A 113295-nucleotide genomic window follows, 5' to 3' on the forward strand; every position below is an offset into this window, starting at 1 on the left:
GTGCCGGTAGTCCTCGGTGTACGTCTGCGTCATGTACCCACTCAACCACCGATAGTGGTGCCCCAGTCAACGTGAGCTGGCAGATATGCGGCGAGATAGGTTGAACGGCGAAACTCTTTCGACCCCCGAGGAGCGCATCCGATGTCCTCCGCAATTCCGACGAGGGCCGACCTGGCCGCGTTGCCCGCGTACGTGCCCGGCCGCACGGTGCCCGGCGCGATCAAGCTGGCCAGCAACGAGGTGCCCGGCGGCCCGCTGCCCAGCGTGGCCGAGGCGATCGCCCACGCGACAGCCCAGGTGAACCGCTATCCCGACATGGGCGCGCAGGCCCTGACCGAGCGGCTCGCGAGCGAGCTGGACATGCCCTTCGAGCGGATCGCCGTCGGCTGCGGCTCGGTGTCGCTGTGCCAGCAGCTCGTGCAGGGGATGTGCGAGCCGGGTGACGAGGTGCTCTTCGCGTGGCGCTCGTTCGAGGCGTACCCGATCGTCACGCAGGTGGGCAACGCGAAGCCGCTGACGGTGCCGCTGGACTCGGCGCACACCCACGACCTCGACGCCATGGTCGCCGCGATCACGCCGAGGACGCGCGTGGTGTTCGTGTGCAACCCCAACAACCCCACGGGCACGGCGGTGCGCCGCGACGCACTCGTGCGCTTCCTCGACCAGGTGCCCTCCGACGTCCTCGTGGTGCTCGACGAGGCGTACCGCGAGTTCGTCACCGACCGCGACGTGCCGGACGGGCTGGAGTTCGTGCGCACGCGGCCGAACGTGACCGTGCTGCGGACGTTCTCCAAGGCCTACGGGCTCGCGGGCCTGCGCGTCGGCTACGCGGTGGGCCCCGAGGAGGTGATCACCGCGCTGCGCAAGGTCTATGTGGCCTTCAGCGTCAACACCCTCGCCCAGACCGCCGCGATCGCCTCACTCGACGCGAAGGACGAGCTGCTCGCGCGGTGCGCGGACGTGGTGCGTGAGCGCTCGCGGGTGCGCGACGAGCTGCGCGCGGCGGGCTACGACGTTCCCGAGACGCACGCGAACTTCGTGTGGCTGCCGCTCGGCGAGCGCACCGTCGAGTTCGCCGAGCACGCGCTGGAGCACAAGGTCGTGGTGCGGCCGTTCGCGGGCGACGGCGTGCGCGTGACGATCGGCACCGCCGAGGAGAACGACGTGTTCCTCGACGCGGCGAGGTCGTTCACTCGCTGACAGCGGACAGCTGCCGGGTGCGAGGGCCTGCAATCAGGCGGGTGTGCGCGTGGCGTCGTCGTCGGTGGGAGCGGCGCCGCGGCCGGTGAGCGCCGTGCCGACAGCGCCCATGTCGATCACCGCGACCGGTCACTCGACAGTGACGCTCTTCGCCAGGTTCCGCGGCTTGTCGATGTCGCGGCCCAGGGCCGTCGCGAGGTGGTAGGCGAGCAGCTGCAACGGGATGCCGAACAGGATCGGGTCCAGTTCGGGCTCGGTGCGCGGCACCCGCAGCTCCGCGTCGGCGAGCCCCTCCGGCAGCTGTGCGTTGGTCACCGCGATCACCGGGCCGCCGCGCGCCTTGATCTGCTCCATCGTGCCGATGTTCTTCACCAGCAGCTCGTCGTCCGGAACGATCACCACCGATGGCATGGAGGGGTCGATGAGCGCGATCGGCCCGTGCTTGAGCTCACCCGCCTGGTACGCCTCGGCGTGGACGTAGGAGATCTCCTTGAGCTTCTGCGCGCCCTCCCTCGCCACGGGCCAGCCCCGCACTCGGCCGACGAAGAACATGTGCCGGGCGTCGGCGAACTTGCGGGCGACCTCGGCGATGGGCTCGTCCTGGGTGCGCACGACCTCCTCGATGTGGTCGGGCAGCGCGTCGAGGCCCTCGACGATGCGGCGCCCGTCGGCGACGGAGAGGTCACGCACCCGGCCCAGCAACAGGGCGAGCATCGCGAACGTCGTGCTCATGTTCGTGACGGCCTTGGTGGAGGCCACCGACACCTCGGGGCCGGCGTGCAGGAACACGCCGCTGCCGCACTCGCGGGCGATCGCGCTCGCCACGGCGTTCACCGCGCCGATCACGCGCCCGCCCTTGCGGGACAGTTCCTGCACGGCGGCGAGCGTGTCGGCGGTCTCGCCGGACTGGCTCACGGCGACGTACAGCGTCTCGGGGTCGACCACCGGGTTGCGGTAGCGGAACTCCGAGGCGGGCTCGGCGTCGGCGGGGAGCCGCGCCAGCTCCTCGACGAGGTTGGCGCCGATCTGGCCCGCGTAGTAGGCCGAGCCGCAGCCGAGGAACTTCACCCGCCGGATCGAGCGCAGCTCCCTCGGGTCGAGCCGGAGACCGCCGAGCCGCGCGGTGGAGAACCGCTCGTCGAGCCTGCCGCGCAGGGCGCGCCGCACGGCCTCTGGCTGCTCGCCGATCTCCTTGCGCATGTAGTCGGCGTAGCCGTCGAGCTGGTAGTCCTCATCGGACAGCTCAACCTCGGTCGGGGTCTTGTCGGTGCGCTTGGCCTGCAGGGTGCTGGTGCGGTAGTCGCCCGCCTTGAGTGTGGCCAGCTCACCGTCGTCGAGGTAGACCACGCGCTGCGTGTGCCGGACGAGCGCGGCGAGGTCGGAGGCGACGTACATCTCCCCGTCTCCGATGCCGAGCACGATGGGGCTGCCGTTGCGGGCGACCACGAGCTCGCCGGGATTCTTGACGTCGAGCACCACGATTCCGTATGCACCCTCCACCTGGTGCAGGGCGCGGCGCACGGCGTCCTCGAGCGTCTCGGCGCCGTCCCGCAGCCGCGCCGCGATCAGGTGGGCGAGCGCCTCGGTGTCGGTGTCGGAGGCGAACTCGACGCCGCTCGCGATGAGCTTCGCGCGCAGCTGCTCGGCGTTCTCGATGATCCCGTTGTGCACCACGGCGATGCGGCCTTGCGCGTCGAGGTGCGGGTGCGCGTTGACGTCGGTCGGCTCGCCGTGCGTGGCCCAGCGCGTGTGCGCGATGCCCACCGGCGCCGGGTTGTCCTCACCCACGAGCGTGCGCAGCTCACCGACTCGCACGGCGGCCTTGGTCACCTTGAGCCTGCCCCGGTGGGCCAGCGCGACACCGGCCGAGTCGTAGCCCCGGTACTCCAGCCGCTGCAGGCCTTCCAGCAGGATCGGCGCGGCCTCCCGCTTGCCGACGTAGCCGACGATTCCACACATGGGTGTCTCCTACCCGTAGACGATGCGCCGCAGCTGGCGTTCCGAGAGCGGGCCCGCCGCGACCGGTCTGTTCGCCAGCTCGGCCTGGAGCAGTGCCCAGATCTGCGCGTTGCGCCACCCGCGGTTCTTCAGTTCGCGATGCCGCCGCCGCACCAGCTCCTCGGTGGTCTCGCCGAAAAAGGCGAGCACGTCGGCGACGACCCTGGCCGCGGTCTCTGAGGAGAGCCCCGTGGAGGCCGCGACGTGCCGCACCAGTTCCGAGGGCGGCGACTGGTCCATGCGCCAGAGCCTGCCCGCGCCGAACGACTACTTCAAGTTTTCTGCCCGATATCGGGCAAGCTCACACCTGGCGGAGCACCAGCTGGATGACCGCGGCGATGCCGACGACCACGATCACGCCCCGCAGCACCGTCGGCGGCAACCTGCGCCCGACCAGCGCGCCGAGCCACCCGCCGAGGATCGAGCCACCCGCCAGCAGCGCGACGACCGGCCAGCTGATCGGCGCCACGAAGGCGTAAATCGTCCCCGCCACCACGTTCACCACGGCGGCGAGCACGTTCTTGATCCCGTTGAGCCGCTGGATGGGCTCGGACATGAGCATGCCCATGATGGCCATGAGCATCACGCCCTGGGCCGCGGTGAAGTACCCGCCGTAGACGCCGACCAGGAAGATCAGCGTGAGCAGCAGCACCGTGCCCTGCTTCGCAGGCTCGTCGCCGTCCTTCCCGCCCTTGCGCTCCGCCCTGGTCTCCCGCCGTCGCAGCACCCACGTCGACACGCGCGGCTGGATGATCACCAGCACCACCGCGAGCCCCACGAGCACGGGCACCACCGTCTCGAAGGCGTCCGGCGGCAGGGAGAGCAGCAGCACGGTGCCGCCGACCGCGCCGAGGGCCGACGCGGGCACGAAGGTCAGCAGCCGCCTGAACTGGCCACGCAGCTCCTTCCGGTAGCCGATCGCACCGGTGATCGTGCCGGGTACGAGCCCGATCGCGTTCGACGTCGTCGCCGTGACAGGCGGGTATCCGAACGCGACGAGCACCGGGAACGTCACGAGCGTCCCGGACCCGACCACCGTGTTGATCATTCCCGCCCACACGCCCGCGAGAGCGATGAGAACGGCGTGCCACCAGATCACGGACGGACCATAAGCGGCGGTTATTTCGGCCGCCGCGCGAGGAGGCGTATACAGTGTTCAGCCTCACGCTCGACCTTCCCAGGTGGGACGTTTCACCCCCGGGATACCGGGAATCCCCCGCCGGACACGTTGCGAGGGAGGTACGAGTGGACACGACGAGGTTGCGCGAGCTGGTCACGACCGACGGCCCGTTCGCCTCGGTCTACTTCGATGACACGCACGACACCGCCGACGCCGAGAAGCTGCTGGAGCTGCGCTGGCGCGAGCTGCGCGAGCGGCTCGAGGGGCAGGGCGCCGAGCGGCCCACGCTCGACGCGATGGAGTCAGCCGTGCGGGAGGCCGCGCCGCCGGTCGGCCGCAGCGGCAGGGCGCTCGTCGCCGTCGGCGACCGCGTGCTGGTGGACCAGGAGCTCGACGAGCCGCCCGCCCAGCCCATCGCCCGGCTCTCCGGCCTGCCCTACGTGCTGCCGCTGGCCGAGTTCGGCGAGCGCCCGCCCGCCCACGTCGTGGCGGTGGTCGACCACGTCGGCGCTGACGTCACCGCGGTCGATGCGGACGGCAACGTCGTCGATGAGCAGACCGTCGAGGGTTCGGAGCACCCCGTGCACAAGGTGCGGGGCGGCGGTTCGGCCCACCGGGACCTCCAGTCGCGCGCCGAGGAGACGGCCCGGCACAACATCAACCGGGTCGCGGAGCACGTGGCCACGACGGCGCGCCGGGTCGGCGCCGCGCTGGTGGTGCTGGCCGGGGAGTCGCAGGCCCGCAAGGAGCTGCACGACGCGCTGCCCGAGCAGGTGCGGCGCGTGGCGACCGAACTCCAGACCGGCGCGCGCCACCAGGGCGGAGGCAACGAAGAGCTGCGCGAGCAGATCCAGCAGCTGCTCGCCAAGACCAAGCAGGCGCGCCGCGACGAGGTGGTGGAACGGTTCCGTGCCGCGCTCGGCAAGCGTGACGGACTCGCCGTGCAGGGCCTGCAGGCCACCACCACGGCGCTGCGGGAGGCCAACGTCGAGACGCTGCTCGTCGCCGATCCCGGAGACGCCGAGGTGCTCACCGGCGAGGAGCCGACGCTGGTCGCGGTGCAGAAGGAGGAGCTCGAGGCACACGGAACGCGGTCGGTCAGCAGGCGGCGGGCCGACGAGGCGCTGGCAGTGGCCGCCATCGCCGGGGCCGCCGAAATCATCTGCACCGGTGACACGCTGGAGCTGATGGACGGCGTCGGCGCGATCCTCCGGCACGACTGAATGCGCGGCTACGCCGCATCAAGACGAGGTATGCGCAGGGTGGCTACTGTAGGCGAGAAACGTTGAACGGCCGGCAGAACACTGAGGTGAAAGTGACCGAAACAGAGCCGCCGTCGCATGACGTCGGTGCCCAGGACGACATCGAGTTGCGACTGGGCGCGAGCCTGGTCCACCTGCCCATCATCCGCTCCGTGGCGGCGAACATCGCCATCAGAGCCGACTTCGATCTGGATGCCATCGCAGACCTGCGGCTCGCCGTCGACGAGGCGTGCTCCACGCTGATCACCAGGGCGGTGCCGGGCACCACCATGGTGTGCCGGTTCACCATCGACGACGACGAGCTGCGCTTCAGCGGCGCCGTCACCTCCGCCGACCACGAGGCGCCGAGCACGGCGTCCTTCGGCTGGCGGGTGCTCACCACCCTCGCCGACTCGGCCGACTCCTGGGTGGAGCCGGCCAAGCAGGACGGGCAGGGCAACTGGGTCCATGTCGAACTCGCCAAGCGAAAGCCGACGCTTACGTGACCGGATCGACAACTCGCGGATCGCGCAGCCCTTCGGACGACTACGAGCACCTCACCCCCCTTTTCGAGGAGTTCGTCGAGCTCGCTGAGGACGATCCACGCCGCGTCGAGCTGAGGGACGAGCTCGTCACCGGCCACCTGCCGCTCGCCGAGCACATCGCGCAGCGGTTCTCCGGCCGCGGCGTGGCCAAGGAGGACCTGGTGCAGGTGGCCAGGGTCGGGCTCATCAACGCGGTCGACCGCTTCGACCCTCGGCGGGGCTCGGACTTCCTCTCCTTCGCCGTGCCGACGGTGATGGGCGAGGTGCGGCGGCACTTCCGGGACACCGGATGGGTGATCCGCGTGCCGCGCAGGCTGAAGGAGCTGCACCTCTCCATCAACAACGCCAGCACGCAGCTCTCCCAGCGCCTCGGCCGCGCGCCGACGCCGAGCGAGATCGCCGCGCACCTCGACCTCACCCCCGACGAGGTGATGGAGGGCCTCGAGGCGGGCAACGCCTACCACTCGATGTCGCTCGACGAGGTGCTCTCCGGCGACACGGAGAACCTCGCGCTCGGCGACACGCTGGGCGAGGAGGACGCCGCGCTGGAGGGCGTGGAGAACCACGAGACGCTGCAGCCACTGGTGAGGGAGCTGCCGGAACGTGAACGCAAGATCCTCGCGCTGCGGTTCGTGCACAACATGACACAGACGCAGATCGCCGAGCGCATCGGCATCTCACAGATGCACGTCTCGCGGCTGCTCGCCCGCACGCTGGACCGGCTGCGCGAGGGGCTCGTGGAAGATCGGCCCGAGGGCGACGAGCAGTAGCGTTTCAGCAGCTCACGGCCCGGGTACCTGCCCGGGTATGGCGAAGAGGGACGCACTGGGCGCCTACCACGCGAAGCGGAACCTCAACCGGTCCGGTGAGCCCGGCGGGTCGCGGCGCGGGCGGAAGACCGCGCGGCCGCGCTTCGTCATCCAGCGCCACGACGCGTCGAGCCTGCACTTCGACTTCCGGCTGGAGGTCGGCGACGTGCTCGTGTCGTGGTCGATCCCGAAGGGCCCCTCGCCCGATCCCGGCGACAAGCGACTGGCCATCCGCACGGAGGACCACCCGCTCGACTACGCCGACTTCGAGGGCAGCATCCCGGAGGGCGAGTACGGCGCGGGCACAGTGATCGTGTGGGACACCGGCACGTTCGAGCACCTCGGTGACGGCTCGGCCCAGGACGCCCTCGACCGCGGCGGTCTCAAGTTCCGGCTCCATGGCGAGAAGCTGCACGGCGCGTTCACGCTCGTGCGCACCCGAACGAGCCGCCAGGAACAGTGGCTGCTGATCAAGAAGGACGACGAGGGCGCCGACCGCCGTCGCAAGCCGGCGAAGACGCAGCCCGAGTCGGTGCTCACCGGCCGGACCAACGAGGACCTCGCGTGAGGTGGCACGAGCCCATGCTGGCCACGCTCACCGACCGCCACTTCTCCGATCCGGGCTGGGTGTTCGAGCGCAAGCTCGACGGCGTGCGCGCGGTGTGCGTGCGCGAGGACGGCGGCGAGCCGCAGCTGTGGTCGCGCAACCACCGGCTGATGAACGCCGCCTATCCCGAGCTGGTCGAGGCGCTGGCCGAACAGGGCGGCGAGTCGTTCACCGCCGACGGCGAGATCGTGGCCTTCGACGGCAGGCAGACGAGCTTCGCCAAGCTCCAGCCGCGGATCCACCTCACCGATCCCGTGCGCGCGAGGAACACCGGCGTCGAGGTCTTCTACTACCTGTTCGACCTGCTGGAGTTCGGCGGAACCGACGCCAGGTCGCTGCCCCTGCGGCAACGCAGGGAGCTGCTGCGACAGGCTTTCGACTTCCACGGCGTGCTGCGCATCTCCCGGTACCGCAACACCGAGGGCGAGAGGTTCCTGGCGGAGGCGTGCGCGAAGGGCTGGGAGGGCCTCATCGCCAAGCGCGCCGACGCGCCGTACACCAGCGGGCGCTCGCGTGACTGGCTGAAGTTCAAGTGCGTCAAGGACCAGGAGTTCGTTGTCGGCGGCTACACCGACCCGTCCGGTTCGCGCGCGGGGTTCGGCTCGCTCCTCGTCGGCTACTACGCGGACGGCAGGCTCCGCTACGCGGGCAAGGTCGGCGCAGGCTACAACGACGCGACGCTGCGCGACCTCCGCCGCAGGTTCGACGGACTGGGCAGGGAGAAGTCCCCGTTCGCGGGGGTGGTGCGGGAGCCGAACAGCCACTGGGTGGAGCCGGAACTCGTGGTGCAGGTGAAGTTCACCGAGTGGACCGGCGACGGGCGGCTGCGGCATCCTCGGTTCACGGGGCTGCGCAACGACAAACCGGCGACCGAGGTGGTCCGGGAGACGTCATGACCGAAGTGTCCAAGGCAGGCAAGGTCTTCTACCCCGCCGACGACATCACCAAGGGCGACGTCGTCGAGCACTACCGGCGCGTGGCCGGCGTGCTGGTGCCGCACCTGGCGGGGCGCCCGCTGACGCTGCGCCGCTACCCCGACGGCATCGAGCGAGAGGGCTGGTTCCAGAAGGAGGCCTCCGAGCACTTCCCCGACTGGGTGCGCGTCGAGGCGGTGCCCCAGCGCGGCAGGCAGGGCGAGTACGTGCGTCACGTCGTGTGCGACGACGCGGAGACCCTGGAGTACCTGGCCAACCAGGCGACGATCGAGTTCCACGTCTGGCTGTCCACAGTAGACAAGCTGGACTGTCCCGATCTGCTCGTGCTCGACCTCGACCCGCCCGAGGGCACCAAGGCCGCCGAGCTGCGCGGGGTCGCCCGCCGGGCCAGGGACCTGTTGAAGGGCATCGGACTCGCGCCGTTCGTGCAGGCCACCGGGGGCCGCGGCTTCCACGTGGCCGCGCCGCTGGACGCCACCACCGACTTCGACACCGTGCGTGAGCTGGCCCGGCTCGCCGCCGACCAGCTCGCCACCGACGACCCCAACCGGCTCACCACGGCGCAGCGCAAGGACAAGCGGGGCGGGCGGATCTTCCTCGACACCAACCGCAACGCCTACGGGCAGACCTTCATCGCGCCGTACTCGCTGCGCGCGCGACCCGGCGCGCACGTGGCAACCCCGCTCGACTGGACAGAGCTGGGAAGGGCGCGGCCGGACGGCTACGACCTCACCCGGATCCGGCGACGACTGGCGCGCAAGGCCGACCCCTGGCACGACATCCACGCCCGCGCGTCGTCGGCGGCACACGCGCTGGAGAAGCTGAGCTAGGAGGCGGCATGGCAAGGGCGATCTGGAGCGGAGCGCTGAACTTCGGGCTGGTGACGGTGCCCGTCGAGCTCTACAGCGCCACCCAGGACCACACGATCCACTTCCGGCAGTTCCAGCGCGGCACCTCCGACCGCATCCGCTACCGGCGCGTGAACGAGCGCACCGGCAAGGAGGTGCCGTACGAGGACATCGTCAAGGGCTACGACCTCGGCGGCGACGAGTACGTGCTGGTGGAGCCCGACGAGCTGGACCAGATCGCGCCCGGCCGCTCGCGCACCATCGACATCGACGCGTTCGTGGACCTCGACGAGATCGACCCGATCTACTTCCAGAAGACGTACTGGCTCGCGCCGGCGAAGGAGGAGTTCGGCCGCGCGTACAGCCTGCTGATCGAGGCGATGGGCAAGACGAACCGGGCGGGGCTCGCGCGGTTCGTCATGCGCGGCAAGGAGTACATCGCGGCGGTGCGGGCCGGCGACGGCGTGCTCGTGCTGAACACGCTGCTCTTCCCCGAGGACATCCGCGAGCCGAAGAAGGAGATCAGCAAGCTTCCGGCGCCGGGCAACGTGAAACCCAAGGAAGTCGATATGGCGGTGAGCCTGATCGAGTCCATGGCGGAGGCGTGGAAGCCCGACGAGTACCACGACACCTACACCGAGCGCGTCAAGAAGCTCATCGAGGACAAGCGCGCGGGCCGCACGGTGACGCCCGAGGAGGCGCCGCCCGAGGCCACGAAGGTCGTGGACTTGTTCGAGGCCCTCTCGCGCAGTGTGGAGAGCCGCAAGAAGGGCGGCTCGTCCACCGCGAAGAAGGGCAAGACCAAACAGCCCGATCTCTCCGAGCTGAGCAAGGCCGACCTCGACAAGATGGCCCGCGAGGCCGGCATCAAGGGCCGGTCGAAGATGACCCGCGCGCAGCTGGAGAAGGCGCTGGCCGACGCCTCAGGAGCACCGGCGCGCAAACGAGCCTCCTGAGGAGCGCGCCAGGCAATACGATCACCGCGTGCGCACGTCCCGGCTACCGACGCGGTTCCACACCGTCGTGCGCACGAGCCTGGGCTTCGCCGCGCTCGGCTTCATGTCGAGCTTCTGCGGTGCCGGGATCGTGTTCCTGCTGCTCATGCTGCAGGGCGTCCCCGAGACCGTCGCCGGGCACGGCTGGATCATCGCCGTGTGCGCTGGCGGGTACGTGCTGCTGTCCGCGCTGGTTGGCACCGCGTGGGCGGCGTTTCTGCAGCGCCGCACCGCCGTGTGGTTCGTGCTCGGGCGCGAGCCGACGCGGGAGGAGGCCCGCCGCGCGCTGCGCCTGCCGGTGGACCTCGCGACGGTCAGCGGCACGCTGTGGCTGGGCGGCGTCGTGGTCATCAGCACGCTCACCGCGGTGTTCGGGACGTGGCTCGACGCGCTTGGCGTGGCGATGGCGATCCTGCTCGGCGGGTTGGCGACGGTGGGCCTGACCTACCTGGCCACGGAGTGGGTGGCGCGGCCGGTGATGACGATGGCGCTGGCGGCCGCACCACCGCGCGGCACGCTGCCGATGACGGTGCTGCGGCGGCTCGTCATCACGTGGGCGCTGGCCAGTGGCGTGCCGATGGTGGGTGTGCTGCTGGTGGTGCTGCCACCCGACCTCGGCCCGAGCGACCCGGCGCCCAGCCTCCTGGCACTGTCGGTGACGGGGCTCGTGCTCGGCGCCCTCGCGACGGCGCTCCTGGCGCGCGCGGTGGCGGCGCCGCTGCACCGGCTGCGCCTCGCGCTCGACCAGATCGCCAAGGGGCGCCGTGACCTGCGGGTCGGGATCGACGACTCCAGTGAGATCGGCATGCTCCAGACGTCGGTGAACGACCTGGCGAAGGGCCTCGCCGAGCAGGAACGGCTGCGGGACCTCTTCGGCAGGCACGTCGGTGACGACGTGGTGCGGCACGCGCTCGAGTACGGCGCGTCGCTCTCCGGCGACGTGCGCGACGTGACGGCGCTGTTCGTGGACGTGGTGGACTCCACGGCGCTGGCGGCGGAGCTGCCGCCGGACGAGGTGGTGCGCAAGCTCAACGGCCTGTTCGCGAGCGTCGTCGACGCGGTGAGCACCCATGGCGGGCTGGTGAACAAGTTCCAGGGCGACGCGGCGCTGTGCGTCTTCGGCGCCCCGACGCGGCACGCCGACCCGGCGACGTCGGCGCTGCGCGCCGCGCGGGCCATCCGCGACGCCGTGGCCACCAGCGGAGAGCTCGACCTCGGCATCGGCGTCGCCAAGGGCCCCGCGTTCGCGGGCCAGCTGGGCACGGCGAGCCGCTTCGAGTACACGGTGATCGGCGACGCGGTGAACGAGGCGGCACGGCTCACCGAGCACGCGAAGCAAGCCGATGGCCGGATCCTGGCGAGCGAGGCCGTGGTCAAGGCGTGCGCGGCCTCGGAGAGGGACCTCTGGCAGCACCACGGCACCATCCACCTCCGCGGCCGCCCCACCCCCACCGAAACCTGGGAGCCCATGCCACGTCCGCAGTGAAGGCCACCTTCACTGCGTTGAACGCAGGCATGGTGGCCTTCACTGCGGGGGCGGTTCAGCCGGGGGTGAGGTCGGGCCAGCGCAGGGCGGTGGCGCCCCACGTGAGGCCGGCGCCGAAGGCGCTCACGAGCACGCGGTCGCCCGCCTGGAGTGTGCCGTCGTTGACCCCGTCGACCATCGCGAGCGGGATCGACGCCGCACTCGTGTTGCCGGTGCGCTCGATGTTGACCACCAGGCTGTCGGCGGGTAGACCGAGCTGCTTGGCCGTGGCGTGCAGGATCCGGATGTTGGCCTGGTGGCCGATGAACCGGTCGACGTCGCTGACCGTCCAGCCGACCCGCTCCATCACCGTGCGCGACGACTCCGCCATGCGCGCGGTCGCGTGCCGGAACACCGCGGGCCCCTGCATGGAGAAGTAGTGGTCCTGCGGGTTGTCGGAGGTCTTCTGCTTCGCCCCGCCCGCGGGCACGATCAGCAGTTCGGCGAGGTCGCCGTCGCTGTGCAGGTCGAACGGTCCGATCGCCCCGAGCTCGTCCGGCTCGCCCGCGCGCAGTACGACCGCGCCCGCACCGTCGCCGAAGATCGGCACCGTGCCACGGTCTTTCGGGTTCAGCAGCGTGGTGAACGCGTCGGCACCGATCATCAGCACGCTGCGCGCGGCGCCCGCTGAGATCAGCCCGGCAGCCGTGGCCAGTGCATACACGAATCCGCTGCACACCGCGTTGACGTCGAAGGCGGCGATGTGGCCGAGCCCGAGCCTGCTCGCCACCTGCGGAGCGCTGGCGGGGCAGATCTGGTCGGGCGTCGCCGTGGCGAGCACGAGGGCGTCGACGTCCCGTGATCCCGCCGAGTGCAGCGCACGCCGCCCCGCCTCCACCGCCATGTCTACTGTGGACATACCGGGGTCGATGACGTGCCGTTGGCCGATGCCGGTCCTGGTCCGGATCCACTCGTCGGACGTGTCGAGGTGGCCGCTCAGTTCGTCGTTGTCCACTATGCGCGGCGGGAGCCAGCCACCGAGACCGGCGAGCACCGCCACACCACGCGCATCGTGCGTGGGCACTTGCATCCTCCAGGGGCCTGCGTCGGGGACCGGAGACGCGAAACCGCCCCCAAACACTTGTATGGCCTACTAATCGGTAGAGGCTTCCGTTGTGACCTATGTCTCGTCGAGTGTAGACCTCGGGGCAAATCAGGCCGGAAATCGACCGGAATGTCCGATAGGAAAGAGGCCATGACGACGCTCGGCACCCGTTCCCTCAACCGCGCTCTGCTGGCCCGGCAGTCCCTGTTGGCACGGACCGAGCAGCCTGCGATCGAACTGATCGAGCACCTCGTGGGCATGCAGGCGCAGGCGCCGTTCCCGCCCTACTACGGGCTCTGGACGCGGCTGCGTGACTTCTCTCCCGACGAGCTGTCGCGGCTGCTGCTCCGCCGCGACGTCGTGCGGATCGTCAACCTGCGGGGCACCGTCCACCTGGTGAGCGCGCCCGACGCGCTGCCGCTGCGCGCGTTCACCCAGCCGCTCATGGACAACGACCTGAAGGGCAACCAGCAGTACACCCCGCTGCTGAGCGGCCTCGATCTCGGCGAGGTCGCCTCGGCGGCGACCGCACTGCTGGCCGAGAAGCCACTGAGCAGCACCGAGTTGGGCAAGGCGCTCGCCACACGGTGGCCGGATCGCGAGCCGACGGCGCTTGTGTACGCGGCCCGCAACCTCCTCCCACTGGTACAGGTGCCGCCGAGGGCCGTGTGGGGCCGCAGCGGGCAGCCGACCTACGCGCTCGCCACCGAGTGGCTCGGTGGGCAGCTCGACCCTCGCCCCGATGTCGAGAGGCTGATCCTGCGCTACCTCGGCGCGTTCGGGCCCGCGAGCGTGCGCGACGTGCAGACGTGGTGCGGACTTACGAAGCTGGGCGAGGTGCTCGAGCGGCTCCGGCACCGCTTGCGCACGTTCCGCACCGAGGACGGCGTGGAGCTGTTCGATCTGCCCGACGCACCGCGACCCGGCCCGGACACGCGCGCACCGGTCCGGTTCGTGCCCGAGTACGACAACCTGCTGCTCTCCCATGCCGACCGCACGAGGGTGATCAGCGACGAGGACCGCAAGCGCCTCTTCACCCGCAACGGCATCCTGCTGGCGGCCTTCCTCGTCGACGGGTTCGTACGGGGCGGCTGGAAGCTCAAACGGAACAAGGGCGGAACGGTGCTGGAGATCCAGCCGTTCCGCCGGTTGTCCAAGCGGGACACGGCCGCGCTGACCGCCGAGGGCAGGCGGTTGCTGAAGTTCGCCGAGTCGCCCGGCGGCGAGGTCCGGCTCCTACCGTCCTAACCGGACGGATTACCAGTCGTGGTAGCCGAAGTCGCCGCGGTACCGCGAGTCGTGGTCGTGGTAATCGTGGTGGTCGTCGTACCGCTCGTGTCCGGCGGACCTGGCTTCCCGGCGCTGCTCCAGGTAGTGCTCGAACATCGGGTCGACGAACTCCCGCATCCGGGCGCCGAAACGCGACGGCGACCCCACGCCCGCGGGCAGGTCTGCGCGCGCGTCCGGGAGATCGAGGTCAGGCACCGGCGCCTCGGCCGCGATCACCGGTTCGGGTTCGGGTTCGGGGGCGGGCTCGGGTTCCGGCTGGGGCTCCTCTTCCACCACGGCTACCGACGCGGGCGGGTCGACGGTCTCCGGCGCGGGGACGGCGCCGGGATCGGGGCTGGCCTTGCCCTCCACCTCGATGGGCCGCGGCGCCTCGACGATCACGATCGGGCCGCTGCCTGCGACATCGCCCGCCATGGGGGCTCCCGCACCCTGCCCCGGGGTCCGGTCGAGGACGGCGCCGAACGCCACGATCGCCATCAACACGGCGGCGGCCATGCTCGCGATGCTGGAGCGGTTGACGCGACTGACCGGCACGCCGTCGCCGGGACCTTCGCCACCGGGGTGCGCGCCGGGCAGGCTGGCACCGATGATCCCGGTGCGGTCAAGCAGGTCCGCGTCATGCGGAGTCTGGCGCAGAACCTTGGGCGCCATCAGGTCCCTCCATAAACATCGTCCCCCAGCGGCCGACCAAGGCCAGATCGCTGTTTACCCCCCTGGCGAAGTGGTGTCACTAGGCCACCCCGCCTTCGCAGACAAGTCGACTCGATCGAGTGAACAGCCTGCCAACAAGCCGCATTTGGCCGGCCCGACAGGCAATTCGCGCCTGTGCACCACCCGGCCGGACTAGCAACGACGCTCGCGTCACGTGCGTTGCTCTACTCGCAGTTGCCCGGTGAGGAATTCCCCCGATTGGCGCATCACGGCACAGCCAGGTGGGCGTCTCTCCTTGCGGAAGGGCCGCCCACAGCAAGCGGGCGGCACGGACAGACGGGAGGGTGCGCCGTGCATCAGGACGCCGTACACCAGAGCCAGTTCGTGTACCTCAACGGCTGCGGCACGCCGCTGCTGTCCCGCCTCTCCTACGCGGCGGACGAGCCGTTCACAGTCGCGCTCGCGTTTCGCATCGACCCGGACGAGTGGGTCGAGTGGGAGTTCGCGCGCGACCTGCTCCTCGATGGCATCACCGAGCCCGCGGGCATCGGCGACGTGCGCGTCCGGCCCGACCTCGCCACGCACGAGGACTACCTCGTGCTGGAGCTGGAGTCGCCCGACGGCTACGCGGTGGTGGAGATCGACATCGAAGACTTGCGGCGCTTCACACGGGCGACCGTGGAGATCGTCCCGCCGGGTACCGAGAGCGGCCACCTCGACCTCGACACCCTCATCGCCGACCTCACCGCGGCCTAACCGCAGGCGTTCTTCGAACGCAGCACCCGCTCGAGCGCGTCCTCGACGCGCTCGCCGGGCAGCTCTCCGCCGGCCACGGCCTGCTCGAGCCGGTCGAGCACGGGCGCGACATCCCCGCCGGAGGACCACAACGCCTGGTCGGCCCCTGCCTGGAGCGCGCGCAGCACGGCCTCGGGCACGCTGTAGCGGTCGGAGATCGCCTTCATGGCGCCGAGATCGTCGGTCACGGTAACGCCCTCGAACGCGTAGTCGTTGCGCAGCAGCTGGTAGGCCGCAGGCGAGAGCGAAGCGGGCTGCCCCTCGGTCAGGCCCGGCACGTCGAGGTGGCCAACCATCACGCTGATGTCGCCGTACTGCGCGATGTCCTCGAACGGCAGGAGGTCGTGCTCCCGCAGGTCCGCGAGCGGCGGCGTGCGCACGAGGCCGGTGTGGGAGTCGCCGCTCGCCCGCCCGTGGCCGGGGAAGTGCTTGAGCACCGGCCGCACGCCCGCGTCCGTGAGCCCAGCGGCGAAGGCCAGCGCGTACTCACGGGCCACCGCGGGGTCGGCGCTGAACGAGCGGTCGCCGATCGCGGCGCCCGCGTCCTCGTCGGTGAGGTCGGCGTCCGGCGCGTAGTCAACGGTCACGCCCCTCGCCAGCATCGCCCTTCCGCGTTCCTCGGCGAGCGCGCGCACCTGCTCCGGCGTCATGGTCCGCGCCATCTCCCGCGCGCTCGGCAGGTCCCCCTCGAGCTGGTCGAGCCGCTGCACCCGGCCGCCCTCGTCGTCCACGGCCACCGAGACCGGTACCTTCGCCGCCTCCTGGACCCGCGCGAGAGCGTTGTCCGTGAGCAGGTCGGTCGCGTTGCCGCCGATGAAGATGCCGCCCACCTGCTCCTCGCGCACGAGCGCGGCCGCGGCCGCGGGGTCGCTCGGCTCCACGCCCACCACCACGAGCTGGGCCACGCGCTCCCTCGGGGACATCCCGGCGATCACCGGTTCACAGCCGGTCCGCGGCGGGACAGCCGAGGTAGTGGGGGGCGCGGCCTGGGCGGACGACGCGGACGACGGCGGCCGCGACGCCGCCGAACCCGGGGTCGGGGAGTTGCCGGAACCGCCGGGCGAACCACACCCGGCGGCGAGCAGGGACACGAACACGGTCGTCAGGAGCAAACGCTTCATCGTTGCCCCACGGTACGTTGTGCGGCCCGGCCGTGACTCAGCTGAGGGTCGTCGCGGGTGATGGACACCCCTCGACGATCAGCCGCGCGGGCGCGCCCGTGGCGGTGTTGCCCGCCGTGTCGGTGGCGACGACCTGCCACACAACCTCGCCCGGCCGCGAGAACGGGCCGAGCCGCGCCGACCACGACCCACCGCGGCCCCTGGCCATCCGCGTCGTTCCGTGCTCCCCGTCCGGCATGCTCCAGCTGAGCGTCACCGACCGCACGCCGCTGACGTCGGCCACCGTGGCCTCGATGGTGGTGACGTCTCCCGCACATCCCCGCACGGTGAGGCCGCCGCCCTCGGCCGACTGGCCCGCGATCTCCGGAGGCCTCGCGTCCGCTCCCGACGGGGCAGCCGACCGGGGACCGACCACGGCGGACGCCGGCCCCAGCGCCGAGGACCCGACCGAGGTGGGAGCCGTGGCGGGAGTGGCGAGCGGAGGCACCCCGGCGCGGCCCGGCGCCATCTCCGGTCTCGGTTCCGTCCTGGCGGCCAGCAGGGCGACGCCGACGACCACGAGCAGCGCCACCGCACCGGCCACTGCGATCGGCACGCGGTGGGTTCGGGACGGCGGCGGGCTCACGCTGCTCATGGGGCCCTCCGTTCGCGAAGGGTGAGGGTCTGAACGCGGTCTGCACATTGTCTGTCGCCGAGACGAGCCGGAGCGCTACAGCGTGGCGTCAACTCCGGTGCGTACCCCGTATCTTCGCTCGCGCTCGACGGTTCCGTCCATCCGTTCGATCACCAGCGCGCTGGGCGGGTTCGCCCTCGCCACGCGCGCGGCCTCGGTGACGGCGTCGCGCTTGCGGCAGTGCCGGGAGAGCACCAGTTGCTCGTGGACCACGAGCCAGGTCAGCGAATCCGGGGAGAACCGGAACCGCACCTGGAACAGCTTCCTCGTCATGATCGCTCCCTTCGCCGGGCGTTTCTCTACTGAAACAACGTAGCAGTATCGCGACGAATGGCAGAATTGACACACCCCTGTGATAGTGAAAACGACGACTCACGGAGGGCGGCGGTATGGAAGGCCGGATGGACGCGCGTCGGCTCTACGACGCGCTGGACGCGCAGCGAGGCTCACGCGGGATGTCGTGGCGCCAGCTCGCCGACGAGGCCGGGGTCAGCCCTTCACTGCTCAGCCGGATGGGCAACGGACACCGGCCGGACCTGGACGGGTTCATCGCGCTCGTGCAGTGGCTCGGCTCGCCTGCCGAGGTGTTCATGGTGTGGCCGGACGGACAGGAGCGCACCCGGGAGGAACCCGCACTCGAGACCCAGCTCGCCCTGCTGCTGCGGGCGAGGGACGACCTGTCGCAGGCCGACAAGGACTACCTGCTGGAGATCGTCGGAGCGACCATGCGGAGGATCAAAGTGGACCGTCAGGAGAGATGAGCGTGGCCCTACGGCGCGGTTTCAAGGCAGAAGCGAAGCGACTGGCACTCGAGGTCCGCGAGGAGATGGGCATCGGTGTCTTCGCCCCGCTCGATCCGTACGCACTCGCCGAGCTGTACGGGATCGAGGTGCACGACCTGAGCCACCCGTCTCTGCCCCGCGACGCGGTACGCCACTTCACCGGCCCCGCCGCGGCGTCGTTCTCCGGGGCGCTCGTGTCCGTCGGCAGGGGCGCGGTGATCATCGAGAACCACGTGCACGAAACCAATCGCCGCCGCTCCACGATCGCCCACGAGATGGCGCACGTGTTGCTGGAACACGACTTCGGCGTCCTGCTCAACGACGGCGAACGGTGCCGGTCATCCTCATCGGACCTCGAACTGGAAGCGGCCGAGCTTTCCGGCGAGCTGCTGCTGCCCTGCGACGCCGCCCGTACGGCGGCGTTCCGCGGCTGGACCGACACGTCGGTGGCGCGGTACTTCCGGATCAGCCGCAGCATGGCGCGCTGGCGGCTCAACACCACGGCGGCGAGGCGGATCGCCCGGTGCACCAAGGCGAAATGGCGGGAACCGGTTCCGGCGAACGTCTGCTGAGCGGAACCGCGGCTTGCGGCCCACCGCGCCGACGACGCACTGCGGGCGCTCAGCGGGTCCAGCACCGGGCCGTCGGGCCACCACTCGTCGCGCACGGCGACCAGGTCGGAGGCCACCTGTGGGAGCAAGCGGAGGGCAAGGACCACCCGGAGGACCCGTCGATCGCGGCTGATCAGACCAGAAATGAGACCAGGGCAAACCGTCAAAACGTGGCGCGAGTGCCACTCCGGGCGGTCTGCCCTGGTCACAGGTGCGGAAGCGGAGGGATTTGAACCCCCGGACCCTTGCGGGTCGCTCGCTTTCAAGGCGAGTGCATTCGGCCGCTCTGCCACGCTTCCCCGTCGCTCAGCCTAACGCGTCAGTCGTCCTGCTCCGTCAGGTGTGTGAGCACGCGGTTGAAGACCTTCCCCATCGTCACCTGCTCCTCGGTGCTCATCAGATCGATCAGGTGCGCACGGACGCCCCGCACGTGGGTCGGCGCGGCGCTTTCCAGCAGCTCCTCGCCCGCCTTCGTCAGCTCGGCCGTGACCCCGCGCCGGTCCCCTGGGTCCTTGCCCCTGCGGACGTAGCCCGCGAGCTCCATGCGCCCGACCTGGTGGGACAGCCGGCTCTTGGTCGACCCGAGCATGGTGGCCAACTCCGTCATGCGCATCCGGTTCTCCGGCGCCTGCGAAAGGCACACGAGCACCTCGTAGTCGATCAGCGAGACGTCGTGGCTCTCGACGAGCTCGCGGTGGAGGCACTGCCGCAGTCGCAGCGTCGACACGATGTAGGACCGCCACGCGGCCATCTCCGTATCCGATAGCCAGCGCACCTCGCCGGGAACCTGGGTCATGCTACGGAGAGTAGGTCCTGGCCCCGACAACACTCCCACCGCGTTGGCATGGTGGTGGAATCACCGGATGGTGGAAACTCCCAGCGGTTGTGACCTCGGGACGGAAGGGGGATGCTGAGGGGTACGGAGGAGTCGGACCGGCAGATTGGACTCCACACCGGAGCACCAGCTGGACGACCCCGCCGGGAAAGGGCCAGGTGGTGCTGTGACAAATGATTTCCTGCGGTTGTCCGCCCGCTGTGTCCCCACGGGTGGGGCGGCTTGAACCGGCCCAGCCGCGATTGTGAGCAGCCCGGGTGTTCAAGCGTCTTCTCGCGCAGACGGCGTTCTCGAGCACTGCTTCGGTACGGTTTCTGTGACCGCACCACAGCGTTCCACGCCGGCCCGCGTCGCGGTCGACCGCAAGACAACTGGACAACCTCGGTAGACCTGGGTGCGGTGGCAGCAGACCAACCGCACCCAGGCATTTTTTGTGCCCACGACCGGGCCCCTCCCACCTGCCGAGGGGCCCGGTCGGGCTCAACCGCTACGCGGCCGCGCCGTGCGTGTGCGCCTCGGCCGCGAGGGTCCGCTGCGCCGACCGCTGGTCGGCGAGCTTCGCCTTGTTCTTCGCGCCCTTCGGCGTCACCCCGTTGATCTCCTCGGTGCTGATCGCGTACTTGGCTGCCACGCGAGCGATCGCGTCCGCGTTGCGGTCGAGCGCCAGGCGGTCGACGTTGCCAAGGTTGTCGCAGGCCTGGTGGTAGCACGGGTCGTAGGCGACTCCGGCCTCACCGCCCCACTTCGCGGCCTGCTCCTCGGTCTTCACGCCCTCGGCGCCGGTGAACAGGCCACCCGCCGGGATGCCCACCGCGATGAACTCGCCGTAGTCGGAGCGGCCGTTGAAATCGGTGCCCTCCGGCTCGATACCCCTGGTGGCGAGCGCGTCGATGAACGACTGCTCGATCTGCGCGGAGCCGTACGGGCCCGCGCCCTCTCCCTCGCCGTCGGAGTCGTCGCCGTCGTAGGCGAAGTAGCCCGCGTTCGGCGAGCCGACCATGTCGAAGTTCAGGTACAGCGCGATGTCGAGCTGCTGCTCGAACGACAGGGAGTTGACGTAGTACGTGGAGCCGACGAGCCCGAACTCCTCGGCGCTCCACCACGCGAACCGCACCGCGTTGTTGACCTTGGGCTTGCCGCCCAGCTGCAGCGCCGTCTCCAGCAGCGCGGCCGAACCGGTGCCGTTGTCGTTGATGCCGGCGCCTTCGGTGACGCTGTCGAGGTGGGCGCCCGCCATCACGACGTTGTCCTTACGGCCGGTCTTGGTCTCGGCGATGACGTTGTAGCTCGTGCGCTCCTCCTCGAAGGCACGCAGCTCCAGCGTGGTCTCGGCGCCGTTCTGCGAGAGCAGCGGCTGCGCGTCCTCCTGGCTGATGCCGCCGGTCGGGACGCGTCCCGCGCTCGGGTCGCCGAGCGTGCCGTTGAGGGGGCCTGGCTCGTTGTTGTAGACGATCGCGCCGATCGCGCCCGCGTCGGCGGCGGCGGCCTGCTTCTGCGCGAACGGGCACGATCCGCGCTCCACGAGCACGATCTGGCCGGTGACGTCGCCGTAGTCGGTGGCCTCGCAGCCGGGGGTGTCGTCGGACTCGATCACCGCGAGCGGGCCGGTGATGCCGCCCTCGGGCGTGGACGGGCTGTAGCTCATGATGATGATCGGCACGTCGGTGCCGCCCACCACCAGGCTTTCGGCCAGCGTCTCGGTGTACGTGAACGGGAACTCCTGGCGGGTCACGGTGTAGCCCGCGGCTTCGAGTTTGCCCGCGACGTACTCCGCGGAGGCGTCGTAGCCGGGGTTGCTCGCCGCGCGGTTGCCGCCGTTGGCGTCGGAGATCCGCTGCAGCGCGATCAGGTGCCGGTTGATGTTGCCGACGTCGACCTTCTTCGCGAGCGTGTCGGCGAGCCGGTCGCCCGCGTCCGGCGCGGCGACCGAGGTGGCGGAGCCGGTGAGCACGAGCCCGGCACAGGCCGCGAGCACGATGGCAGGTCTGAGCTTCCCTCTGCTGGATGACATAGACACGTCCCCTTCGTGACTGAGGAGCGTCACTTTCGTGTCTCCTGCACGTAAGGTCAAGCGCCATTCGTAGGAAAGGCCGGGTTGCGGTGTGACGTAGGGTCCCCGTATGCACGCGATCACGATCAGCGAGCCAGGTGGTCCGGAGAACCTCCAGTGGACCGAAGTGCCCGACCCGTCCCCCGGCGCCGGTGAGGTGCTGATCGACGTGGCCGCGAGCGCGGTCAACCGGGCGGACCTGTTGCAGCGGCAGGGCCACTACCCGCCACCGCCCGGCGCGAGCGACGTGCTGGGCCTCGAGTGCTCCGGCACCGTCGCCGAGCTGGGCGAGGGCGTCGAGGGCTGGCAGGTCGGCGACGAGGTGTGTGCGCTGCTCGCCGGTGGCGGCTACGCCGAGAAGGTCGTCGTCCCGGCCGTGCAGCTGCTGCCGGTGCCCGGCGAGGTCGAGCTGATCTCGGCGGCGGGGCTGCCCGAGGTGGCCTGCACCGTGTGGTCCAACGTCGTCATGCACGCGGGCCTCGGCGAGGGCGACGTGCTGCTCTGCCACGGCGGCGCGGGCGGCATCGGCACCCACGCGATCCAGGTCGGAAAGGCGCTCGGCGCGACTGTCGCCGTCACGGCGGGCTCGGCGGAGCGGCTGGAGCGCTGCCGTCAGCTCGGCGCCGACCTCACGATCAACTACCGCGAGCAGGACTTCGTCGAGGAGCTCAAGAAGGAGACCGGGGGCGCCGACGTCATCCTCGACAACATGGGCGCCAAGTACCTCGGCCGCAACGTCGACGCGCTCGCCACCAACGGTCGCCTCGTCGTGATCGGTTTCCAGGGCGGGGTGAAGGGCGAGCTGAACCTCGGCAAGCTCGGCGCCAAGCGCGGCAGCGTCGCGGTGACCACGCTGCGCGCCCGGCCGGTCGAGGACAAGGGCCGGATCGTCGCCGACGTCCGCGAGCGACTGTGGCCGCTGATCGAGAACGGCTCCGTGCGACCCGTGATCGACCAGGTCATCCCGATGGCCGAGGCCGCGAACGGGCATCGAGCGCTCGAAGAGGGCGGCGTCTTCGGCAAGGTCGTGCTGACCGCGAAGTCCTAGGCGAGCTCTTCGAGCACACGCACCAGCTGGTTGATCTCGAAGACGTTGGAGTAGTGGGCGAGGGCGATGCGGACCGCGCCGCCGACCTCGCCCACGCCCAGTGCCGCGAACACTCCGCTCGTACCCTCGTCGGCGAACGCGCACAGCCCCTGCGACGCCAGGTACTCCGCGACCTCGGCGGCCTTGCGCTCGGCGACGGCGAACGCGAGCGCCGGGATCCGCCGCATGGCGTCGCCGATCACCATCACGTGCCGCAGCGAGCGCAACTCGGTGGACAGCTGGGCGAGCAGCCCGGCGTGGTACGACTTGGCCGAACCGAGCGAGGTCAGCAGCCGTTCGCGGCGGGAGCCCGAGGCCGCGTCGTCGAGCCCGGCGAGGTAGTCGATCGAGGCGATCAGGCCCGCGAGCAGCGGGTAGGCATGCGGGCCGAGCTCCAGTCGCGCCGCGCGGCGCGCACTCGGATCGAGCGACACCGACGGCAGGCGCTCCAGCAGCTCCGGGTCGCGGAACACGAGCGCACCGACGGCGGGGCCGCCCCACGTCTGCGCCGACAACACCACCACGTCGGCGCCGAGCGAGTTCACGTCGAGCGGCAGGAACGGCGCCGCGTAGGTGGCGTCGACGACCACCAGCGCGCCGACGCGCTTGGCGATCTCCACGACCGTCGGCACGTCGGGCCGCGTGCCGACGGAGCCCGACGCACAGGTCAGCGACACCGCCTTGGTGCGCGCGTTGACGAGGTTCTCGTACTGCCAGGCCGGCAGCTCGCACGTTTCGATGTCGATCTCGCCCCAGCGGACGGCCCCGCCGATCCGCTTGGCGGAACGCAGCCACGGCGCGATGTTCGCCGGCTCGTCCAACCGCGACACCACGACCTCGTCGCCGAGCGTCCAGCGTTCGGACAGCGAGTCGACGAGGCGGCTCAGCAGCACCGAGGCACTCGGGCCGAGCACGACGCCGTCGGGGTCGGCGCCGACGAGATCGGCGACCGCACGGCGCGCGGCCGCGACGATGCTCTCCGCGCGCTGGGAGGCCGGAAATGCTCCGCCCGGCCCCGAAACCGGAGCCCGCATCGCCGTCGACACCGCCGAGGCGACCTGTTCTGGAACGAGCATTCCGGTGGAACCGTCGAAGTGGATCCAGCCGTCACCCAGTGCGGGAAACAACCCACGTATCCGAGCGACGTCAAACGCCATGAGCACACCGTACGGAGCCGTAGTTTCGCTGCGCGTTCGGGGTTGCCCTGGTGAACACGGTCAGCGACGGTTCCGGCTACGCTCGGATGTGGGGTGTGTCGAAGCGCTGTGAAGTACTTCCGAAATGAGCCAGGATGGAGCATATGACGGAGCCGAATTTCCCGAATTCACACACGGCCGGTAGCCAAGAAGGGGAACAATCACACCACGTGGTGGTCGTGGGCCCGGATGGCGCTCCGGTGGGTGCGGCACGGATCGGTCCCGGCGCTGAGGGGGACAACAAGAACGAGTCCGTCGGCGACATGGTCGAGGAACCGGCCAAGGTCATGCGGATCGGGACCATGATCAAGCAGCTGCTGGAGGAGGTGCGCGCGGCACCGCTCGACGACGCCTCCCGCAACCGGCTGCGCGAGATCCACCAGACCTCGATCAAGGAGCTGGAGCAGGCGCTCGCGCCGGAGCTGCAGAACGAGCTGGAGCGGCTGGTCGCGCCGTTCACGGACGACACCACGCCCTCGGACGCGGAGTTGCGGATCGCGCAGGCCCAGCTCGTCGGCTGGCTGGAAGGCCTCTTCCACGGCATCCAGACGGCGCTGTTCGCCCAGCAGATGGCCGCGCGCGTGCAGCTGGAGCACATGCGGCGCGGGCTCCCGCCCGGCACGGGTGGCGGAGAGCAGGGCCCGTCGATCGGCAACCCCGGCCAGTACCTCTGAGCGGTGCGCCGAGCCCGACGTCCGCAGTGAAGGCCACCATCACTGCGTTGAACGCAGTGATGGTGGCCTTCACTGCGGTTGGGTTCAGCGGCCGCTGAGCCGGCCGAGCCACCGGTCGATGGTCAGCTCGTAGCGCCCTGGGTCGTAGGTCAGCCGTGCCGCATCGGTGCTCGCGGTGACGGCGGTACTCACCTGGGGCGCCCACTGCGGCAGGACGAAGACGTTCTGCCAGTAGTCCTCGCGCATCTGGATACGGGCCACCAGCTGGTAACCCGCGGTCGCGGCGGGCACATCGAGGCCGTACATCTCGTCAGGGAGCTCCTGCCGGTACGACGTCACGACGACGACCGTCGGCCGGGCCTTGCTCACCACCGTCGTCGGATCTGCGCCGTGGGCGATCGCCTCGTCGTTGAGTCCGATGTAGTCGATCGACCGCCAGTCGCTGTAGTAAGGGATCGCGCCTGCGTCGCTGACGGCCAGGGTGCGCGCCTCCTCGGGCACACCCGACTCGGCGAGGCCCTGCCCGATCGCGACGTGGGCGCGCTGGAGGTCAACGCCGTAGTTGGCGATCGTCGGAAGGCCCTGCGCGGTGGCACCGGTGACGGCGACCCACCCGACGGCGACCGCGCCCACCGCTGCGCTCGCCAGGCGGTGACCGATCGCGGCGACAGCGATGCCGGCGCCGAGGCACAGCACCGGGAAGGCGTGGTAGGCGAAGCGGTGCAGGTAGTCCATCGTGAGGCCGGACATCGCGTACGGCGCGTACGTGGCCGCCACCGTGAGGCTGAGCAGCAGGCCCTTGAACCACAGCCCCTTGACGACGAGCAGGGCGAGCGTGAGCACGAGCAGCGGGGCGAGGGCGAGCGCCGTCCGTCCGGCCCAGTCCGAGCCCGCGGCGACGTCGCCGAACTTGACGTAGAAGGTGTTCGGCAGCAGCTGCCCGTAGTAGATCCAGCGCCACAGGAAGTACCCGGCGCCGACGACCACCAGCGCGCCGAGCCCCCAGCGCGCCGTGGGGATCCGGCGGGAGTACCAGAACCACACGGCGAACGCGGGCAGTCCGGCGAGCAGGCCCTCTGGCCGCAGCATCGCGAGCAGCAGGAGCAGCAGTGGCGGCTCCCAGTCGAAGACCCGGTCCTCGTCGATCACGTGCAGCGCGACGATCACCAGCCGCAGCAGCACGGCGGCGAAGGCGACCGTTTCGAGCCCGCTGTTGAGGTGGAAGTAGGTGGGCAGGAAGAGCACGAACGCGGTGCCCGCGACGACGGCTCCCACGCCGTCGGTGGCGCGCACGAGCAGCACGAGCGTCACGCCGCCGAACACCAGCGACGTCACCTTCGCGACGGTCAGCAGGTCGGCGCCGAACGACGCGAACAGCCCGTGCCACAGCATCCAGGCGAAGTTGGTGAAGCCTTCGACGGCGTCGCCGCCGACGTTCCAGACGGGACCGAACCCCTCGGCGAGGTGCTTGCTGTAGCGGAAGGTGATGAACGCGTCGTCGATCACGAACGCCCACGCCAGCCACGTGCCGAACGCGAACAGGACGGCGAGCCCCAGCAACAGGCCCGACCTGGCTGCCTTGCTCATCGCACGGCTCCTTCGAGCGCGTCGAGCACGCGCGCGGCGCCGTGGCCGTCGACGGCGGCCGAGGCCGTGGCGGCGAGGCGCTCGCGCGCGGCGGGCTCGGCCAGCAGCGTGGCGAGGGTCGCGGTGGCAGTGGTGGGGCTGTCGAGCGCGGCGGCGTTGCCGAGTCCCGCGGCGAGGCCCCCGTCGACGGCGGCGCGGTAGCCGGCGGCCTGGTTGTCGACGAGCTGGACGAGCGCGGTCGGCACGCCGACGCAGCACAGTTCGAGGAGGGTCACACCGGAGGCGCTGACGACGAGATCGGTGTCGACGAGCTTGCCGTGCAGGCTCGGGCCGGGTGGCGACACGACGAAGCGTTGGCCGGGTCCGGGTTCGGGGAGAGTGGGCTCGCCGCGCACGAGGGCCTCGACGGTGCACGGCCTGCCGGTGGCGCGCAGGGCCTCCAGCAGCGCGGCGACGGTCTCCTGCCAGACCCCGCCCCCACCGAGCACCACCAGCACGTGTGGAGCTTTCGCGTCGCCCCCGTCGTGGGAGCGAGGGAGCTTTACTCCCGTTTCGCGGGAGTAAAGCTCCCTCGCTCTCCGTTTGTCCCTCGCCTCGAGCACCACCTGCCGCAGCGGGGCGTAGCCGACGCCGGTGAGCACCGAGCCGGAGCCGTCGTCGGGGCGCGGCTGGGGCGCCAGCCCGCAGTCCACCACCACGTCCGCCGCCCGCCTGCCGAACACGCCGTCCTCGAAGGACACCAGCCGCGCACCGGCGGCGTTCACCTCGGCCCGCACCTCGCCGATGCCGTAGTGGTCCACCACCACCGCGTCGTAGCCGTCCGCGCGCGTCTCGGGCCCGAGCACCGGAACGCCCAGTTCGGCGAAGCGCGCCGCGAGGAAGTCGGCGTTGTCCGTGTGCCCGGCGAAGGCGACCGTCCAGCCGCGCGGCGTGGCCTGCTCGGCGAGCGCGACCATGCGCGAGATGTGCCCGGCCCCGATCTGTCGCGACGAGTCCGCTCGCAGCAGGATCCTCACCGCACCGCCTTCTGCTCCACGTCCGCGTTCACCGCCACCAGGTCCGGACGCCGCCGCAGCACGTCCACGACCTCCCGCCACGCCGGGACGCGGTCACCCAGCTCCGCGACCACGCCCTCCAGCACCGTCCAGTCCTGCTCGGTGTCGAGCGTGACCCGAAGGTCGCCGGCGGGCGGCGACACGACGATACCGGCGCACGCATAACGCTCCGGCCGCCCGTGCACACCCGACGTGACGTGCTCGCGGTGTGGCCCCTTCGGTTCCTCCGCCTGCTCGGTGAGCACCGGCACGCGCACCAGCTCGGCGTCGAACCCACGCGGCAGCGTGCGCACCAGTACGTTGCTCACGTAGTCCAGCTCCGGCTGTGCCCGCCACAACGCCACGAGCTGCGCGATCAGCGCCGGGTCGTGCAGGGGGCAGTCCGCCGTGAGCCGCACGACCGCGTCGGCCGGGTACCGCTCGCACGCGAGCAGAAACCGGGCGAGCACGTCGTCGAGCGGGCCGCGCACCACCTCGGCACCACACCGCGCCGCCTCGTCGGCCACCGAGTCGTCGTCGGGCGCGTCCGAGGTGGCCACCACCACCGTGTCGACCCCCGGCGTCGCCGACGCAGCCCGCACCACCCAGCCGAGCACGCTGCGACCACCCAGCGAACGCAGCACCTTGCCCGGCAACCGCGTCGACGACGCCCTCGCCTGGATGACGACGTTCACGACGGTCGGCTCGCGCATGGGTGACATGATGGCCGGAGTCCATACGCCTGCAACGCGGAGGTAACCCCATGGCCGAGCTCGACGGTGCGAGCATCCTGCTCACCGGAGGTACGGGCTCGTTCGGAAAGGCCTTCATCACCCACGCGCTCGCCGAGCTCAACCCGCGCAGGCTGGTCGTGCTCTCCCGCGACGAGCTGAAGCAGTACGAGGTGCGCAGGCAGTTCGGCGACGACCCCCGCCTGCGCTGGTTCATCGGCGACGTCCGCGACCGCCGCAGGCTCGAACGCGCCATGCACGGCGTGGACTACGTGGTGCACGCCGCCGCGCTCAAGCAGGTCGACACCGGCGAGTACAACCCCTTCGAGTTCGTCCAGACCAACGTGATGGGCTCGCAGAACGTCATCGAGGCCGCCATCGACACCGGCGTGCGCAAGGTCGTGGCGCTCTCCACCGACAAGGCGTCGAGCCCGATCAACCTCTACGGCGCCACCAAGCTGTGCGCCGACCGGATGTTCATCAGCGCCAACCACTACGCCGCCACCCACCCCACCCGTTTCGCCGTGGTCCGCTACGGCAACGTGATGGGTTCGCGCGGCAGCGTCATCCCCTTCTTCCGCTCGCTCGCCGAGCGCGGCGAGTCGCTGCCGATCACGCACAAGGAGATGACGCGCTTCTGGATCACGCTGCCGCAGGCGGTGCGCTTCGTGGTGGACTCCTTCGACCAGATGCACGGCGGCGAGCTGTACGTCCCGAGGATTCCCAGCATGCGGCTCGTCGACCTCGCGCAGGCGATCGCCCCCGGCAGCGCGATGCACGAGGTCGGCGTCCGGCCCGGCGAGAAGCTGCACGAGGAGATGATCGCGCCGGACGACTCGCGGCGGACACTGCTGCTGGAGGACCGCTATGTGGTGCAGCCGCACATCGCGGGCTGGGGCTACGAGCCGCCGGAGGGTGGCGTGCCGGTGCCGGACGGCTTCGCCTACCGCTCCGACACCAACGACCTCTGGCTCGACACCGGCCAGCTGCAGGAGCTGATCGCCGAACATGAGTGAGCCGTTCCTGCCCTACGGGCGCCAGTCGATCGGCGACGACGACCTCGCGGCCGTCGCCGAGGTGCTGCGCGGCGACTGGCTGACCACGGGTCCCGCGGTGCAGCGGTTCGAGGCCGACCTCGCGGAGCAGACGGGCGGAACCCCCGCGGTGGCGGTCACCTCGGGCACGGCGGCACTGCACGTGGCCTACGCGGCAGCGGGTCTCGGGCCCGGCGACGAGGTGGTGGCCAGCCCGATGACGTTCGTCGCGACGGCGTCGGCCGCGGCGCTGCACGGCGCGAAGGTGGTGTTCGCCGACGTCGAGCCCGACACCGGCAACCTCGACCCGCACGCGGCCCGCGCGGCGTTGACGAGCCGCACGAAGGTGGTCGCCGCCGTCGACTACGCGGGCCACCCCGCGGAGCTGGACGAGCTGCGAACCGTCGCCGACTCGGCGGGCGCGCTGCTGCTGGAGGACGCCGCGCACTCGATCGGCGGCTCGTGGCGCGGCAGGCCGGTCGGCTCGCTCGCCGACCTGACGACGTTCTCGTTCTTCGCCACCAAGAACCTCACCACGGCCGAGGGCGGTGCCGTGGTGAGCGCGTCAGAGCGGCTGCTGGAGCGGGCGAGGGCGTTCCGCAACCACGGCCTCGTTCGGGACCGGGCCGCCCAGCGGTATCCCGACGAGGGCGGCTGGCACCAGGAGGTGCACGCCTTCGGGCTCAACTACCGGCTGCCGGACGTGCTGTGCGCGCTGGGCAGCAGCCAGCTGCGACGGCTCGCGGAGTTCAAGCGGCGCCGCGCGGCGATCCACACGCGCTACGACAAGGCGTTCGCCGACCTCGACGGCGTGCGGACCCCGGTGACGAGGGCGGGCGCGGACCCGATGTGGCACCTGTACCCGCTGCGCGTGCTCGACGGACGGCGCCGGGCGCTGTTCGACCACCTGCGTGGGCTCGGCATCGGCGTGCAGGTGAACTACATCCCCGTGTACTGGCACCCCGTGTTCGAGGACCTCGGCTACCGCCGCGGCCTGTGCCCGAACGCCGAGCGGTTCTACTCCGAACAGCTGTCCCTGCCGCTGTTCCCTGACCTGACCGAGTCCGATGCAGACCGGGTGATCACGTCGGTGCGGTCGTTCTTCGGGGCTTAGGCCGCGTCAGGCACGGCCTAGATCAGGTCCCAGCTCAGGGGCGTGCCCTTCACCGCGTCGACGCGGAACGTCCGGCCGAGCACCTTCGCGATGTCACCGGGAGGCAGCCCACCCGCCGGCCGGATCGAGCGCACGTTCCGCTCGGTCACCGGATCGCCCGCCCGCACGTCCTCGACGACGTACAGCGACCGGCGCAGCCGCAGGCCCTCGCGCTCGCTCTCCTTGGGCCCCAGCACCGGTTCGCCCAACGCCTGCCACGCCCGCCGCGTCTCGGTGACCAGCGCCGCGAGCTCCGCGGGCTCGAGCGAGAACGCCGAGTCGACGCCGCCGTCGCCTCGAGAGAGGGTGACGTGCTTCTCGATCGCGCACGCTCCCAGCGCCACGGCTGCCACCGGGGCACCGAGGCCCGGCGTGTGGTCCGACAGACCGACCAGGGCACCCGTCACCTGGGCCAGCAACGGCAGGCCGCGCAGGTTGCTCTCCTCCGGCGCGGCCGGGTAGCTGGCCGTGCAGCCGAGCACGATCAGCTGGTCGTTGCCCGCCTCGCGCGCGGTGCGCACCGCGGCGTCGATCTCGGCGACCGTGGCCATGCCGGTGGAGATCACCAGCGGCTTGCCGGTCCGCGCGCACAGTTCGATCAGCGGCAGGTCGACGATCTCCGACGACGCGATCTTGTACGCGGGCGCGTCGAGCGACTCCAGCAGCTCCACCGCGGTCGGGTCGAACGGGCTGGAGAACACCTCCAGGCCGCGCTCACGGGCGCGGCGGAACAGCGGCTCGTGCCACTCCCACGGCGTGTGCGCCTGCTCGTAGAGGCGGTACAGGTTCTGCCCGCCCCACAGCTCGTGGCCTTCGCTGAGCCGGAACGCGGGACCGTCCACGTCGATCGTGATCGTGTCGGGCCGATAGGTCTGCAGCTTCACTGCCTGCGCCCCGGACTCGGCCACCGCGTCGACGATCGCGAGCGCGCGGTCGAGGTCGCCGTTGTGGTTGCCGGACACCTCCGCGATCACGAACGGCGCGTGCTCGGGCCCGATGTCGTGCTTACCGATGACGACGGACGTGGCAGCCATGGCTAGGCATTCTCCAGTGGTTTGGTGAGCACCCGGAACGGCCCGGCCGTCTCGGTGCCGGTGTAGCCGGCCTTGCGGAAGAGGGCCACGGACGCCGAGTTGTCCTCGTGGACGCTCGCGAGCACGCACCGCGCGGATTGCCGCCTGCGCAGCTCGCACTCGCCCGCCGCCAGTATGGCTCCGGCGAGGCCCCTTCCGCGGCACTCGGGGGCGACGGTGATGCTGACCTCCCACGTGCCCTCGGGGGCGTCGGACACCAGGTCGAACCGCACCGTGCCCACGGGCCCGTCCGCCTCGGCGACGAACAGCAGCCGGTCCGCCGAGGCCAGCACGCTCTCGAGCCAGCACACGTGGTCGGCGAGCGGGACGACTTCGCTGGCGCGCGACCAGCGCCGCGTCTCCGGGTCGTTGCGCCAGCTCAGCAGCAGCTCGGCGTCGCGAACGCCTGCCTCTCGGACGGATAGCCGCGCCTCAGTGTCCACTGGCGCCCGCACGGTCCTCCAGCTTGCGCAGCCGCTCCTCGTACCGCGCGATCCCCGTGAGCCGCACGCGCACCTGGGCGTGCTGGCGCTGCACCTCCTCGACCAGCGAGCGCGCCTCGGCCAGCTCCGCCTTGTCGGCGGGCGGAGTGAGTGCGATCTTGGCGCGCAGGTCCTCCAGCCGGGCCTCCTGCGCGGCGACGTGCGGGATCAGGCGCTCCACCTCGCCGGTCGTCCAGCGCAGGTCGCCGCGGACCCGGTCGAGCTCCGCCGCCAGGTCGGCGACCCGCCGCTCCTGCTCGGCGAGCCGCCCGGCGTGCCGCTCGATGCGCTCGACGTGCCCGCGCATACGGTCGTCGATGCGGAAGTCGACGAGCCTGGCGAGCCTCGCGGCGGCGCCCTGACGAAGCGCTCTCAACGGGTTCACTGGGTTCACTGCATGTTTTCCTTTGGGGTTCTCGGTGGTCAGCGGAGGAACTTGGTGTTGCCCGTCCTGGTCCAGGACTCCAGCAGCCTGCCCTCGGCGGCGATCTGGTGCTCCGGTCCCACGATGCACGAATCTCCCGCCGCGTGCTCCCAGGACGTCTGGTGTGGGTCGTCGATGAACGAGAAGCCGGTGAGCACCAGCTCCGCGTCGGGGAAGGACGTCCGCGCGATCCACGCCGCCATCGTGCCCGTGGTGGCCCACGTGCCCTCAGCCTGCGTCGGCAGGTCGAGTGCCTCCGACAGCGGCAGCGTCACGTCGCGGTTGGACACGGGGACGAAGCCGAGATCGGCGGGCCACCACTGCGGGATGTCCTCGGGCTCCCAGTGCAGCCTGCCCGGCTCCACCAGCAGGTACAGCCGCGAGGGGTAGTCGTCGAACACCCACTTCGTGGCCCGCAGGGCCCGGTTGAACACCACGACGTGCGTCCGGTGGCCGACGGTGGGCCGCCCGCCCGGCTCGTCGCACACGAAGCCGTTGACCCGGAAGACGAGGTCGCACGAATCGATGGCCTTGGCCCGCCGCTCGTCCGGGGCGAGCGGCTGGTTGCCCACGACGGCGACCGAGCGCGGATCGGGGCGGTCGGCGTACGCCTCGAGCAGGCTCCTCAGGAGGTTCGGCGCCCGGACGTCGCTATCCATGTGAACGCAAGCTATCAGCACACCGGCAGTGCGCAACGCGTACACACACAGCTACCGAGTGCTCCGAACGGCGCAGTCCTGCGCCTATGATCCGGTGATGCGCCGAAACCTCCGGCACGCACTGCGCGCGAAACTCGTTCGCGCCGTCGAGGCTGCGCAGGCCCCACAGCTGCGCAAGCTGGAACGACTCGAGCGGGAGGTCACCGAGCTGCGGCGGGACACGGCGCGCCTGCTCGACCGGGTCGTCGAGTTCGAGGTCCGAAGCCGGCGCGACATCGTGTACGCGGGCGACCGCGAGGCCGCGGCCGAGAGCCACCGCTTCGCCCGCCAGCACCTGATCGGCGCACGGCACTTCCGCAAGCCGTGGGAGACGCTGCGCTACGCGCTCTCGCTGGCCCCCGAGGGCGGCCTCGCGCTGGAGTTCGGCGTCGCCTCCGGCAACACCCTCCGGCACATCGCGGAGGCCCGCGGCGGCGGCAAGGTGTACGGCTTCGACTCGTTCGAGGGCCTGCCCGAGCCGTGGCTGGCCGGGATGCCCGCGGGCGCGTTCGCGAGGACGGACCTACCGGACGTACCGGGCGCGGAACTGGTGGTCGGTCTCTTCGCCGACACGCTGCCCGCCTTCCTGGAGCAGCACGGGCAGCCGGTCGACTTCGTGCACGTGGACAGCGACCTCTACAGCTCCGCGAAGACCGTGCTCGACCTCGTCGGACCCCGGTTGCGGGCGGGATCCGTGATCGCGTTCGACGAGTTCTTCAACTACCCCGGCTGGCAGGACCACGAGTACCGGGCGTGGCGGGAATACGCCGAGCGCACAGGTGTGCAGTTCTCGTACGAGGCGTACTCCTACGAAGACTGCCAGGTCGTGGTGCGGCTCACGGGTTGAGGCGGACGCGCGCGATCGCCTTCATCCGTCGCCAGTACCCTCGTATCTCGTGCACGCCACAAGCACCGTTGACCCCACGGAAACGCCCACGATGACTTCGGCACCACCCGCTTCGGACAGCCGAACCTTCCGCCGCGCGTTCGCCGACCTCAGGGACGGCGCCCGGCAGCGCGAGCTGTGGGGCCACCTCGCCTGGCAGGACATCAAGCAGCGGTACCGCCGCTCGGTGCTCGGGCCACTGTGGATCACCCTGAGCATGGGCATCACCGCGCTCGGTCTCGGCCTGCTGTACTCGCAACTGTTCGACGCCGAGATCGGGACGTTCCTGCCCTACATCACGGCCGGCTTCATCGTCTGGTACTTCATTCTGGGGTGCCTGACGGAGGGCACGGACACGTTCATCGCGAACGAGGGGCTGATCAAGCATCTGCCCGCTCCGCTGTCGGTGTACGTGCTGCGCACGGTGTGGCGGCAGAGCATCATGCTCGCCCACAACATGGTCATCTACGTGATCGTGATCGCGATCTTCTGGGGCCCGGTGACCACGTCGGGCTACTCGATCACCGAGGGCGGTGTCCCCCAGCCGGGCCTGAGCTGGAGCGTGCTGCTCGCCATCCCGGCCTTCGTTCTGGTGGCGATCAACGCGGGCTGGGTCGTGCTGCTGTTCGGCATCGCTTCCACACGGTTCCGCGACATCCCGCAGGTCGTCTCGAGCCTGATCAACCTGCTGTTCTTCATGACGCCGATCGTCTGGTCCACCGACATCCTCAAGGACAAGTTCGGGGAGAGCGTCGGCTGGCGGGACCTCGTCGCCGAGCTGAACCCGCTGTACCACTTCATCCAGCTCGTGCGCGCGCCGCTGATCGGCAACGAGCAGAGCTGGCACCACTGGGTCGTGGTCGGCGCCTTCACGATCGTCGGCTGGGCCCTGGCGCTGTTGGTGATGCGCAACTACCGTGCTCGCGTCTCGTATTGGGTGTGACGACAAAGATGATCAGCATTGACGTCTGGAACGCGTCGGTCGACTTCCCGATCTTCGACGCGAAGACCCGCTCGCTGAAGAAGCGTGTGCTGGGCAAGGTCGGCGGCAAGATCGGCACCGACAGCAAGGTGCCCATCATCGAGGCGCTGCACGACATCACCCTGTCGGTCAAGAGCGGCGACCGCATCGGCCTGGTCGGCCACAACGGTGCGGGCAAGTCGACCCTGCTGCGCCTGCTCTCCGGCATCTACGAGCCCACGCGCGGCTCCGCGCGCGTCAACGGGCGCGTGGCGCCGGTCTTCGACCTCGGCGTCGGCATGGACCAGGAGATCTCTGGCTACGAGAACATCATGATCCGTGGCCTGTACCTGGGCATGACTCGCAAGCAGATGGAGAAGCGCGTCGACGACATCGCGGACTTCACCGAGCTCGGCGACTACCTCTCGATGCCGCTGCGCACGTACTCGACCGGCATGCGGGTGCGGCTCGCGCTGGGCGTGGTGACGTCGATCGACCCCGAGATCCTGCTGCTCGACGAGGGCATCGGCGCGGTGGACGCGGCGTTCTTGAACAAGGCGCGCGACCGGCTCGTCGACCTGGTCAAGCGCTCCGGCCTGCTGGTGTTCGCGTCTCACCAGGACGACCTGCTGCTGGAGTTGTGCACCTCGGCCATCTGGATGGACGAGGGCCGGATGAAGATGCAGGGCCCGCTGCGCGAGGTCCTCACCGCGTACAAGGGCAGGGATCCCTTCCACAACGTCAGCCAGGAGACACTCGACCGGCTCGAAGGCGCACCGGCGCTGAGCGGCGACTGAGGTGGCAGCCATGGAGCCGTTGCCGGAGGGCGCCGTCGTCGCCGTGGTGGTCACCCGCCACCGGCGGGAGCTGCTGGCCGAATCACTGAAGGTGATCGAGGCACAGACGCGGCCCGTGGACCACCTCATCGTGGTCGACAACGGCCCCGACGTGCCCGCGCGCGACGTGGTCGAGGCGTACTCGCTGCCCGCCACCTACCTGCCGTCCCACCGCAACCTGGGCGGCGCGGGCGGGTTCGCGCTCGGGATGCTGCATGCGCTGGCGCTGGGCGCCGACTGGGTGTGGCTCGCCGACGACGACGGAAGGCCCGCCGACGAGCACGTGCTGCAGGTGCTGCTCGACGAGGCCCGGCAGCGCGACCTCGCCGAGGTCTCGCCGATGGTGGTCAACATCGACGCCCCGGAACGGCTCGCGTTCCCCCTGCGCAGGGGGCTGACGTGGAAGCGCTCGTCGGCCGAGCTGGGCACCGACTTCCTGCCGGGCATCGCCTCGCTCATGAACGGGGCGCTGTTCCGCGCGTCGACGCTGGAGGTCACGGGCGTGCCCGACCTGCGGCTGTTCTTCCGCGGCGACGAGGTGGAGCTGCACCGCAGGCTCGTCCGCTCGGGCCTGCCGTTCGGCACGTCGCTGCGCACGGCCTACCTGCATCCGAACGGCTCGGACGAGTTCAAGCCGATGCTGGGCGGCCGGTTCCACGCGCAGGACCCGGAGAACGACGTCAAGCGGTACTACACCTACCGCAACAGGGGCTACCTGCTGTCGCAGCCGGGGATGCGCAAGATCGGCGCTCTGGAAGTGCTGCGCTTCGGCCTGTACTTCGTGGGCGTGAAGCGGGACCCGAAGGCGTTCGCGCAGTGGCTACGCCTGGTCCGTCAGGGCCGCAGGGAACGCTTCTTCCGCTACTGACCCTCTCCCGAGAAGGGGCTCCGAGCTTCGGGCTCGGGGCCCCTTCTGCCGCGCTTATTCGCCGATGACGGGCGGCGCCGTGCGCTGGTCGGTGCCGAACACCTCGTCGGGGTCGCCCTCGACGAGGTAGGTGGGCCGCTGGTGCTCGGCATCCTCGCTGCCCTGGCCACGGCCGGATCCTGCGCCCATGCCCGCGGCACCCATACCGCCCCGGCCTGCCGCCGCGGCGGCGCCGGGCGCCGCCGCACCGCCGCCCATGGGGCCCATGCCGGGCTTGGCTGGGCCGGACGCGGCACCGGAGGCCGCACCCGCGCCCGGAGCCCCACCGGCACCGGCGCTGCCACCGGGACCGAAACCACCGGCCCCGCCGCGCCCCAGCTTGCTGGCGTAGTCGGACCCGCCCGCGCCGTAGCTTCCGCCACCGCCCATGGGACCCATCGGCATGGGACCCATGCTGTTGAAGTTGCTGTTGCCGTTCCCGGTGGGCACCCTCGGCCTGCTCGTGGTGGGCGGCCGGTAGCCGGATGGAGCGGTGCCGGGCGTGCTACCGGTGTAGCTGCCGGGCAACGGCGCCGGCGACGAGTAACCCCCGCCGGGACCGCCGGGACCGGAACCGCCACCGCCGTAGCTGCCACCCCCACTCCCGCCGGGGACGGTGCTCCCACCGGGAATCGAGCCGCCGCTGTAACCGGACGCGTCGGTCCCCCCGTTGCCGGGCATGCTGATGCCGGTGCCCGGCGGCTTGAGACCGGTGCCCTCGCCGTTGCCAGTGCCGAACTTCGGCGGCTCGGCGAACACGGGCTGCTTCGAGGCGGCCGTGTAGAGATCGTTGTCGTACTGGGTCATCACCCGCGCGGCCTCGGAATGGGCCTCCTGGCTGCGCTGGTACGTCTCGAACGTCTCGTTCATGTTGGAGACGATGTTGAACGGGTTACTGCCCCAGCGCTGCATCTCGGTTTCCCAGTTGAAGGGAACCTCTTCGGGCATGCTGTTCTTGGCGGTGGTCGCCGCCTCGGACTGCTGGTACATGACCTCGGAGGCCAGCTGAGCGTTCTGGGAGTTCCCATCGGCCCAGGTGCTGAGGCTCTGGAAGTACCCGTGCGCCTGATCGGCTGCCGCACCTTCCCACTCGTGCTGAGACTTGCCGACGGCCTCCTTCAGCTGAGTGGCGAACTCGGAGAACGCGGTGTGCAACTCGTGGTACGCATCGGAGATTTCCACGACGTCCTGGGGGTCCAGACCGTTCGCCACGTAACTCGACATCGCACCGTGGTCGTGGCCCTGGTAATTGGCGCCCGATGGCTGCAGGCCCTCGACGTACTGCACGTCACCGGAGGACAACTCTTGGACTCGCTGGTTCCCGGCCTCCTGCGCCTCCATACCGGCCTTGCCCTGCGCCACCATCCGGTTGATCCAACCGGCGATGCCCCCGTCCTCGACCCCGGCCTCGGCGCGCTGGCGGAAGTACTCCTCGCGCTGCGAGGGCGATAGCTGGTAGATCTCCTCGTCCGTGAGCGTGCGCGCACTGGTCATGGTGCTTACCCCTCAGGCAGTTTTGGTTCGACAATCTCGGCCACCCGACCGACGAGATCACAGGACGCATCCGTGTCGAGACCGGTAACGGCGACGTCAACGCGCGAGCCGGCCCCCACACCGAGCGCGATGATGCAGCCTCCGTGAGCCGGTACCTGGGCTAGGTTCCGACCGTTGAGCTCGCCGGTGTTGATGCCCAACCCTTCATCGTTGACACTGTCAACATCCTGGTCATCACGCACGTCGACACCGACGGTGGGAAGCCGAGCGGCGTCGGTGCGCTCCGGGTAGTAGGTGCAACTCCGTGCGCCAAGACCTTCGTCCTCCTCCGGCCGTTCCTTGAACGTGCCGAAGGAAGAGACGTCAGCGAACGACAACAACGAGCAAGGCTCGATGGACGCGGTGGACGCGTTGCTGGGAGCTGACGTCGGCGCATTGCTCGCACCACTGTGCTGGGTGCTGGCTGGCGTATCGGATGTCAGGGCGGAGCCCGGTTCGTTTTGCGAACAGCCAGCGGACAAGGCTAGAGCAACCACCGGCAAGATCACGAACATCGCTCGCGTCATGGAATTCGGCATGGTTCAGGCCTGGCCCACGTTCATCCCGTCGGCCGTCGTGGCCTCGTTCTCCTTGTAGATTCCCGCAGCCCGAGCGAGGGCCGTGTCGGCATCACTCAAGACCTGCGCCAGCTGGTCGAGCACGATGGACGCCGATCCGAGCTCGTTGGCGCCACCCTTTTGGTCATGCGCTGCCACAGTCTGTCCGTACTCGTGGCTACCCAGCTTCGGAGCCTGCCCCAGGCGACGGACGGTGTTCGATGAGAGCTCGTCGAGACGCGTCTGCATATTGGACAACGCTGCCCGCAACGGCTTGACGCCTTCCTCGCTGATCCGGAAACCACCGGTGCTGGCGGCTTCGACCAGCTTTTGCGTCTCTGCCTTCGTGGTTTCGATTGCCTTACTGTCGATCACGGACCCCGCCTTGCCGATGGCGGCGCCCCACGCGCTGGTGTCCGGCGCCTCCCCGGAATCCCATGCGATCGGCATCGTTACCCCACATCCTCGCTGTGTCGTCCGACGGCAGTTTACAAGTCGACCACCCACCGCGACGGGCGTTCACAGAATCCTCTCCACGACCGCGGTATGACGTGGCCGCGGCCACGTCCGGTTCCACTCCTGCTACAGATAGGCCCCTACCTGGGCATACATCGCCCGCTGATCAGGTCGTCGACGCAGCAGGCAGTCTCGGTTCGATGATCTCAGCCACTTGGCCAGCGACATCGCAGGACACTTGCGTATCAAGACCAGTCACAGTCACGTCGACTCGGGAGCGGTCGCCGACAGCCATGGCGATGATGCAGCCTCCGCGAGTGGGCACCTGCGTGACTTGTCGGCCATTCAGCTCACCGGTGCTCGTCCCCAAGCCCTCGTCATTGGCGTTGTCCACGGACTGTCTGTCGCGGACGGCCACGCCGATCGAGGGTAGATCGCTGGCGTCGGTCCGCACCGGGTAGAAGTCGCAGCCGCGCGCGCCGCCCATCGCAGTCTCCTCGGGGTCCTCGAACGTCGCAAAGGACGAGATGTCGTCCTTGGTCAGCAGCGTGCACGGCTCGAGCGAGGACGTCGTCGTACCGTCAGCGTCTTGGTTAGACATGGACGGCGAGCCCGGGCCCTGCGGCTGGTTCGCGGACGTATCGCTTATGAGTTCCGCCGAGCCGGGTTCGCTGCTCGAGCATGCGGTGAGCAGAACCAGCACAGCTCCGAACGCAAACATGGTGAGTGGGCGGATCACTGAAGTTCCCATCGATCAGGTGGCCACGTCCGGTTCCACTTCGGCTACAGATAGCCCTCTAGCTGGGCATACAGCTGCTGCGCGATGCGGGCGTTGTCGCCGGGCGCGTAGGTCAGCCACTGCTGGCCGTCCTCCGCCTCCCGCTGGGTGCAGAAGTACCGGCCGTCCTCGGTGTCGAACCACGCGATCGGACCGAGGCTTACCTCCTTGCCGTCCCGGCCGCGCACGAACGCCGCGAACTGGCCGATTCCTTCCTTCGGCTTCTCGAACAGCCTCGCCACCGCACGCTCCTGCGACGCCGAGTGCGAACGCGGCGGGGCCACGCCCGCGAACGGGTCGTAGCCGCCCTCGTCGGGCGCTCCGTGGCGGGGCCTGCGACGCGGAGCCGGCTTCGCGACCGTCACCGACTGGCCTCCGGCCGCGGGCGTCAGGGGCAGGAGGTCGACGATCGCCGAGACGAAGTTCGTAGGCCTGACCTCCTCGAACACCAGCAGGTTGCCGTCCTGTCTCGCGACCACCGCGAACTGGCCGTCCGAGGCCGCTCTCGCGAACAGCTTGTCGTCCTTCTTCAGCTGCGCGGCCGCCGCGACCGCCAGCGGAGCCTTCACGAAAGTCTCCAGCGCGAGCTGCGCGTCGGCGTCGAGCCGACCACGGCTGAACAGGTCACGGTTCTCCAGGTCACGGAAGACCGCCTCCCTGACCTGGGCTCGCTGCGTGTGGGTGGTGCCCATGTGAGGGATCTGGAACGGGAACGGCGCCTTGCCCAGCTTGAGGTGCTCCAGCAGCATGTCGACCGCCACGAGCGACAGCGAGAACGAATGCGCCATTTCCCAGCTCCCCCGAATTTCCTCGTTTGCTGGGAACGCACGTTATCAGCAGCCTCGAAGGCTCCGCTGTCAGCGAACCAATCTTGCCGGGGCGATCACGGGCTGCTGTTGTGGACCGCATGGCCGATGAGAAACCCACGCTGGTCCTGCACCTGGTCAGCGGTGGCGAACCGCTGCTGTTCTCCGTGCATCCCGACGACGTCGCCGAGCTCACGAAGCAGCTCTACCTGTACCTCGACCACGGATCGGTCCAGACCATCCGCACCAGGGAGGACGTGAACATGCAGGTGAACTTCGCTCACGTCGCGGTCGCCTACATCGACGACCTGCAGCGCAAGGGGAAGGTCTTCGGCCTGCACTGAGGAACAGGCCGGGGTGGTGAGTGCCCCCCGGCACTCACCACCCCGACGATCACAGCCGGTAGAGCCGCGTCCAGTTGTCGCGGCTGGTCAGCTCGGGCAGCGCGCGCTTGTACTGCGCCTGCACCGCGCGGCCCTCCTTGCGGAGCCGCTGGATGGTGCGCACGCCGCGCTTGGCCAGGTCGAACATGCGGTCACGGTCGTAGCGCCGGACCCGCACGCCCTCCTGCGACGCGTCGGTGACCACGGCCGTCTCGAACAGCGACACGTGCCACCAGTGGGCCTCGTCGCTCGGGATGGCGCCGAGCGCGAACCGGTGCTTGCCGAGCACGCGGTTGAGGATGCGCTTGAGCAGCACCAGCCGCTGCATGCTGGGCCTCGGCGCGGTGTTGATGATGCCGATGTCGTTGGAGGCGATGCCCGGCACGTCGGTGGCCGGGTACCGCTTGGTCTCCGGGTACTGCGCCCGGATCTCCCGGATCTCCTTCATCGCGGCGACCCCGCCGTCGTGCAGGATGTCCGGCCCCTCGAGGAAGTCCTCGACCGCCTTGATCAGGGTCGCCGAGAGCCCGTACTGCATGCCGAGCAGGTAGCGCACGAGCTGCGCCATGAGCACGCGGGAAAGCACGTTGAGGTCGAACGGGCTGTGCAGCGCCGCCGTGATGATCGAGTTACGCAGGTTGAAGTAGCGGTGCCACTCGTCCCAGTCCTTCCAGTGGAAGTCGGCGTGCCAAACGCCCGCGCCGGGCAGGGTGACCGTCGGGAAGCCGTGCGCCCTCGCCCGGTAGCTGTACTCCGCGTCGTCCCACTGGAAGAAGAACGGCATCGGGTAGCCGATCTCCTTGACGACCTCGTACGGGATGAGGCACGACCACCAGCCGTTGTAGCCGGCGTCGAGGCGGCGCTCCTGCCGGTTGGGCTTGCCGGACTCCTCGTCGACGCCCAGCAGGTCGGCGGTGCTGAGGCTGTGCTCGACGGGCTGGCCGGGCTCGAGCGTGTTGAGCCGCGCGTACTCGGCGCCGACGTGCAGCTGGTTCGGGTGCAGCTGGTTCAGCATCTGCCCGCCGACGATCATCGGGTTCGCTGCGCGGTTCGAGAACGCCGTCAACCGGATCACCAGGTCGGGCTCGAGCAGCACGTCGTCGTCCATGAACAGCACGTTGGCGTGCTCGGTCTCGGTGTGCCCGGCGACCTCGTACAGCCCTCGCGTGAAGCCGCCCGCGCCGCCGAGGTTCGGCTGCTTGATGTATCGAAGCTTGGCGCCGAGCCGCTCGGCGACCTCGGCGAAGCCGTCGCGGGAGTCGACGGTGTCGGTGCCCTGGTCGGCGACGTAGATGGCGTCGAGCGTGTCGAGCGCGGGCAGCGAGTCGGCAAGCGCCTTGAGGTTCTTCAGGCAGTCGTCGGCGCGGTTCATCGTGCAGATGGTCACGGCGGTCGGACGCACCTTCTCCGGCGGCTCGACGGTCCAGCGGACGTCGGAGACGGTCAGCCGCTCACCGGCCTCGGTCTCCAGGTCGAGCCACAGCGCTCCGCCGTCGTAGAACTTGTCCAGCTTGGCCTCGAGCGCGACCGTCCGGGGCTGCTTGGCGTTCTCCACCGACGTGGCCGTGATCGTGCGGGGCTCGCCCGCGACGTCGGAGGCCCGCACGGCCAGGTGGCCGGAGCCGGTGACGGTGGCCTCGACGGTGACGGTGGGGACGTTGGTCCAGCGCTGCCAGTAGCTCGCCGGGAAACGTCCGAAGTAGGTGTTGCCGGAGACGCGGGCCGAGGGCTCGAGCGTGACGCTATCGCGCTTGCGGGACGCGACGCCCTCCGTGATGTCGGAGTAGAGGTCCTTGCTCACCACATCGGACGGCCCGGCGAAGAGGCCGCGCTGGGCGAGCAGCCTGCCCTGCGGGGTGTGCTCGGAGAACAACGCCTGCTCCTCGTTCGCCGGGGCTTTGCCGTTCGTGGCCGGCTGTTGTGCGGTTGCCGGAGCGGCTTTACCGGGCATCAGACCTCAGTCCTCCAAGGAAAACATTTCGCGGGGGGCTGCCAGTAAGGTACAGGCCAACCCTGAGGACAACGCACAAGGCCATCACGCACGGGGTTCGCGGAACACGACCCACTTCAGCATCACGAAATTGATCGTGGTCGCCGTGCCCTGCGCGATGATCCACGCGAGCGCGACGCGCCACGTGAGTTCCGGCAGCAGTTCCAGTGCCAGCGCGTTGGTGCCGACGTTGACGAAGAACGTCACCGTGTAGAGCAGCATGAAGCCGCTGATTTGCCCGGCTCCACCCTTTTGGGCGGCAGTGAAAGTAAAGCGGCGGTTAAGGAAATACGCCGTCGTGGTTCCGGCGATGAAACTGATCGCCTTCGCCAGGTGCACCCACGTGCCCGCCTGGAGCAGCAACCAGTAGATACCGGAGTCGACCAGCGCGCAGAAACCACCGATGAGCGCGAATCGAACGAGTTGTGCCAGCAGACCGGGAGACGCTGGCCTGCTCGCGGCCTCACTGGCCTGGGAGTCGGTCGCCACCACTGCTCTACCTCATCGGCCGGGAATCTGTCCGGTCCGAGTCTCGCACACGGGCATCGCTACCCTGGGCCGGGTGAGCGCAGCGACTCCAGAACCCCACACCGAACGCCAGGCACTCGCCGGGTGGGGCCGCACAGCCCCGACGATCGCGAACGTGCTGAGCACGCCCGACGTCGAGACGATCGCGCGTGCGGTCACGCAGGCAGGTGAGCGCGGCGTCATCGCCCGCGGCCTCGGGCGGTCCTACGGCGACCCCGCGCAGAACGCGGGCGGGCTGGTCGTCGACATGACCGCGCTCAACCGCATCCACTCGATCGACCCGGACAGCGCGACGGTGGACGTCGACGGCGGCGTGAGCCTGGACGCGCTCATGCGCGCGGCCATCCCCCACGGGCTGTGGGTGCCGGTGCTGCCGGGCACGCGCCAGGTCACCATCGGCGGCGCCATCGCCAACGACATCCACGGCAAGAACCACCACAGCGCGGGCAGCTTCGGCAACCACGTGCTGTCGATGGACCTGCTGACCGCCGACGGCAGGGTGCGCACGATCACCCCCGAGGGCCCGGAGTCGGAGCTGTTCTGGGCGACGGTCGGCGGCATCGGGCTGACCGGCATCATCGTGCGGGCGAAGGTGCGGATGAAGCGCACCGAGACGGCGTACTTCGTCGTCGACGCCGACCGCACCTCGAACCTCGACGAGACGCTGGAGCTGTTCACCAACGGCTCCGACCTCAACTACGACTACTCGATGTCGGTGCCCGACCTGATCTCCAAGGACGACCGCCTCGGCCGCGCCACGTTCTCCCGTGGCTCGCTGGCCAAGGTCGACCAGCTGCCGGAGAAGCTGAAGGCCGACCCGCTCAAGTTCGACGCGCCCGTGCTGATGACGCTGCCGGACGTGTTCCCCAACGGGCTCGGCAACAAGGTCACCTTCGGACTCATCAACAACTTGTGGCAGCGCACGGTGCCGAAGAAGGGCGCCCGCGGCAAGATCCAGAACCTGACGCAGTTCTACCACCCGCTCGACATGCTGAGCGAGTGGAACAGGGCCTACGGACCGGCGGGTTTCCTGCAGTACCAGTTCTCCGTGCCGTTCGGGCGCGAGGACGACCTCAAGCGCATGTGCCGCAAGATCGCGAACTCGGGGCACTACTCGTTCCTCAACGTGTTCAAGCGGATGGGCGAGGCGAACCCGGCCCCGCTGTCATGGCCCTCGCCCGGCTGGATGCTCAGCGTCGACTTCCCGATCAAGGACGGGCTCAGCCGGTTCTGCCTTGAACTCGACGAGGACGTGCTGGCCGCGGGCGGGCGGCTCTACACGGCGAAGGACTCCCGCACGACTGCGGAGACCTTCCACCGCATGTACCCCCGCCTCGACGAGTGGCGCAAGGTCCGCCACTCCGTCGACCCCGACGGCGTATTCATCTCGGACATGGCCAGGAGGCTGGAACTGTGATCGACGCGGTGGGCAACCCCCAGTCGCTGCTACTGCTCGGCGGCACCTCGGACATCGCTCTGGCGATCGCCGAGCAGTACCTCGCGAAGCGTCCACTGAGGATCGTGCTGGCGGCACGGCCCTCCGCGCGGCTCGACGCCGCCGCCAAGCGGCTCGAGGCCAAAGGCGCCGATGTCTCCACTGTGGACTTCGACGCCAAGGACACCGCCTCGCACCCGGCCATGCTGGACAAGGCGTTCGAGGGCGGCGACATCGACGTGACCGTGGTGGCCTTCGGCCTGCTCGGCGACGCGGAGGAGGTCTGGCAGGACCACGCCAAGGCTGTCGAGCTGGCGACCGTGAACTACACCGCGGCCGTCTCCGTGGGCGTCGCGCTCGCGGACAAGCTCAAGAAGCAGGCGCACGGCAAGGTGATCGCACTGTCGTCCGTCGCCGGTGAGCGCGTACGGCGCTCGAACTTCCTGTACGGCTCCACGAAGGCCGGCTTCGACGGCTTCTTCCTCGGCCTCGGGGAGGCCCTGAAGCCCTCCGGCGTCACGGTGACCGTGGTTCGCCCCGGCCAGGTGCGCACGAAGATGACCGAGGGCATGGGCAAGGCCCCGCTGGAGCAGACAGCCGAGCAGGTGGCCGAGATCGCCGTGAACGCCTCGCGGGCGGGGAAGGACCTCGTGTGGGCGCCCGGCACCTTCCGCTGGGTGATGTCGGCGCTGCGGCACGTGCCGAGGCCGATCTTCCGCAAGTTGCCGATCTGACCCGACGAGCCGCGCTGCCCTGCTGCAGTGAAGGCCACCTTCACTGCGTTGAACGCAGGCATGGTGGCCTTCACTGCAGCTTCGGCTACTGGATGAACCAGTAGCCGAAGGAGGTGTACTCGGGATAGGGGCTCAGCATCGGTCGAACCGGTGCGAGCTCCACCGAGACCGTCGACGACGTGATCGCGTCCCCGGGCACGGTGAACGACTCGTTCGTCCACCTGTCCCGCTTCGGCCCGAGCTGCCAGACGCCGACCTCCCGGCCGTCGACGAGCACGCGCACCGACCTCTCCTCGCCCGGCGCCAGAATCCGCCCGGCGATCTTCAGCGGCTTGCCCGGCTGGAGGTTGTGCGCCGTGAACGCCTCGCCGCCCACGATCACGCGGCCGCTGTCGATCACGTCGTCCTGCCTGCGCAGGAGGCTGTTGGGCTGCAGGCTCGGCTGCTCCATGCGGGCCTCGTAGTCGTGCGACTCCTCGCTCTCGAGGTCTCCCGCGTTGAGGTAGTCGCGAACGTCCCCCGGCACGGGGCACGCCTCGCCGCTGCCCGCGAGTTGCCAGTGCGCCTCGTAGACCTTGAGGTCCTCGAACGGCACGATCCGGAACCCGGTGAGGTCGGCAGGCGCGCGCACCGGCAGCGTCTGCAGCGGCTCCGGGCCGAGGATGCCCGCGTCGACCAGGGGGCGCATTGGCGCGCCCGGCTGCGGCTCGTAGATGGCGAAGTAGTCGGGGCGCTCACCTGGCGGCAGCTTGCGCAGCGCCTCGTACAGCGAGCCCGTGCCGTTGTTGCTGGCCTCGGCGAGGCCGTTGGTGGCGAGACCGATCGTGTCGATCACCTTGCGGTTGCCGAAGTAGGCGACGGCCCCGACGTCCTTCACGGCGACGATCGCGTCCCTCGGCAGGTTGCCGTCGATCCAGGCTCCCAGCGAGACGTCGGTGTCGCGGATGGTTGCCGCCTCGCGCCCGAGCCGCACGCCCCACGTCGGCAGCGCGACCAGTGAGAACAGCAGCACCACGACGAGCAGCACGTGCATCCCGATCCGGCGCGCCCGCTCCGCGAACGCCACGCGCGTCAGCGCGTACACGCCGCAGACGGTGAACAGGATGTACAGCGGCATGAACGGGTGGAAGTAGCGCAGCTCGTGGATCAGCGCGGTGGACAGCGTCGACACCGACAGCACGACGGCGCCGAAGCCCAGCCCCACCGCGAGGAGCAGCGGACGCCACCGCTTGCGCGTGACCAGCAGGTACGCCAGGCCCACGAGGAACACGACGAGCATGCCGGGGAACGCGAAGTCCTGGCCGTTCATGCCGTTGAAGTAGTCGACGGCGCCTCGGATGTTGGCCACCGTGCGGTCGATGAACTGGCCCAGGTAGAACACCGGGCGGTCGTTGAGGTGCGACTTCGACTGCACGCCGTTGGCGGTGAACGTGCCGGTGGCGAGCCGGTAGAAGAGGTACTGCGCCGCGGTGGCGGCCAGCGGCAGCAGGGCCCACAGCGCGGACAGGACGACCTTCCGCTCGCGCCGGACGCCCCAGAGCGTCCACAGCATCGCGCCGCAGAGCATGATCGCGAAGATCATGCCCTCCGGCCGGACCAGCGCCATCGCAGCGGCGATGAGCGGCGTCCACCGGAAGCGCACCGCGGGCCGCTCCTTGACGAACGTCAGCACCGAGCCCGTGACCAGCAGGGACGTCAGCCCGACCTCCATGCCGCTCGCCGCACCCCACAGCAGCGGTCCGCTCACCGCGACGAGCACGCCGGCCCACGCGCCGACGGCGCGGCTCACGAGCGCGCGGCCGAGGTGGTAGACGAGACCGGCCGTGATGGCCATGCAGACGACGCCGAACAGCACGGCGAACGTGAGGAAAAGGGCGCCCTTGAAGCCGAGGAAGTAGGCGGTGCCCAGCACGAACGCGTAGAGCAGACTGCTCGCTCCCGTGCTGATGGGGTCACCGGTGTTGTACTGGAACGGGTGCCCCTCGCCGAGCTGCTTGCCGTACTGCAGGTGGATGTAGACGTCGTCGAGCGGGGCGACGAGGTTGCCCTGGTTGTAGGCCATGTCCACGACCACGAACACGCCGCCCAGCACGAGCGAGAGGCCGCCGATCAGCCAGGCAAGACGGTCCCGCCGGGCCAGCAGGGCGCGGATGCGCCTTCCGGGCTCGGCCGTCCTCGGCGACTCCGGGGCGGACTCGGCCTCGTCGCCGGGGGTGTCGCTCTGTCTGTCCGTGTCGGCTGTCGTGGTCATCTCTCCCCGCCTGTCGGGCATGTGTTCGTAAGCTACCGACCAGATCGCGCGTGGCCGCGACTGGGTTGACCCGCAGCCCAGGTGGGTGCGCGTGAGCAAGGTCGTCTTCCCTAGGGTTCAACGGTGTCCTCTCACCGCTGGACGATCGCCGGCCTCGGACTCCTCTCAGCGCTGACCGCTGTGCTCTTCGTGCTGGCACCGGTCAACCAGGACGTGACGACCTACGAATGGCCGTCGGCGCAGGAGACCGAGAGCACCGCGCTGCCGCTCTTCCCGTACGAGCCGGAGCGGCTCGACGTGACGTTCACCTGCGCCGACACGGTCGCGCTCGGTGATGGGCTGGTGCTTTCCACGACGCCGCCCGACGGCGTGGCGGGCGAGCGGCCCAGTCCGGCCGGGTTGGCGGTGCGGGCGGAGGGCGGCTCCGTCGTGGTGAGCCTCGGTGACGAGGAATTGGCGCGACAGTCGCGGGGCGCCGACTGCGAGTGGGCACTGCACTCCGGCGCGGACGGCACGCGCGTGGTGGTGGACGGCACCGAGGTGGGCCGTAGCCAGCAGACCGCGGCGGTGAACGGGCTGTTCACGGACCTGAGCGGCCGGACGGACCTGCGGGCCACCGTGTTGCCCGACACGCGGTACCAGACGGACGCGAGCGCGTGGAAGATCATCGCCGGGGCGCTCTCGGTCGCGAGCCTCGTGGCGATGCTCGTGCTGCTCCACCGCTGGGAGGCACCAAGGACACGCCGGGTACGGGTGCTGCCGAGGCGCTGGTGGCGGCCGACGCTCGCGGACGGAGCCGTCGCGGCCACGCTGCTGGTCTGGGCGTTCATCGGCGCGCTGACCGTCGACGACGGCTACATCGTCACGATGCTCAAGGCCGAGGCCGACACGGGCTACGTCGGCAACTACTTCCGCTGGTTCAACGCGCCGGAGGCGCCGTTCGGCTGGTTCTACGAGCTGTACCGGCCGCTGGCCGAGCTCACCGCGAGCGGGTGGTTCCTGCGGCTGCCCTCGGTGCTGCTCGGCTTCGCCTCGTGGCTGCTGATCGACCGGGTGCTGCTGCGCCGGTTCACCTCCGGGCTCAGGGCGGGTCCGACGAATCCTCTTCCTGCTGCCCGGAGCCGGCGCGGCCCTGCGCGGCTGCTGCGCTGGGCGAGCGCCGCGCTCTTCCTCCTCTGGTACCTGCCCTACAACGTCGGCGTGCGGCCCGAGCCGTGGATCGTGCTGGGCTCGCTGGTGGTGTTCGCACTGGTGGAGCGGGCGATCGCGACACGTGCGTTCACGCCGCTCGCGCTGGGCGTCATCGTCGCGGGCGCGACCGTGGCCGTGACTCCCACCGGGGTGGCGGCGTTCATGCCGTTCCTGGCGGCCCTGCCCGTGATCGTGCGGCTCGTGCGCGGGCACTGGGGGCTGGTGGTCACCGTGCTGCTTGGCACGGGCGCGAGCGCGCTGCTGCTGATGTTCTACGACCAGTCGCTCTCGGCCGTGCTGCACGCCACCGAGGTGCGCACGGAGATCGGACCGAGCTACGGCGTCACCGACGAGCTCACGCGCTACGAGACGCTGTTCGACAGCACGCAGGTGGAGGGCGCGCTCAACCGCCGGATGCCGATGCTGCTGATGCTCGCCTCGATGCTGCTGCTCGCGGTGCTGCTGGCGTTCCGGCGTGTCCCCGGCCTCGCGGCGGCCCCCACCCGGCGGCTGCTCGCAGGCAGCGCGCTGTACCTGGTGGCACTGGCGTTCACGCCGACGAAGTGGACGCACCACTTCGGCGCGCTGGCTGGGCTGGGCACGCTCGTGATCGCGGTGACCGTCTACACCATCACGCGTGGTGCGCTGCGGCGTTCGTGGGAGAAGTCGCTGGTCATGGCGGTGCTCACGGGTGCGGTGGTGCTGGCACTGTCCGCGCCGTCGCGCTGGTGGTACGTGTCGAGCCTCAACGTCAAGTGGGCGATGGTCGAGCCAGGTTTTCGCAACATCGACGCGGCCGACGCGGTGCTGGTACTCGGGCTCGTGCTCGCGGTGGCCGGCATGTTCGGCGCATGGCGGTGGCTGCGCCAGCCCGGCTGGCTCGTGGTGGTCGTGGCGATGGGCACGGTCGTCGTCGAGGTGGCGACGATGGCGTACGCGATGGTGCCGCGCTGGGACACCTACACGATCGGCCGGTCGAACCTCGCGTCGTTGTCCGGCGGCAGCTGCGGGGTCGAGGACTGGCTGCGGGTGGAGCCCGACCTCAGGGCCGGCCTGCTGCCGAGCGGCGGGGCTCCCGCGCGGACCGACGGCTTCGTCGTGAACGGGGGCTTCCCCGCCCACGTGGCGCCCGTGGCGCCGTACGGCACCGCCGAGGCGCCCGTGTGGGGCAGCGGCGGGGCGGCCGGAAGCGTCACGACGGACTGGTACCGGCTGCCGGACGGCGCCGGCGCGGCGGACATGCCGCCGCTGGTGGTGCCGATCGGCGGCCAGGGCGCGGTGTCGGCGAAGGTCGAGTTCGCCGACGAGAACGGCACCGTGCTGCGCGAACACGGCCTCGGCCTCGACAAGAACGGCGGCTGGCGGGACGCGCGGCTCGAACCCGGCGACGCCGCGCAGGTGCGGGTGGTCGCGACCGACCGAGCCGACGGCGAGGGCTGGATCGCGGTCGGTGCGCCGAGGCTGCCGAAGGTGGTGCCAGTGGCCGAGGTGGTTCCCGTGTCGGAGCCGGTGATCCTGGACTGGGTGGACGCCTTCGTGCTGCCGTGCCGCGTGCCGTCGTCGGTGGCGGACGGGCTCTCCGAACCGGTGCGGTACCGGTTCGCGTCGGGGCCGAGCATCCGCTGGCTCTCCGGGGTGTCACTGTCGGCCGGCGCGGGCGGGCCGCACGCGCCGCTGCTGCAGCTGGCGAGGCAGACCCCGCTGCCGACCTACCTGAGCGGCGACAAACTCTTCGAACCGGTGAGCATCTTCCGCCTGGACTACGCGTTGCCGATGCGCGGGGTCACCCAGACGCAGTGAAGGCCACCATCACTGCGTTGAACGCAGGCATGGTGGCCTTCACTGCGGTTGGCGAGTAGCTCAGAGGTAGTACGAGAAGACCAGGGTGACGACCCAGGAGGCGCCGAGGACCTGGAGGACGCGGTCGCGCAGGGCGATCTCCTCCGGCTCCCCCGCGTTGCCGCCGTCGACGTCCACCGCGTAGCGCAGCACGGCGATCACGAACGGCACCATGGAGATGACGCTCCACACCGAGCCGTCCATGCGCTGCTCCTGCTCGAACGCCCACAGCGAGTACGACATGATCAGGATCGCCGCGGACGTCGCCCACACGAAACGCAGGTAGCTCGCCGAGTACTTCTTCAGCGACGAGCGGATCTTCGCGCCCGTGCGCTCGAACAGCATGATCTCGGCGTACCGCTTGCCCGCGACCATGAACAGCGAGCCGAACGCCGTGACCAGCAGGAACCACTGCGACAGCGAAATGCCGGTGGCGACACCGCCCGCGATGAGGCGCATCAGGAAGCCGGAGCCGACGATCGCCAGGTCCACCACCGGCTGGTGCTTCAGGCCGAAGCAGTAGCCGAGCTGGATGGCCTCGTAGATCACCAGCACGATCAGCAGCCGCCAGTCGGCGATGAGACTGATTCCGCAGCCCGCCGCGAAGAACCCGACCGCGGAGACGTAGGCCACCGGAATCGGCACGATCCCGGCCGCGATGGGCCGGTTGCGCTTGGTCGGGTGGGCGCGGTCGGCCTCGACGTCGACCGCGTCGTTGATGAGGTAGACCGAGGACGCCACGAGCGAGAACGCCACGAAGGCGATCAGCGCCTCGAACAGCACGCTGAGGTTGGCGATCTCCCCCGCCGTGAAGGGCGCGGCCAGAACGAGAACGTTCTTGACCCACTGCCGGGGGCGCGCGGTCTTGACCACGCCGAAGACGGTCCCGACGGGACCCTTCTTGCCTGCGGGGGCTTCGGTGCTCACTTCGGCACGCTCGGTCGTCTCACTCATCGTGGTTTCCGCTTCCGTGAGTTCAGCTTGCGGCGCAGGATGCCACCGACAGCGCCACCAAGGGCCGCGCCGGCGAGCACATCGGTCGGATAGTGCACACCGAGCACGAGCCGCGAGGCCAGCATCGGTGGCACGAGTGCGGGCACGAGGTTACGCCCCGTCAACCCGGAGTAGAGCACCGCCGCCGCCGTCGTGGACGTCGCGTGCGACGAGGGGAAGCTCAGTTTGCTCGGCGTCCCCACCCCGATCTCGACGCTCGGGTGGTCTGGACGCTTCCTGCGAACGACCCGCTTGACCGCGATCGAGGCGGCGTGTGCGCCGACGACGCCCGCCGAGGCGGCGAGCCAGTCCTTGCGCCGCGGCTTGTCCACGGCGGCGCCGAGCAGGCCCAGCGCGAACCAGCCCGCGCTGTGCTCCCCGAAGTGGGAGAGGCCGCGCGCGGCCTTCACGGTCGCAGGGCGGGCGATGGCCTTCTGCACGCCCGCCAGCACCGCGATCTCACCCGTCGCGGGCGGGACCTCGACCGGCTTGCCCTTCGCCGGATCCTTCTCAAGCATCGATCGCCCCGTCCAGTGGTGCGCCGTCGGTCAGGTGAGGTGCGATCTTGTTGTCGAACATCGACAGCGCCGAACCGATCGCCATGTGCATGTCGAGGTACTTGTACGTGCCGAGCCTGCCGCCGAACAGCACGTTGCGCTCCTTGGCCTCGGCGGCGGCGAGCTCGCGGTAGCGCTCCAGCTTCTCGCGGTCCTCGGAGGTGTTGATCGGGTAGTACGGCTCGTCGTCGTCGTTCGCGAACCGCGAGTACTCCCGCACGATGACGGTCTTGTCGGCCGGGTAGTCCCGCTCGGGGTGGAAGTGCCGGAACTCGTGGATCCGGGTGTAGGGCACGTCCTCGTCGTTGTAGTTCATCACCGAGGTGCCCTGGAAGTCACCGGTCGGCACGACCTCCTGCTCGAAGTCGAGCGTCCGCCAGCCGAGGCGGCCCTCGGAGTAGCCGAAGTAGCGGTCGAGCGGGCCGGTGTAGATGGTCGGCGTGCCCGCGGGAATGTGGTCCCGCACCTCGAAGTAGTCGACGTTGAGGCGGACTTCGATCTTCGGGTGGTCGGCCATGCGCTCCAGCCACGCTGTGTAGCCGTCGACCGGAAGGCCCTCGTAGGTGTCGTTGAAGTACCGGTTGTTGAAGTTGTAGCGGACCGGCAGCCGCGTGATGTTGCCCGCGGGCAACTCCTTCGGGTCGGTCTGCCACTGCTTCGCGGTGTAGCCGCGGAAGAACGCCTCGTACAGGGGACGGCCGATCAGCGAGATGGCCTTCTCCTCGAAGTTCTGCGCGTCCTTGGTCTCGATCTCGCTGGCCTGCTGCGCGATGAGCGCGCGGGCCTCGTCCGGCGAGTGGGACTTGCCGAAGAACTGGTTGATCAGCCCGAGGTTCATCGGCAAGGGGTAGACCTGCCCCTGGTACTTGCCGAACACCCGGTGCTGGTAGCCGGTGAAGTCGGTGAACTGGTTGACGTAGTCCCACACGCGCTTGTTGGAGGTGTGGAACAGGTGCGCGCCGTAGCTGTGCACCTCGATGCCGGTCTCGGGCTCGGGCTCGGAGTAGGCGTTGCCTCCGATGTGGTGCCTGCGCTCGAGCACGAGGACGCGCTTGTCGAGCTGGCTGGCGGCCCGTTCCGCGACGGTCAGGCCGAAGAACCCGGAGCCGACCACGATCAGGTCGTATCCGGCGAACTCGCCCTCGGTGATCTCTGCGGGGTTCGTGTGCGCGCTCACGGGCGAAAAGGCTACCGGCGCGCTGTGGCCCTCGTGCGGCGAGGCTCCTTCGGCCCTTGCGGACCTGCCCCGAGTCCGCGCCTGCCTGCCGCACGAGGGCCTGCGCATCCCGGCACCCCCGGGTTGCCCATCCCGCGCCATGCGACAGGACCGACGTAGCCGGTCCATGATCGGTTCCCAGCCGAACGAGACTCACCCGTTCGGGCTAACGCCCTTGCAACCCGGGGAGCAGCTCGTCGACGACCTCTTCCAGGACGGTCTCCCTGCCCTGGTACGGGCTGCCGCTGCGCGGCCAGTGGATGACGATGTCGGTGAAGCCCAGTTCCTTCGCGCGGCCTGCCGCGTCGGCGAAGGCGTCCTTGCTCGACAGCGAGAACACCGGAGCCGAGTCGAGGCTCAGGTAGCGGTCGACCTGGGAGCCGTCGCGCCCGTGCAGCTGAAGGGCCTCCTCGAACCGGGCCTTGAGCTCGCCGACGCCGCGCCACCACTCGTCCTGGTTGTCGGCGCCCTTGCCGGTGGTTACCCAGCCGTCACCGATCCGGGCGGCGAGCTCCATCGTGCGGGGCCCGTTCGCGGCGACGAGGAACGGCGGGCGGGGCCGCTGGACCGGCCCGGGCAGGTTGCGGGCGCCCTTCGCCGCGTAGAAGTGGCCCTCGTGTTCGTAGTTGTCGGTGCGCAGCAGCCCGTCGAGCGCCTCGGTGAACTCGATGAACCGGTCGGCCCGCTGCCGGGCGGTCAGCTCCTGCTCGCCCAGCACCACCGTGTCGTAGCCGAGGCCGCCTGCGCCGATGCCGAGCAGGAACCGGCCGTCGGAGAGATCGTCGAGGGTGATCAGCTCACGCATGAACGGCACAGGGTGGCGGAAGTTCGGCGAGGCCACGAACGTGCCCAGCCGGATACGGGACGTGACCATTGCGGCGGCGCTGAGTGTGGGCACGGCGCCGAACCAGGGGCCGTCCACGAGGTTTCTCCAGCCGAGATGGTCGTAGGTCCAGGCGTGGTCGAAGCCGTACTCCTCGGCCGCCCGCCACTTGGGCTCAGCGGCCCACCACCGGTCCTCGGGAAGAATCACAATGCCAACGCGCACGGCCGCACACGCTAGCGGTGGGGTACGACACGCGGGTGCATGGGCATCGCTCTGGGAAACTGGAGGTGTGGAGAGACCCCGGTTGATCGCTTCCGACGTCGACGGAACCCTGCTCTCGAACGCCACCCACCTCAGCGACCGCACGGTCGACGTGGTCGGCAGGGCGGTCGACGACGGGGTGCCGGTCGTGCTCGTCAGCGGGCGCCCGCCGAGGTGGATTCCGCAGGTGGCCGAGCAGGCCGGGCTCACCGGCTACGCGGTGTGCGCGAACGGCGCGATCCTCTACGACATCGGCTCCGACCGGGTGCTCGACGTGCACGGGCTGCTCGACCCGGTGCTGCTGAACGACGTCGCCGATGCCCTCGACCGAGCGATCCCAGGCTGCCGGCTCGCCGCCGAGCGCATCGGCACGCACGCGATCGACCGCGACATGAAGAACTTCGTGATCGAGACCGAGTACCACAACCCGTGGGGTGACGGCGAGGGCACGGTGGTGCCCAGGGCCGAGGTGCTCGGGCACGCGGCGGTGAAACTTCTGGTCAGCCACTCGAAGATGACCTCGGACGCGATGGCCGAGGCCGCCAGGTCCGTGCTCGACGGCACCGTCGACGTCACGTTCTCCTCCGCCGGCGGGCTGATCGAGCTGGCCGCGCACGGGATCACCAAGGCCACCGGGCTCGCGGAGGTCGCGCAGCGGCTGCGCGCCGACGCCGACGGCACCATCGCGTTCGGTGACATGCCCAACGACATCGAGATGCTGCGCTGGGCGGGCCACGGCGTCGCGATGGCCAACGCCCACCCCGTGGTGCTGGAGGCCGCCGACGAGGTCACCGCACCGCACTCCGAGGACGGCGTGGCGCAGGTCCTCGAACGCTGGTTCTAGCCGCACCTCACGTAGTCGAAGCGCGGGTCGGCGTCGAGCAGGGGGATCAGCGCGGGGGCCTGCGCGCTGCGGACGTAGAGCGAGACCCACTTCCGCTGCCCTTCCCTGCGGAAGGTCGCCACCTCGTAGAGCCCCGCGTAGGCCGGGTTGATGCCGCAGTGCTGCCGCTCGGTGTAGCCCTCCGCGGTGTCGACGGCCACCGAGGGCATCCGGACGTTCACCACATAGTCGTAGTCGCTGGCGACCTGCCCGCCGATGCCCGCCGCCTGTATGCGCTCGCCCTGGCGCGCGATGTGCTCGTCGGTGAGCCCCAGCACGTCCACCACCACGAGCTGGGGTCCGGCGCGATAGGACAGCGCGCCGTTGGCGTAGGTGCTGACGACGGTGCCCGGCGGAAGCCGCTCGCCGAGCCAGGTGCCGGTCTCGGCGAGCTGCCGGATCGAGGCACGCCAGTCGTGCATGCCGGCCACCATCCCCGGATGCGTGGTGCTGACCACGAGCGAGAGCCCGCACACCGCGACGGCCACGACGGGAACCGTGCGCCGCCCGGCGAGCCGCTCGGCCCTCGGCTGCGGCGACGGCACGGTGGAGGGGCGGGAGACGAGGAACAGGCCGTACGCGGCCGCCGCGAACACGGCCAGCAGCGGCGGCACGGGTGCGAGCAGGCGCCACGAGGGCAGCCGGTCCCCGCCGACCGCGACGGCATAGCCCGCGAACGCCACGGCGACCGCCAGCACCAGCCACGCCAGCGAGCGCGCCCTCGGGAGGCTCCTGCGGCTCAGCAGGAACGCGATCGCGGCGACGGCCAGCAGCAGGAAGACCTGGTAGGCGAGCGCGAACCCGGCGAGGTAGTCCCAGCCACGCCGCAGCATCGAGCCGACGGAACCGCCGGAGGACGCGACGAGCGAGTTGGGCAGCAGGTGCCCGTAGTAGGTGACGCGCCACGCGGTCCACGGCACGAGCAGCACGAGCGCGCCCAGCACGTAGCCGGCGGGCGCCCACTTCGTCGTGCCGCTGCGCAGGGCGACCAGCAGCAGCCACGCCCCGGCGAGAACGGCGAGTACCAGCCCCTCCGGCCGCGTCATCACCGTCAGTGCCACGAGCACACCGGCGACCACGGGACGACCGGCCGCGAGTGCGTGCACCACGCACAGGGTGAGCAGCAGGAACAGCGGCGTCTCCAGCCCGGAGGGCCCGTAGCCGGCGAGCGAGCTGGCGCCCGCGGTCACCACGGCGGCGGCGACACCGAGCGCGGGCAGGCCGCCGCCCCCCTCGCCCTCCGCGAGGCGCACGATGCGGTTGACCAGGAAGTACACCGCGAGGACACAGCCGAGCGCGCACGCGATGCCGAGCGCGGGCGCGGCCGGTTCGACGTCGGCGCCGAACATCGCCCTCGGCAGCGCGATCAGCACCATCCACAGGAAGTTGGAGTAGCCCTCGACGCGCTCACCGGGGTTGAACACCGGGCCGTAGCCGTCGGCGACGTTGCGCGCGTAGCGGAAGGTCAGGTAGGCGTCCTCGGCGATCGTGGCGAACAGCAGCTGGTGCGCGAGCGCGAACGCGAGGGCGAGCAGGAGCGCGGCGGCGCGCCACACCCGGTCGGTGTTGACGCGGCTCCAGCCCGCGACGACGAAGATCCCGAGCGCGAGCCAGAGACCTGCAGCGACGGCGACCACCCGAGCACCCCCAGCCCCAGCCTTTGGACCCTTCGGGCAAAGCTAACCCTGTGCGCACCGCCGGGCACGCCGGGGTGTCAGAGGCCGGTCTCCAGCACCGCGTAGTCGATCTTGCCGCTCGCCAGCACCGGCATCCGGTCGATGGGGCGGACGTCGAACCCGCTGGCGTGCAGGTGCATCAGATCGGCCAGCGCCCTCGACACGTCCCGGCACGTTCCGTTCGCGGCGCCCTCGGCGAAGAGCACGACCTTGTCGTCGGCGGCCACCGCCGCGACCACCTCGATTCCGGCGCCCGTCCCGCGCACGGCCTGCTCGAGGTCGTCGAGGTTGACCCGGTTGCCGAAGACCTTGCCGATCCGCTTGAGCCTGCCGGTGATGAACAGGAACCGGTCCTCGTCGAGGTAGCCGAGGTCGCCCGTGGCCAGCACGCCGCCGTTCTCGTCGCCGTGCGCGAGCTCGGCCTCGGTGCCCGCGTAGCCCATCATCACGTTCGGTCCCCGGTAGACGACCTCGCCGACGATCTTCGGGTGGGTGGTCTCCTCGCCGTCGTCGCGACGGATGCTGAACGAGCCGCCGTTCAGCGCCTGGCCTGCCGAGCCGAGCTTCTCGGCCAGCAGCTCGGGCGGCACCGTCGACATGCGCGGGCTCGCCTCGGTCTGCCCGTACATCACGAAGAACCTGCCCTCAACGGCCCGAACCGCGTCGTGGAAGTGCGTGACCAGCTCGGTGCGCAGCTTGCCGCCCGCCTGGGTCAGGGTGCGCAGGCTCGGGTACGGCGCCGGGTCGAAGTCCATCCGGCGCAGGCGCTCGTAGTGATAGGGCACACCGGCCAGCGAGGTGACCCTGTGCTCGGAGACGGCGTCCCAGAAGGACTTGCGGAAAACGCCGGACGGCTCGATCACCACCGTCGCCCCGCGCACCAGGTGGGAGTTCAACACGGAGAGGCCGAAGCTGTAGTGCAACGGCAGGCTCGTCGGCGCGACGTCGGTGCACTCGATGCCCAGCGTGGCCGCGATCGCCTCGGCGTTGGCGAGCAGCGCGGACCTCGACAGCCGCACGAACTTCGGCTCCCCGGTGGTGCCGCTGGTGGACAGCAGCACGGCCAGGTCGGGGTGCGGGACGACACCGTCGCGAGCGTCGCGCACCCAGTGCCCGTCGCGGGCGGTGTAGCCGCGCGGTGGCGGATCGTCGGGAGCCGAGAGCACCGCGGCCGGGCGGAAGCGGGAGACGTACCGGCCGAGCGCCGCGCCGTCGAGCACGGGGTCGAGCAGCGCGACCGCCCGTCCCGACTCGAAGGCGCCGAGGTAGCGCAGCACGCTGTCGAGGTCGACCGCCGTGCGCGAGAACACCGCTCCCTCCGGCAGCGCTGCGATCTCCTCGCCGACGCGAGCGACCTCGGCGAGGAGCTCGGCACCGGTCAGGGAACGGTCGCCGGCGACATCGACGAGTCGGGCGCCAGCGCCCAGCAGGCTGGTCACAACACCTCCGTGCGCCGCGCCGTGTCGGGGGAGCGCGGTCGGGTGAATCCGGTTTGTCACGGCAACTCTTCCGTTGGCCCATGACCGAGTTGCTGCTTTCATGGCCGGGCGATCACCTTACCCGTCCCCGCACCGGAGAAAGAAGAAGCACCGCATGATCCCGCTCTCCGTGATCGACCTCCGTGAGGCCGAGCCGTTCGTGGCAGAGGTACTCCGATCGGGTCGGATTTCCCGGGGTCCGATGGTGGAGCGGTTCGAGCGGGACTTCGCCGCGGCGACGGGCACCCGGCACGCCGTCGCCGTGCAGAGCGGCTTCGCGGCGCTGGTCGCGACCCTGCGGGCACTCGATCTCCGGCCCGGCGACGAGGTGCTGACGTCACCGTTGACCTCCGTGGCGACGCTCGACGGGATCATCGAGGCCGGGGCCTCCGCGCGCTTCGCGGACATCGCCCGCGACGACTTCGCGCTCGACCCCGACGAGGCAGGTTCCCGGATCACCCGGCGGACGCGGGTGCTGTTGCCCGCGCACCTCTTCGGCCAGCCCGCCGACCTCGGCAAGCACGCGGCACTGGCGGCGGAGGCCGGGCTGCGGCTGATGGAGGACGCCGGGCAGGCCACCGGCAGCCCGGCCGGCTCGTCGGGGCTCGCCTGCTTCTCGGCCACCGAGTGCGGCGTGGTGACCACCGACGACGCCGAGCTGGCCGGGCGCGTTCGGAACGAGGCGCGGCACGCGACGCTCTCGGAGCTGTCCGCGGCGGTGTGTCTCGGCAGGCTGGTGCGGCACGCGACGCTCACCGAGGCCCGGCAGCGCAACGCGGAGCGGCTCACCGACGGCCTGCGCGGCACCCCCGGCCTCGACGTGCCCAAGCGGCTGCCCGGCAGGGAACACACCTGGCAGCGCTACACCGTGCTGATCGGGCCGCACGCGATGCTCTCGCGCGACGAGCTGGCCGAGGCGCTCACCGGGCGCGGCGTGGCCAACGCCGTCTGCCACCCCCGCCTCGTCTTCGACCACGACCGCTACGCGGGACACCCGCTCGTGCCCGCCGTCTCCGCCCGCGACTTCCGCGTCGCGTCGCAGGTCACCGAGGAGGCGCTGGCCCTGCCGGTGCACGCCGAGCTGACCGACACCGACCTGGACACGATCATCGAGGTCGTCAGGGACGAACTCGGCGCGTGATTGGCCGCGTTTCCCGATCCCGTTGCCTGCTGAGGATCGAGCGACGCTTGGGATACTCGGCGTATGCGCTTCGGCATCCTGGGTCCACTCGACGTGCGTGGTCCCGACGATGCCCCGGTCCCGGTCGGCGGGCCGAAGGTCCGTGCCCTGCTTGGCCTGCTGCTGCTCGACCCCGGCCGCGTGGTCGGCACGGAGCGGCTGGTCTACGGCATCTACGGCGAGTCGCCGCCCCCGAACACCGCCAACGCTCTGCAATCGCAGGTCTCCCGCCTGCGGCACGCGCTGCCCGGTCTGGTCGAACGCCACCCCGGCGGTTACCGGCTCGCGGTGGCGCCGGACGACGTGGACGCGGCCAGGTTCGAGCGGCTCGCGCGCGAGGGCGGCGACGCACTCGCCGCGGGTGAGCACGCCGCCGCGGCGAAGCTGCTGCATGAGGCGCTCGCGTTGTGGCGGGGTCCCGTCTTCGCGGACCTGCCCGTTCTCGCGGAGGGGCCCTCGGCGCGCCTGGCCGAGCTGCGGCTGACGGCCGTGGAGGACAGGGTCGAGGCCGAGCTCGGGCTGGGCGATCCCGTGCCGCTGGTGACGGAGCTACGCGGGCTCGTGGCCGACCATCCGCTGCGGGAGCGGCTGCGGGTCTTGCTCGTACACGCCCTGCACGCGGCGGGCAGGCGGGCGGAGGCGCTCGCCGCGTTCGACGACGCGCGCCGTCACCTGGCCGACGAGCTCGGCGTCGACCCCTCGCCGGAGCTGGCACAGGCGCACCTCGCGGTGCTGCGCGCCGAGCGGCCGCCTGTGCCGAGGCGGATCGGAGTGCCGGAGCCGTTCACGAGCTTCGTCGGCCGCACGGCAGAGCTCGACCGGCTCACCGGCCTGTTCAGCACGTCACGGCTGGTCACCCTCACCGGCCCTGGTGGAACCGGCAAGACCCGGCTCGCGATCGAGGCGGCCCGCGCCTACCGGGGCGAGGTCTGCTTCGTCGAGCTGGCTCCGCTCGACGACGGTGACGACCCCGCGCAGGCGGTGCTGGACGCGCTCGGCCTGCGCCAGGCCGCGCTCGCGACGCGCTTGCGCGGCCGGAGCCCGGCCGCCGAGCGGCTGGTCAACGCGCTCGCGGAGCGGGAGCTGCTCCTCGTGCTGGACAACTGCGAGCACCTGGTCGATGCGGCCGCGGCACTCGCCGGTGAGCTGCTCCAGGGCTGCCCGGACCTGCGGATTCTCGCCACGAGCCGCGAGGGGCTCGGCATCACGGGTGAGGCGCTGTGCCCGGTGCCGCAGCTGGGGCTGCCGCCGCCGGAGGCCACAGCGGCCGACGCCCTCGGCTACCCCGCGGTGCGGCTGTTCGCCGAACGGGCGGCGGCGGTCTCCCCCGGTTTCGCCGTCGACGCCGAGCGGGTGGGAGCCGTCGTGCGGATCTGCCGCGCGCTCGACGGGTTGCCGCTGGCGATCGAGCTGGCGGCGGCGCGGGTGCGGTCGCTGCCGGTCGAGGAGGTCGCGGCGCGGCTGGACGACCGGTTCCGGCTGCTGTCGCGGGGAAGCAGGGCGGCGGCACCCCGGCACCGCACGCTTCGCGCGGTGGTGGAGTGGAGCTGGGATCTGCTCGACGACGAGGAACGGGCGTTGGCGCGGCGGCTCACGGTCTTCTCCGGCGGCGCGACGATCGAGGCGGCACGACAGGTGTGCGGCCTCGAACCCGCCGTCGTGCCGGAGGTGCTGAGCAGCCTCACCGAGAAGTCGCTCGTGGAACTCGGCGGCGACGGGCGCTACCGGATGCTGGAGACGATGCGCGCGTTCGGCGCCGAGCGGCTGGCCGAGGCCGGCGAGCGGGACCGCCTGCACCACGCGCACGCGGCCTACTTCCTCGGGCTGGCCGGTGCGGCGGGCAGGCACCTGCTGACGGCGGCCCAGCTGGAGTGGCTGCGCAAGCTGGACGACGAGCACGACGACCTGCACGCCGCTGTGCGCTGGACCACCCACGCCGACACCGCAACGGCATTGCGGCTGCTCGCGGAGCTGCTGCCCTACCTCTGGCTGCGGGGACGGCGCGCCGAGGCGACGGCGCTGGCGGGCGAGCTGCTCGGTGTGCTCGACCCGGGGCCGCCCGCCGGGCTGGCCGAGGAGTACGCGCTGTGTGTGTTCGCCGCCGCCTTCGACGACCCCGGCGCTCCGGGCCTGGCCGAGCACCAGCAGGCGGTCTTCGCCTGCTTCGATCTCATCGGCAAACCGCCGGGTCATCCGTTCCTGCTGGTGCTGTGGGGCGCGGCGAACGGCATCCCGCACCAGGACACCATCGACCATCACCTGCGGCTGAGCATCTTCCGCTCCGCCGACGGCTGGAGCCGGGCGCTCGACCGGTTCGGCTGGGGCATGCTCTGGCTCTACTCGGGAAAGGCCGAGCAGGCCCGGCGTGAGTTCGCGGCGGCGCGGGAGCAGTTCGCCGCTCTCGGCGAGCGCTGGGGCCAGGCGCTCGTGCTCAACGAGCTCGCCAGGCTCACCGGGTGGCAGGGTGAGCACGCGGAAGCGGTGCGGCTGTTCGGCGAGGCGCTGGAGCTGGCCGGTGAGCTCGACGCGCTGGAAGACCGCGGCGAGATGCTGTGCCTGCGGGCGGAAGCCCACCTGCGGTCGGGCTCGCTGGAGTCGGCCGAGGCGGACTTCACCGAGGCGGCGCTGCTCGGGCGCAGGCTCGGCACGCGTGAGATCACGGCGTCGGCGTGGGGCGGGCTCGGTGACGTGACACGGCTCTCCGGCGACCTGGCCAAGGCCGAACGCCTTGCCGAGCAGGCGCTGGCGGAGTGCCCGAGCGGCCTGTTCGGCTACGACGAGGTGCGGGCGCACGTGGCCGTGACGCTGGGCCGGATCGCCGAGGTGAAGGGCGACGGCGAGGGGGCGCGCAGCCGCTACCGCGAGGCCGCGCTCTCCGGACTCGGCCGTGCCGACCTGCTGGTGACGGCGCTGGCGATCGAGGGGCTCGCGGGTGTCGCGCTGCTGGAGGGCGAAGCCGGAACGGCGGCCCGGCTGCTGGGCGCGGGAGCGGCCGTGCGGGGCACGGCGATGGCGGGCGATCCCGACGTGGCGCGGGTGGCGGCGGGTGCGAGCGCGGTGCTCGGGGAGGCCGCCTACGCGGCCGCGTACGCCGAGGGCGAGGCGCTGACCAAGGACGACGCACTGAGGCTCGCGGGGCTGACCGGGCCCGCACCGCCCGCTCGCTGACCCGGTCCGGGTGAGCGAGGGAGCTTTACTCCCGTAAAACGAGAGCAAAGCTCCCTTGCTGACTGTCAGCGTTCGGTGCGGAAACGGTCAGCGCGGGCCCGCACGCTGGCGGCATGAACGAGATCTCCGCTAAAGCGGGCGCCCGCGAGTGGCTTGGCCTCGCGGTGCTGCTGCTACCGAGCCTGCTGGTGTCGATGGATCTGTCGGTGCTGTTCTTCGCGCTGCCCTTCCTGTCCGCCGACCTGGAACCGACCAGCGCGCAACAGCTGTGGATCGTCGACATCTACGGCTTCCTGCTCGCCGGGCTGCTCATCACCATGGGTTCGCTCGGCGACCGGATCGGCCGCCGCAGACTGCTGCTGATCGGCGCGCTCGCGTTCGGTTCGGCGTCGATCCTGTCGGCCTACGCGCCCAACCCCGAGCTGCTGATCGCCGCCCGCGCGCTGCTCGGCATCGCGGGAGCGACGCTGGCGCCGTCTACCCTGTCCCTGATCCGCAACATGTTCCACGACGCCAAGCAGCGGACGCTGGCGATCTCGCTGTGGACGGCCGGTTTCGCGGGCGGCGGGGTGCTCGGCCCGATCCTGGGCGGCTTCCTGCTCGAGCACTTCTGGTGGGGCTCGGTGTTCCTCATCAACGTGCCCGCGATGGTGCTGTTGCTGGTGCTCGGTCCGATCCTGCTGCCCGAGTACCGGGACCACCAGCCCGGCAGGTTCGACCTGCTGAGCGCGGTGCTCTCGCTCGCGACCGTGCTCCCGGTGGTCAACGGCGTCAAGCGCATCGCCGAGCACGGCGCGGACTGGGTCGCCGCTGTGTCCATTGTGGCCGGTCTGCTCGTCGGCGTGCTCTTTGTGCTGCGGCAGCGGCGGATCGAGCATCCGATGATCGACGTGAGCCTGTTCCGCCGCAAGGAGTTCGGCGCGGCGATCGTCACCGCGCTCTTCGCGATCTTCTCCGTGATGGGGCTCAGCATGGTGGCGGCGCAGTACCTCCAGATCGTGCTCGGCATGCAGCCGATGGAGGCCGCGCTGTGGACCGCGCCGAGCTTCGCGGGCATGATCATCGGCACCACGCTCGCCGCCGTGCTGGTGCGCTTCGTCCGGCCGGGCGTGATCATCCCGGTGGGCCTGCTGGTGGCCGCGTGCGGGTTCGCGCTCGTGACCCAGGCTGGCGTGGATTCGGGGCTCGCGACGATCGTGCTCGGGGCCGGGCTCATCGCGGCCGGTGTGGGCTCCGTGGCCGCGCTGGCGACCGACCTCGTCGTGGCGAGCGCCCCGCCGCAGCGGGCGGGTAGCGCGTCGGCGATATCGGAGACGGGCACCGAGTTCGGCGGTGCGCTCGGACTCGCGGTGCTCGGCAGCGTCGGCGTGGCGGCCTACCGTGCGGAGTTCGCCGACACCGCGCCGGAGGGCCTGCCTCTGGAGGTCGCCGACGCGGCGCAGGACACCCTCGGCGGCGCGGTCGCCGTCGCGGGGCAGTTGCCGGGCGAGGAGGGCGCGCGGCTGGTGGACACCGCGCACCACGCGTTCGTGTCGGGCATGCACACCACGTCGATCATCGGCGCCCTCATCCTCGGCGGGGTCGCGCTGTTCGCGGCCGTGCTGCTGCGCCACGTCCCCCCGACCACGACCAAGGAGGAACCGGCGGACGACCACGTGGCCGCCTGAGACCGCAGTGAAGGCCACCTTCACTGCGTTGAACGCAGGCATGGTGGCCTTCACTGCGGTCGGATCAGCACCCTCAGGCCGCCGGGAGGTTGCCGGTGACCAGCGGGATCGCCGCACGCACCCGCTCGCACGCCTTCGCGGGGTCGTCGAGGTTGCCGCTGGTCAGCATCACCGACGACGTCTCGGTGAAGCTCAGTGTCGCCTGGCAGTTGACCTCGATGCCGCCGGGACCGGGGAAGACGGTCCACGTCTTGCCGCCCGCCTCGACGGGCTCGCCCTGCCCGTCGGCGTACGGCCACTCCTGCGCGGGCCGATCGCCCGCGTACAGGTCGAGCGCCTTGACACCCCGCTCGCCGTCGGTGTCCTGCCACTGGCAGCCCGGCGGGATGCCGTCCTGCTCAGAGCCGTCCAGCGGATCGGCGGCCCCGCTGAAGCCCAGCTGCTCGGCCTGCTCGGGCTTGAGCAGCGTGCACGCGTCCACCGAGGCGAGCGGGCTCGGCTCCGGCTCCGGCTCCGGTGTCGGCTCAGGTGCGGGCTCTCCGCCGGGCAGGTGCGCCGAAACGTAGGGCGCCGCCGCATCGGCAACCACGCACGCCTTGGACTCGTCGCTGAAGTCACTGGTGCTGAGCACCACGAAGGAGGTCTCGGAGAGCTCGGTGGCGAGCAGGCACACCGAGCCGCCGGTGAGCGGATCAGGGTAGTGGCCCCACTCCAGCCCGCCGATCTCCAGCGTGCGCTGCGGCTCGACGCCGTCCACGTAGTCGACCAGCGGGACCGCCGTCTCGAACCCGGCCGTCAGCGAGTCCAGATCGGACATCGGGTCGGCCTGTGCCCACGTGCACGACGGCGGCAGCAGCTGCGAGGGCTCGCCGGGGGTGAACTCACCCTCCTCCACCAGGCCCAGCGCGGTCGACTCCTCCGGCGTCAGCAGCGAGCACGGCTCCCCGGCCGCCGCCTTGTCCTCGCTCGTCGGCGGGTTCGCCAGTGGCTGCGCCGTCCCGCCGACCGTCGTGGCACACGAGCTGAGCAGGACCCCCGCCGCCAGCAGGACCAGGGCCTTCGCACGCAAGATCGGTTCCCCCCGTTCGACCGCGGCTTTGTTGCCGCCCGATTAACGCGTGTCAGCGTAATCAAGCCGTTCGCGGCACGCGGGTTACATCGCGTTTCCCGCCGGTGAAGCTTCGCCACAGGCACCCTTCGCGCCCGCGCGCGGAACCTACCTTGGGTCGCGTGATCGAGGAATCCGACGTGGCCCTGCTGCCGGAAGCGGCGGGGATCGGGCTGGTGGCCCCGTTCGACTTCGCGCTGGACCGGGAGCTGTGGCGCTGGCTTCCCGACCACGTCGGCCTGCACACCACCCGCCTGCCGTACCTGCCGGAGCCGGTGACCGTGCAGCTGGCCTCCGCGCTCGGCAACCCGCACGGCGTGCGCAGGGCGACCCGCGACGTGCTGGCGCCCGAGCCCAAGGCGGTGGCCTACGCGTGCACCTCGGGCAGCTTCGTCGACGGGGCCGCGGGCGAGGCCTCGCTCGTCGCCGCCATGCTCGACGCGGGAGCACCGGCGGCCGTCACCACCTCCGGCGCGCTCGTCGCGGCGCTGGAGGAGCTGCGCGTGCGCAAGGTCGCCGTGATCACGCCCTATGTGGACGATGTGACCGGCCGGCTGCTCGACTACCTCGGCGAGTTCGGCTACTCGACGTGCGCGAGCTTCGGCCTCGGCCTGCTCGGCGACATCTGGAAGATGTCCTATTCGGACGTTCTGCGGGCTGTGGCCGGAGTGGACCCGACCGGAGCCGACGCACTGTTCGTCAGCTGCACCAACGTGCCGACCTACGACCTGATCGAGCCGTTGGAGCGCCACCTCGGCATCCCGGTGCTGACGGCGAACCAGGTGACCATGTGGGCAGCGCTGCGCGCCGCCGGGGTCACCGGGTCCGCCGCCCCTGGCAGGCTATTCGCCCGCAGGGACGAGGACGTCCCGGCCGCCTAGGAACGGCCGCAGCGCCTCGGGCACCCGCACCGAACCGTCCTCGAGCTGGTGGTTCTCCAGGATGGCCACGATCCACCGCGTGGTGGCGAGCGTGCCGTTGAGCGTCGCGGCGGTCTGCGGGCGGCCGTTCTCGTCGCGGTAGCGCACGCCGAGCCGCCTTGCCTGGAACGTCGTGCAGTTCGACGTGGAGGTCAGCTCACGGTAGGTCTCCTGCGTCGGCACCCACGCCTCGCAGTCGTACTTGCGCGCAGCACTCGTGCCGAGATCGCCCGCCGCGGTGTCGATGACCCGGTAGGGCACCTCGATCTTGGCGAGCATCTCCTCTTCCCACGCGAGCAGGCGCTCGTGCTCGGCCTCGGCCTCCTCGGGGCGGCAGAAGACGAACATCTCGATCTTGTCGAACTGGTGCACGCGGATGATGCCGCGGGTGTCCTTGCCGTACGAGCCGGCCTCACGGCGGAAGCACGTCGACCAGCCCGCGTAGCGGCGCGGCCCCTTGGTGAGGTCGATGATCTCGTCGGAGTGGTAGCCGGCGAGCGGCACCTCCGACGTGCCGACCAGGTAGAGGTCGTCCTCCTCCAGGTGGTAGACCTCCGACGAGTGCGCGCCGAGAAAACCGGTGCCCGCCATGATCTCCGGCCGCACGAGCACGGGCGGGATCATGAGCTGGAAGCCGTTGGCCGTGGCCTGCGCGGCTGCCATGTTGAGCAGCGCGAGCTGCAACTGCGCGCCGAGGCCGGTGAGGAAGTAGAACCGCGCTCCCGACACCTTCGCGCCGCGCTCGGTGTCGATCGCGCCGAGCCGCTCGCCGAGATCGAGGTGGTCGCGCGGGGTGAAGCCGAACTCCCTTGGAGTGCCGACGTGCTTGAGGACCACGTAGTCGTCCTCACCGCCCTCGGGCACGCCCGGCAGCACGATGTTGGGCAGGCGCCGGTGCAGCTCGTCGAACTCGCCGCTCGCGCGCGTCTGCTCGGACTCGGCGGCCTTGACCTTCGCGGCCAGCTCCTTGCCCTTGGCGAGCAGGGCGTCGCGGTCCTCGCCCTTGGCCTTGCCGATCTGCTTGCCGAGCGCCTTCTGCTCGGCTCGGAGCTGGTCGGCGGTGGCGATGGAGGACCTGCGCTCGGCGTCGAGGGAGAGCAGCTTGTCGACGGTGCCCTCGTCTTCACCGCGGGCACGCTGCGAGGCGCGCACCACGTCCGGGTCTTCGCGCAGAGTCCTTGGGTCAATCACGGTGACGAGGGTAGTCGGCAGCCAACTGCAACCGACGGGTTGCACCAAGCTGGACCCTTGTGCAACCATATGGTTGCACCTACAAGGGAGGATCCCCATGAACCCGGACCGCATCGAACGCGACGTCCTGATCGCCGCACCCCCCGAGCGCGTGTGGGCACACCTGACCGACTTCTTCTGGGTCGCCGACGAGGGCAGAGGGGGCGCCGAGCCTCGCACCGGCGAGACCTTCGTCGCCACGAGCAAGGAGTACGGCGACTTCCCCATCCGCATCGAACAGGCCGCCCCGCACCGCTTCCTCTCCTACCGCTGGGCCAGCGCGTTCCCCGGAGCGGAGCCCGCGGAGGGCAACTCGACACTCGTGGAGTTCACGCTCACCGAAGAGCAGGGCGGCACACGGCTGGCCGTCGTCGAGACCGGCTTCGCGTCGCTGCCGGAGGCCAGCCGGCGGCAGGCTTTCGAGGACAACGACGGTGGCTGGGCCGCCCAGCTCGGCGTGCTGCGGGAACGCGCCCAGGGCGGCGTGCCGCTCGACCGGTTCGAGCGCGAGATCGTGATCGCCGCGCCCGTCGAACGCGTATGGGCCGCGCTGACCGCGCCGGAGTTCTGGCTCGGCGAGGCCGACCCAAAGGGCTTCGCGATCAGCGAAGGCGCACGCATCGTCGGCGAGCACGAAGGACTCGGCACGCTGCCGCACCACATCCTGCGCGTGGACCCGCCACGTCACCTTTCCTACCGGTGGGCCAACCGGTTCCCCTCGACCGAGCCCGACCAGAACAACTCGACACTCGTGGAGTTCACGCTCGTCCCCGAGGGCAACGGGACGCGGCTGCGGATGGTCGAGAGCGGGTTCGCCACACTTGCCCTGCCAGAGAACGAGCTGCTGACCGCCGCCGAGGCCAACGGAGGAGGGTGGGACACGGTGCTGGGCGAGCTGAAGGACTCCGTCGAGGAATGAGTGGTGTCGACGCGGTGCTCGGCGCGCTCGCAGACCCCACGCGGCGCGCGCTGCTGGACGCGCTCGCCGCGCGCGGGCAGGCCAGCGCGTCGGCGCTCGCGGCCGACCTGCCCGTCTCCCGGCAGGCGATCGTCAAGCACCTGACGATCCTGGAGGAGGCGGAGCTCGTGTCTTCGGCGCGGGCCGGCCGTGAGGTGCGCTACACGCTGCGTTCGCAGGCCCTCGACGCCACGGCGCGCTGGATGGCCTGGCTGGCAGGCGAATGGGACCGCAGGCTCAACGCCATCAAGCGGGCCGCCGAAGCCGAGGACCAGCCACGCCGACCGCAGTGAAGGCCACCTTCACTGCGCTGGTCGAACACAGCGGCGCGCACCGCCTCCGTTTGGGCCGTGGCGAGAGACGAGCGCGCGCAGGCAAGGCCACCTTCACTGCGCTCAACGCAGGCAAGGTGGCCCTCACTGCGCTCAGCGAACACAACGACGCGCACCGCCTCCGCCCAGGCCGTGGCGAGAGACGAGCGCGCGCAGGCAAGGCCACCTTCACTGCACCCAACGCAGGCAAGGTGGCCCTCACTGCGCTCAACGCAGGCATGGTGGCCTTCACTGCGGTCGGTGAGGGCTGGCTAGCGGGCTCGCACCAGGTTGATCACCGCGGCCGAGAGCTGGTCGGCGCCGTCCTCCTGGAGGAAGTGGCCCGCGTCCGTGATGGTCGGGTGCTCCCGGCCCTCGGCTCCCGGCATCCGCCTCTCCAGGATCGGGCGCATGCCCGCGGTGATCGGGTCGCCGTCGGAGAAGGCGCACACGAACGGCAGGTCGAGCTTTGTCAGGGTCTCCCACGCGGCCCGGTTGGCCTCGGTCGCGGGGTCGTCGGGGCTGGTCGGGACGAGCCCCGGCATGGCCCTCGGTCCCGCCTTGTACATCTCGTTGGGGAACGGGGCGTCGTAGGCGTCGCGCTCGGCGTCGGTGAGCTTCGTCCTGCACCCGGACTGCACGAACCGGGCGATGTCGAGCACCTGCGCCTTCTGCACCGCGTCGTGGAACGCCCACCACACGGCGGGCATGTCGTGGTCACCGGTGGGCAGCCCGGTGTTTGCGGCCACGACGCCCGCGAAGCGGCCGGGGTTCTCCGCCACGAGCCGCAGCCCGATCAGCCCACCCCAGTCCTGGCCGACGAGCGTCACGTCCCGCAGGTCGAGCGCGTCGAAGGCGAACGCCCGCATCCACTCGACGTGGTTGGCGTAGGTGTGGTCGGTGAGGTCGGCGGGCTTGTCTGAGCGGCCGAAGCCCACCAGGTCCGGCGCGATCGCCCGCAGTCCCGCGTCCGCCAGCAGGGGCAGCATCTTCCGGTACAGGAACGACCAGCTGGGTTCCCCGTGCAGGAGCAGCACGACGGGCCCATCGGGCGGTCCGGCCTCGACGTAGCCGACGCGGACGATCCCGTGCACCGGGTTGTCCACGTCGGCGTACAAGGCCGGGTAGTCGAAGTCGGGCAGGTCGGCGAATCGGTCTTCGGGCGTTCGCAGTAACCGCACGACGTCAACCGTAGTGGTTACGAGATGGCGACGGCTACCACGAGACCGAGCGCGACGTGGGCGGCCGCGACCACGAAGCTCGCCGGGGCGAACTTGTCGCTCTCCACCGTGGAGCGCACGTCGATACGGGTGACCCACTCCAGCAGGCGCACCGCGACGACCTGGGCGACGATGCCGATCAGGCCGTAGACCAGCGATGTGATCAGCCCCTCAGCGAGGTCGCTCGCCGACGTCCAGATGGCGACCACGATGATGAACGCCATCGACACCAGGCCCGACGCGGTGATGATCACCGCGTTCGGCAGGCCACGCCGCACCAGCTCCGACAGCTTGCCGGGCGTGGTGAAGTCGATCGCGTAGAACCCGAGGAGCATCAGCAGCAGGCCGACGACCGCGTAGAGCGCGATCGCGCCGATGCCCCTGGCCAGGTCGGAACCGAACGTGTCGGACAGCGCTACAAGCACGGAAGGTCTCCCAGATTGACTGATCGTTTCGGGTGGTTTATCACGATTCGGGGATGCGGTGGGGGACGAACGCGGCACCGTCGTCGGTGACGAGCCCCGCGGTCTCCCTGATGCCCAGCCCGGCGGCCTCGTCGCCGACGATCCACGCGCCGAGCGCGGGCCGGAAGCCGTCGAAGTCGGGCAGCGGGTCGAACGCCTGGTACACGTAGCCCTCCGCGCCGTAGACGCCACCCGTCTGCGTCTCGTAGCCGGGCGCGACGATCTGCACGTTCGCGCCCTCGCGGCCGAGCTTCGGTTTGCGGACGTACTCGGTGAGCAGGCCGGGCTGGTCGTTGAACGCGGGCAGCAGGTTCGGGTGGCCGGGGTAGTTCTCCCAGAGCAGACCGAGGATCGCCTTGTTGGAGAGCAGCATCTTCCACAGCGGCTCCACCCAGAGCGTCTGCGGCAGCGACTCGACGGCGTAGCGGCCGAACTCCTCCTCCACCACCCATTCCCACGGGTAGAGCTTCACGACCGTGCTCATCGGCGCCTCTTCGAGGTCGACGAACCGCTTGAGCAGCGGGTCCCAGCCGATCTCCTCGATCGCCAGTCCCACGGTGTCGAGCCCCGCCTCGGCGGCGGTCTCCTGCAGATACGACGTGGTGATGTGGTCCTCGCCGGTCGAGTCGGCGCTCGACCACGTGAAGTGCAGCTCCTTCGACGGCAGCGCCTCCCCCACCTGCGCCCAGCGCTCGACGAGTCGCTCGTGGATGGAGTTCCACTGGTCGTCGTCGGGGAACACGTCGGTCTTCCAGTGCCACTGCAGCACCGCGGCCTCGAGCAGCGACGTCGGGGTGTCGGCGTTGTACTCCAGCAGCTTCGCCGGGCTGCGGCCGTCGTAGCGAAGGTCGAAGCGGCCGTAGACGTGCGGATCGCGGCGCTTCCACGACTCGGCGATGTGCGGCCACACCCACTCCGGCAGCCCGAACTCGGCGTAGCGCTCGGTCAGCACCACGTGGTCGACGGCCTCGAGGCACATCGAGTGCAGCAGCTCCACGTCGGCCTCGACGGAAAGGACCTCGTCCATCGGCAGCACGTAGTGCACCGACTCGTCCCAGTAGGGCCGCTCGTGTCCGGAGCCGTAGCGCGCGGGCGTGCCGTAGACCAGCCCCTGCTCCTCGACGATGCGCTTCCAGTCGTGCCGAGCGGGGCGGGACTCCCTGTGCACCTATGAGCCTCCGCTCTTGCCGAAGCCGCCGCTGCTGATGCCGAAGCCGCCGCGCTGGACCGTCTTGCCGGACTTGGTGCTGATGTCCGCGTTGGCCGGCTTGGTGTAGGAGCCGCCCGAGACCGTGCTGCCGACCGTGCCCGTGCCGCCGTAGTTGTAGCGGTACTGCTGGAAACCACCACCGGGCAGGGGCAGGAACATGAACCCGCCGGAGACGTAGCCGTTGTGGCTGCGGACGTAATCCTCGTCGCAGTAGTCGTCGTTCTCGACGATCGTGCCGTCCTCGGTAGTGCACACGGCCGTGACCTGCTCCGGCGTGGCCACGAGGTACCAGCCCGCGACGAGCCCGACCAGGCCGACGGTGACGCCGCTGCCGATCAGCACCTTGCGCCGGGTCTCGGCCTTGCGGTCGGCCTCTGCCTGCGCCTGCTCAGCCTCGGCCCTTCGCTGCTCCTCCTCGGCGATGGCCCTGCGCCGGGCACGCTGTTCGGCCAGCGTGGGTTCCCTGGGCGTGGTGCTCTCGGCGTCTTGGAACCGCATGGAGCCACGCCGGGGTGGCTGCTCCTCGTTGGAGGGGTTGTCATCCGTCATCGAGCACTCCGTAAACCGCGGGACCTGCGCTCCCTCACCCTATCGACACCCGGGCACTCACTGGTGCGAACAGGCATCATGGGAACCGATGTCCGACGAGCCCAATCGGTTCCCGCTGAACAAGCCGGCCGTGCGCACCAGGGTGCTCATGGCGGGTGTGTTCGTCGGCGCCATCGTCGCCATGTCGCTGAGCTGGGTTTTCTCTTGGGGAGTCGAGACCGAGGCCGATCGTGTGCAGGCGGCGGAGGAGCAGGCGCTGACCGCCCGAAGGGAGGCGTTCAGCTCCCCGCCGGGCAGCTGCCTCACGTGGACGAAGCCCGACGCGAGCGACGTGAAGAGGGTCGGCTGCGCCCAGGAACACCTCTTCGAGGTCGCCGGTGTGGTGGACATCTCGGCGCAGTATCCGAAGGGCGCGAGGCAGCCGAACGCCGACGCATGGCGGACCATCACCGAGCAGCGGTGCGGGCAGACCGTGCGGGACTACCTCGGCAAGCCGATCGACCCGTTCGGCAAGCTGTCGCTCGGCGTGCTGCGGCCCGACGGGGAGCAGTGGGCGCAGGGCGAGCGGAAGCTGCACTGCGGCATCCAGTGGGTGTCTCCCGGCGGTGAGCTGCAGCCCCTCACCGGCAAGGCCAAGGACGAGAACCAGTCGAACGTCTGGGAGCCGGGAACCTGCCTGGCTCTCGTCAACAAGACCGTGGGTGATCCGATCGACTGCTCCCGGGAGCACTCCTACGAGATCGTCGGCCTGGTGAACCTCGCCAACCACTTCGACTCCTTCCCCTCCGCCGACGAGCAGGAGAAGTGGCTCGACACCGAGTGCAACCGCATCGTCGGTGAGTACACCGGTGGCGCCAACCTGCGAGACAAGGGGCTCATCCTCGGCTGGGACCTGCGCGAGAAGGAGAGCTGGGACGCGGGTTCTACGCTGGTGAACTGCAAGGTGGGCGCGACGCTCGAGGACAACAGCGGGCTTGCGCCGGTGCGGGGCAGTGTCGCCAAGCAGGCGCCCCCGCCGAAGACCACCGAGCAACAGCCGAGGCAGGGCGAGTCGAACCAGCCGAACCAGAACCAGCAGGGAGAGCGGGAACAGCAGGGTGGCTCCGAACAGAGCACCGGGGGCTGACGTGCCGGTGGACATGCCGCTGCGACGTTTCGAGGAGCTCGTGGCGGAGGCGCTCGACCAGGTGCCCGAGGAATTCGCGCGGGCGATGGACAACGTCGTGGTGCTGGTGGAGGAGCGCAACGAGGAGGAGCCCGACATCCTCGGCCTCTACCACGGGATCGCGCTCACCGAGCGCGGCCACGACTACGGCGGCGTGCTGCCCGACCGGATCTCCATCTACCGCGAGCCGATCCTCGCCATCTGCTCCAGCGAGGAGGAGGTGGTGGAGGAGGTGCTGATCACCGTCGTGCACGAGATCGCCCACCACTTCGGCATCGACGACGCCCGCCTGCACGAGCTCGGCTGGGGCTGACCTCCGCAGTGAAGGCCACCATGCCTGCGTCGAATCAACTCAGCGGCGGGTAGGGCGTCCGCGTGGTGGTGGTGGCAGACGGGCGGGCGGGCGCAGTGAAGGCGGCGTTTGCCGCGGTCAGCGGGACGTGTTCACCCGGGTGGGTTATGTCACTTGCGAGCCCGCCTGTGCCGAGGTCTGCTCCAGGCGTGGGCGGCGATGGTTCGTAGCGTTGAGCGCCGGCTCACGTGGCTGTTGGGGTCGAGCGCGTTCAGCAATCTCGGCGACGGTATCGGCAAGGTCGCGTTCCCGCTGCTGGCGGCCACCGTCACCCGCGATCCCGTACTCATCGCGGGCCTCTCTGCGGCCCAGTTCCTGCCGTGGCTGTTGTTCGCGCTGGTCGCGGGCGCGCTGCTGGACCGCGTCGACCGGCGCACCGCGATCGTGCTCGCCAACACCGCGCGGGCCGTGGTCGTCGGCGCGGTCGCGATGCTCGTGTACCTCGACGCCGTCTCGATCTGGCTGGTGTACGCGGCGGCACTGCTGATCGGGGCCGCCGAGACGGTGGCCGACAGCGCCGCGAACGTGCTCATCCCCGCCGTCGTCCACCAGGGCGGGCTCGCGAAGGCCAACAGCAAGCTCCAGGCCACCGAGATCGTGGGCCAGACGTTCCTCGGCGGGCCCGTCGGCAGCGTCACGTTCGCCGTGTTCGCCGCGCTGCCGTTCCTGCTCAACTCGGTGGCTTTCGCGTTAGGAGCGGCCCTGCTCGTCGCGCTGGCCGGCAGCTACCGCCCACGGGGACCGGCGCAACCTGAGTCCTCGCTGCGCGCGGACCTCGCCGAGGGCCTGCGCTGGCTCCGCAGCAACCCGCTCCTGCTGCGGCTCGTCCTCGTGGCGGGTCTGCTCAGCATGCTCACCGAGCTGGCACAGGCTCAGCTGGTGCTCTACGCGCTGGAGGACCTGCGCCTGTCCCCCGCCGCTTTCGGCCTGTTCGCTTTCGTCGGCGGCATCGGCGGGCTCATCGGCGCCGCCGTGGCGTCCCGGCTGCTCGACCGGATGGGCAGGCGGGCAGTGCTCACCGGCGGGATCGTCGTGTGCGGGCTCGCCTTCGGCGGGATGGGCTTCACCTCGGAGCCCGCGCTCTCGGCCAGCCTGTTCGGCCTGTTCGCGGCCGCCGTGGTGACGGTGAACGTCCTGCTGGCGACCGCGCGCCACACGCTCGTGCCCGGCGAGCTGCTCGGCCGGGTACTGGGCGCGTGGCGGACGGTCGTGTGGGGCTCGCTGCCCGTGGGCGCCCTGCTCGGCGGCGTGCTCACCGACGCGCTCGGCAGCCCGTCCGCCACGTTCGCGGTGTCGGGCGGGCTGCTGCTCGCGCTCGCCGCCGGGACGTTCGCGACGGTCCGGTTTCGTTAGGCGTCGCCCGAGCCCGGCTGGATCGTCTGCACGGTCAGCTGGTTGCCAGGAATGTTCTCACCCGCACAGCCGGTGCCGGGCACCTCGATGAACTTCGACTCGGTCTCCTGCGGTGCGTAGACGCGCAGTCCACGCACGTCGGTGGGACGGCACGCCGCCGGGTCGTAGTTGCGGACCTGCACGAACCCGACCTCGGCGTAGGCCATGTCGCCCGGGTTCAGCGTCACCGGGTCGCCCTTGGCGCCCTCGCGGAACGCCGCGGCGCCGACCTGGTGCCCGTCGTCGCCCGCCACATACGAGACGCCGGGGAACCCCTGGATCACACAGGCGTCCCCACTGACGTTGGTGAACTGCAGCGGCCGGTACTGCGTGCCTGCGGCCGCGTCACCCCGGCCGAGCGAAAGCCGCAGGTCACCGGCCTTGCACAGGCCGGATGCTTCGGCAGGGGCCTGCTGGCCCTGCGACGTGCCGGGCTCGGTGGTCTCCGAGGTCGGCTGCTGCTCCTCGGTCGTCGGCTGGGTCGTCGACTGTGCCGACGAGGAGCTGGACGACGTGGGCGCGCCCGCGTTCTGGGCCGCGTCCTGGGTGCCCTCGCCGCACGCGGCGAGCAGCAGGGTCAGGGCCGCTCCGGCAGCGGCGAGTGCCACGTGTGAGACGTCAACGCGCTTGTCGGTCATGGTCGCCTCCCTGTGTGCGTGACTACCCAGTGGACGTGTGCCACACACGGAGGGTTGCGTGACTTTCTCACCCGAAAGCCGGAAAGTGCGTCAAGCCATGCCCACGCCGGCCCAGTCGAGGCAGGTCCAGCCGTTGTCGGCCCTGGTCTCGAGCCGGACGATGCCGGTGTTCGGCAGCAGTCCCTTGTCGGCGACCTCGGGCTTCACGTTGTCGGCGAGCCATTCGGCGCCGAGGCGGATGGCGCCGCCGTGGCTGACCACGACCACCACGCCGTCGGGATCCACCTCGGCGTGTTTGGCCCGCAGGTCGCCGATCGCGGTGACGAACCGGTCGTGCACGTCCCGGCCGCTCTCGCCGCCCGGCATCGCCGGGCTCAGGTCGCCGCGCGTCCACGGGCTGACGGTCGCGAAGTACCGCTCGATCGCCTCGGTGTCGCCCCGGTCCTCCAGCTCTCCGACCTGGATCTCGTGGATGCCCTCCACCACCTGCACGTCCAGGGCGAGCGAGGAGGCCAGCGGCGCCGCCGTCTGCCGCGCGCGGGTGGCCCGCGACGCGTACACTGCCGCGACCGGCTCGCCCGCGAGCTGCTCGGCCAGCGCCTCGGCCTGCCTGCGGCCCAGCTCTGTCAGCGGCGGCCCCGGCAGTGCGGTGTTGAGCGTCCTGAGCACGTTCGCCTCGCTCTGCGCGTGCCTGACCAGGTACAACCTCACGCCAGTTCTCCTTTCCGCACCGCGTCCACCCACGCTTTCGCGTTGACGAAGTCGTCGTTGGCCGCGCCGGGCTCGATCGTCGCGGCGACGCCGTCGGCACGCGGGTGCGAGCCGAGGAACCGCACGTTGTTGCACCGCCTGCGCAGGGCCGCGAGCGCGCCGCCGATGCGCGGCTCGGCAACGTGGCCCTCGAAGTCGATGAAGAACCGGTACATGCCGAAGTTGCCCTTGATCGGGCGCGCGTCGAGCCGCGTCAGGTTGATGCCGCGAGTGGCGAGCTCGGTGAGCAGTTCGGCGAGCGCGCCGGTGCGGTTGGCCGCCGCGGCAACGATCGACGTGCGGTCGGCGCCGGTCGGCTCCGGCAGCCTGCCCGGCGGCCTGAGCAGGAGAAACCGCGTGCGCGCGTCGGGCACGTCGGCGACACCGGTGGCCAGCACGCGCAGCGGGTAGTGCTCGACGGCCACGGGTGCGGTGACGGCGGCGTCGTACTCTCCGCGCTGCACGGCGACGGCCGCCGCCGCGGTCGACGACGCGACCACCGTCCGCGCCTCGGGCAGGTTGCGCTCGAGCCACAGCCGCACCTGGGCGAGCGCATGCGGGTGGCTCGCGACGGTGCGCACGGTCTCGACGTCCTCTCGGGCGAGGACGCTGAAGTGAACGGGCAGCAACGCCTCGGCCACCGCCACGAGGGGGGCCTCCTCGGCGAGCCCGTCGAGGGTCGCCGTCACCGGCCCCTCCACGGAGTTCTCGACCGGCACGCAGGCGGCGTCGGCCTCGCCCTTGCGGACACTGGTGAGCGCTGCGGAGATGGTCTCGACGGGGGTCAGCTCCTCGTCACCGGCGAGGCTGCGCGCGGCCTGCTCGGTGAAAGTCCCCTGTGGTCCGAAATAGGCGATCCGTGGCACGAGGCAAGGCTACGGCGAGACGAGTTTCACTCGCATAGCCGGTAGGTCGGCCGGTTCTCCCGGTTGACGTTTTTTGCCATGCTGTACGCGTGACCGCCGAATCAGGCACCCACATCGCTCGCAACGGGTCGTCCCACGAAGCGCCGCACAGAACCCCGGAACTGGTGCTGTGCGCGCTCGACCGACCGCTCGTCGAGGCATGGGAATCCGTGCGGGACAACGTCGACGGCCCGGTGAGAGTCCACTCCGGATCGGTGCTCGACGTGCACGCACAGGCGGTGGTCAGCCCCGCCAACTCCTTCGGCTGGATGCGCGGTGGCATCGATGCCGTGTACGCGCGGGCGTTTCCCGGCATCGAGCAAGCCGTGCGCAGCGCGGTCCTCGCCTACCACGGCGGTGAGCTGCCGATCGGCGAGGCGGTGGTGGTTCCCACCGGTGAACCCTCGCCGGCGTGGCTGATCAGCTCGCCGACCATGCGGGAGCCCGGCGAGCTGCTTCCCGGCGACACCGTGCATCCCTACCTGGCCGCCAGGGCCGTCTTCCTGCTCTGGCGCGACGGCAGGCTCGACAACGGCACGGCTCTGCGCAGCGTGATCGACACGATCGCGATGCCGGGGCTCGGCACCGGGGTCGGCGGTGTACCGCCCGAGGCCTGCGCCAGGCAGGTCACGGCCGCGTGGGAAGAGGTCTTCTCCGCCCGCTGACCTGGGCCGTTCACTCAGACGTGCAGAACGTCACAGCCCGTTGAACGCCGGTAAGCCCTAACGTTAGATGCGCGTTACACACGTGTACGGCGCTGGCCCATCGACGGGCGAGGAGTGAGCGAATGCCACGGGTCCGTGAGCTGAGCCCCTATGTCGAGTTGCAGCGTGACCAGTGGCGTGAGCTGCGCCGCTCGACACCGCTGCCGCTGACCGCAGGCGAGCTGGTGAGGCTGAGAGGGCTTGGCGAACAGATCGACCTGACCGAGGTGGCCGAGGTCTACCTGCCGCTGTCCCGCATGATCAACCTGCAGGTGGCGGCACGGCAACGGCTGTACGAGGCCACCACCACGTTCCTCGGTGAGGACACGCGGGGCACCAAGGTCCCGTTCATCATCGGCGTCGCGGGCAGCGTCGCGGTCGGCAAGTCCACCACGGCACGCATCCTGCGCACGCTGCTGGCCCGCTGGCCGGACCACCCGCGCGTGGACCTCGTGACCACGGACGGATTCCTGTACCCGCGTGCCGAACTGGTGCGCAGGGGGATCATGCACCGCAAGGGCTTCCCGGAGAGCTACGACCGCAGGGCGCTGCTGCGGTTCGTCACCGACGTGAAGTCCGGTGCCGACGAGGTGCGGGCACCGGTGTACTCGCACCTCGCCTACGACATCCTCCCGGACGAGGAGCAGGTGGTGCGAAGGCCGGACATCCTCATCCTCGAGGGCCTCAACGTGCTGCAACCCGGCCCCCGGCTGACGGTGTCGGACCTGTTCGACTTCTCGATCTACGTCGACGCGCACACGGCCGACATCGAGCGGTGGTACATCGAGCGGTTCCTCGAGCTGCGGCACACGGCGTTCGCCGACCCGACGTCGCACTTCCACCACTTCGCAAGCCTGCCCGACGACGAGGCGCGGGCCGAGGCGAAGCACCTGTGGAAGACCATCAACGAGCCGAACCTCATGGAGAACATCCGCCCGACGCGCCCGCGCGCGACGCTCGTGCTGCGCAAGGACGCCGACCACTCGATCAACCGGGTCCGCCTGCGCAAGCTCTAGCACCCCACCCGACCGACCGCAGTGAAGGCCACCTTCACTGCGTTCAACGCAGGCAAGGTGGCCTTCACTGCGGTCGGTTGATACTCAGTGTGGGTGTGGTCGCGCACACCTCGCCCGTCTGCGTGCTGGCAAATCGGCCGAATCCGGCGATGATGTCCTGCGTGGGCACCGGGCCGCGCGGCATTCTCCTGCGCGCCCTTGGGCAGGCGTGGGTCGAGCGCGGCGGCGCAAGGGACGCGCTGGCCGACCCTGCGCTGCGAACGGTACTCGCGGCGCTCACCGTGCGGGCGAACGTGCCCGTTCCGCCCGCCGAGCTGATCGCCGCCGCGTGGGGGCCCAGTCCCCGCGCCAACGCGGAGGACGCGCTCGGCACCCGGATCTCGCGCCTGCGGACGCTGCTCGCGCCGACCGCCGACGTGACGTGGTCCGAGACCGGCTACCTGCTGCGCGTCGACCCTGGCCGCATCGACGCCGTGCGCTTCGAACGGCTGGTCGACAAGTCGCTCCGGGCCGGCCCGCGCGAGGGCGTGCGGCTGCTGAACCGCGCGCTCGCGCTCTGGCGTGGCCCCGTCGCCTATCCCGAGCTGACGCCGGGCGGCCGGGCGCACGACGAGGCCTTGCGGCTCGGTGAGCTGCGGTTCCGCGCGATCGAGCACCTCGCACGCTGCGAGCTGGCGCTGGGCCACGCGGGCGCCGCCGCCGACCGGCTGCTGGAGCTGCTCGCCGTCGAGCCGTTCCGCGAGCGGATGTGCGCGCTCGCGATGACGGCCCTGCACCGGGCCGGCCGGACCGCCGAGGCGCTGGAGACCTTCCGGCACGTCCGCGCGCGGCTCGCCGAGCTGAGCGCCGACCCGTCGGAAGAGCTCCGTGAGACATACCGCGCCATCGCAGGCGCGGAGCCCGACCGGCTCACCCGTCGCTGGCCGGTGCGCCCGCCCCGGCTCCCGCCGCCGACGTCGTTCCTCGGCAGGGACAGCGAGCTGGCACGGCTCACCGCGCTGGCGGGCCGCGAGCGCCTCGTCACGATCACCGGCGGCGGCGGGACGGGCAAGACACGCTTGCTGCTCGAAGCGCTGTCCACGATAGACGGTCCTTCGCCGACGGTGGAGCTGTCCACACTGGAGCCCGACGAGGTTCCGCTCGCCGTGGCCGCGGCACTGGGGGTGCACGCGCGCGGCACGGGTGACGACGTGCTCGGCGCACTCACCGACTACCTGAGCACCCAGCGGCTGCTGCTGGCGCTCGACAACTGCGAGCACGTGCTCACCGAGGTCAGGTCGCTGGCGAAGCGGGTGCTGCCGCGGTGTCCCGGCGTCCGGCTGATCGCCACGAGCCGGGTGCCGCTCGGCGTCGGCGGCGAGCGGGTGCTGCCGCTGGCCCCGCTGCCTTCCGGCGGTGAACCGCTCACGTCGGACAGCGGTCGCCTGTTCCTCGCCCGTGCCCGCCGGGTGCGGCCCGGCTTCGTGATCACCCCCGAACAGACCGGTCTGGTGCGCGGGGCGCTGCGGACGATGCGATGTCACCCGCTGAACATCGAGCTGACCGCGTCCCGCGCCGCCGTCCACGGGGTCGACGAGCTGAAGGACCTGCCACTCGAGGTCGTGGAGTGGGCCTTCGACCGGCTTGCCGTGGCCGACGCGGAGCTGCTGTCGGCGCTGACCGTGTTCCGGGGCGAGTTCGACCTGCGTGCCGCGGAGGCTGTCACCGACGCGGGCGGTGCGATCGCTGCCGGCATCACGCGGCTCGCGGAGCTGTCGCTGCTGACGGTGGAGGACGCGAAGAGCGCCCGGTTCCGGATTCCGGAGCTGGTGCGGCAGGTCGCCGCGCGGCAGCTCGCGGGGTCGCCGACCGAGCACAAGACGCGGGACCGGCACGCACGGTGGTGCCTCGATCTCGCCACCCGTGCGGCGGCCGAGGCCACCGGCGAGGACGATCGGGCGGCGGCCGCCCGGCTGCGCAGCAGCGCCGCCGACGTCACCGCCGCGCTGCGCTGGTCCCGCGCAGAGGAACCGGGGCTCGCGGGCGAGCTGGCCGGACGACTGGGACTGCTCTCGCCGTATCGGTCCGAAGTGGACTTCCTCGCGTGGCAGCTCGCGCTGGGAGAACTGGAACATCCGCTCGCGGCGGGCGCGGCGGCCCGCGCGGCCCTGCGGTACGGCGACATCGCCTCGGCCCGTGGGCTCGCCGAGCGCGGGGCGGGCCTCGCCACGACCGACGAGGAACGCTGTCTCGCGCTGCACACACTGGCGCTCACCGCACCCGACACGGAGTCGGCCAGCGCCGCCTGCCACGAGATCCTCGCGTTGCGCGAGGTTCCCGACGCACACCGCGTGGACGCGTTGGCCGTGCTCTCACTCCTCGACGCCGGAACCGGTGGCGAGGCGGCGGAAGCTGCCCGCTCACTGGCGGTCCCGTCCGCCCACCGCGCGTATGCGTGCTATGTGGACGCGATGGTGCGCCTGGCCCGCGATGTCGAGGACGGTATCGCCGCGCTCGGGCACGCGCGGGCACTGGCGCAGCAGGCGGACGCCCCGATGGTCGAAGGGGAGGCCACGTCCGCGCAGGTGACGGCGCTGCTGCGGCTGGGCAGGCTGCCCGAGGCCGCGAAGCTGCTGTTGCACAGCCTCGAACACTGGCAACGGCTCCGCGCGCCCGCCCAGCTGGAGGCCTCCACCCGGCAGGCGCAGGAGATCCTCGCCGCCGTGGGCGAGTCACCCGAGGCTGTCATCCCGGCGCTGAGCCGCTTCGTCGGCACGCTCGCCCGCTGACCATGCGACGCCGGGTGTTGATCGGACTCGCAGTGGTGGTCATCATCGTGACTGTGGTGTTCAGTGCCGCGTTCGCGTTCCAGCGCAAGCTGATCTACCTGCCCTCCGGCGGGCCGCTGCCGAGTGCGGCCGAGGTGCTGCCGTCCGGGCAGGACGTCACGCTCACCACGAGTGACGGCCTGCGGCTCGGCGCCTGGTACTTCCCCGTCGAGGACGCGCGGGCGGCCGTGCTCGTCGCACCGGGCAACGCCGGCAACCGGTCCCTGCGCCTGCCGCTGGCCGAGGCGCTCAACCGGCGCGGGATGTCGGTGCTGCTGCTCGACTACCGGGCCTACGGCGGCAATCCCGGCTCACCGAGCGAGGAGGGGCTCGCCCTCGACGTGCGCGCGGCGCGGGACTTCCTCGTGCGGCAGAAACCCGATCGGCTGCTCTACTTCGGCGAGAGCCTCGGAGCCGCCGTGGTCACGGAACTGGCCACCGAACACCCGCCCGACGGGCTCGTGCTGCGCTCGCCGTTCACCGAACTGGCCGCCGTCGGCAAGCGGCACTATCCGTTCCTGCCGGTGAACCTGTTGCTCCGCGACCGCTTCCCGGTCAGCGAGTACGCACAGCGGCTCCGCGTGCCGGTGACCGTGGTCTACGGTGCGGCGGACTCGATCGTGCCGCCCGAGCTGAGCAGGGCCGTTGCCGACGCGGCGAACGGCCGCGCCGTCGTCGTGCCCGGTGCGGACCACAACGACCTCGTGCTGCTCGACGGCCCGGAGGTGGTCGACGCCGTCGCGGAGCTGGCAGGCGGCTGAGGGGGCTCTCGGCCGATCGGCCGATCCGGGGCCTGAGCGCCAACCAGTTGGCCGATAGCAGAACTTCTCCCCCGCGACGACCCTGGTGAGTAAGAAAGCAACCCTGGAGCAGGGGGAGGCACACGATGCTCAACATCATCCTGACCTGGGTGGGCGCCGTACTCGGCATCACGGTGCTGCTGGCCATGGCCTGCGGCGCGTTCGTGCTCGACTTCGATGACAGCGGCGGCGCCCGCCGAGCGCAGCCGGACGTCGGCGAACCGACCACGCCCACCACCTGAGCCGTCACTGCCTGACGGCTTTTGGCAAGGCGATTCTCGCCTTGCGGATCTCCTCGATCAGCCGCGTCTTGCGCCGGTGGGTCTCCACGAGCCCGGCGAGGTAGGACCCGAACTCCTCGGAGGTCCCAGCCCGTTTGTGCAGTGTGCGCAGCCTGCGCAGCTGCACGGCGGCACGGGCGTAGGCCTGCGCGTCCTTCTGCGCGATGAGCTGCTCGACGTGGTCGCGGTAGGCGGGGGCCACCTCGGCGGGCGCGCGGCCGGCCGCGACCTTCCACGCCTCGTCGTCCCGATCCTCGGCGAGCAGCGCGGCCACGTCCACAGCGTCTGGTTCGGACTCGGGCCCGGGTTCCGGCGCCGGGACGCGCTGGGCTCGTTCCAGCGCGGCGACGAGCGGGCCCCTGATCCGACTGCCGTTCTCGTTCCCGAGCGCCTTCGCCGCGTGCGCGATGGCCTCGGTATGCCTGCCTGCCGCGCGCAGCACCCGCACGATCTTGAGGCTGACGTCGAGCCGCGGAAGCTGTTCGGAGAGCATGCGCACGACCGTGTCGACGTCACCGGTCACCTCGGCGTGCTCCTGGTTGAGCCGCTGCGCGGTGCGCCGCCTGCCGGCCGAGTCGTCGGCGACGGGCTCGGCCAGCACCTCATCCACAGTGGACTTCACGTGCGCGAGGCCCTTGTCCCCCAGAGGTTTCGCGAACGGGGTCAGCGCGATGTCCGGCCAGCCTGGTCGGCCGAAGGCCAGGCGCAGGATCCACTCCGCGAGCTCCTCCGGTGGCGGCGGGTGGGCCTCGCACGCCCGCGCGTAGAGCGACACCGCGCGGTCGAGCTGGTCGGCCGCCGCCCCGCTCGGCTCGTCCACGTCGCCGAGCGCCGTGATGATCTTGTCGACGGCCCTGCGCGCCAGTGGAGCCACGTCGGCCTGTGTGCCGCCGTCGAGCAGCCGCTGGAGCGTGTCGAGCACCGAAGCGACCTGTACCGACTCGGCAGCGGGAGCCGCGCCGTCGAGCAGGTCGCTGACCTGGGCCAGCTCGCCGTTCTCGGTCGCCTGCGCGCGAGCCAGCAACCGCCTGGCCAGCTCCGGGTCACGCTCGGCCTGCTCGCACAGGAGATCGGCGAGCACCAGCGCGTCCAGCGAACGGAGGTACGCACGCAGGTCCGATTGGCTCCTCACCCGCTCATCGTGTCATGCGAAGCACTCTCTTTGGTCACCGTGATGTGCCGATCGATCGCGGGCTGTGGTCGTCTCGGCGCCGGGATCACCACCTCGTCGAGCCTGCGCACGGCGACCGACCCCTGCAGGCGCAGAGCGTTCACGGAGCCCAGCGGGGTGCCGATGGGCGCAGACTTGATCGCGTCGAGGTCGCCGAGCAGGTACAGCCGCCTGCGCACCCGGGTGACGGCGACGCCGAAGGAACGTACCCGTTCGGCCCAGTCGTCACCGGTGAGATCCACGAGCACGGTGTCGAAATCGGTGCCGGGCAGGGTCCGCGCGGTGCCGACGGCGACGGCGAGCCGGTCGCGCACGGCCGCGAGCCACGCGTCCGCCTGCAGCCGGTTCGGGGCGACCACCGCGGTGCTCTCGCGCTCGGCTCCGGCCAGGAACCGGGCGATCGAAGCGTAGTCCGGCGAGGAGCCCCTGGTGTCGAGCAGCACCACCTCGGTGTCGATCCGGCCCGAGCCCTCCAGCACGTCGTAACCAGTGCTGTTGGCGAGCGCCCGCACGTTCGCGCCGTAGCGGTGCTGGCGCGTGAGCACGGCACAGCCGGGATGGGCCTCGGCGTCCTCGGGGGTGCGGATGCCGCAGTGGCCGAACGGCGTGGTGAGCGTCCAGCGGCGGACCTCGGGCAGGTTTCGGATGGCCTGCGGGCGCACGCGCGGGCCGGGGCGGCGGAAGTCACCGAACAGCACCGCCGTCTCGCGAGCCTGTGCTACCGCGAGGAGCACATCGGACAGCCGCGCGGAGCCCGCGTCGTCCACGAGCACCACGTCGAAGGGCTGCTCGGCGACGAAGCGCCTCGCGGCGGAGGCCCTGACGACCCGGCCGGTGAAGCCCGTCTCGTAGCGCCGCCCGTACGCCCGCTCGCCGAGCCACCACAGCCGTTCCTCCAGCTGCCCGCGCCTGGCGGCGCGGTCTGGGCTGCGGCCGCGTAGCTCCTCCCGCTTCGCGTGCACACCGGGCAGGTCCAGCCGGAGGCACTCGGCGTGGAAGCGATGGTCCTGATCGGACGCGACGCCCACCGAACGCAACTGGGCGATCCGGCCGCGCACGAGCTCCAGCCGCGTGTACGCCTCGGTCTCCTCGCGCGCGGCGGCGTCGAGCCGGTCGTGCGCGGCGGTCAGACCCTCCTCGATGCCGATGGCGTCGTCGTCGGTTAGCGGGTGCGCCTGCGCCCGGCAGTCCGCGATCAGCTCCTCGAGCCGGGCCCAGTCGGCGTCGGCGTCGCGCAGAGCCCTGCGGTCGGCGCGCCTGCCCCGGTAGAACCGCCTGCGGTTCTCCAGCCGGTCACTCAGCACGGACGCGGCGTCGGACACCGTCGCGAGCTGCGCGGACAACTCCCTGGCCTCGGCGAGCCGCGCGCGCTGGTGGGTCGAGTCGTGCCAGGCCTCGCGCGCCGCCCGCAGTTCGGCCTGCGCCGCGGCCAACTCCTCCGAAGCCTCGTCGTGCCGCCTGCGCGCCTCGGCGAACTCGGCCTCCAGCGACGCGGAGCGCTCGCGGTTCTCGATGCGCTGGCAGACGGCGAGGAAGGCGGCGTGGTCGTAGCCGGTGAGCTCGGCGTCCAGTTCGGCGAGCTGCTGCTCGACGGTGGTGATCTCGGCGAGGTGCTCCTGGATGACCAGGCGTTCCGCGTCGTGGCCGGGATCGATCGGCGCCTCGTCGGCCGCGGTCACCACAAGCACCCGCTTGCCGGCGCGAGCGAGGTCGGCGGCGGCGCTGTCGATCAGCGTGGTCTTGCCCGTGCCCGGCCCGCCCCACACCAGCCGCAGCCCGGGACGGAAGCACGCTCGGTAGGCGTCGCGGGCCCGGTCCAGTTCCCCGGCGGCGAGCTGGTCGGCGAGCGGGGCGTGCCCGAGTCCGCGCAGCTCGTGGGCCAGCCTTCGCAGCGACTCGTGCGCGCGCACCTGCCGCACCCACACGCGATCGCAGTCGGGTGGGAGCGGCCCGGGTACGCCGAGCCACAGCACGCCGCCCCTCAGCCGCGCCTTCGCGGGCACGGCGGGACCATGCCGAGGTCCCTCCGGTCCGGCGAGCCGGACGTCGTCGATGGGATCGACGCGCCGCCCCCGTACGTCGACGGCGTACTCGCCGTCGCCGGTCTGCCGGTACCGTCCCAGCTCGGTCCACTCGCCGCTCTGCCGGACGTGCTCGAGCTCCGCCTCGACCGCGCGAGCGGCCTCCTGCCGCCAATCGGCCATACCACCCCTCTCAATCCAGACCGAGTAAACCAAGAGTGCTGGTTTGGGTACAGAAAGTAATCCAAGAGTGTGATAGGCAGGGTGCCGTGACGCTCGACGACCTCAACCACCGGCTGCGGGAGTTCGCCGCCGCCCGCGACTGGGAACCCTTCCACACGCCCAAGAACCTCGTGATGGCGTTGTCGGGCGAGGTCGGTGAGCTGACCGCGCTCTTCCAGTGGCTCACGCCGGAGGAGTCGGTGAAGGCGCTCGACGATCCTCAGCTCAAAGCGGACGTTCTCGACGAACTGGCCGACGTGCTGCTCTACCTGACGCGCCTCGCCGACGTGCTCGGAGTCGACCTGCTCGACGCGGCGAACGCGAAGATCGACCGTAACGAGCTGCGCTTTCCCCGCTTGCCAACGGCCGATCAGCGCAATGCGCCGGATTCGCCGTAACGAAATCGGTCCGCGCCGCGAGAACCAGGCGAACCGGCCGATCACCGAGGAAGCGAGTCCATGGCGCACAAGCCGCCCGCGCACGCTGCCCGTGGAAAGCGCTCGTTCCTGTGGATCGGGCTCACGCTCGTCGTGTGCGCCCTGCTGTTCGGCATCAGCACGCTAGTCGGGCGGTCGAGCGTGGACGACACCTCCGACCGGTACGCGGCGCCGACCGACCTGCCGCCCGCGCCCACCCCGACCTATCGCGTCACCGACGTGATCGAGGGCGACCTGGTGCGCCTCGTGCCCGAGACGGGAGCCGCGATCACCCTGCGCGTGCGGGGCATCGACACCGCCCGCGCCGACGGCTGCCTCGGCAGGGAGACCCTCGCGTGGGCCACCGATCTCCTCGAGGGCGAGGAGGCGATCGTGGAATCGGTGGGGACCGGAGGCGGCAACACCCTCGGCAGGCTCATCCTCGCCGACGGGACCGACTACGCGGTCGCCGCGCTGGAAGCCGGCTACGCGATCCACGCCGGCGCCGACGTCAACAGCTCGTACGCGGGGATCCTGCGCGACGCGGAAGCGTCGGCCCGCACGCGGAATTCGGGAGTGTGGGCCCCGCCGTGCGAGGGCGACCTGGAAAGCCCGCCCACATCCGAGGCCCGGCCGACGACCACGACGACCGAGCCGTCGCCCGCCCCGCCGCCGGTGGTGGCCGAACCGGCTCCGCCCCCGCCGTCGCCGTCGCGCGAACCCGAACCGGAGCCCAAGCCTGAGCCGTCACGGGAGCCGGAGCCGTACTACGCCAACTGCCGGGACGTGTGGGAGGCCGACGCGGCTCCGCTGCACCGCTGGGAGCCCGGTTACCGCGAGGAACTGGACCGCGACGGCGACGGCGTGGCGTGCGACCGGGACCGTGAATAGCGGTCAGGCGAACTTGGTCTTGGGGCGCTCCTGCAGCTTCCCGTCCACGTAGACGTCCACCAGCTCGTCGGTGAAGGCGATCAGGCCCGCGATGCGCTCGCTCTCCGGCAGCGGCGTGCGGTAGGTCCAGGCCAGATCGGGCACCAGCTCGTCACCGGCACGCACCGAGAAGTACTGCGTGTCGCCCTTGTACGGGCAGCGCGTCACGCGGTCACTGGGCTCCAGCAGGTCGAGGCGCACGTCGACCTTCGGCAGGTAGTACCGCGTGGGCAGACCGGTCTCGAACAGCAGCTTCGGCGAGCGGGAGTCGGCCACGGTCACGCCGTTGACCTCGATGCGGACGTGCCGGGAGCTGGGCAGGATGTCGATACGCGTGTGAGGATCGCGAGGGTGGACGTAGACCTCCTCGTCCTCCTCGAACCAGGCGTCCATGGCGTCCCAGTCCAGGCGCACGTGGTCGCGCAGCTCGTCCAACGGGGACTCGGGGTAGTCGGTGACGGCGTCGATGGCTTCCCGCTCGCCCACCCTGAGCGTGGAGACCCGCCCCTCTCCGCGACTCGGCGACCGACGCGTCTGTCCGGTTGGGACGATCAACTCGGCGCGCACGTCCTCGCGCGGAAAGTAGTACGTGGGGTAGTACGGCACCTCCCACACCAGCAACGGTCGCGTGGTGTCGGCGACGACCTTCCCGGCAAAAACGGCGCGAACCCGCTTGGCGCCCCGCTCGGTCCGAACCCGGCCACGGCTCTCGGTGCTCATACGTTGTCGAACGTGAACCAAAGCGCGCTTATTTCCGCGCGTAACCTCGGGGTATGGCCATTGAGGTGTTGCTCGTCGACGATCACGAGGTGGTCCGGCGCGGGCTGCGGGACCTGCTGACCGACGAGCCCGACATCGAGGTCGTCGCCGAGGCGAGCACGGCCGACGAGGCGCTCGCCGTCGCCATGCACGTTGAGCCCGATGTGGCCGTTGTGGACGTCCGGCTCGGCGAGACCGAGACCGACGGCGTGGAGTTGTGCCGTGAGCTACGCGCCCGGCCCAACCCGCCGCACTGCCTGGTGCTGACGGCGTTCGACGACGAGGAGGCCATGATCGGCGCGATCATGGCGGGCGCCGCGGGTTACCTGCTCAAGCAGGTGCGCGGGCAAGACGTGGTCAACGCCGTGCGCGAGGTCGCGGCCGGGCGCTCGTTGCTCGACCCGGTGACCACAGCGCGTCTCCTCGACAAAATGCGCCACCCCGAGCCCGATCGGCTCGCCGAGCTGAGCGAGCGCGAGCGCAGCGTGCTGGAGCTGATCGGACAGGGCATGTCGAACCGCGAGATCGCCGAGCGCCTCTTCCTTGCGGAGAAGACCGTGAAGAACTACGTCACGTCCCTGCTCGCCAAGCTCGGCATGCAGCGCCGCACCCAGGCGGCGGCCTGGGTCGCCCGGCACGACGCGGGCAGGGGCGACTAGGCCGTGTCCTGACGATCCTCTGCCGCGCTGGCCCCGGGCAGGCGGCAACGGGATTGTCAGGACACGGCCTAACCCAGCGGGAGGTCGAAGGCCACGAGCGTGCCGAGGCTCGGCGAGGAGTTGATGAAGAACCTGCCGCCCGCCGCCTCGGCTCGCTCGGAGAGATGCCGCAGTCCGCGCTGGGCGACGTCGCGAGGTACGCCGCAGCCGTTGTCGCGCACCCGCAGTCGCACACCTTCCTTGTCTCGTTGGAGAGTCACCCTCGTCTCGCTCGCCCCGGAGTGGCGGACCACATTGGACAGTGCTTCGCGCAGCGCGGCGCGAATGTGGTCGGCCCGCTCGGCCGGGATGTCGGCGAGCTCGCCGGACAGTTCCAGGGTCGGCGGGTAGCCGAGCAGCTCACCGGCGATGCGCACCTCGGAGCGTGCGGACTCGGCGAGGTCGGTCGCGGCGGACTGGGGCTCGTGCGGTTCGGGCTCCGGCGAGCGCAGCGCCCGCACCGTGCCCCTGATCTCCTCGATTGTCTGGTCGAGCTGGTCGATGGCCTCGCCCAGCCTGGTGCCGTCGGCCCCGGCGAACCGCCTGCGCATGCGCCTGCGGACCCGGTCGAGCTGCATGCCCGCCGCGTAGAGGCGCTGCACGATCACGTCGTGCAACTCGCGGGCGATGCGCTCGCGCTCCTGGTAGAGCGTCACGCGGTGGCGGGCGTTGGCGCCCTCGGCGAGCGCGAGCACGATCCCGGCCTGGCTGGCGAACGCGGTCAGCATCTCCACCGTGCTCGCGGAGAAGGGCTCGGCGTCGCGGCGCCGGTAGACGGTCAGCACGCCGAGCAGGCGGCCGCCCTTGCCGAACGGGGCCGCGGCGAACGGTCCGTACGACCGGAGTTCCTCCGGCACGAAACGGGACGTGCGCGGATCGCTGGTGACGTCCTCTGCGACGATCGGTTGCCCGCCGGCCGCGACCCGGCCCGCCGCTGACTCCGCGGGCAGCACGAGCCCGAGCAGGCCCGCGGTGTCGGCGCCGTGGGCGGATTCGACGGTGACCCTGCCGTCATCGGCGCGCACCATGACGACGCCGAGGTCGGCGTCGGCGAGTTCGGCGGCGTGGCGCACGACGGAGCCGAGCACGGCGCCGGGGTCGTCGCCGGACAGCGCCGTCGTCGTGATCTCGGTGGCCGCGGACAGGGCTCGGGCGGCAAGGGTTGGTTCCATCAGCAGCATCAAGGTTATGCGCCTCCGTGAGCCATGGCCGCCTCCCGCACTGTGATCTGGCCTTCCCGGACCTCGAGCACCAGGTCGGCGCCGGCCACCTCCTCCGGCCGGTGCGTGACGTGCACGACGGTCTTGCCCGTGAGCGCGGTGTCCAGGTTGGCCAGCACGACGTCGGTGGTGGCCTCGTCGAGGTGCGCGGTCGGCTCGTCGAGCAGCACCAGGTCGGCGTCCTCGGCGGCGAGCAGGGCCCTGGCGAGCGCAAGCCGCTGTGCCTGCCCGCCCGAGAGCCCGGCGCCCGCACTGCTCAGCACGGTCGACAGCGGCAGTCCCGGCAGCCCCGCGGCGAGCAGTGCGGTGGTGAGCTGCTCGTCGGTGGCGTGCGGGTCGGCGAGCCGCAGGTTCTCGGCGACGGTGGTGGACACCAGCTGCGGCTCCTGTGGCGCCCACGCGACGCGGGCGGGCAGGCTCGCGTGCCCGCGCTCGGGTGGGAGGAAACCCAGCAGCGTCGCCAGCAGGGTCGACTTCCCGGCGCCCGACGGACCGATCACGGCGACGTGGCTGCCGGCCGGGATGTCGAGATCCACGTCCCTCAGCACGGGTTCCGGGCTGTCCGGCCAGCGCACGTCCACGCCGCGCAGGGTGATGGCGGCCCCGCCGTGCACCACGCGGTCGCCTGGCTCGGGAACCTCGCGGTCCCAGAGCCGCGCGAGCCGGGCCTCGGCCTGCCGCAGCGAGTCCCAGTGTTGCGCGGCGGGCGGCAGGAGTGCGAGCACCTCGGCCAGTGCGAGCGGCACGAGCGCGAGCAGCGGCGTCACCACGGGGTCGAGTGTTCCGGCCGCGACGGCGCGGGCGGCGAACCACGTGCTGACCACAGCCGCGCTGCCGGTGGCGAGCGTGATCACGGCGTCGGCGGCACCGGCACCCAGCGCCTGCCTACGTGACACCCGCGCCAACGTCGCGTCGGCCGCGGCGAGTTCGGTCCGCCGAGCCCGGTGGGCGCCGAACGCGACCAGCTCGGCCGCCGCGTCGAACAAGCCGAGCACCTGGGTGGCGACGGTGCGACGGCCCGAGGACAGCGTCGAGGTCGCCCGCCGTTCCACCGCGAGCGCGAGCGCCGGAGCGAGCACGGCGGCGACGAGCGCCGCCACAGCGAGCGCCACCCCGGCCTCGGGCAGCACCGCGGCCTGCACGGCACACGCGGCGAGCACCACCGCGGCCGCGACGATCGGCGGCGTGATCACGCGGGGCAGCAGGTCGCGCACCGTGTCGACGTCGGCGACGAGGCGGCGCTGGCCTTCGCCTTCGCGCAGCCCCAGCGTGTGTGCGGGGCCGAGGCGCACAAGTGCCCGCCACAGCCGGACCCGCAGCCGCGCGGCGACCCGGAACGCGGCGTCGTGGGTCACGAGCCGTTCGGCGTAGCGGAGCCCCGCGCGGGCGAGGCCGAACGTGCGCACGCCGACCACCGCGACGGTCAATGTGAGGATCGGCGGCTGCTGCGACGCCTTGGCGATCAGCCAGCCAGAGGTGGCCGTGAGCGCGACACCGGCGATCAGCGCGGCGGCCCCGAGCGCGGCACCGGCCAGGAACCGGCGACTGACCACGTTCCGCAGCCGAGCATGCCCGCCAGGGCGGTCGTTCTTCGGCACCCCACGACCGCCCTGGCGAACGTCGGTGAGCTCCTCCCCCGCGTCGAGGGCGGAGCGATCATGGGCGGCGATCACCACGGCGGCACCCTCGCGCTGGGCCTCCCGGACCGTGGCGAGCACGCGCTCGGCGTTCACCGCGTCGAGGTGGGCCGTCGGCTCGTCGAGCAGAAGCAGCCACGCACCGGCCCGCACCCGCAGTAGCGCACGGGCCATGGCGACGCGTTGCCGCTGCCCGGTGGACAGGTGACTCACTGGCTCAGCCACCAGACCACTCAACCCGAGCCGGGCGAGCACGTCGTCGCGGTCGAGATCGTCCGCGCCGGGTGCGGCGAGAGCGAGTTCGTCGCGCACGGTGCCGCCTGCGAACGCGGGTGACTGTGGCACCCACGCGACCGAGTCACGCCATGCCGACATGTCGACATTTTCGAGTGGTGTCCCGTCGACCGTGACCGTTCCCGCGTCGGGCCTGGTGAAGCCGAGGAGCACGGAAAGCGTGGTGGTCTTGCCCGCGCCGCTGGGCGAGCGGAGCCAGAGGGTGGAGCCGGGCCGGACGGTGAACGACTCGCCGTCTGGCGCGTAGCCGTCCCTTCTGCGGACGCGCAGGCCGCTGACGCGGACCTCCCCGCGGCGCGGCGGCTCCGTTCCCTCGGGTGCGGCGGGTTCGGCGAGGACGTCCGCGACCCTGCGGACGGCTTCGACACCGTCCTCGCTGGCGTGGAAGGCGGCGCCTGCAGTGCGCAGCGGCTGGTAGCACTCGGGCGCCAGAATAAGCACGCCGAGGCCGATGGCGAGCGACAGATCGCCGGAGACCAGCCGGACGCCGATGACCACGGCGACGAGCGCCACCGACAGCGTCGCGGCGAGTTCGAGCGCGAAGGCCGACGAGAACGCGACCCGCAGGGTGGACAGCGTGGTCCTGCGGTGCCGGTCGCTGACCCGGCGCACGGCCTCGGCCTGTGCCTCGGCGCGACGGAAGGCGGCGAGCACGGGCAGCGCGCGCACGAGTTCGAGCAGGTGACCGGAGAGACGCTGCAGTGCGTCGGTGGCCGAGGAGACCTGGTCGGCGGTGTACTTGCCGATCAGGATGGCGAACATCGGCAGCAGCGGCAGGGTCAGTGCGATGAGGACGGCCGAGGGCCAGTCGGCGACGAGCACGGCGGCGCCGACGCCGACCGGGATCACGGCCGCGGTGACGAGCGCGGGCAGGTACTCGGTGAAGTAGGCGTCGAGCGCGTCGAGGCCCTTGGTGGTGAGCGCCGTGAGCTGGCCTGGCCCCCGGCGGGCGATCCATTCGGGACCGAGGCGCAGCGCGTGGTCGACGACCTTGGAGCGCAGTTCCTCCTTGGCGCCCGCGGCGGCGCGGGCGGCGACCACGCGGATGCCCCAGCCGACGAGCGCGCGGGCGAGTACCACGCCGAGCAGTGCGGCGAGCGCGCCGGCGTGGCCGCCGGTCCTTCCGGCGACGACGGCCGCGAGCACTGAGGCGAGCAGGAACGCCTGCGCGACGAGTGCGGTGGCGTTGAGCAGTGCGAGCACCCCCGCTAAGGCCAGCGCCCGGCGCGCCGAGGCCGAGAGGGCCGGCAGCGCGCCGAGCGGACCTCTTCCCGTCCGCAGTGCGTCCACTCTGGACACATAGGCGGAAAGGGGTGTGCGGACGGGAAAGTTCATCGGGGCACGTGCACCTTCGGGATGTGCTGGGTGCCGATGCGCCTGCGGAACACCCAGTAGGTCCAGCCCTGGTAGACGAGCACGGCCGGCGCGCCGAACAACGCGACCCAGCTCATGATCGTGAGCGTGTAGGGGCTGGAGGATGCGTTGTCGACCGTCAGCGAGTTCGCGGCGTCCAGTGTGGACGGAAGCACGTCGGGGTACAGCGCGCCGAACAACACGACCGCGGCCGACACGATGACCACGCCGAGCGCCGCGAAGCCCTGCCCCTCCCTGCCGAGGGAGAGGCGCCACCACGCGACGAACGCGGCGGCGGCGGAGACGGCGAGCGGGACGAGGGTCCACGCCGACCCTTCCCGCCACTGCACGAGCAGCATCAGGGCGACCACGGGCAGCAGCGCGAAGGGCAGGATACGGACGGCGAGGCGCCGAGCGCGCTGGCGTATGTCGCCGTCGGTCTTGAGCGCGAGGAACGCGGCGCCGTGTACGAGCGAGAAGCCGACGACGGCGAGCCCGCCGAGCACGGTGTCCCAGCGGACCGACTCGAACGCCGTGCCGACGCGGTCGCCGTCCGCGTCCAGCGGCAGGCCGAGCACCGAGGTGCTGAGCAGCAGTCCGACGCCGAACGGCGGGATCCACGAGCCGATCATGATCACGCGATCCCAGTTGCGCCGCCAGCGAACGGAGTCGACCTTGCCGCGGTATTCGAACGCGACCCCTCGCCCGATCAACGCGAGCAGGACGAGCAACAGCGGCAGGTAGACCGCCGAGAACAGGCCCGCGTACCAGGCGGGGAACGCGGCGAACATCGCGCCGGCCGCCACGATGATCCAGACCTCGTTGCCGTCCCACACCGGGCCGATCGTGTTGATCATGACGCGCCGCTCGGTGTTGTCGCGGCCCAGGATCGGAAGCAGCATCCCGACGCCGAAGTCGAACCCCTCGAGGAAGAGGTACCCGGCGAAGAAGAGGGCGACGATGCAGAACCAGACCGTCTCGAGGTCCATCAGCGCGGCCCTCCGACCGATGTTTCAGGTGAAACCAGATTTCCCCAAGTTGTGCACAACAGCCCGAGTTGTCCACAAATTGCTGGCAAGACCCCGTGGATACCTTCGAACTGGGTAGGCTGGCAGCGGGGTCGCCCCCCAGGGAGGGTGGGGGGTTGCCTACGGAACCCGAACATCGTTTCCCTCCTCCTCAGTAGGCGAACGCGAGCGCGTCGTCGTCGGTTTTGTCGGCTCCCTCGCCCTCATCGGGCTCCGGTTTCTTCGGCGGCATCACTCCTTCGACCCCGCCGCGGACGTACTTGGCGATCAGGAACACCTCCACCACCGCGAGCACCGCGTACAGCGCCGTCAGCGAGATCAGCGACGTCCACACCTCGCCCGTCGACACGTTCGACACGGCCTGCGCGGTGAACATCCACACGCCGTCCACGCCCGTCGGGTTGGGCACCACCACGAACGGCTGCCGCCCCATCTCCGTGAAGATCCACCCCGCGCTGTTGGCGATGAACGGCGTCGCGATGCTCAGCAGGGCCACGCGGGGGAACCACTTCGTGTCCGGGATCTGCCCCTTGCGCGTCAGCCACAGCGCGAACACTCCGACGGCGGCCGACAAGGCGCCGAAGCCGATCATGATCCGGAAGCCCCAGTACGTCACGGGCAGGTTCGGCACGTAGTCGATCGGCTGGCCGGCCAGCTCACCGAGCGCCGGGTCGTCCGGGTAGTGCGTGCCGTACCGCTCCTGATACTCGCCCACCAGGTCCTCGATGCCCTTGACCTCCGTGTCGAAGTCGTTGTGCGCGAGGAACGACAGCAGCGCGGGCACCGAGAACGTCTTCACGTTCTCGCAGTTGGCGTCCCGCACGTCCCCCACCGCGAGGATCGAGAAACTCGCTGGCCGCTCGGTGTGGCACAACGCCTCGGCCGAGGCCATCTTCATCGGCTGCTGCTCGAACATCAGCTTGCCCTGCACATCGCCGGTGACCGCCAGCGCTGCGAAGGCCACCACGCCGGTCCACGCGCCGAGTCGCAGCGACGAGCGCCACACCTGGCGGTCCTCGTCCTGCTCGCGCCGCTTGCGCCACAGCCGCCACGCCGCGATGCCCACCAGGAAGGCGGCCACCACCGAGAACGCGCCCGCGATCGTGTGCGGGATCGCGGCCAGCGCGGTGTTGTTGGTCAGCACCGCCCAGATCGAGGTCATCGTGGGCCTGCCGTCCACGAACTCGGCGCCCACCGGGTGCTGCATCCACGAGTTGGCGGCCAGGATGAAGTACGCCGAGGCCACCGTGGCCAGCGAGAACGCCCACACGCACGCCAGGTGCACCCGCTTCGGCAACCGGTCCCAGCCGAAGATCCACAATCCGAGGAACGTCGACTCGACGAAGAACGCGACCAGGCCCTCCATCGCCAGCGGCGCCCCGAACACGTCGCCGACGAAGCGTGAGTACGCGCTCCAGTTCATGCCGAACTGGAACTCCTGGACGATGCCGGTGACCACGCCCATCGCGAAGTTGACGAGCAACAACTTGCCCCAGAACTTCGTCATCTTCAGATAGCGCTCGTTACCGGTGCGAACCCACGCCGTCTGCATGCCGGCGACCAGAATCGACAGACCGATTGTGAGCGGCACCATAAGAAAGTGGTAGACGGTCGTGATGCCGAACTGCCACCGCGCCAGATCCAGGACCTCCACGTATCCGACTCTCCTCCCGCTGACCCCCTCCTTGTCAGGTCCCGTGGTCCTGACCTGCATGGGACGTTGGTCCCACCCGGAGACGAGGGCGCGCCGCGAATTGCTTTTCGGTCCACCGAAGAAAATGATGAGACACGCCTGGAAATTGTTCGTCCGCTACCGAAAAAGGCGATTCGCAATCCCCATCAGCTAGGCATTTAACTACCTACCCTTTATCGTGGAAGAAGAAAAGGGGTGAGAATTTCCGATGTCCTCCGCACTGCTGGCCTTCATCGCGACGTTCGCGCTGGTCGTGGCCGTGGAACTGCCAGACAAGACCACGGTGGCGACGCTGGTGCTGACCACGCGTTACCGGGCGCGTGCGGTGCTCACGGGCGTATCGGTCGCGTTCGCCGTGCAGGCCGTCATCGCGGTCGCATTCGGCAGCGTGCTCACCCTGCTTCCCGACCAGGTCGTCTCACTCCTCGTCGGCGTCCTTTTCGGTGTCGGCGCCGCGATGCTGCTGCGCGAGGGCTACCGCCAGGGCGAGGACTCCGGGCAGGACGCGGCCCGGCTCGGCAAAGCCCCGGTGCCGTTCCACCGCGCCGCGCTCACGTCGTTCGCGGTGATCTTCGCGGCAGAGTGGGGCGACGCCTCCCAGCTCGCCACCGCCGGCCTCGCCGCCCGCTACAGCGAGCCGGTAGCGGTCGGCCTCGGCGCGTTCCTCGGCCTGGTCGCGGTCGCCGCGCTCGCCGTGTTCCTCGGCGGCAAGATCCGCAGCAGGCTGCGGCCCCGCCTGATCCAGCGCTGCGCGGGGTTCGTGTTCGCCGCGTTCTCGGTGTTCGCGCTCGGCTCGGCGCTACTGGGCTAGGTCGTATCCGACAGCCCGGCTGCCGGTCGCCCGGCAGAGGATCATCAGCCGCGACCTAGTGCCCTCCGCCGGAAGTCTGTTGCTTGAGCCGGTGGATCCAGGTTCCCGCTGGCAAGGCGCGGGGTTCGTACTGGGCCGTACTTGGGCGGACCGGCAACGCAGCCAGCGGGAAGCTGGGCCGCCGAATTATGTGGCGAACTTCCGGCGGGGGCACTAGCCCTTGAGCACCGTCGCGAGAGCGGCGGCCGCCTCCACGACCCTCGGCCCGACCGTCGCGTGTTCGAGCGGCTCCAGCGACACCACGCCGATGCTCGCCCGCAGGCCCAGCACCCCGCGCACCGGTGCGGCCAGCCCGTACGTGCCAGGCTGCGGCTCCCCCGAGGCCACCGCCCAGCCCCTCCCCCTTGCCCGCAGTGCCAGCGCCTTGCCCGCGGCGCCACGCGAGACGGGATGCCTGCTACCGATCCGGTACGCCACGTGCAGCGCCGTCCACGACGGCTCCGCCACGGCGATCACCTGCAGCTGATCCCCCTCCGCCACGGAAAGGTGCGCTGTCGTGCCGCCCGCTTCGGCGAGCTCCCGCAGCACCGGCTGCGCGGCCTCCCTCAGCTGGGGCAGCATCTGCCCGGCCAGCCGCAGCACGCCGGCGCCGAGCCGGACCTTGCTGCCGTCCCGCCACACCAGCCCGCGTTCCGCGAGCGGCACGAGCAGCCGGTACACGGCGGGCCTGCTCGTGCCGATGGTGGCGGCGAGCTCCGAGATGGTGGCGGCCTCGCCCCCGGCGTCGGCCACGGCTTGCAACAGGGCGAGCCCGCGATCCAGTGTCAGCGAGCTCTCCCTGCTCACAGCAGGCCCAGGCCCTTCAGGTCCGCGATCGGCTCGTCGAAGGTGGCCGAGGCGTACGACGCGAACACAGCCCTTACGGCCTTCGCCGCCTCGTCCGACAGCTCGGCGGCCTCGCTCGCCAGCGCCTCGCCGTCGGTCGACGCGAGCGCGTCGCGCACGTTGCCGCCGGAAAGGCACCTCGCCGACGCCACGAGCAGGTTGAGGAACCCGTGGTGTTCGAAGCCGCTGTCGGCGTCCACGTGGCGAACGGCGCGATGCAGGCTGTTGGTGGCCTTGAACGCCGCTCCGGAGAAGCTGCTCACCACGGAGAGGAAGTCCGCGACCTCGTCGACGCTGGGGAAGTTCTCTCTGGACAGACCCCCGCACCTGATCTTCGGCCAGCTGCCGTGCTCGATCACCTTGCGGACGCCGTCGAGCCAGCCGACGCCCCTGCGCGGCTCCACCACGCGGACCACGTCCTCCGGCACGAACTCCGACACCCGTTCGAGCCACACCTCGTCGACGTCCGACGGGGCCGGCATCTCCACCATCCTCAGCGCGAGCAGCTCGTTGCGGGACTCGACGATCGAGATCGCCTTGGGCACCCCACCGAGGCCGGTGTCGATGATCAGCGAGAGGGGCAGCGGCTCCTTCGGCCTGATCTTGATCAGCTCGGTGATCAGCTCCGGCAACCGGGACGCCTGGCACAGGAACACCCCGAGCACACCGGCGTGCTCACCGGCCCGCGTCTCGAAGTGGCCCTTCAGTGCCTCCGGCATCGTGGCGTCGCCGGGAGGGAACAGTGCCGAGTCGTCGACCAGCCTCGCGAAGAGCGGAGGGATTCCACGAGGGCCGGGGGGCGTGAGTTCCACAGCGCTTGACACGAGACACACGCTAGTAGCGTCCGAAATAAGGACGACAGTGGCCGTCCACCGGACGCCTCAACGCGGTCAAGGTACCGTGCGCGCCTGTGCCGCGAGCCGCACGCCGACCGCGACCAGCAGCGTGCCGGTGACCGCGTCGAGGGCCCTGCGCACGCGCGGGATCGCCAGGAGCCTGCGCATCGCGCCGACCACGTTGGCCACGACGCCGAACCACAGCGCCGTGAGCACCACCGGGATCGCCGCCGTCAGCACCGTGTCCGCGACCGTCGGATCGGCGGGCAGGAACTGCGGGACGAGCGCGACGAAGAACACCGCGCACTTGGGGTTGAGCACGTTGCACAGCAGGCCGTCGCGGAAGGCCCGCCGGGGATCCGGGGGCGCGGCGGGCTGCTCCGGCTGCCCGGCGCTACCGCGGCGGGCCGCCCACAGCGCCTTGCCGCCGAGGTAGAGCAGGTAGGCCGCGCCGGCCAGCTTGACGACCGTGAACGCCACGGCCGAGGCGGCGAGCAGACCGGCTACACCGACGGCGGCGACCACCGACCACACCAGGATTCCCGTGGCGACGCCGAGCGCGGCGCCCATGCCGGAGACGCGCCCGCCGACGGCCGAGTGCCGCAGCACGACGGCGAAATCGGGTCCCGGCGACATGGCCCCGAGCAACACCACACCGGCGAAGGGAAGCAGCTGTGACCAGGGCACGTGAGGATCCTACTCGGAAGAACGGCTTCCCCCGACCAGGAAAACAGGTTAGCCTCACCTAAGTTGGAGGTGAGTGGTGACCGAGACACAGTCCCGCCGGCCGCAGACCCCGCAGCCTGCCGAGCGAGCCAAGACCATCGCGCTGCGCAACGGGCCGGCGATCCTCATGCCCGCCCTCGACCGCAGGGCCGGCGACGACGAGCGCGTGGTCCCCGTCCTGCAGCACGTGCACGCCAGCGGAAGCGTGAGCATCCTGCTGCCCGACGACCACCCGATCGTCACCTCGGCCCGCGCGGCCGACAGCGGCGAACTCGCGATGATGATCGAGCTCGCCGACCAGGCACCGGTCGACCTGCGCGAGCCGATCAGGGGCCTGCTCTGGATCACCGGCTGGCTGCGACCGCTCGACGAGCGCGCCGCGAGGGCCCGCGCGGTCTCCATCGCCAGCACGCGCCCGGACCCGCGTCTGCTCGACGTCGGCCACGGCGTCGCCGTCCTCCGGCTCAACCCGGCCTCCATCGTGCTCGCCGACTCCGAGGGCACCCACTCGCTGAGCGCGCCGAGCTTCAGCTCCGCCAAGGCCGACCCGTTCTGCCAGTACGAGGAGCAGTGGCTGCGGCACCTTGAGACCGCGCACGCCGACGTCGTCGGGCAACTCGCGAGGCATCTGCCCGAGGAGCTGCGCGACGGCCGCATCCGCCCGCTCGGGCTCGACCGTTACGGCCTGCGGCTGCGCGTGGAGTCCTGCTACGGCGACCACGACGTCCGGCTCGCGTTCTCCAAGGCGATCCACAGCCAACCGCAGCTCGCGATGGAACTGCGCAGGCTCGTGGGCTGCCCTTTCCTGCCTCAGGCTTGACCTGCGCTTCTCACCGGCTGGGGTAGCGTGCCCCGGTGTCGATAGGCCGTGACTGGCTGAACCCGGCCGCGCCCGCGAGGCCCGCCGTGGTCGCCGAACCCGCGGAGCGGCGCGCGCTCGTACTCGAGCTGGTGCTCGTCTTCTCCATCACGCTGGGCCTCTCCGGCGCGCGCAGCCTGCTGTCGCTGCTGGACTCCCTGCTGCGACCCGAGCCACTCAACGAGCAGCAGGTGGCCATCAACGTCTCACAGGCGGCGATCGGCGTGCTCGACCTGCTCAAACAGCTGCTCAGCGTCGTACAGCTCGTCGGCTGGGGCGCGCTCGGGCTGTACCTGCTGTGGCGGGGCGGTATCAAGCTCGCCGAGATCGGGCTGGACGGCAGGCGCAAGGGCAGGGACGCCAAGTGGGCCGTCGGCCTGACCGCGCTGATCGGCATCCCCGGGCTGGCCCTGTACTTCGCCCTGTGGCAGCTCGGGCTCAACCTCGCGGTGCAGCCCTCGACGCTCGGCGAGTCGTGGTGGCGGCCGATCACGCTCACCCTCGCGGCGTTCGGCAACGCCTTCGCCGAGGAGGTCCTCGTCGTCGGCTACCTGCTCACCCGACTGCGCCAACTCGGCCTCCGGGAGAACTCCGGGCTGCTCGTGGCTGCCGTGCTGCGCGGTTCGTACCACCTCTACCAGGGCATCGGCGGCTTCGTCGGCAACCTCGTCATGGGCCTCGTCTTCGGCCGGATCTGGCAGCGGACCAACCGGCTGTGGCCATTGGTCGTAGCTCACACCCTCTTGGACGTGTTTGCGTTCGTCGGATACGCGTTCCTGCGTGATCATGTCTCGTGGCTCCCGTGATGGTTGCGGGAGTGTTCGAACACATGTTCTAATGAGAGGGCCTGGTTCGCAGGGGATGCGGAGGAGCCGGGCCCGACGACGCAGGACGAGGCCAGGAGGGGCACATGGCTTGCAAGATCACTCACCGGCTCAACGACCAGCAGATCCGGTTCGCCAACCGCGACGCCGCCGAGCGGTACGCGGAGATCATGGGCGGAGGGGTCGAGAACTGGGAGTTCGCCACGGTGCCCGCCACTTCGGCTCCGGCGTGGCCGCACGTTCCGAAGCCGGCGGCGCCAGGCGCGGCACGGCGCTGATCCCTCGCGCGTGAGGGGTAGCGGCCCGGCCGAGTCATTACGCTCACGTCCGTGGAAGACACCATCAACCCGGGCGTGGACAGCGAGGTCGGGCCGCTGCGCTCCGTGCTGCTGCATCGCCCCGGCAACGAGCTCAAAAGGCTCACCCCGCGAAACAACGACCAGCTCCTCTTCGACTCGATCCCCTGGGTGGACCGCGCGCAGCAGGAACACGACGCGTTCGCGAGCGTGCTGAAGGAACGCGGCGTCGAAGTGCTGCTGCTCTCCGACCTGCTCCGGGAGGCGCTGGCGGATCCGAGGGCCTACGCCGCCGGGCTGCACGCGGCCGTGGACGACCGGCGGCTGGGCACCGACCTGGCCGACTCGCTGCGCTCGCACCTCTCGGGCGTCGGGGCGGCCACGATGGCCGAGGTGCTCATGTCGGGCATGACATTCGAGGAGCTGCCGGCCTCGGAGGGCGCCTCGCTCGTGCGGAAGATGAACCATCCACACGACTTCGCGGTGGACCCCCTGCCGAACCTCCTGTTCACCAGGGACTCGTCGGTGTGGATCGCCGATCGCGTCGCGGTCTCCTCACTGGCGATGCCCGCGCGGCGCAGGGAGACGGCCCTGCTCGACATCATCTACGCCTACCACCCGCGCTTCCACGGCACCGTGCGCGCGTACGGCGCCCACTCGGCGCCCGTCGAGGGCGGCGACGTGCTGCTGCTGTCGCCTGGGGTGCTGGCCGTGGGAGTCGGTGAGCGCACCACCGCGGCGGGCGCCGAGTCGCTGGCGCGCTCCGCGTTCGCCGACGGCATCGCGCACACCGTGCTCGCCGTGCCCATCGCGCAGACGCGCGCCACGATGCACCTCGACACCGTGTGCACGATGATCGGCCCTGACGCCGTGGTGATGTACCCGCTCGCGAGGGACTCGCTGCTCGCCTACACCCTGCGGCCCGGCGACAACGGCGTCTTGCGCGTCGACGGACCCGAGCCGTTCCTCACCGCCGCGGCGCGGGCCATGGACATCGACCGGCTGCACGTGATCGACACCGGCCTCGACCCGGTCACCGCCGAGCGCGAGCAGTGGGACGACGGGAACAACACGCTGGCGCTCGCGCCGGGCGTGGTGGTGGGTTACGAACGCAACGTCGAGACCAACGCGCGGCTGGAGGACGCGGGCATCGAGGTGCTGCGGCTGGCCAGCTCGGAGCTGGGCTCCGGCCGGGGCGGGCCGAGGTGCATGTCCTGCCCGATCGCGAGAAGCACGATTCCGGCAAATCAACCAATGCACGATCGACAATAAGCGAAGCAAGCCTCACCTAAGGAATGGGGAATTTCTTAGGTGAGGCTAATCGAAATAAGTGAAACCTTCGCTAATGAATTGTAGAGAAATAGGGCCCAGATCACCAGCCCCGGCTGGAAAAATGGGCGGGCCATCACCTATTCTGAATACATGCCCACCATCAAGAAGCATCCGCGCTCGAAGTTCTACGAATTGCTGCAGCAGCAGGTTCGCAACGAGTTCAACGCGTCCCAGCAGTACGTCGCGCTCGCCGTGTGGTTCGACAACGACGACCTCCCCCAGCTGGCCAAGTACTTCTATGCTCAGGCCATCGAGGAGCGCAACCACGCCATGGCGCTCGTCCAGTACATGATGGACACCGACCACCACGTGGACATCCCCGGCACGGGCGACGTCCGCAACGACTTCGCCGACGCCCGCGAGCTCATCGAGCTCGCGCTGGAGCAGGAGAAGGAGGTCGCCGCCGACATCAAGGCGCTGGCCAAGGCCGCTCGCGACGAGGACGACTACACGAGCGAGCAGTTCATCCAGTGGTTCCTCAAGGAGCAGGTCGAGGAGATCTCCAAGATGACGACGCTCCTCAACATCTACGACCGGGCCAAGGGTGACCTGTTCGAGGTCGAGAAGTTCCTGGACCGCGAGGGCACCGGAGACGGCGACGACTCCGGCATGCCCCCGGTGGCCGGCGGCAAGCTCTGACCCTCCCACGCGCGCGGACACGGAGAACCCGGGCTCTCCCCCTGTGGAGCAGCCCGGGTTTCTCGTGCGTCACCGAATCAGCAGTCGCTGTCGCGAGCGACCAATTGCAGCTCGGTGACCGTCTCGGTGGCTACCACGAACGAATAACGCGCACCGGCGCTCGCCGACGCTGAGTAGCCGTTTGACTCTACAGCGAGATCCGAATAAGCGGACCGCAACTGATCGAGTGACGATCCGGCGCCTATTCCCTGGGGTGTGGCCGCGTCGGCGGCACGGAAGCGCACGATTCCGTTGGCACGCGAGATCGTGACGTCGTCGATCGCATTGGTGCCGTCGGTTACCGCATAGGTCGCGCACGCGTTCTCCGCGGGCGGGGTGGTGCTCTCCGCCGGTCCGAGCAGCCCGGACGCGGCGGCTTCCTGATAGCTCATGCCCAGTGTGAGCTGGCGGTAGCCGTCCGGGCGCAGCATCGGGCGGTCGATGTACACGCTCGCGCTCGTGGACGCCGCGCTCGTGGACGAGCGCGTCGGCGGGGACTGCGGAGACTGCTGCTCTGGACTCGGCGGCGCCTGTGACTCACCCAGCGTCGGCTCGGACCTTTCCGGGGACGCTGAGCTCGCCGAGGGCGAGCCAAGAGCCGAGGTCGTGGTGGTGGTCTGCGGCATGGCCGCGACGGGCGGCTGCGGCTGGTCGTCGCCGCCGCGGAGGGTGGTCAGCGCGAGCCCGCCGCCGACGAGCACCAGCACGGCCAGCGTGCCGCCACCGGACGCCACGGCCGCGCGGCGCCGGCGCCGCCTCCGCGCTCCGGCCACGATCGCGTCGCCCGCGCCCGCGACAGGCCGCACGTCGAGCCGGTCGTCGTCGAACAGCCTGCGCAACTCGGCGCCGACCGCGTCGTCGTCGGGACTCCGGTCGCTCACACCGCTTCCCTCCCTTCGGTCTCCTCGTCACCGCGCAGCTTGCCGCGCAGCGAGGCGATGGCCTTGCTGGCCTGGCTCTTCACCGTGCCGGGGCTGACGCCCAGGGACGCGGCGATCTCGGCTTCGGACAATCCTTCGTAGTAACGCAGCACGATGACCGCGCGTTGCCTCGGCGGTAGGTCCCGCAGCGCCTGCCACAGCGGCTCGTGTTCGAACGGGTCGGCCGGCGTGAAGGCGCTGGGCTCGGGGATGTCCGCGACGAGGTTCTCCCTGCGCAGCCGCCGCCACCGGCTGATGTGCGCGTTGGCCATCGATCGGCGCACGTACGCGAGCGGGTCTCCGGTCTTGTGCAGGACGTGCGACCAGCGGGAGCCGATCTTCTCCAGCACCGTCTGCACGAGGTCGGCCGCGTCGTGTGGGTTGCCCGCCAGCGCGTGGCCGTAGCGGAGCAACCCGGGCAGGTTGGCCTCGACGAACTCAGCGAAGTCCGTGAGGTCGCCCGGCACGGCCGATCCCCTCTCCTGGCGCGCGGTGGCCGCCCAGCCATCCCCCCTCAGGATGGCAGGCAAGACTGCGGTCACCGTAACGTCTCCCTCCGCGCCGCCCGTAGCTGGCTGACGTGTCCACGTCGCAGGGGCCCGCGAGGTTGCCCTGGCAGGCTCAGGCGTTGATCACGGCCAGCTCGGCGGGCAGCCGGAAGGAACCATCCTGCTGCGGCGGGAAACGGTGCACGGAGACCACGGCGTCCTTCCGGATCGGCCCGTAGACGTGCGGGAACCAGGGCGCACCCGGCGAGGGCGGCACGGCGGGCTCCCAGCGCAGCGGCACGTCGAGGCGCTCCGGGTCGATGCGCAGCAACAGCAGGTCGGTGCGGCCGCGGTAGAGGGCCGTCGCCGGGAAGTGCACGGTGCCCGGATCGGAGCAGTGCACGAACCCGACGTCGTCGAGCGACGCCGCGTGGTACGACCCACCGTCCGGCACGACCGCCCATTCCGCCTCGGGGCAGATGTGGAGGATCATCAGCGAAGCGTGAGCTGGCGTCCGATCAGGCCGTCACGGGACCGCCGCTCGGCGGCGTTGAGCGGCTCGTCGTCCAGCGACTCCAGCGCCCGCTGCAGGCGCGTGCCGAGTTCCTTCGCCGGCTCGATCCACTCGCGCGCGTGCGCCTCGGGATCGAGGTCCCACACCGGCACGAGCAGGCCGTGGGCACGGAACGAACCGGCGTAGCGGGACTCCTCGCCGAGCGACAGCTCACCCGCCGCAGACAGCCGCGCAAGCGCTTGCAACAGGCGGTTCTCGTCGGCGGGCCACACCCAGCGCAGGTGCGCCTTCTCGCCGGCGAGCACCCAGTAGGCGCCCGTGCTGAGCCGCTCGGTCGGCATGATCGCGGCGTTGGCCCGCTCCAGCGACATCGCCACGTCGCCGGTGGCGTCGCTGTCCTCGGGCAGCCACCACGAGAAGTCCTTGTGCAGGGTCACCTCGAGCTCGGCGTCGGCGACCAGGAGGTCCTGCAGCCGCTCGCCCTCGGCGGGCTCGCTCGTGGTGTCGGGCACCGAGAGGACGTCGCCCGGCTTGGCATCGAGCGCCCAGCGCAGCGAACGGCCGAGGTCACGGCTGATGTCGGAGGACCGGGTCTGCACCTGCATCCCGATGAACACCTCGCCGTCGGAGCGCACGAACGCCGCTGCGGCCATCGGCAGGACCGTGCCGAGCGTGACCTTCCGCTCGGGCTCGCCCGCCAGCTGGAGCGTCGCCGTGGCCGACGGCACGAACTCACGCATCGCGATCAGCTCGGGTTCCGCCGCGAGCCCCTCGAACGGCCGCGCGACGAACACGTCCCTGACCTTGGGCCTGCGGTCCTTCTTGGGGCCCTTCTTCCGCGCACCCTTGCCCACGTTCTCGCCTCCCGCGTCACGTCTCGCGAAAACGCTACTCGACTCCGTCCGGCGCTAAGGTCGGCGGGTGTTCGATCCTCGCGACCCCGGTTTTCTCGCCGATCCCTACCCGGTCTTCGCCGAGCTGCGCAAGAAGGGTGAGGTGCACTGGCACGAGGGACTAGGTCAGTACATCGCCGTCTCCCACGCCGCGGCGGGCGCGGTACTGCGGCACCGCTCGCTCGGCCGGATCTGGACCGACGCGACGCCGGTGGAGCAGTTCGCGTCGTTCAACCTGCTGCACCGGAACTCGCTGCTGGAGAACGAGCCACCCGCGCACACCCGGCTGCGCAAGCGCGTGTCGTCGGCGTTCGCGCGCGGTCACGTCCAGCGCCTGCGCCCCACGGTCGAGGCGCTCGCCGCACGCCTGGTGGGCACGCTGGCCGACGAGCTCACCGCGAACGGCGAGGCCGACCTGCTCGACCACGTCGCCCAGCCACTGCCGGTCGCCGTGATCGCCGAGCTGCTGGGCGTGCCCGAGGACATGGGCCCGCAACTGGTGGGCTGGAGCAACCAGATCGTGAAGATGTACGAGTACGGCCTGCCGGAGCAGCGGCGCCGGGAGGCGGAGGAGGCCGCGGAGTCGTTCGCCGGGTACCTGAGGGGACTCGCGGCCGAGCGCTCCGAGCGGCCCGGCGACGACCTGCTCAGCCACCTGGTCGCGGCCGACCTGACCGGCGACGAGGTGGTGGCCACGGGCGTGCTGCTGCTCATGGCGGGTCACGAGGCGACCGTGAACGTGATCGGCAACGGCACCACCGCGCTGCTGACCCACCGAGAGCAGTGGGAGCGGCTGGTAGCCGACCCCGAGCTGGTCGAGCCGGCCACCGAGGAGCTGATCCGGTTCGACTCGCCGCTGCAGCTCTTCGAGCGCACGGCCACCGCCGACGTGGAGATCGCGGGGCAGCGGGTGGCGAAGGGCCAGAAGATCGCGGCGCTGCTGGGCGCCGCCGCGCGGGATCCCGGGGTGTTCACCGAGCCCGACACGTTCGACATCGGCCGCTCACCCAACCCGCACCTCGGCTTCGGCGCGGGCATCCACTACTGCCTCGGTGCGCCACTCGCGCGGATCGAGATCGCGGCCGCGCTCGCGGCGCTGCGGGAGCAGCTGCCGGGGCTGCGCCTCGCCCGGCAGCCGGAGCGGCGGCCCGAGTTCGTCATCCGGGGCCTGCGCACGCTTCCGGTGACCACGGGCTGACCTCGGGAACGCACAACTCGCGGTCCGGAGCGGGGGACTCGCGGTCCGGAGCGGGCAACTCGCGGGCCAGAGCGGGGGACTCGCGGGTCAGAGCGGGGAACTCGCGGGTCAGCGGCTCGCTGTGGCCGGGCGGGTGCGGCGCGGCAGGTCGGGCGCGCCGCTGACCTTCACCACGCGCAGCGGGCGGAGGATCCGGCCCTCGATGGGCGCCAGCAGGCGCGTGAACCGGTTCACCACGAGGGCCGTCAGCACCGCGAGCCCGGCCGCGGAGAGGTCCGTGAGCGCCGAAAGCAACACACCATCGGCATCGGCCTGCACACCGTCCCGCATCCGCCAGACCACGGTCAGCACCAGCAGCACGGCGTTGAGCAGCCACGTCCCCCACCAGGCGAGCACCAGCCGCGACGGCCGGGGCCGCCGCTCGCGCGAGCGGCGAAGGGTCGCGTGCTCCAGCTCGGCGAGGATCGGACCGGCGAGCACGAGATTGGGACCCGGCACAAGCGTGCCAAGCAGCACCTGCCAGGCCGGGCGCGGCGGCTCCTCTCCCACCTCGTCGGCGGCGGCGGAGCGAGCCACGAACAGCCACCACACGGTGGCCGCGATGGCGAACAGGGCCATCACGAAGGTCAGCAGCGAGAACGACAGCACGAGCGCGTCGGACGCGCCGACCACGCCGGGGCTCAGCGCGGAGTCGCGGCTCTGCACCAGCAGCACGTACCGCCAGATCTCGGCGCCGCCCGCGACGACGGCCAGCCCGGCGAGCGTCCACAGCAGCGTCACCGCGTTGCGGGCGATCATGCGCAGCCGCCGCAACGGCACGGGGGCCCCCGACGCCGTGCCCGGCACGGCCGTGGGCCTGCGCCACGCGAGATTCGGGAAGCCCCAGCGCGGGGGTGTCGGGTAGAACGGCGGCCCGGTGTAGGGCTCCGGTGCCCGCGCACGGCGGCGCGGGGCTGCGCCGGCGGGCACGCTCGCGACCCACCGCACGCGCATCCGGCCCCGCGGCTGCCAGTGCTGCATGGTTCAGAGCACCTCGGGCGGCACACCCTCACGGTCGCCGACCAGCGGGCGGCCCTCGGTGTGCCACGACTTCATGCCGCCCGCGACGTTGATCGCGTCGGCGATGCCCGCGGCGTTGAGCCACATGGCCGCCCTCGCCGAGCGGCCTCCGCTGCGGCACACGACGTAGAGCGGCTTGTCGTCGGGGAGCTCGGCCAGTTCACCGGCCCTGGCAGGCAGGTCGCCAAGCGGGATGTGTATGGCCTCAGGGGCGTGCCCCGCGGCCCACTCGTCGGGCTCGCGAACGTCGAGCAGCACGAGGTCCTGCGACGGCAGGTCGGACACGGAAGCCGTCGGTACTTCGCCGGGGTTCACCACGCTCCCATCGTCGCATGTGAGGCCGTTGCCCTCAGGTGAAGACCCTCATTTCCGGTGGCGTCCCCTGCCGGTGCGCACGCGTTCCTCGGCCCTGCCGAAGCGTGCGACGGCGCGGTCGCGCATGAAGCCGAGCGGGTCGGGGGCGTGCAGGCGGAGCATCACCGCGTTGACGTCGTCGGGCACACGCCTCGCGGTGCCGAGGCTCACGACGATCGTGAAGAGGAACGCCGCGGGCACGGTGAACAGGGCAGGCTGATGGATGAACCACGGCGCCCAGCCGCCGGTTCGCTCGCTGATGGCGCCGAGCACCACCGCGGTGAGCACTAGCCCGCCGCCCACGCACATGCCGGCCATCGCGCCGAGCCAGGTCAGCTTCCGCCACCAGATGCCGAGCACCAGCAACGGGCAGAAGGTGGACGCGGCGAGCGCGAACGACATGCCGACGGTGAGCGAGAGGTCGTCGATCGGCAGCAGCACGGCCAGCCCGGCCGGCACGGCGGCCACGACGATCGTCGCCACCCTGAAGTCCCTGACCTTGCCTGCGAGCAGGTCCGTCGCGATGACTCCGGACACGCTCACGAGCAGGCCGGACGCGGTCGCCAGAAACGCCGCGAACGCGCCCGCGGCCGTGATCGCCACGAGGATCTGGCCCAACACCCCCGGCAGCATCGCCGACGGCACCTTGAGCACTGCGGCGTCGGTGTTTCCGGTGACGAGCAGCTCGGGCACGTACATGCGCGACAGGGCACCGATCATCACCGGGAACAGGTAGAACAGGCCGAGCAGCAGCAGCACCTGCACGGTCGTGCGCCGCGCCGCCTTGCCGTCGGGGTTGGTGTAGAAGCGCACGAGCACGTGCGGCAGGCCCATCGTGCCGAGGAAGAGGGCGAACATCAGCGAGTACGTGGAGAGCAGGTCGGTCGCGTCCTCGGTCGGCCGCAGCCAGCTCTCGTTCGTGAGCGCGCCGTCGGTGACCACCGGCACCCTGGCGTCCTCGGCGAAGAACAGTTCGGTGCCGGTGCCGACGGGGTAGTCGGTGCCAGGCAGCCACACCGTCTCCTGGTCGTCGACGCGCACGAGCGTCGGCTGGTCGACGTGCAGTACCACGTCCGTCTCGATGGAGACCGTGGTGTCGTCGGTGAACCGGGGTGGGGGCTGCTGGCCCAGCGAGCCGGCCGAGCCGGAGCCGCCGCTGCCGAAGAACACCACGCACAGCACGAACGTCGGCATCGCGATGGCGAAGAGCTTCAGCCAGTACTGGAACGCCTGCACGAGCGTAATCGCCCGCATCCCGCCGCCCATGACGTTGATCGCGACCACCACGGTCACCAGCACGGAACCCAACCAGGCGGGCGCGGGCATGATCGCCATCAGTGCGAGCCCGGCGCCCTGGAGCTGCGGCAGCATGTAGAGGATGCCGATGAACACGACGAACCAGGTGGAGAGCGTGCGCAGCGACGCGGACCCGAGCCTCGCCTCCATGAAGTCGGGCAGGGTGTAGGCGCCCGAGCGGCGCAGCGGCGCGGCGACGAACAGCATGAGCGCGAGGTACCCCGCGGTGAAGCCGATGGGGAACCACAGCGCGTCGGCGCCCTCCTTGAGCACCAGTCCGGCGACGCCGAGGAAGGAGGCGGCGGAGATGTACTCGCCGGAGATGGCGGCGGCGTTGCGCCGCGACCGCACGGTGCGGCGGGCGACGAGGAAGTCGTGGGTGCTGCGGGCGAACCGGGACGTGCGGCGACCGAGGTAGTAGGTCACCACCATGACCAGCCCGACGCTGGTCAGCGCCCACGGGTTCACCTGCACGGGCAGATCCTCGCAAAAGTCCGGTACCGCGCCGCCGGCTCAGTTCTCGATCATGTCGACGAAGTCGCGTTCGTGCCGCTCGGCCAGCCGGTTGTACCACAGGCCGACCCCGAACAGGAGCGGGAAGGGCGCCACGCCGAGCAGCAGCCAGGGCAGCGGGATGCCGACGAAGCGCAGGTCGGTGAACGCGGGCCAGACGAAGAACGCCGCGGGCAGGGCGCCGAGCACCACCACCACGAGCAGCGCGAGTGCGACACCCGACCGGAGCTGGACCTTGATCAGGTCCTTGATCAGCAGCTCACCCCAGCTGGTCTGCTGTTCGAGCTCGACCCGGGCGCGCAGCGAGCCCGCGCTGCGGCTGGGTTCGGCGAGCACGACGCGCTGCCGCCTGACCCTCGGCGGCGGCTCGGGCTCGGGCAGCACCGGTTCGGGCGCGGGCTCTGGCTGGACGCTCTTTCCGAGCGTCGGATCCGGCTCGCGGATGCCTCCGACACTGCGGTAGAAGTCGTCGGTCATGTCGGCTATCCGGCGCGGGACGAGCCGACCAGCCTGTCCTTGAGCTCACGGGTGTGCCGCCTGCTGACCGGAAGGACCTTCTCCTCGTTGCCGATCACGACCTGGTAGCCGCCCTGGCCCATGCGCAGCTCGGTGATCAGCGGTAGCGCCACCAGGAACGACCGGTGGATGCGCACGAAGCCCGCCTTCTCCCAGCGCTCCTCCAGCTGGGCCAGCGGGATGCGCACGAGGTGGCTGCCCTCGTTGGTGAACAGCCTGGCGTAGTCACCCTGCGCCTCGACCCAGCGCACCGACGAGCGCGGGATCAGCTTGGTCGTGCCCGCGAGCTCGACCGGGATCACCTCGTCGTCGGTCTTCACGGTCTCGCCCGTGGGCCCGGCTTCGCCGCGCGCCGGTGCGCTCTGCAGCTTCTCCACGACCCTGGTGACGGCCTTGTCGATCCGTTCCTGGCGGGCGGGCTTGAGCACGTAGTCGACGGCGCCGAGGTCGAACGCGTCCACGGCCTCGGTGGCGTGGCCGGTGACGAACACCAGTATCGGCGCGGGGTTGAGCGACGCGAAGACCCGCGACATCTCCATTCCCGACAGGCCGGGCATGTTGATGTCGGCGAACACGGCGTCGACCGGGGGCATGCCCCGTTCCTTGCGCACTCGGATCTCGTCGTCCTCGGAGCCGAGCAGGCGCAGGGCCTCGGAGGCGTCAACTGCGGGGATCACGCGGCCGACGTGCGCGTTCGACTCAAGACAGTGCCGCAGCTGGTCAAGCCCGTGCAGCTCGTCGTCCACCGCGAGGACGAGGAGCTTGCGGGTGTCGTCGTGAGTACTCACAGTGACAAGCATCCTGCCTAAGCGAGCGTCCAATGTCTACACCGCGAGCGGGGGAAACCGCCGCCTACAGGCCGAATCGTGACCACGCGACCCTGCTTTCCACGGCGTCGAGCAGCGCCGCGGCGGGCGCTCCGATGCCCAGTCGCGCGAGCAGCGGCTTCTTCGGCTCGGCGAACACGATCTCGGCGTCGGGGTAGCGCTCACCGAGCACGTCGCGCAGGCTGCCGATCCCGTCGACGAGGCCGAGCCGCTGCGCCTTCGCCCCGAGCCACACGTCACCGGTGAACAGATCCTCCTCGCTGGTCAGCCGGTCGCCCCTGCGCTCGCGGACCCAGTCGACGAACATCTCGTGCAGCTGGTTGTGGAGCTTGCCGAGCCATTCGACATCCTCGGGCTTCTCCGGGCTGAACGGGTCGAGCCTCGACTTGTTCTTGCCCGCCGTGTACAACCTGCGCTCGACGC

General features: G+C 70.7%; 112 protein-coding genes and 1 tRNA gene (2 of these 113 cut by a window edge). 50 read left to right on the forward strand and 63 right to left on the reverse strand.

Features of this window, described 5'->3' with window-relative positions:
- A protein-coding gene (locus DI005_RS16245) for a dienelactone hydrolase family protein (RefSeq protein WP_112266217.1) crosses the window boundary here: on the reverse strand, positions 1-33 show its beginning. The gene continues 618 nt to the left of window position 1, outside the view; only the first 33 of its 651 coding nucleotides appear in the window; its start codon is at positions 31-33; the stop codon falls past the left edge of the window.
- Positions 34-141: 108 nt separating this feature from the next.
- Here DI005_RS16245 and hisC point away from each other — a divergent pair, with 108 nt between their 5' ends.
- Entirely contained in the window at positions 142-1200 is a 1059-nt protein-coding gene (gene hisC, locus DI005_RS16250; protein WP_112266215.1) for a histidinol-phosphate transaminase, read from the forward strand.
- A 129-nt stretch (positions 1201-1329) separates the two neighbouring features.
- On the opposite strand, the gene glmS is transcribed toward hisC, so the two are convergent.
- The 3 genes from glmS to DI005_RS16265 form a co-directional block, all read right to left on the reverse strand.
- Positions 1330-3159, reverse strand: a complete 1830-nt coding sequence (glmS, locus tag DI005_RS16255; protein ID WP_113642699.1) for a glutamine--fructose-6-phosphate transaminase (isomerizing) — start codon at positions 3157-3159, stop codon at positions 1330-1332.
- Positions 3160-3168: 9 nt separating this feature from the next.
- Positions 3169-3438 carry a hypothetical protein gene (locus DI005_RS16260; protein WP_112266211.1) on the reverse strand — a complete coding sequence of 90 codons (270 nt, stop codon included), beginning with the start codon at positions 3436-3438 and terminating at the stop codon, positions 3169-3171.
- A 61-nt stretch (positions 3439-3499) separates the two neighbouring features.
- The gene (locus DI005_RS16265) at positions 3500-4297 is read right to left on the reverse strand and encodes a sulfite exporter TauE/SafE family protein (protein ID WP_112266209.1); all 798 of its coding nucleotides are present in this window, start codon (positions 4295-4297) and stop codon (positions 3500-3502) included.
- Positions 4298-4443: 146 nt separating this feature from the next.
- On the opposite strand from DI005_RS16265, the gene DI005_RS16270 reads away from it, so the two are divergent.
- The 8 genes from DI005_RS16270 (at position 4444) to DI005_RS16305 (ending at position 11784) form a co-directional block, all read left to right on the forward strand.
- A complete protein-coding gene (locus DI005_RS16270; protein WP_113642700.1) occupies positions 4444-5541 on the forward strand; it encodes a Vms1/Ankzf1 family peptidyl-tRNA hydrolase in 1098 nt (365 codons plus the stop codon).
- A gap of 92 nt (positions 5542-5633) precedes the next feature.
- On the forward strand, positions 5634-6065 hold the full coding sequence (locus DI005_RS16275; protein ID WP_112266205.1) for an ATP-binding protein: 432 nt from the start codon (positions 5634-5636) through the stop codon (positions 6063-6065).
- Entirely contained in the window at positions 6062-6874 is an 813-nt protein-coding gene (locus DI005_RS16280) for a SigB/SigF/SigG family RNA polymerase sigma factor (protein ID WP_113642701.1), read from the forward strand. The genes DI005_RS16275 and DI005_RS16280 overlap by 4 nt, the downstream gene beginning before the upstream one ends.
- 37 nt (positions 6875-6911) lie before the next feature.
- The gene (locus tag DI005_RS16285) at positions 6912-7481 is read left to right on the forward strand and encodes a DNA polymerase ligase N-terminal domain-containing protein (protein ID WP_113642702.1); all 570 of its coding nucleotides are present in this window, start codon (positions 6912-6914) and stop codon (positions 7479-7481) included.
- A 14-nt stretch (positions 7482-7495) separates the two neighbouring features.
- On the forward strand, positions 7496-8416 hold the full coding sequence (gene ligD, locus DI005_RS16290) for a non-homologous end-joining DNA ligase (protein ID WP_113642782.1): 921 nt from the start codon (positions 7496-7498) through the stop codon (positions 8414-8416).
- Positions 8413-9285 carry a non-homologous end-joining DNA ligase gene (gene ligD, locus DI005_RS16295; RefSeq protein ID WP_113642703.1) on the forward strand — a complete coding sequence of 291 codons (873 nt, stop codon included), beginning with the start codon at positions 8413-8415 and terminating at the stop codon, positions 9283-9285. The genes ligD (DI005_RS16290) and ligD (DI005_RS16295) overlap by 4 nt, the downstream gene beginning before the upstream one ends.
- Positions 9286-9293: 8 nt before the next feature.
- Positions 9294-10259, forward strand: coding sequence for a Ku protein (locus tag DI005_RS16300; RefSeq protein ID WP_113642704.1), 966 nt, complete (start codon positions 9294-9296; stop codon positions 10257-10259).
- 103 nt (positions 10260-10362) lie between these two features.
- Complete coding sequence (locus tag DI005_RS16305) at positions 10363-11784, forward strand: adenylate/guanylate cyclase domain-containing protein (protein WP_113642783.1); 1422 nt, start codon at positions 10363-10365, stop codon at positions 11782-11784.
- A gap of 55 nt (positions 11785-11839) precedes the next feature.
- Here DI005_RS16305 and DI005_RS16310 read toward each other — a convergent pair whose 3' ends face one another.
- On the reverse strand, positions 11840-12853 hold the full coding sequence (locus tag DI005_RS16310) for a beta-ketoacyl-ACP synthase III (RefSeq protein ID WP_199542847.1): 1014 nt from the start codon (positions 12851-12853) through the stop codon (positions 11840-11842).
- A 165-nt stretch (positions 12854-13018) separates the two neighbouring features.
- Between DI005_RS16310 and DI005_RS16315 the strand changes: the two genes are divergently transcribed.
- Positions 13019-14116, forward strand: a complete 1098-nt coding sequence (locus tag DI005_RS16315; protein ID WP_113642705.1) for a winged helix DNA-binding domain-containing protein — start codon at positions 13019-13021, stop codon at positions 14114-14116.
- Positions 14117-14125: 9 nt separating this feature from the next.
- On the opposite strand, the gene DI005_RS16320 is transcribed toward DI005_RS16315, so the two are convergent.
- Entirely contained in the window at positions 14126-14809 is a 684-nt protein-coding gene (locus tag DI005_RS16320; protein WP_113642706.1) for a hypothetical protein, read from the reverse strand.
- Between the two features lie 351 nt (positions 14810-15160).
- On the opposite strand from DI005_RS16320, the gene DI005_RS16325 reads away from it, so the two are divergent.
- Positions 15161-15565 carry an SsgA family sporulation/cell division regulator gene (locus DI005_RS16325; RefSeq protein WP_113642707.1) on the forward strand — a complete coding sequence of 135 codons (405 nt, stop codon included), beginning with the start codon at positions 15161-15163 and terminating at the stop codon, positions 15563-15565.
- Here DI005_RS16325 and DI005_RS16330 read toward each other — a convergent pair.
- The 3 genes from DI005_RS16330 to DI005_RS16340 form a co-directional block, all read right to left on the reverse strand.
- Positions 15562-16725 carry a glycoside hydrolase family 3 N-terminal domain-containing protein gene (locus tag DI005_RS16330; RefSeq protein WP_112266188.1) on the reverse strand — a complete coding sequence of 388 codons (1164 nt, stop codon included), beginning with the start codon at positions 16723-16725 and terminating at the stop codon, positions 15562-15564. The genes DI005_RS16325 and DI005_RS16330 overlap by 4 nt on opposite strands.
- A gap of 37 nt (positions 16726-16762) precedes the next feature.
- On the reverse strand, positions 16763-17359 hold the full coding sequence (locus tag DI005_RS16335) for a hypothetical protein (RefSeq protein WP_113642708.1): 597 nt from the start codon (positions 17357-17359) through the stop codon (positions 16763-16765).
- 75 nt (positions 17360-17434) lie between these two features.
- Entirely contained in the window at positions 17435-17671 is a 237-nt protein-coding gene (locus DI005_RS16340) for a DUF2188 domain-containing protein (RefSeq protein WP_199542850.1), read from the reverse strand.
- A 116-nt stretch (positions 17672-17787) separates the two neighbouring features.
- Here DI005_RS16340 and DI005_RS16345 point away from each other — a divergent pair, with 116 nt between their 5' ends.
- Together DI005_RS16345 and DI005_RS16350 are read left to right on the forward strand one after the other, a co-directional pair.
- Positions 17788-18159, forward strand: coding sequence for a helix-turn-helix domain-containing protein (locus DI005_RS16345; RefSeq protein ID WP_112266184.1), 372 nt, complete (start codon positions 17788-17790; stop codon positions 18157-18159).
- A gap of 2 nt (positions 18160-18161) precedes the next feature.
- Positions 18162-18752, forward strand: a complete 591-nt coding sequence (locus DI005_RS16350) for an ImmA/IrrE family metallo-endopeptidase (protein ID WP_112266182.1) — start codon at positions 18162-18164, stop codon at positions 18750-18752.
- A gap of 253 nt (positions 18753-19005) precedes the next feature.
- Here the strand turns inward: DI005_RS16350 and DI005_RS16355 are convergent.
- From DI005_RS16355 to DI005_RS16365, 3 genes are all read right to left on the reverse strand, one after another.
- Positions 19006-19090: transfer RNA gene (locus DI005_RS16355), tRNA-Ser, on the reverse strand.
- Positions 19091-19110: 20 nt separating this feature from the next.
- Positions 19111-19587, reverse strand: coding sequence for a MarR family winged helix-turn-helix transcriptional regulator (locus tag DI005_RS16360; RefSeq protein ID WP_112266180.1), 477 nt, complete (start codon positions 19585-19587; stop codon positions 19111-19113).
- Positions 19588-20113: 526 nt separating this feature from the next.
- Entirely contained in the window at positions 20114-21637 is a 1524-nt protein-coding gene (locus DI005_RS16365; protein WP_113642709.1) for a M28 family metallopeptidase, read from the reverse strand.
- A gap of 109 nt (positions 21638-21746) precedes the next feature.
- On the opposite strand from DI005_RS16365, the gene DI005_RS16370 reads away from it, so the two are divergent.
- The gene (locus tag DI005_RS16370; protein WP_113642710.1) at positions 21747-22724 is read left to right on the forward strand and encodes an NAD(P)H-quinone oxidoreductase; all 978 of its coding nucleotides are present in this window, start codon (positions 21747-21749) and stop codon (positions 22722-22724) included.
- Here the strand turns inward: DI005_RS16370 and DI005_RS16375 are convergent.
- Positions 22721-23920, reverse strand: a complete 1200-nt coding sequence (locus tag DI005_RS16375; protein WP_112266174.1) for a cysteine desulfurase-like protein — start codon at positions 23918-23920, stop codon at positions 22721-22723. The two genes, DI005_RS16370 and DI005_RS16375, sit on opposite strands and share 4 nt — an antisense overlap.
- 143 nt (positions 23921-24063) lie before the next feature.
- On the opposite strand from DI005_RS16375, the gene DI005_RS16380 reads away from it, so the two are divergent.
- On the forward strand, positions 24064-24633 hold the full coding sequence (locus DI005_RS16380; RefSeq protein WP_170200497.1) for a bacterial proteasome activator family protein: 570 nt from the start codon (positions 24064-24066) through the stop codon (positions 24631-24633).
- An 84-nt stretch (positions 24634-24717) separates the two neighbouring features.
- Here the strand turns inward: DI005_RS16380 and DI005_RS16385 are convergent, their stop codons facing one another.
- The 3 genes from DI005_RS16385 to DI005_RS16395 are packed head-to-tail and all read right to left on the reverse strand — an operon-like array spanning position 24718 to position 27967.
- Positions 24718-26220 (reverse strand): hypothetical protein, encoded by a 1503-nt coding sequence (locus tag DI005_RS16385; protein WP_113642711.1) that lies wholly within the window; start codon positions 26218-26220, stop codon positions 24718-24720.
- The gene (locus DI005_RS16390) at positions 26217-27236 is read right to left on the reverse strand and encodes a spore coat protein (protein ID WP_113642712.1); all 1020 of its coding nucleotides are present in this window, start codon (positions 27234-27236) and stop codon (positions 26217-26219) included. The genes DI005_RS16385 and DI005_RS16390 overlap by 4 nt, the downstream gene beginning before the upstream one ends.
- Entirely contained in the window at positions 27233-27967 is a 735-nt protein-coding gene (locus tag DI005_RS16395; protein ID WP_199542853.1) for a cytidylyltransferase domain-containing protein, read from the reverse strand. Before DI005_RS16395 ends, DI005_RS16390 begins: the two co-directional genes overlap by 4 nt.
- Before the next feature lie 50 nt (positions 27968-28017).
- On the opposite strand from DI005_RS16395, the gene pseB reads away from it, so the two are divergent.
- On the forward strand, positions 28018-29001 hold the full coding sequence (gene pseB / locus DI005_RS16400) for a UDP-N-acetylglucosamine 4,6-dehydratase (inverting) (protein ID WP_113642713.1): 984 nt from the start codon (positions 28018-28020) through the stop codon (positions 28999-29001).
- A complete protein-coding gene (locus tag DI005_RS16405; RefSeq protein WP_113642714.1) occupies positions 28994-30133 on the forward strand; it encodes a DegT/DnrJ/EryC1/StrS aminotransferase family protein in 1140 nt (379 codons plus the stop codon). The genes pseB and DI005_RS16405 overlap by 8 nt, the downstream gene beginning before the upstream one ends.
- Positions 30134-30150: 17 nt before the next feature.
- Here DI005_RS16405 and pseI read toward each other — a convergent pair whose 3' ends face one another.
- From pseI to DI005_RS16425, 4 genes are read right to left on the reverse strand one after another with little or no spacing between them, the layout of a single operon-like run.
- Positions 30151-31206 (reverse strand): pseudaminic acid synthase, encoded by a 1056-nt coding sequence (pseI, locus tag DI005_RS16410; RefSeq protein WP_112266160.1) that lies wholly within the window; start codon positions 31204-31206, stop codon positions 30151-30153.
- Positions 31207-31208: 2 nt separating this feature from the next.
- Entirely contained in the window at positions 31209-31688 is a 480-nt protein-coding gene (locus DI005_RS16415; RefSeq protein ID WP_113642715.1) for a GNAT family N-acetyltransferase, read from the reverse strand.
- On the reverse strand, positions 31678-32121 hold the full coding sequence (locus tag DI005_RS16420; RefSeq protein WP_112266156.1) for a hypothetical protein: 444 nt from the start codon (positions 32119-32121) through the stop codon (positions 31678-31680). Before DI005_RS16420 ends, DI005_RS16415 begins: the two co-directional genes overlap by 11 nt.
- Before the next feature lie 29 nt (positions 32122-32150).
- Positions 32151-32810: a hypothetical protein gene (locus tag DI005_RS16425; RefSeq protein ID WP_369973589.1), complete on the reverse strand. Its 660-nt coding sequence runs from the start codon at positions 32808-32810 to the stop codon at positions 32151-32153.
- Between the two features lie 97 nt (positions 32811-32907).
- Here DI005_RS16425 and DI005_RS16430 point away from each other — a divergent pair, with 97 nt between their 5' ends.
- The 4 genes from DI005_RS16430 (at position 32908) to DI005_RS16445 (ending at position 36400) form a co-directional block, all read left to right on the forward strand.
- Complete coding sequence (locus tag DI005_RS16430; protein ID WP_113642716.1) at positions 32908-33696, forward strand: class I SAM-dependent methyltransferase; 789 nt, start codon at positions 32908-32910, stop codon at positions 33694-33696.
- Between the two features lie 91 nt (positions 33697-33787).
- Positions 33788-34678: an ABC transporter permease gene (locus tag DI005_RS16435; RefSeq protein WP_112266154.1), complete on the forward strand. Its 891-nt coding sequence runs from the start codon at positions 33788-33790 to the stop codon at positions 34676-34678.
- A gap of 8 nt (positions 34679-34686) precedes the next feature.
- The gene (locus DI005_RS16440) at positions 34687-35493 is read left to right on the forward strand and encodes an ABC transporter ATP-binding protein (RefSeq protein WP_112266152.1); all 807 of its coding nucleotides are present in this window, start codon (positions 34687-34689) and stop codon (positions 35491-35493) included.
- A gap of 10 nt (positions 35494-35503) precedes the next feature.
- Positions 35504-36400: a glycosyltransferase gene (locus DI005_RS16445; RefSeq protein WP_112266150.1), complete on the forward strand. Its 897-nt coding sequence runs from the start codon at positions 35504-35506 to the stop codon at positions 36398-36400.
- Positions 36401-36454: 54 nt separating this feature from the next.
- Here the strand turns inward: DI005_RS16445 and DI005_RS16450 are convergent, their stop codons facing one another.
- The 5 genes from DI005_RS16450 to DI005_RS16470 all read right to left on the reverse strand — a co-directional run bounded on the left by DI005_RS16450 (position 36455) and on the right by DI005_RS16470 (position 40551).
- On the reverse strand, positions 36455-37933 hold the full coding sequence (locus DI005_RS16450) for a hypothetical protein (RefSeq protein WP_113642717.1): 1479 nt from the start codon (positions 37931-37933) through the stop codon (positions 36455-36457).
- 5 nt (positions 37934-37938) lie between these two features.
- Positions 37939-38499, reverse strand: coding sequence for a DUF3558 family protein (locus DI005_RS16455; RefSeq protein WP_158559818.1), 561 nt, complete (start codon positions 38497-38499; stop codon positions 37939-37941).
- Between the two features lie 15 nt (positions 38500-38514).
- Complete coding sequence (locus DI005_RS16460; RefSeq protein ID WP_113642719.1) at positions 38515-38979, reverse strand: hypothetical protein; 465 nt, start codon at positions 38977-38979, stop codon at positions 38515-38517.
- Between the two features lie 172 nt (positions 38980-39151).
- Entirely contained in the window at positions 39152-39688 is a 537-nt protein-coding gene (locus DI005_RS16465) for a DUF3558 family protein (RefSeq protein ID WP_158559819.1), read from the reverse strand.
- Positions 39689-39768: 80 nt separating this feature from the next.
- Positions 39769-40551, reverse strand: a complete 783-nt coding sequence (locus tag DI005_RS16470) for an ESX secretion-associated protein EspG (RefSeq protein WP_112266146.1) — start codon at positions 40549-40551, stop codon at positions 39769-39771.
- Between the two features lie 119 nt (positions 40552-40670).
- Here DI005_RS16470 and DI005_RS16475 point away from each other — a divergent pair, with 119 nt between their 5' ends.
- Complete coding sequence (locus DI005_RS16475; RefSeq protein ID WP_112266769.1) at positions 40671-40913, forward strand: hypothetical protein; 243 nt, start codon at positions 40671-40673, stop codon at positions 40911-40913.
- Between the two features lie 49 nt (positions 40914-40962).
- Here DI005_RS16475 and DI005_RS16480 read toward each other — a convergent pair whose 3' ends face one another.
- Together DI005_RS16480 and DI005_RS16485 are read right to left on the reverse strand one after the other, a co-directional pair.
- Positions 40963-42903 carry a glycosyltransferase gene (locus tag DI005_RS16480; protein ID WP_113642721.1) on the reverse strand — a complete coding sequence of 647 codons (1941 nt, stop codon included), beginning with the start codon at positions 42901-42903 and terminating at the stop codon, positions 40963-40965.
- 84 nt (positions 42904-42987) lie between these two features.
- Positions 42988-43434 carry a GtrA family protein gene (locus DI005_RS16485; protein ID WP_112266142.1) on the reverse strand — a complete coding sequence of 149 codons (447 nt, stop codon included), beginning with the start codon at positions 43432-43434 and terminating at the stop codon, positions 42988-42990.
- A 70-nt stretch (positions 43435-43504) separates the two neighbouring features.
- On the opposite strand from DI005_RS16485, the gene DI005_RS16490 reads away from it, so the two are divergent.
- Both DI005_RS16490 and DI005_RS16495 read left to right on the forward strand, forming a co-directional pair.
- The gene (locus DI005_RS16490) at positions 43505-44887 is read left to right on the forward strand and encodes an FAD-binding oxidoreductase (RefSeq protein ID WP_199542856.1); all 1383 of its coding nucleotides are present in this window, start codon (positions 43505-43507) and stop codon (positions 44885-44887) included.
- Positions 44884-45639 carry a decaprenylphospho-beta-D-erythro-pentofuranosid-2-ulose 2-reductase gene (locus DI005_RS16495; RefSeq protein WP_112266138.1) on the forward strand — a complete coding sequence of 252 codons (756 nt, stop codon included), beginning with the start codon at positions 44884-44886 and terminating at the stop codon, positions 45637-45639. The genes DI005_RS16490 and DI005_RS16495 overlap by 4 nt, the downstream gene beginning before the upstream one ends.
- Positions 45640-45724: 85 nt before the next feature.
- Here the strand turns inward: DI005_RS16495 and DI005_RS16500 are convergent, their stop codons facing one another.
- A complete protein-coding gene (locus tag DI005_RS16500) occupies positions 45725-47890 on the reverse strand; it encodes a hypothetical protein (protein ID WP_112266136.1) in 2166 nt (721 codons plus the stop codon).
- Positions 47891-48013: 123 nt separating this feature from the next.
- On the opposite strand from DI005_RS16500, the gene DI005_RS16505 reads away from it, so the two are divergent.
- Positions 48014-50881, forward strand: a complete 2868-nt coding sequence (locus DI005_RS16505) for an arabinosyltransferase domain-containing protein (protein ID WP_112266134.1) — start codon at positions 48014-48016, stop codon at positions 50879-50881.
- A 60-nt stretch (positions 50882-50941) separates the two neighbouring features.
- On the opposite strand, the gene DI005_RS16510 is transcribed toward DI005_RS16505, so the two are convergent.
- From DI005_RS16510 to DI005_RS16525, 4 genes are all read right to left on the reverse strand, one after another.
- The gene (locus DI005_RS16510; RefSeq protein ID WP_112266132.1) at positions 50942-51874 is read right to left on the reverse strand and encodes a decaprenyl-phosphate phosphoribosyltransferase; all 933 of its coding nucleotides are present in this window, start codon (positions 51872-51874) and stop codon (positions 50942-50944) included.
- Positions 51871-52431: a phosphatase PAP2 family protein gene (locus DI005_RS16515; protein WP_112266130.1), complete on the reverse strand. Its 561-nt coding sequence runs from the start codon at positions 52429-52431 to the stop codon at positions 51871-51873. The genes DI005_RS16510 and DI005_RS16515 overlap by 4 nt, the downstream gene beginning before the upstream one ends.
- Positions 52424-53647 (reverse strand): UDP-galactopyranose mutase, encoded by a 1224-nt coding sequence (gene glf, locus DI005_RS16520; RefSeq protein ID WP_199542859.1) that lies wholly within the window; start codon positions 53645-53647, stop codon positions 52424-52426. The genes DI005_RS16515 and glf overlap by 8 nt, the downstream gene beginning before the upstream one ends.
- Before the next feature lie 205 nt (positions 53648-53852).
- Entirely contained in the window at positions 53853-54734 is an 882-nt protein-coding gene (locus DI005_RS16525) for an LLM class flavin-dependent oxidoreductase (protein ID WP_112266126.1), read from the reverse strand.
- 67 nt (positions 54735-54801) lie between these two features.
- Here DI005_RS16525 and DI005_RS16530 point away from each other — a divergent pair, with 67 nt between their 5' ends.
- Positions 54802-55617, forward strand: coding sequence for an HAD family hydrolase (locus tag DI005_RS16530; protein ID WP_112266124.1), 816 nt, complete (start codon positions 54802-54804; stop codon positions 55615-55617).
- Here the strand turns inward: DI005_RS16530 and DI005_RS16535 are convergent.
- Entirely contained in the window at positions 55614-57293 is a 1680-nt protein-coding gene (locus DI005_RS16535) for a hypothetical protein (RefSeq protein ID WP_113642722.1), read from the reverse strand. The two genes, DI005_RS16530 and DI005_RS16535, sit on opposite strands and share 4 nt — an antisense overlap.
- A gap of 77 nt (positions 57294-57370) precedes the next feature.
- Positions 57371-58771: an AMP-binding protein gene (locus DI005_RS16540; protein ID WP_228713588.1), complete on the reverse strand. Its 1401-nt coding sequence runs from the start codon at positions 58769-58771 to the stop codon at positions 57371-57373.
- 154 nt (positions 58772-58925) lie between these two features.
- Between DI005_RS16540 and DI005_RS16545 the strand changes: the two genes are divergently transcribed.
- The 3 genes from DI005_RS16545 to DI005_RS16555 all read left to right on the forward strand — a co-directional run bounded on the left by DI005_RS16545 (position 58926) and on the right by DI005_RS16555 (position 64825).
- Positions 58926-59951: a DegT/DnrJ/EryC1/StrS aminotransferase family protein gene (locus DI005_RS16545; RefSeq protein ID WP_113642723.1), complete on the forward strand. Its 1026-nt coding sequence runs from the start codon at positions 58926-58928 to the stop codon at positions 59949-59951.
- A gap of 63 nt (positions 59952-60014) precedes the next feature.
- Positions 60015-63158, forward strand: a complete 3144-nt coding sequence (locus DI005_RS16550) for a BTAD domain-containing putative transcriptional regulator (protein ID WP_113642724.1) — start codon at positions 60015-60017, stop codon at positions 63156-63158.
- Between the two features lie 113 nt (positions 63159-63271).
- Entirely contained in the window at positions 63272-64825 is a 1554-nt protein-coding gene (locus DI005_RS16555) for an MFS transporter (protein WP_113642725.1), read from the forward strand.
- A 73-nt stretch (positions 64826-64898) separates the two neighbouring features.
- Here DI005_RS16555 and DI005_RS16560 read toward each other — a convergent pair whose 3' ends face one another.
- Positions 64899-65894 (reverse strand): DUF3558 family protein, encoded by a 996-nt coding sequence (locus tag DI005_RS16560; RefSeq protein WP_233520163.1) that lies wholly within the window; start codon positions 65892-65894, stop codon positions 64899-64901.
- Positions 65895-66055: 161 nt separating this feature from the next.
- On the opposite strand from DI005_RS16560, the gene DI005_RS16565 reads away from it, so the two are divergent.
- On the forward strand, positions 66056-66814 hold the full coding sequence (locus DI005_RS16565; RefSeq protein ID WP_113642727.1) for an Asp/Glu/hydantoin racemase: 759 nt from the start codon (positions 66056-66058) through the stop codon (positions 66812-66814).
- On the opposite strand, the gene serS is transcribed toward DI005_RS16565, so the two are convergent.
- On the reverse strand, positions 66776-68044 hold the full coding sequence (gene serS / locus DI005_RS16570) for a serine--tRNA ligase (RefSeq protein ID WP_113642728.1): 1269 nt from the start codon (positions 68042-68044) through the stop codon (positions 66776-66778). The two genes, DI005_RS16565 and serS, sit on opposite strands and share 39 nt — an antisense overlap.
- A 97-nt stretch (positions 68045-68141) precedes the next feature.
- Between serS and DI005_RS38985 the strand changes: the two genes are divergently transcribed.
- Positions 68142-69002, forward strand: a complete 861-nt coding sequence (locus DI005_RS38985; protein WP_233520164.1) for an SRPBCC domain-containing protein — start codon at positions 68142-68144, stop codon at positions 69000-69002.
- Positions 68999-69334 carry a helix-turn-helix transcriptional regulator gene (locus DI005_RS16585; RefSeq protein WP_113642729.1) on the forward strand — a complete coding sequence of 112 codons (336 nt, stop codon included), beginning with the start codon at positions 68999-69001 and terminating at the stop codon, positions 69332-69334. Before DI005_RS38985 ends, DI005_RS16585 begins: the two co-directional genes overlap by 4 nt.
- Positions 69335-69624: 290 nt before the next feature.
- Here DI005_RS16585 and DI005_RS16590 read toward each other — a convergent pair whose 3' ends face one another.
- The 4 genes from DI005_RS16590 to DI005_RS16605 are packed head-to-tail and all read right to left on the reverse strand — an operon-like array spanning position 69625 to position 72795.
- Entirely contained in the window at positions 69625-70533 is a 909-nt protein-coding gene (locus tag DI005_RS16590; RefSeq protein ID WP_112266106.1) for a haloalkane dehalogenase, read from the reverse strand.
- Between the two features lie 17 nt (positions 70534-70550).
- Entirely contained in the window at positions 70551-70997 is a 447-nt protein-coding gene (locus tag DI005_RS16595; protein ID WP_112266105.1) for a DUF350 domain-containing protein, read from the reverse strand.
- A gap of 40 nt (positions 70998-71037) precedes the next feature.
- Complete coding sequence (locus tag DI005_RS16600) at positions 71038-72204, reverse strand: glutathionylspermidine synthase family protein (protein ID WP_112266104.1); 1167 nt, start codon at positions 72202-72204, stop codon at positions 71038-71040.
- Positions 72205-72795 (reverse strand): hypothetical protein, encoded by a 591-nt coding sequence (locus tag DI005_RS16605; protein ID WP_112266103.1) that lies wholly within the window; start codon positions 72793-72795, stop codon positions 72205-72207.
- Positions 72796-72883: 88 nt separating this feature from the next.
- On the opposite strand from DI005_RS16605, the gene DI005_RS16610 reads away from it, so the two are divergent.
- From DI005_RS16610 to DI005_RS16620, 3 genes are all read left to right on the forward strand, one after another.
- Positions 72884-73921 carry a septum formation family protein gene (locus tag DI005_RS16610; RefSeq protein WP_112266102.1) on the forward strand — a complete coding sequence of 346 codons (1038 nt, stop codon included), beginning with the start codon at positions 72884-72886 and terminating at the stop codon, positions 73919-73921.
- A gap of 1 nt (position 73922) precedes the next feature.
- The gene (locus tag DI005_RS16615; RefSeq protein WP_112266101.1) at positions 73923-74273 is read left to right on the forward strand and encodes a metallopeptidase family protein; all 351 of its coding nucleotides are present in this window, start codon (positions 73923-73925) and stop codon (positions 74271-74273) included.
- A 198-nt stretch (positions 74274-74471) separates the two neighbouring features.
- The gene (locus DI005_RS16620; protein WP_113642730.1) at positions 74472-75665 is read left to right on the forward strand and encodes an MFS transporter; all 1194 of its coding nucleotides are present in this window, start codon (positions 74472-74474) and stop codon (positions 75663-75665) included.
- Here DI005_RS16620 and DI005_RS16625 read toward each other — a convergent pair.
- The 3 genes from DI005_RS16625 to pheA form a co-directional block, all read right to left on the reverse strand.
- Positions 75662-76342 (reverse strand): DUF4232 domain-containing protein, encoded by a 681-nt coding sequence (locus DI005_RS16625; RefSeq protein ID WP_112266098.1) that lies wholly within the window; start codon positions 76340-76342, stop codon positions 75662-75664. The genes DI005_RS16620 and DI005_RS16625 overlap by 4 nt on opposite strands.
- 90 nt (positions 76343-76432) lie before the next feature.
- Positions 76433-77053 carry a histidine phosphatase family protein gene (locus tag DI005_RS16630; protein ID WP_113642731.1) on the reverse strand — a complete coding sequence of 207 codons (621 nt, stop codon included), beginning with the start codon at positions 77051-77053 and terminating at the stop codon, positions 76433-76435.
- Entirely contained in the window at positions 77050-77958 is a 909-nt protein-coding gene (gene pheA / locus DI005_RS16635; protein ID WP_113642732.1) for a prephenate dehydratase, read from the reverse strand. Before pheA ends, DI005_RS16630 begins: the two co-directional genes overlap by 4 nt.
- Before the next feature lie 89 nt (positions 77959-78047).
- Between pheA and DI005_RS16640 the strand changes: the two genes are divergently transcribed.
- The 5 genes from DI005_RS16640 to DI005_RS38585 all read left to right on the forward strand — a co-directional run bounded on the left by DI005_RS16640 (position 78048) and on the right by DI005_RS38585 (position 83566).
- The gene (locus DI005_RS16640; RefSeq protein WP_113642733.1) at positions 78048-78662 is read left to right on the forward strand and encodes a macro domain-containing protein; all 615 of its coding nucleotides are present in this window, start codon (positions 78048-78050) and stop codon (positions 78660-78662) included.
- A 122-nt stretch (positions 78663-78784) separates the two neighbouring features.
- Positions 78785-79717, forward strand: a complete 933-nt coding sequence (gene coaA / locus DI005_RS16645; RefSeq protein WP_112266091.1) for a type I pantothenate kinase — start codon at positions 78785-78787, stop codon at positions 79715-79717.
- A gap of 161 nt (positions 79718-79878) precedes the next feature.
- Entirely contained in the window at positions 79879-82485 is a 2607-nt protein-coding gene (locus tag DI005_RS16650; RefSeq protein ID WP_158559820.1) for a BTAD domain-containing putative transcriptional regulator, read from the forward strand.
- Positions 82486-82499: 14 nt separating this feature from the next.
- On the forward strand, positions 82500-83285 hold the full coding sequence (locus DI005_RS16655) for an alpha/beta hydrolase (protein ID WP_369973590.1): 786 nt from the start codon (positions 82500-82502) through the stop codon (positions 83283-83285).
- Between the two features lie 125 nt (positions 83286-83410).
- Positions 83411-83566 carry a hypothetical protein gene (locus DI005_RS38585; RefSeq protein WP_170200496.1) on the forward strand — a complete coding sequence of 52 codons (156 nt, stop codon included), beginning with the start codon at positions 83411-83413 and terminating at the stop codon, positions 83564-83566.
- Between the two features lie 4 nt (positions 83567-83570).
- Here DI005_RS38585 and DI005_RS16660 read toward each other — a convergent pair whose 3' ends face one another.
- Positions 83571-84737, reverse strand: a complete 1167-nt coding sequence (locus tag DI005_RS16660; RefSeq protein ID WP_113642735.1) for a hypothetical protein — start codon at positions 84735-84737, stop codon at positions 83571-83573.
- Positions 84734-86980 carry an AAA domain-containing protein gene (locus DI005_RS16665; RefSeq protein WP_112266085.1) on the reverse strand — a complete coding sequence of 749 codons (2247 nt, stop codon included), beginning with the start codon at positions 86978-86980 and terminating at the stop codon, positions 84734-84736. Before DI005_RS16665 ends, DI005_RS16660 begins: the two co-directional genes overlap by 4 nt.
- Positions 86981-87066: 86 nt before the next feature.
- On the opposite strand from DI005_RS16665, the gene DI005_RS16670 reads away from it, so the two are divergent.
- Both DI005_RS16670 and DI005_RS16675 read left to right on the forward strand, forming a co-directional pair.
- Positions 87067-87417, forward strand: coding sequence for a nucleotide pyrophosphohydrolase (locus DI005_RS16670; RefSeq protein WP_112266083.1), 351 nt, complete (start codon positions 87067-87069; stop codon positions 87415-87417).
- Positions 87418-87477: 60 nt separating this feature from the next.
- Positions 87478-88326 (forward strand): thermonuclease family protein, encoded by an 849-nt coding sequence (locus DI005_RS16675; protein WP_113642736.1) that lies wholly within the window; start codon positions 87478-87480, stop codon positions 88324-88326.
- A 3-nt stretch (positions 88327-88329) separates the two neighbouring features.
- Here the strand turns inward: DI005_RS16675 and DI005_RS16680 are convergent, their stop codons facing one another.
- Positions 88330-89085, reverse strand: coding sequence for a DUF427 domain-containing protein (locus DI005_RS16680; protein WP_112266079.1), 756 nt, complete (start codon positions 89083-89085; stop codon positions 88330-88332).
- 53 nt (positions 89086-89138) lie between these two features.
- Between DI005_RS16680 and DI005_RS16685 the strand changes: the two genes are divergently transcribed.
- The gene (locus DI005_RS16685; protein ID WP_113642737.1) at positions 89139-89783 is read left to right on the forward strand and encodes a response regulator transcription factor; all 645 of its coding nucleotides are present in this window, start codon (positions 89139-89141) and stop codon (positions 89781-89783) included.
- A 68-nt stretch (positions 89784-89851) separates the two neighbouring features.
- On the opposite strand, the gene DI005_RS16690 is transcribed toward DI005_RS16685, so the two are convergent.
- From DI005_RS16690 to DI005_RS16705, 4 genes are all read right to left on the reverse strand, one after another.
- Positions 89852-90994 (reverse strand): GAF domain-containing protein, encoded by a 1143-nt coding sequence (locus DI005_RS16690; RefSeq protein WP_113642786.1) that lies wholly within the window; start codon positions 90992-90994, stop codon positions 89852-89854.
- Positions 90995-91008: 14 nt separating this feature from the next.
- Positions 91009-94308 (reverse strand): thiol reductant ABC exporter subunit CydD, encoded by a 3300-nt coding sequence (cydD, locus tag DI005_RS16695; protein ID WP_113642738.1) that lies wholly within the window; start codon positions 94306-94308, stop codon positions 91009-91011.
- The gene (gene cydB / locus DI005_RS16700) at positions 94305-95315 is read right to left on the reverse strand and encodes a cytochrome d ubiquinol oxidase subunit II (protein WP_112266071.1); all 1011 of its coding nucleotides are present in this window, start codon (positions 95313-95315) and stop codon (positions 94305-94307) included. The genes cydD and cydB overlap by 4 nt, the downstream gene beginning before the upstream one ends.
- 190 nt (positions 95316-95505) lie before the next feature.
- Entirely contained in the window at positions 95506-97008 is a 1503-nt protein-coding gene (locus tag DI005_RS16705; RefSeq protein ID WP_113642739.1) for a cytochrome ubiquinol oxidase subunit I, read from the reverse strand.
- Positions 97009-97255: 247 nt separating this feature from the next.
- On the opposite strand from DI005_RS16705, the gene DI005_RS16710 reads away from it, so the two are divergent.
- On the forward strand, positions 97256-97858 hold the full coding sequence (locus DI005_RS16710) for a TMEM165/GDT1 family protein (RefSeq protein ID WP_112266067.1): 603 nt from the start codon (positions 97256-97258) through the stop codon (positions 97856-97858).
- Positions 97859-98071: 213 nt separating this feature from the next.
- On the opposite strand, the gene DI005_RS16715 is transcribed toward DI005_RS16710, so the two are convergent.
- The 3 genes from DI005_RS16715 to DI005_RS16725 all read right to left on the reverse strand — a co-directional run bounded on the left by DI005_RS16715 (position 98072) and on the right by DI005_RS16725 (position 100266).
- Complete coding sequence (locus DI005_RS16715; protein ID WP_113642740.1) at positions 98072-98704, reverse strand: IclR family transcriptional regulator; 633 nt, start codon at positions 98702-98704, stop codon at positions 98072-98074.
- A complete protein-coding gene (locus DI005_RS16720) occupies positions 98701-99555 on the reverse strand; it encodes a hypothetical protein (RefSeq protein ID WP_112266063.1) in 855 nt (284 codons plus the stop codon). The genes DI005_RS16715 and DI005_RS16720 overlap by 4 nt, the downstream gene beginning before the upstream one ends.
- Before the next feature lie 78 nt (positions 99556-99633).
- Positions 99634-100266: a LysE family translocator gene (locus tag DI005_RS16725; protein WP_228713584.1), complete on the reverse strand. Its 633-nt coding sequence runs from the start codon at positions 100264-100266 to the stop codon at positions 99634-99636.
- A 76-nt stretch (positions 100267-100342) separates the two neighbouring features.
- On the opposite strand from DI005_RS16725, the gene DI005_RS16730 reads away from it, so the two are divergent.
- The 5 genes from DI005_RS16730 to DI005_RS16750 all read left to right on the forward strand — a co-directional run bounded on the left by DI005_RS16730 (position 100343) and on the right by DI005_RS16750 (position 104255).
- Positions 100343-101125, forward strand: coding sequence for a DUF2470 domain-containing protein (locus tag DI005_RS16730; protein ID WP_112266762.1), 783 nt, complete (start codon positions 100343-100345; stop codon positions 101123-101125).
- A 35-nt stretch (positions 101126-101160) separates the two neighbouring features.
- Positions 101161-101970 (forward strand): CPBP family intramembrane glutamic endopeptidase, encoded by an 810-nt coding sequence (locus DI005_RS16735; protein WP_112266061.1) that lies wholly within the window; start codon positions 101161-101163, stop codon positions 101968-101970.
- Between the two features lie 104 nt (positions 101971-102074).
- Positions 102075-102266 (forward strand): hypothetical protein, encoded by a 192-nt coding sequence (locus DI005_RS16740; protein WP_112266059.1) that lies wholly within the window; start codon positions 102075-102077, stop codon positions 102264-102266.
- Positions 102267-102317: 51 nt separating this feature from the next.
- Complete coding sequence (locus DI005_RS16745) at positions 102318-103556, forward strand: arginine deiminase (protein ID WP_112266057.1); 1239 nt, start codon at positions 102318-102320, stop codon at positions 103554-103556.
- Between the two features lie 150 nt (positions 103557-103706).
- A complete protein-coding gene (locus DI005_RS16750; RefSeq protein WP_112266055.1) occupies positions 103707-104255 on the forward strand; it encodes a ferritin in 549 nt (182 codons plus the stop codon).
- A 77-nt stretch (positions 104256-104332) separates the two neighbouring features.
- Here the strand turns inward: DI005_RS16750 and DI005_RS16755 are convergent, their stop codons facing one another.
- From DI005_RS16755 to DI005_RS16770, 4 genes are all read right to left on the reverse strand, one after another.
- The gene (locus DI005_RS16755) at positions 104333-105175 is read right to left on the reverse strand and encodes a hypothetical protein (protein WP_113642741.1); all 843 of its coding nucleotides are present in this window, start codon (positions 105173-105175) and stop codon (positions 104333-104335) included.
- Positions 105172-105681 carry a SigE family RNA polymerase sigma factor gene (locus DI005_RS16760; protein ID WP_112266051.1) on the reverse strand — a complete coding sequence of 170 codons (510 nt, stop codon included), beginning with the start codon at positions 105679-105681 and terminating at the stop codon, positions 105172-105174. The genes DI005_RS16755 and DI005_RS16760 overlap by 4 nt, the downstream gene beginning before the upstream one ends.
- A 154-nt stretch (positions 105682-105835) precedes the next feature.
- Entirely contained in the window at positions 105836-106195 is a 360-nt protein-coding gene (locus tag DI005_RS16765) for a DUF952 domain-containing protein (protein WP_113642742.1), read from the reverse strand.
- Positions 106195-107070, reverse strand: coding sequence for a DUF5926 family protein (locus tag DI005_RS16770; protein WP_113642743.1), 876 nt, complete (start codon positions 107068-107070; stop codon positions 106195-106197). Before DI005_RS16770 ends, DI005_RS16765 begins: the two co-directional genes overlap by 1 nt.
- Positions 107071-107137: 67 nt before the next feature.
- On the opposite strand from DI005_RS16770, the gene DI005_RS16775 reads away from it, so the two are divergent.
- Complete coding sequence (locus tag DI005_RS16775; protein ID WP_113642744.1) at positions 107138-108307, forward strand: cytochrome P450; 1170 nt, start codon at positions 107138-107140, stop codon at positions 108305-108307.
- A 108-nt stretch (positions 108308-108415) separates the two neighbouring features.
- Here DI005_RS16775 and DI005_RS16780 read toward each other — a convergent pair whose 3' ends face one another.
- The 6 genes in view from DI005_RS16780 to DI005_RS16805 are tightly spaced (at most 52 nt apart) and all read right to left on the reverse strand, a layout consistent with a single transcriptional unit that may run on beyond the window.
- Entirely contained in the window at positions 108416-109327 is a 912-nt protein-coding gene (locus DI005_RS16780; protein ID WP_199542862.1) for a DUF4328 domain-containing protein, read from the reverse strand.
- 3 nt (positions 109328-109330) lie between these two features.
- Positions 109331-109681, reverse strand: coding sequence for a rhodanese-like domain-containing protein (locus DI005_RS16785; protein ID WP_369973592.1), 351 nt, complete (start codon positions 109679-109681; stop codon positions 109331-109333).
- Between the two features lie 48 nt (positions 109682-109729).
- Positions 109730-111490, reverse strand: a complete 1761-nt coding sequence (locus DI005_RS16790) for a cation acetate symporter (protein ID WP_112266041.1) — start codon at positions 111488-111490, stop codon at positions 109730-109732.
- A gap of 39 nt (positions 111491-111529) precedes the next feature.
- A complete protein-coding gene (locus tag DI005_RS16795; RefSeq protein ID WP_112266039.1) occupies positions 111530-112006 on the reverse strand; it encodes a hypothetical protein in 477 nt (158 codons plus the stop codon).
- Positions 112007-112011: 5 nt separating this feature from the next.
- Complete coding sequence (locus DI005_RS16800; RefSeq protein WP_112266037.1) at positions 112012-112845, reverse strand: LytTR family DNA-binding domain-containing protein; 834 nt, start codon at positions 112843-112845, stop codon at positions 112012-112014.
- Between the two features lie 52 nt (positions 112846-112897).
- On the reverse strand, positions 112898-113295 hold the 3' portion of the coding sequence (locus tag DI005_RS16805) for a S49 family peptidase (protein ID WP_112266035.1). It continues 445 nt past the right edge of the window; 398 of the gene's 843 nt are visible here — the last part of the coding sequence; the start codon falls outside the window, past its right edge; the stop codon is at positions 112898-112900.

It is taken from the genome of Prauserella sp. PE36, from assembly GCF_003311655.1.
Classification (GTDB): Bacteria; Actinomycetota; Actinomycetes; order Mycobacteriales; family Pseudonocardiaceae; genus Prauserella_A; species Prauserella_A endophytica.

Coding starts and splice junctions, on each gene's coding strand:
- hisC (WP_112266215.1), top strand. CDS start 142: ATGTCCTCCGCAATTCCGACGAGGGCCGACCTGGCCGCGTTGCCCGCG.
- glmS (WP_113642699.1), bottom strand. CDS start 3,159: ATGTGTGGAATCGTCGGCTACGTCGGCAAGCGGGAGGCCGCGCCGATC.
- DI005_RS16260 (WP_112266211.1), bottom strand. CDS start 3,438: ATGGACCAGTCGCCGCCCTCGGAACTGGTGCGGCACGTCGCGGCCTCC.
- DI005_RS16285 (WP_113642702.1), top strand. CDS start 6,912: ATGGCGAAGAGGGACGCACTGGGCGCCTACCACGCGAAGCGGAACCTC.
- ligD (WP_113642782.1), top strand. CDS start 7,496: ATGCTGGCCACGCTCACCGACCGCCACTTCTCCGATCCGGGCTGGGTG.
- ligD (WP_113642703.1), top strand. CDS start 8,413: ATGACCGAAGTGTCCAAGGCAGGCAAGGTCTTCTACCCCGCCGACGAC.
- DI005_RS16300 (WP_113642704.1), top strand. CDS start 9,294: ATGGCAAGGGCGATCTGGAGCGGAGCGCTGAACTTCGGGCTGGTGACG.
- DI005_RS16305 (WP_113642783.1), top strand. CDS start 10,363: ATGTCGAGCTTCTGCGGTGCCGGGATCGTGTTCCTGCTGCTCATGCTG.
- DI005_RS16310 (WP_199542847.1), bottom strand. CDS start 12,853: ATGCAAGTGCCCACGCACGATGCGCGTGGTGTGGCGGTGCTCGCCGGT.
- DI005_RS16315 (WP_113642705.1), top strand. CDS start 13,019: ATGACGACGCTCGGCACCCGTTCCCTCAACCGCGCTCTGCTGGCCCGG.
- DI005_RS16320 (WP_113642706.1), bottom strand. CDS start 14,809: ATGGCGCCCAAGGTTCTGCGCCAGACTCCGCATGACGCGGACCTGCTT.
- DI005_RS16330 (WP_112266188.1), bottom strand. CDS start 16,725: ATGAAGCGTTTGCTCCTGACGACCGTGTTCGTGTCCCTGCTCGCCGCC.
- DI005_RS16335 (WP_113642708.1), bottom strand. CDS start 17,359: ATGAGCAGCGTGAGCCCGCCGCCGTCCCGAACCCACCGCGTGCCGATC.
- DI005_RS16340 (WP_199542850.1), bottom strand. CDS start 17,671: ATGACGAGGAAGCTGTTCCAGGTGCGGTTCCGGTTCTCCCCGGATTCG.
- DI005_RS16345 (WP_112266184.1), top strand. CDS start 17,788: ATGGAAGGCCGGATGGACGCGCGTCGGCTCTACGACGCGCTGGACGCG.
- DI005_RS16360 (WP_112266180.1), bottom strand. CDS start 19,587: ATGACCCAGGTTCCCGGCGAGGTGCGCTGGCTATCGGATACGGAGATG.
- DI005_RS16365 (WP_113642709.1), bottom strand. CDS start 21,637: ATGTCATCCAGCAGAGGGAAGCTCAGACCTGCCATCGTGCTCGCGGCC.
- DI005_RS16370 (WP_113642710.1), top strand. CDS start 21,747: ATGCACGCGATCACGATCAGCGAGCCAGGTGGTCCGGAGAACCTCCAG.
- DI005_RS16375 (WP_112266174.1), bottom strand. CDS start 23,920: ATGGCGTTTGACGTCGCTCGGATACGTGGGTTGTTTCCCGCACTGGGT.
- DI005_RS16380 (WP_170200497.1), top strand. CDS start 24,064: ATGACGGAGCCGAATTTCCCGAATTCACACACGGCCGGTAGCCAAGAA.
- DI005_RS16385 (WP_113642711.1), bottom strand. CDS start 26,220: ATGAGCAAGGCAGCCAGGTCGGGCCTGTTGCTGGGGCTCGCCGTCCTG.
- DI005_RS16395 (WP_199542853.1), bottom strand. CDS start 27,967: ATGCGCGAGCCGACCGTCGTGAACGTCGTCATCCAGGCGAGGGCGTCG.
- pseB (WP_113642713.1), top strand. CDS start 28,018: ATGGCCGAGCTCGACGGTGCGAGCATCCTGCTCACCGGAGGTACGGGC.
- DI005_RS16405 (WP_113642714.1), top strand. CDS start 28,994: ATGAGTGAGCCGTTCCTGCCCTACGGGCGCCAGTCGATCGGCGACGAC.
- pseI (WP_112266160.1), bottom strand. CDS start 31,206: ATGGCTGCCACGTCCGTCGTCATCGGTAAGCACGACATCGGGCCCGAG.
- DI005_RS16425 (WP_369973589.1), bottom strand. CDS start 32,810: ATGGATAGCGACGTCCGGGCGCCGAACCTCCTGAGGAGCCTGCTCGAG.
- DI005_RS16430 (WP_113642716.1), top strand. CDS start 32,908: ATGCGCCGAAACCTCCGGCACGCACTGCGCGCGAAACTCGTTCGCGCC.
- DI005_RS16435 (WP_112266154.1), top strand. CDS start 33,788: ATGACTTCGGCACCACCCGCTTCGGACAGCCGAACCTTCCGCCGCGCG.
- DI005_RS16440 (WP_112266152.1), top strand. CDS start 34,687: ATGATCAGCATTGACGTCTGGAACGCGTCGGTCGACTTCCCGATCTTC.
- DI005_RS16445 (WP_112266150.1), top strand. CDS start 35,504: ATGGAGCCGTTGCCGGAGGGCGCCGTCGTCGCCGTGGTGGTCACCCGC.
- DI005_RS16450 (WP_113642717.1), bottom strand. CDS start 37,933: ATGACCAGTGCGCGCACGCTCACGGACGAGGAGATCTACCAGCTATCG.
- DI005_RS16455 (WP_158559818.1), bottom strand. CDS start 38,499: ATGACGCGAGCGATGTTCGTGATCTTGCCGGTGGTTGCTCTAGCCTTG.
- DI005_RS16460 (WP_113642719.1), bottom strand. CDS start 38,979: ATGCCGATCGCATGGGATTCCGGGGAGGCGCCGGACACCAGCGCGTGG.
- DI005_RS16470 (WP_112266146.1), bottom strand. CDS start 40,551: ATGGCGCATTCGTTCTCGCTGTCGCTCGTGGCGGTCGACATGCTGCTG.
- DI005_RS16475 (WP_112266769.1), top strand. CDS start 40,671: ATGGCCGATGAGAAACCCACGCTGGTCCTGCACCTGGTCAGCGGTGGC.
- DI005_RS16480 (WP_113642721.1), bottom strand. CDS start 42,903: ATGCCCGGTAAAGCCGCTCCGGCAACCGCACAACAGCCGGCCACGAAC.
- DI005_RS16500 (WP_112266136.1), bottom strand. CDS start 47,890: ATGACCACGACAGCCGACACGGACAGACAGAGCGACACCCCCGGCGAC.
- DI005_RS16510 (WP_112266132.1), bottom strand. CDS start 51,874: ATGAGTGAGACGACCGAGCGTGCCGAAGTGAGCACCGAAGCCCCCGCA.
- DI005_RS16515 (WP_112266130.1), bottom strand. CDS start 52,431: ATGCTTGAGAAGGATCCGGCGAAGGGCAAGCCGGTCGAGGTCCCGCCC.
- DI005_RS16545 (WP_113642723.1), top strand. CDS start 58,926: ATGATCCCGCTCTCCGTGATCGACCTCCGTGAGGCCGAGCCGTTCGTG.
- DI005_RS16550 (WP_113642724.1), top strand. CDS start 60,015: ATGCGCTTCGGCATCCTGGGTCCACTCGACGTGCGTGGTCCCGACGAT.
- DI005_RS16555 (WP_113642725.1), top strand. CDS start 63,272: ATGAACGAGATCTCCGCTAAAGCGGGCGCCCGCGAGTGGCTTGGCCTC.
- DI005_RS38985 (WP_233520164.1), top strand. CDS start 68,142: ATGAACCCGGACCGCATCGAACGCGACGTCCTGATCGCCGCACCCCCC.
- DI005_RS16585 (WP_113642729.1), top strand. CDS start 68,999: ATGAGTGGTGTCGACGCGGTGCTCGGCGCGCTCGCAGACCCCACGCGG.
- DI005_RS16605 (WP_112266103.1), bottom strand. CDS start 72,795: ATGACGGATGACAACCCCTCCAACGAGGAGCAGCCACCCCGGCGTGGC.
- DI005_RS16610 (WP_112266102.1), top strand. CDS start 72,884: ATGTCCGACGAGCCCAATCGGTTCCCGCTGAACAAGCCGGCCGTGCGC.
- DI005_RS16620 (WP_113642730.1), top strand. CDS start 74,472: ATGGTTCGTAGCGTTGAGCGCCGGCTCACGTGGCTGTTGGGGTCGAGC.
- DI005_RS16625 (WP_112266098.1), bottom strand. CDS start 76,342: ATGACCGACAAGCGCGTTGACGTCTCACACGTGGCACTCGCCGCTGCC.
- coaA (WP_112266091.1), top strand. CDS start 78,785: ATGCCACGGGTCCGTGAGCTGAGCCCCTATGTCGAGTTGCAGCGTGAC.
- DI005_RS38585 (WP_170200496.1), top strand. CDS start 83,411: ATGCTCAACATCATCCTGACCTGGGTGGGCGCCGTACTCGGCATCACG.
- DI005_RS16665 (WP_112266085.1), bottom strand. CDS start 86,980: ATGGCCGATTGGCGGCAGGAGGCCGCTCGCGCGGTCGAGGCGGAGCTC.
- DI005_RS16675 (WP_113642736.1), top strand. CDS start 87,478: ATGGCGCACAAGCCGCCCGCGCACGCTGCCCGTGGAAAGCGCTCGTTC.
- DI005_RS16680 (WP_112266079.1), bottom strand. CDS start 89,085: ATGAGCACCGAGAGCCGTGGCCGGGTTCGGACCGAGCGGGGCGCCAAG.
- DI005_RS16685 (WP_113642737.1), top strand. CDS start 89,139: ATGGCCATTGAGGTGTTGCTCGTCGACGATCACGAGGTGGTCCGGCGC.
- DI005_RS16690 (WP_113642786.1), bottom strand. CDS start 90,994: ATGGAACCAACCCTTGCCGCCCGAGCCCTGTCCGCGGCCACCGAGATC.
- cydD (WP_113642738.1), bottom strand. CDS start 94,308: ATGAACTTTCCCGTCCGCACACCCCTTTCCGCCTATGTGTCCAGAGTG.
- cydB (WP_112266071.1), bottom strand. CDS start 95,315: ATGGACCTCGAGACGGTCTGGTTCTGCATCGTCGCCCTCTTCTTCGCC.
- DI005_RS16710 (WP_112266067.1), top strand. CDS start 97,256: ATGTCCTCCGCACTGCTGGCCTTCATCGCGACGTTCGCGCTGGTCGTG.
- DI005_RS16740 (WP_112266059.1), top strand. CDS start 102,075: ATGGCTTGCAAGATCACTCACCGGCTCAACGACCAGCAGATCCGGTTC.
- DI005_RS16750 (WP_112266055.1), top strand. CDS start 103,707: ATGCCCACCATCAAGAAGCATCCGCGCTCGAAGTTCTACGAATTGCTG.
- DI005_RS16765 (WP_113642742.1), bottom strand. CDS start 106,195: ATGATCCTCCACATCTGCCCCGAGGCGGAATGGGCGGTCGTGCCGGAC.
- DI005_RS16780 (WP_199542862.1), bottom strand. CDS start 109,327: ATGCAGCACTGGCAGCCGCGGGGCCGGATGCGCGTGCGGTGGGTCGCG.
- DI005_RS16795 (WP_112266039.1), bottom strand. CDS start 112,006: ATGACCGACGACTTCTACCGCAGTGTCGGAGGCATCCGCGAGCCGGAT.
- DI005_RS16800 (WP_112266037.1), bottom strand. CDS start 112,845: ATGCTTGTCACTGTGAGTACTCACGACGACACCCGCAAGCTCCTCGTC.